Raw genomic sequence first — 114,768 nt, 5'->3', positions numbered from 1 at the left:
GTCGCGCTGGACGCGGGCGAGGTGCAGGCGCGAGTAGACACGCAGCACGGCGTGGCCGAGCTCGTCCGAGAGCGCCGCCAACTTGGTCAGCGTGGTGCGCGCCTCGGACCGCTCGCCGTCGGCCGTGAGGAGTCTGGCCAGGTGGGCATGGGCCTGCCACTGCAAGCCCACGTCCACGTGCTCGGCGCCGGAGAGCGCCGACTCCAGCATCCGCCGGGCGTGGCCCGACTCGTCGCCCACCACGAGCACCGCGGCGAGGACGTCCACCAGGCTTGAGGGATCCGTCGTCTCGAAGGCGCCGGCCGGGACGCCGAGGCGTTCCGCGAGGATGGCGACGGCGCGCTCAGTGGGGGGGCGTGCGCCCGATTCGAGGCGCGACAGGTAGGCGGAGGACATGCCGGGGCCGGTGAGGTCCGACTGGGTCTTTCCGCGCTGCTGCCGGAGTTGCTTCAGTCGGCGGCCGAATGAGGGTTGCGTCAGCATGTTTCGTCCCCAGGCTCGTGTCCGTGTCCCCCTCCCTGACTGGCAATGTTGTCAATCAGGTACTTGGCAAGTCAAACAGTGGGTGAACTCGCGGTGGGCGAGTGCTGTCACGGCCATTCGATGGACGCCTGCTGCGCCGTGTTCCGCATGGGTTGGCCGCCCTGAGCGACGACGGCCGCGGAGGCGCCCAGGGTGAGTACGGCGAGGGCGGCCAGAAGTATACGGCTGATGCGATTCATGGGGGTTCTCTTTCTCTTCGCCGCCTTGGACCAGGGATGGGCCGGGCGGCGGCGACGATCGGTCCGGGCGGTGGCCCGGAGCGGCTGATCAGGGGTTACATCCTGAAGATAGCGAGTTGCCTCGGATTAGGCAACAGATTGACAAGTTCTGGCAAGTGATCTTATGTTCTCGCCATCAGTACGGTTCCGCCGATCACCTTCGGTCGAGTGCGGACGTACGTCGCACCCTTCTCGGAAGCGGGGGATCTGAGCATGCCGAACAGTGCTGCCAACCATTCGACCGAAGCGACTCTGGTGAGTGCCTTCCTGGCGACCGCCGAGCGCCATCCGGAACGCGTCGCAGTCAAGTGCGGTACGGACAGGCTGACTTACGAGGAACTCGAAGCCGCGTCGACGGACCTCGCGGCACGGATCCAGGCGCGGACCGACCAGCCCGCCCGGCCGCTCGCGATCCTCCTGGAGCGCTCCTGCGACATGGTGGTGGCCGCCCTCGCGGCCCTGAAGACCGGCTCGTCCTACGTGCCGCTCGACCCGGGAGCCCCGGCAGCCCGGCTGGCCACCATCCTGGAGGACGCGGCGCCCGCGCTCGTCCTCACCACCGCCCGGCTGGCATCCGCGCTCCCCGCCGGGCAGGACGTGCTCGTCCTCGACGGCCCCCCGCAGGAGACGCCGGCCGCGCCCCTGCGGCCCATGACGATCACCCCGGACACCCGGGCGTACATCATCTTCACCTCGGGAACCACCGGACGCCCCAAGGGCGTCGAGGTCACCCACGGCAACGTCGTGCGGCTGTTCTCCGAGACCGAGTCGCTCTTCGGCTTCGGGCCCGACGACGTCTGGTCGATGTTCCACTCCTTCGCCTTCGACTTCTCCGTCTGGGAAATCTGGGGCGCCGTCCTGTACGGCGGCACCGTCGTGATCGTCCCCGGGGACATCGCCAAGGACCCCGCCCGCTTCCGCGCCCTGCTGCGCGACGAGCGGGTCACCATGCTCAGCCAGACCCCCACCGCCTTCGGCCAGCTGATCGCCGAGGAGCGCGGCCACGAGGATCGGCTGTCCGTACGCTCCGTGGTCTTCGGCGGCGAGGCCCTCAGGTTCTCCGACCTCGCGCCCTGGATCGACAAGTACGGCGACGCCAAGCCCGAGCTCGTCAACATGTACGGCATCACCGAGATCACCGTGCACGCTACCCACCGTCGTGTGAAGGCCGCCGACCTGGAGCAGGACCGCAGCCTCATCGGCCGCCCGCTGCCGGACCTCGGCATCGAGCTCCTGAACGAGGACCTCTCCCCCGTCGCCGACGGGGAGACCGGCGAGATCGTCGTCACCGGACCCGGCGTCGCCCTCGGCTACCTCGGCCGCCCCGACCTGACCGCCGAGCGGTTCGTCACCCTCACCGCCGCGGACGGCTCGCCGCTGCGCGGCTACCGCTCCGGCGACCTCGCTCGCCAGCTGCCCGACGGCGACCTCGAATACCGCGGCCGCCGCGACGCCCAGGTCAAGATCCGCGGCTTCCGCATCGAGCTCGGCGACATCGAGACCGCGCTGGCCGCCCACCCGGACGTGCGCCAGGCGGCCGTCGCCGTCAAGGAGTTCGACGGGGAGCGCGAGCTGGCCGGATATGTCGTGCTCGCCGACGGCGCCGCGCTGGACGTGGCGCGGCTGCGCGACCACCTGCTCGCGCTGCTGCCCTCGTACATGGTGCCCGTCGCCTTCCGGGCGATGAGCGAGTTCCCGATGACGGTCAACGGCAAGCTGGACCGCGACAAGCTGCCCGCGCCGGCCGCCACCGCCGCCGAGACCGCCGCCGGCGCCGGGGCGGCGTCCGCCCGCTCGCTGCGCGAGGAACTGCTGTGCGAGCTGTTCGCGCAGGTCCTCGGCCGCACCTCGGTCGCCCCCGACGACGACTTCTTCGTCCTCGGCGGCCACTCCCTCATGGCGATCCGCCTCGTCAACCGCATCCGCGCCGTCCTGGGCCTGGAGGTCGCCGTCAAGGACCTCTTCGACGCCCGCACCCCGGGCGCGCTCGCGGCCCGGGCGCACGCGGGACGCACCCGCCCGGCCGTACGGGCCCGCACCCGCGAGGGCGACGCCCCGCTCTCGTACGCCCAGCAGCGGCTCTGGTTCCTGCAGCAGGTCCACGAGGGCACGGCCGCCTACCACATCCCGCACGCCCTGCACCTCACCGGCAGCGTCGACGTCGCCGCGCTGGAGGCGGCCGTGCGCGACGTGGTGGCCCGTCACGAGGTGCTGCGCACCGTCTATCCGCAGCGCGACGGCGTCGCCCACCAGCGCGTCCTCGCCGCCGCCGACGCGCGGCCGGAACTGAAGGTCGTCGAGACCACGCCCGAGCTGGTCGACGAGCAGGTGACGGCCGCCGCCCGCGCCCCCTTCGACCTGACTCGCGACCTGCCGCTGCGCGCCCGGCTGCTGCGCACCGGCGAAGAACAGTGGGTCCTGCTCCTCGTCCTGCACCACATCGCGGGCGACGGCTGGTCGCTCGAACCCCTGATCCGCGACCTGGCCCAGGCCTACACGGCGCGTCTGGCCGGGACGGCCCCCGACTGGGAGCCGCTGCCCGTCCAGTACGCCGACTACGCGGCCTGGCAGCACGAGCTGCTCGCGGGCGAGGACGACCCGGACAGCCTCGTCTCGCGCCAGCTGGACTTCTGGACGAAGACGCTCGCGGAGCTGCCCGACGAGCTCGACCTGCCCACCGACCGGCCGCGGCCCGCCGGCGGCGACTTCGCCGGCGACATGGTCGTCGGCGACCTCGACCAGGAGCTGCACACCGCGGTGGCGGCCCTGGCCCGGACCACCGGCACCACCGTCAACATGGTGCTCCAGGCCGCCGTCGCCGCCCTGCTCACCCGGCTCGGCGCGGGCACCGACATCCCGCTCGGCAACGCCGTGGCCGGCCGCACCGACGACGCGCTGACCCCGCTCGTGGGCTTCTTCGTCAACAGCCTGGTCCTACGCGCCGACACCTCCGGCGACCCCAGCTTCGTCGAGCTGCTCGGGCGCCTGCGCGCGGTGAACCTGTCCGCGTTCGACCACGAGGACCTGCCGTTCGAGCGGCTCGTGGAGGCGCTCAACCCGGTGCGCTCGGCCGCCCGCCACCCGCTGTTCCAGGTGATGGTGGCCGCCCAGAACAGCATGCCGGACGACTTCGGCCTGCCCGGCGTCACCGGCACCGCCTACCCCGTCCTCAGCGGCACCGCCAAGTTCGACCTGTCCTTCAAGTTCGAGGAGCGGCGCGGCGCCGACGGCGAGGCCCTCGGCATCCGGTCCGCCCTGGAGTACAGCACCGCGCTGTTCGACCGCGACACCGCCGAGTCGATCGCCGGCCGCCTCGCCCGGCTGCTGCGCGCCGTCGCCACCGCCCCCGCCACCCGGCTCAGCCAGGTCGAGCTGCTGACCGAGGCGGAGCGGGCGTCGCTGGTGCGCTGGAACGACACCTCGACGCGGCCCGCCACCACCGAGCTGACCGCCGAACTGGTCGAACGCCAGGCGGACGCGACGCCGGACGCCGTCGCCCTCACCCAGTCCGGCGCCACCTGGACCTACCGCGCACTCGACGAGCGCGCCAACCAGTACGCCCACCGGTTGCGCGCCCTCGGCGTCGGCCCGGACAGCCGTGTCGCGCTGTGCCTGCGGCGCGGCCCCGAAGCCGTCGCGGCGATCCTCGGCGTGTGGAAGGCCGGCGGCGCCTACGTCCCCCTGGACGCCGAACACCCGGCGGAACGGCGTGAGTTCATGCTCGCCGACTGCGGCGCCACCGTCCTGCTCACCGAGGCCGACCTCGGCGACGACCTCAGCCTGCCCGAGCGGGTACGGCTGCTGCGGGCCGACCGCGACGAGGAGCTCGCCGCCGCCCCCGTGCACCGCCCCGCCCCCGTCGCGGGCGCCGGCGACCTGGCGTACATCATCTACACCTCGGGCTCCACCGGCCGGCCCAAGAGCGTCCTGATCGAGCACCGCGGTGTCGCCACCCGCCTCACCGACGTGATCGAGCGCTTCCGGCTCACCCCCGCCGACACGAGCCTGCAGATCACCGCCCTGGGCTTCGACCCCTCCGTCCGTGAGTTGTTCGCGCCGCTCGCGGTCGGCGCCACGGTGGCACTGCTGCCCGCCGACGGCGCCCGCGACCCGCGCGTCGTCGTCGACGAACTGCGCGCCGTCCGCCCCACGGTGATCCTGTTCATCGTCCCGTCCCTGCTGGAAGCCGTGCTCTCCTACGACCTCCGGCCCGCCGACGTCGCCGCGCTGCGCCTGGTCGGCACCGGCGGCGAGGCGCTGCGCGCCCCGGAGGCGGGCACGCTCCTGAGCGAGTGGGGCTGCGAGGTCGTCAACCAGTACGGCCCCACCGAGAACACGATGATGTCGTGCGTCCACCCGGTCACCGCGGCGGACCTCGACGGGCGCATCCCCGTCGGCGGCCCCCTTTCCCACACCCGCGTCCACGTCCTCGACGCGCACCTGAACCCGGTGCCCGTCGGCGTCGTCGGCGAGGTGTACCTGGCCGGCATCGGGGTCGGCCGCGGCTATCTGGGTCGCGCGGGTCTCACCGCCACCCGCTTCGTCGCCGACCCCTTCGGCGGGCCCGGCGAGCGCATGTACCGCAGCGGCGACCTCGCCCGCCGGCGCAAGGACGGCACGCTGGACTTCGTCAGCCGCGTCGACGGCCAGGTCAAGCTGCGCGGCTTCCGCATCGAGCTCGGCGAGATCGAGGAGGTGCTGGCCGAACACCCGGCCGTCGCCCGGGCCGCGGTCGTGGTGCGCGAGGACCAGCCGGGCGACCGGCGCCTGGCCGCCTACGTCGTGCCCGTCGAAGGCGCCGAGGCGCCGACCCCGGACGAGCTGCGCGGCCAGGTCGCCGCCCGGCTGCCCGACTACATGGTCCCGGCCGCCTACGTCCTGCTCGACGCGCTGCCGCTGCGCGGCAACGGCAAGCTCAACCGCGACCTGCTGCCGCGCCCCGAGATCGGCGCCACCACCTCCGGCCGGGCCCCGCGCAGCCCGCGCGAAGAGGTCATGTGCCAGCTGTTCGCCGAGGTCCTCGGGCTGCCGCACGTCAGCATCGACGACGACTTCTTCCAGCTTGGCGGGCACTCGCTGCTGGCCGCCCGGCTCATCGCCCGGGTCCGCACCGCCCTCGGGCTCGAACTGTCGATGGTCTCCTTCTTCGAGGCGCCCACCGTCGCCGGCCTCGCCGAGCGGGCCGGCGTCGACAACGGCGCCGCCGCCCTGGAGACGGTCCTGCCGCTGCGCACCGGCGGCGACCTGAAGCCGCTGTTCTGCATCCACCCCGGCGGCGGCCTCGCCTGGAGCTACTCCAGCTTCCTCAAGTACGTACCGGAGAACATGCCCGTCTACGGCATCCAGGCCCGAGGCCTGCTGCACCCCGACGACATGCCCGCGACCGTACGGGAGATGGCGGCCACGTACGTCCAGGAGGTCCGGCGCATCCAGCCCCAGGGGCCCTACCACTTCCTGGGCTGGTCCTTCGGCGGCGTCGTCGCCTTCGAGATGGCCACCCAGCTGCAGGCCGAGGGCGACGAGACGGCGCTGCTCACGATGCTCGACTGCTACCCGGGCGTGCCCGACCACTACCGCGTCAACGAGCAGAACATGGTCGCCGCCCTCCTCGACCCCGAGCGGCCCGGCGTGGTGCCGCAGGCCGGCTCCAAGGAGATCACCGACGTCCTGGAGGTGCTCAAGCAGGACACCGGTGCGCTGGCGAGCCTCACCGAGGACCAGCTCGTCGCGCTGCTGACGGCGATGTCCCACAACCGCCACATCGTCAAGGACCACCAGCCGGAGAAGTTCCTCGGGGACGTGCTCTTCTTCCTGGCCACCGAGGGCCGTAACGACGGCGCCCCCATGCCCGACGTCTGGGAGCAGTACGTCGCCGGCCGGGTCACCTGGCACTCCGTCAAGACCACCCACACCGCCATGAACCAGCCGGAGTCGCTGGCCCAGATGGGGCCGGTTCTCGCAGAGGCGCTGGCCGAGATCACCGCTGCCCGGCGCAGCGAGAAGCAGGGGAATGACCGATGACCAATCCGTTCGACGACGAGACCGGCCGCTTCCAGGTGATCGTCAACGCCCGGGGACAGCACTCGCTGTGGCCCGAGTTCGCCGAGGTGCCGGCCGGCTGGTCGGTGGTCCTGCCGACCGACAGCCGTGAGGCGTGCCTCGCCTACGTGGAGGCGAACTGGACCGACCTGCGTCCCGCCCCCGTCGAGGAGGGCGCACCGGTATGACCAGCGACTTCGCGGTCCTGAAGGACCGCTCCGTGCTCGCGCTGTTCGCCGCCAGGTCCACCTCCCTGCTCGGCAACGCGATCGCCCCGATCGCGCTCGCGTTCACCGTGCTGCACCTGCCCGGCGGTTCCCCGACGATGCTCGGCGTCGTCCTGGCCGCGCGGCTGCTCAGCCAGGTCACGTTCGTCCTGCTCGGCGGGGCGATCGCCGACCGGCTGCCGAAACTGCGCGTCATGGTCGGCGCCGACCTGGCCGCCGGCCTCACCCAGGGGCTCGCCGCCGTCCTGGTCATCACCGGACACGCCACCCCGTGGATGCTGGCCGGCTTCGCGGCCCTCGCCGGAGCGGCGACCGCGCTCTTCGAGCCCGCCTCGCGCTCCGCGATGCCGCTGCTCGTCTCGGGCGACGACCTGCAGTCCGCCAACTCCCTGCTCAAGCTCTCGATGCGGGGCGGCGGCATCCTCGGCGCCGCCCTGGGCGGTGTGCTGGTCTCCACCATCGGGGCCGGGAACACCATGGTCGTGCCCGCCGCGACCTTCACGCTCTCGGCGCTGCTGCTGCTCGGCGTCAAGGTCGCCCACCAGCCGCCGCCGTCCGACGCGCCCACGCTGATCCGGCAGATCCGCGAGGGCTGGCAGGAGTTCACGGCCAAGCAGTGGATCTGGGTGATGGTCTCCCAACTCGCCTACGTCAACGTCCTGCTCGCCGGGAGCTTCTACGTCCTCGGGCCGGTCATGGCCGACCGGTCGCTGGGCGGGGCCGGCGCCTGGAGCGTGGTGCTCATCGCGCAGGCCCTCGGCTTCATCGTGGGCAGCGTGGTGGCCATCAAGTTCCGGCCGCGCCGCCCGGTGCGCGCGGCCGCCCTCCTCACCATGGGCTTCCCTCTGTCGGTGCTGCTCATGGCCGCCGAGGCACCGCTCGCCGCGATCGCCGGCGCCACCTTCCTGGCCGGCATCGTCATCGACGTCTACGAGGTCCTGCTCGACACGGCGCTGCAGAAGAACGTGCCGCCGCACGCCCTGTCGCGCGTCATGTCCTACGAGTCCCTGGGCTCCTTCGCCCTGGTGCCGCTGGGCATGGCGGGCGCCGGTCCGGTGGCCGACGCCGTGGGCGTGCAGACCGCGCTGTACGGAGCCGCCGCGCTGATCATGGTCGCGGGACCGGCCGTCCTGCTGCTGCGCTCGGTGCGCACCGTGACCGACGTACCCGAATCGGAGGCCGGGCACGAGGCCGGGGCCGAGGCCGCAGAGAAGAGCAAGGCATGACCGCATCCGCCCACGCCACCCCGACCGCCCCCGCGAAGTTCCCGCGCTCCCTGCTGCGCAAGCCGTCGGACGACGCGGCCGCCCGCGTCTTCTGCTTCCCGTACTCGGGCGTCGGCGCCTCGATGTTCAACCGGTGGCCGCGGATGATCGGGGACGTCGAGATCTGCCCCGTGCAGCTGCCGGCACGCGAGAACCGCTTCCGCGAGGCCCACTACGGCACCTACCAGGACCTCGCGAAGAACCTCGCCGACGAGCTGCTGCCCTACCTCGACCGGCCGGCCGTGTTCTTCGGGCACTGCGCGGGCTCCCTGCCCGCCTTCGAGACCGCGCTGCGTCTCGCGGAGCTGGGCGGACCGGTGCCGCGCGAGGTCGTCGTCTCCGCGCAAGTGGCCCCGCAGGACTGCCCCAAGGACCGGTTCCTGGACATGACCGACGAGGCGCTCGGCGCCGAGCTGTCGGAACTCGTCGTCGCCCGCGGCGGCGAGGCGCACCCCATGCTGATCGAACTGACCCTGCACGTGCTGCACCAGGACCTCGACGCCAACCGCGTCTACCACCGGCCGGAGCCGGTCCGGCTGCCCTCCGCCGTCACCGCCCTCACCTGGAGCGAGGACCCGGAGATCGAGCCCGCCGAGCTGACCGGCTGGCAGGAGTGGTCCGAGCAGGTCACCTTCACCGAACTGCCCGGCGCGCACTACGCGTTCCTGAACGCCCCGGCCGAACTGACCCGGCTGCTGCACTCGCTGGCCCTGCCCGGCGCCCCGCTGCCCGCCTTGGCCGTCTCCTCGCCCGCCGAAGGACACCACTGATGACCGACACCATCGACTCCCTGTTCGCCCGCCTCGCGGCCGAACACCCGCACCGCACCGCGGTCACCGGCGACGACGCCACGCTGACGTACGCCGAACTCGACGCACGCGCGAACCGGCTGGCCCACCGTCTGCGCGCCGAGGGCGTACGCCCCGGCGAGGTCGTCGCCCTCGCCGCCGGCCGCGGCGCCGCGACCGCCGTCCACCTGCTCGCCGTCCTCAAGGCGGGCGCGGCCTACCTCGGCCTCGACCGCCGCCAGCCGGCCGCACGCCGCGACCTGATCCTGCGCGACGCCGCGGTCCGCGTGGTGCTCGCCGACAAGGGCGCCGCCGACGACCTCGGGGACGCGTACACCGTGCTCGTCCCCCTGGACGAGCCGTCGCAGGAGACGGAGCCCGGGACGGCCCCGCCGGCGCCCGTCGCCGATGGTGACCGCGTCGCCTACGTCGCCTACACCTCCGGCTCGACCGGCACCCCGAAGGGCGTGTGCGTCCCGCACCGCGCGGTGCTGCGCCTGGTGCGCGGCGCGGACTTCCTGACCGCCACGCCCGACGACGTGTTCCTGCACTTCGCGCCGCTCGCCTTCGACGCCTCCACGCTGGAGATCTGGGGCGCCCTGCTGAACGGCGCCCGCCTCGCCGTCGCGCCCGACGGCGACCTCTCCCTGGAGGGACTGCTCTCCTTCGTACGGGAGGAGCGGGTCAGCGTCATGTGGCTGACCGCGGGCCTCTTCCACCAGGCCGTGGACCTCGGGCTGCGCGACCTGCCCGCGCTGCGCCATCTGCTGGCCGGCGGCGACACCCTCTCGGCCGCACACGTCGACCGGGCGCTCGCCGCGCTCCCGCACACGGTCGTCGCCAACGGCTACGGGCCCACCGAGAACACCACGTTCACCACCGTGCACACCATGACCGAGCCGACCGGGGCGACGGCCGTCCCCGTCGGCCGGCCCGTCTCCGGCACCGGCGTCCTGCTCCTCGACGAGCGGCTGCGCCCCGTCGCCGACGGCGAGACCGGCGAGATCTACGCGACCGGCACCGGCCTCGCCCACGGCTACCTCGGCAACCCGGGCCTGACCGCCGCCCGCTTCGTCGCCGCCCCCACCGGCGCCCCCGGCGAGCGCATGTACCGCACCGGCGACCTGGCACGCCGCACCGCCGACGGCACCCTGGAGTTCCTCGGCCGCGCCGACGGCCAGGTCAAGGTACGCGGCTTCCGCATCGAGACCGGCGAGGTCCGGGCCGCGCTGACCGCCCTGCCTGCGGTCGCCCGCGCCGAGGTCGTCGCCCCGCGCGACGGCTCCGGCACCCGCCGGCTGGTCGCCTACGTCGTCCCCGCCGACACCGCGGCCCGGCCCTCCGCGCTCGAGATGCGCACCCGGCTCGCCGAGACCCTGCCCGCCTACGCCGTCCCCTCCCTGGTGCGCGTGGTCGACGAGCTCCCGCTCACCCCGAACGGCAAGGTCGACCGCACCGCGCTGGAACATCGCTCCGTCCAGGAGCGCCCCGAGGTCAACGCCTCCCACCGCGCGCCCGAAGGCGTCCTGGAGCAGGCCGTCACCGGCATGTGGTGCGACCACCTGGGACTGGAGGGCATCGGCGCCGACGACGACTTCTTCGAGCTCGGCGGGCACTCGCTGCTCGCGGTGGCGCTCATCGCCGAACTGCACCGCGAGTTCGGCGTGGAGATCTCCCCGATCTCCTTCTACCTCGACCCGACCCCGGCCGGACTGGCCCGGTCCCTGACGCAGGCGGGAGTGACCAGGTGAAGCTGACCGACGTCACGGCCGCCGACCGGGCCGCGGTCGACCTGTCCCGCGTCGACCTGTTCGACGCGGCCTACCACGCCGAGGGGGATCCCCACGCCGCCTGGGCCGTGATGCGCGAGCAGGCCCCGCTGCACCGCAGCGAACTGCCCGACGGACGCGCCTTCTTCAACGTCACCCGCTACCACGACGCCTGCCGGGTCCTGGGCAGCCACCGCGAGTTCACCTCCGAGCGCGGCAGCCTGCTCAGCCAGCTCGGACACGACGACGCCGCCTCCGGCCGGATGCTCGTCGCCACCGACCCGCCCCGCCACAGCGAACTGCGCCGCCCCCTGAACAAGATGTTCACCGGCCGCGGTCTGGCCCGCAGCGAGGACCGCATCCGCGACGCCGTGCGCTCCCTGGTCGCCGGCGCCCTCGACGGGCCGGTCTGGGACCTGGCCCAGCAGGCCACCATGCTTCCGATGGCGATCGCCGGCGCCTTGATGGACCTGCCCGAGCCGGACTGGAAGGACCTGGTCCAGTGGACGGGCATGGCCGCCGCCCCGCAGGACCCGGTGTTCACCATTCGCAACCCGCACGCCACCCTCGCCATCGCGCACCACCAGCTCTTCGAGTACTTCGCCACGCAGTACGAGGCCCGCAAGGGCACCGACGGCGACGATGCCTTCCGGCTGCTGATGACCATGCGGGACGGCGAACTGACCCGCGAGGAGGTGGTCGTCAACTGCTACAGCCTGCTCCTGGGCGCCAACGCGACCACCCCGCACACCGTGGCCGGCACCGTCCTCGCTCTGATGGAGCGCCCCGACCAGCTCCGCGCCGTGCGCGAGAACCCCGCGCTGATCCCCTCGCTCGTCGAGGAGGGGCTGCGCTGGACCTCCCCGGCCAGCAGCTTCCTGCGCTATGCCGTGGACGATGTGGAGATCGCCGGGGGATCGGTGCCCCGGGGCGAGGCCGTCGCCGTGTGGGTCGGCTCCGCCAACCGTGACGCCGACGTCTTCCCGGAGCCGTACCGCTTCGACGTCCGCCGCTCCGACAACCGTCACATCGCCTTCGGCTACGGCGCCCACTACTGCCTGGGGGCGACCGTGGCACGCCTCACCCTGCGCCTGTTCTTCGAGGAAGTCCTCGACCGAATCGAGGAGTTCGTGCCGGCCGGCGAACCGCAGCACCTTGTGTCCAACTTCGTCGCGGGCTTCACCAGCCTTCCGGTCCGCGCCGTACCGCGCCGCGTCGAAGCGGTGGCGGGCCGATGAACGAGAGGAACCCCCACACCATGGAGCAGTCCGCGACGGACCTGACCGCGGTACTGACCGGCATCGTCGGCGAGCAGCTCGGTGGCCAGGAGGTCGACCCCGACGACGACTTCTACGCCCTGGGCGGCGACTCGCTCATCGCCCTGCGCGTGGTCTCGGCCGTGCAGGAGCGGGGCATCGCGATGACCCTCAAGGACCTTCTCTTCCACCCGACCGTCCGCGAGCTGGCCGCCCACCTCGCGACACAGGCCCCCGCGCCCGCCGCCGCCCCGGCGCCAGCCGCGGAGCGGGACGCGCTCCTCGACCCCAGCGACCGCATCCTCGTGCCGGTCGGCGTCGCGGCGGCTCTGCCCGCCTCCGCCCTCCAGGTCGGCATCATCTACCTGTGCGAGACCAGCGGTGACCCGGAGCTCTACCACTCCATCATCGGCTGGGAGACCGTCGCCGCCTTCGACGAGCGGCTGTTCCGCGAGGCCCTCGCCGAACTGTGCGACCGCCACGCCGCGCTGCGCACCTCCTTCGACCTCGGCACGTACTCCGAGTCGGTGCAGCTGCAGTGGGAGAAGGTCGAACCCCCGCTGACCGTCGAGCGGATCGGCGACGACAACCCGGCCAAGGGCCACGACAACATCCGCGACTGGAGTCGCGAGGGCCTGACCCTGCCCATCGACTGGAGCCGGGCGCCCCTGTTCCGCTGCCACGTCGTGGCCCAGCCCGACTCCTTCCACGTCGCGATCGCCAGCCACCACGCGATCGTCGACGGCTGGAGCTACGGCCGGCTCATCGTCGACCTGCTGGAGCTGTACGCCGCCAGGCTGCGCGGCGAGAACGCCGAACTGCCACGGCCGCCCGCCACCGGCGAGCACGACTTCATCGTCGCCGAGCGCGAGCTGCTCGCCTCCGGCGAGGCCGCCGACTTCTGGCACGGGCAGGCCGACAGCGAGCCGCTGCTGTTCTCCCGCGGGCAGTTCCACGGCGCGGCCAACGCGGTCGCCGGCGTCGAGTTCACCGTGCCCGGTGTGGTGCTCGACGGCATGCGCGCCACCGCCCGCGACGCCGGCGTCTCGCTGAAGTCGCTGGCGCTCGCCGCCCACGCGCGTGCCCTGTCCGCCTGGACCGGCCGCGACGACGTGGTCAGCGGTGTCGTCGTCAACACCCGTCCGGAGCGGCCGGGCGCCGACCTGATGGTCGGCCTCTACCTCAACACGGTGCCGCTGCGACTGACGGACCTCGGCGCGCCCCTGCCCGAGCTGGCCCGCAGGGCCCACGCGTCGGAGCGCGACGGAGCGCCCTACCGTGCCTTCCCGCTCGCGCAGATCGAGAGCCGCCTGGGCCGGCCGCCCTTCGACGTGACCTTCAACTTCATGAACTTCCACGTCTACGAGGACCTGGACGGCACCCAGGGCCTGCGGACCCGCGACTGGTGGGTGAAGGGCAAGCCGAGCTTCCCCTTCCGCGTCGACTTCGAGGTCGACGGCGCCGAGGCCGGCAGCCGCGTCTCGGTCGCCTACGACCCCGCGCTGCTCGACGAGGCCCGCGTGCGCGAGTACGCCCGCCACTTCGAGGCCGCCCTCACGGCCGCCGGAGGCACCGCATGAGCGAGCGGCGCCGCACCCTTGCGGTGCTCTACGACGACGGCGCGGCCTCCGCGGGCGAGATCGGGGTCGGCCTGGCCGACCTCGGGGACATCGTGTTCCTGCTCCCGCCCACCGGCCACGCCGAACGGCTGCGGCCCGTCCTGGAGAACTTCGGCACCGTCGTGCCGCTCACGGGCACCACTAAGGGCGACATCGCCCTGGCGCGGGACCTGGCGCCGGACGCGGTGGTGACCTACAGCGAGCGCATGGTCCGCAGGACGGCGGAGATCGCCGAGGCGCTGGGCCTGCCGTCCCACACCCCGGAGGTGGCCGCGACGGTCACCGACAAGATCCGCCAGCGCCGGGTGATGCGCGACGCCGGCGTCGACAAGGTCCGCTCCCACCCGCTGAGCTCACCCGACGAGTGGCCGCGGGTGTACGACGCCGTGGGCCTGCCCGCCATCGTCAAGCCGGTGCGCGGCGGCGGCAGTCGCGACACCTACGCCGTCACGACCGCCGCCGAGATGGAAGAGCTGCTGCCGCGGCTGTTCCCCGAGGGCACGGAGGCCGCGTACACGGTCGAGGAGCTCCTGCAGGGCGTGCCGAGCGCGCCGTACGGGGACTACGTGTCCGTGGAGAGCGTCTGCACGCCGCAGGGCGTGCGGCACCTGGCGGTGACCGGCAAGTTCCCGCTGCTCGAGCCGTTCCGCGAGCTGGGCAGCTACTGGCCCTCGCACCTGCCGGCCGACGTCCTGGCGGAGGTCATCGACCTCACCACCCGCGCCCTGGACGCCCTCGGAGTGCGCTACGGCATCACCCACACCGAGCTGAAGCTTACGGCCGACGGCCCGCGCGTCATCGAGGTCAACGGCCGGCTCTCGGGCCATCTCAACCTGATGAGCCGCCGGGTCTGCGGCGTCGACATGGTGCGCCTCGGCGGCCTCCTCGCCCTCGGGGACACCTCGCAGATCCCGGAGTTCGACTACGGCGGCCGCGTCCACTTCCTGTTCAACACCATGGCCCCGGTTGAGCCGTGCCGACTGGAGGCGATCCACGGGGCCACGGACGTGCGCAAGGTCGAGGGCATCGACGGCATCCGCCCCTACGTCCGCCCGGGCACCGACCTGGCCGGCGGGGTGATGACCACGCCGCTGGACGTCATCTGGGGCTCCTGCGCCGACCACACGGCGATGCTCGACGCCCTGGAGGAGGCGCTGCCGAAGCTGACGTACGTCTTCACCCGACCTGACGGCACCGTGCGCGAGGCGACCGCCGCGGCGCTCACCGACGTGAGCGAGGCCGGCGCATGACGGCCGCGGTGGGCCCCAGGACCTGGCTGCGCAGGTTCCACACCACGCCCGACCCGGCGACCCGCCCGGTCCAGCTGGTGTGCCTGCCGCACGCGGGCGGCGCGGCGGGCTACTTCGTCCCCCTCTCCGCGGAACTGTGCGAGGTGGCCGACGTGCTGGCCGTCCAGTACCCCGGCCGCCAGGACCGCTGGCACGAACCCGCCGTCGACGACCTCCACGAGCTGTCCCGGCAGGTCGTCGCCGCGCTCGAACCGGCCCTGGACGACCGCCCGGTGGTGCTGTTCGGACACAGCATGGGTGCCCTGGTGGCGTACGAGGCGGCCCGCCTCCTGAATCCCGCGCGGCTGTACGTCTCCGGATGCCCCGCCCCCTCGCGTGGCGTCGAGAGCGAGCAGGAGATCACCGACGACCAGGGCATCCTCGACGACCTGCGGGCGCTCGACGGCACGGACGCCGAGCTGCTCTCCGATCCGGCGCTCCTGGAGCTGATCCTGCCGGCGCTGCGGGCGGACTACCGGGCCGTACGCACCTACAGTTGGCGGGCGGGCCCCGAACCGTCCTGTCCGCTGACGGTGCTCACAGGCGACCGTGACCCCCGCACCCCGGCGGACGCGGTCATGGAATGGAAGCGGCACGGCACGAAGGACATCCGCTTCCACGCCTATGAGGGCGGCCACTTCTACCTCACCGAGCACACCCGACAGGTGGCGGAACTGATCGCCGCCGACCTCGCCTGAACCCCGGGATGTGTTCGGCGAGACACCCCAGCTGGACTCGTACGGAGGCGGCTGAAGATCGCTCCCCAAGCCGGCAAAGATCGTTTCCCACACCGTTGACAGCCAGACACTCCCCCGCCCCTCAAAGGTGCGCGGGCCGTTCAAGGGCGGCCCGGGCATCCCGCTGGGGTGAGGCCGAGCCGCCGCTCGGCCTCACCCCTCTCGTCGCGGGCCCTGCGCCCACTGGTCAGCCGGTGTGCAGGGCGGTGTACTCGGCGGCCAGTTCGTCCGCCATGCGTGTCACGGAGAACCGCTCGGCGACCAGCTTCCTGCCCGCGGCCGCGTAACGGCGCCGGTCGTCGGCGGAGGTGGCGGCGACCCGCCGCAGGCCCCGCATCAGGCCCGCCTGGCCGGATGTGTCCATCAGGAGGCCGTTGACCTGGTCGCGGAGGTAGTGCGCGACTCCCCCGCGGCGCGGACCGGCGACGGGAAGGCCGGCGTCCATCGCCTCCAGGACCGCTATCCCGAACTCCTCCTTCGCGCTCGGGCAGACGTACCAGCAGCAGGCGTCGGCCGTGCGCTGTGCCAGGGCACGCTGCAGTCGGCGTACCTCGGTGTTCGGCAGGGCCGGCAGCAGCGCCAGGCGGCGCGCGGCCTGCGGGTACGGGGCGAGGAGGGTGTCGATGCGGCGGCGGATGTCGTCCTCCACGGCGGTGCCGGTGCCGGGGCTGCCGCCGATGAGGACGAGGGTCGTGGTGTGGTGGGCGCCCGTCGCCAGCCAGGACCGGACCAGGAGGTCCTGCTGCTTGACCGGGTGCAGCCGGCCCACGCACAGCAGCACGGGAAGTCCGCGGTCCCGGGGGTCGAGGGCGTCGGGGCGTGTTCCGTCCCGGTAGAGCCGCTTCAGCGCCTCGCGCCGCCGGTCGTCCTCGTCGGGTGCGGGCCGGTAGGGAGCGATGCCTTCGGGCGGGGCGCTGGGTCCGCGTCCTTCGTTGAGCCGGGCGAGGCCGGGGAAGTGGCGGACGAGTTCGCGGGTGCCGCCGCGTCCGGGTATACCGACGACCGTGTCCGCGCGCTCGACGAGCCGGTCGGCCAGGAAGACCCGGTGCAGATCGTGCCGGAGGGCGTCCGCCGCGGTGGGGTCGGCGGGATCGCTCGCGGCGTGGCGTTCGGCGAGTCCGCGGTGCGGGTCGGGTGTGGCCGTGAAGACCAGCGCGGCGCCCAGGCGCTCGGCGGCGTCGGCGAGGGCCAGGCTGCCGTCGTCGGCGTATCTGACGTGCAGGACGTCCAGGGGCCGTGGCATGGCGCCGAGCAGGCGGACCGCCCACCAGGTGAGTGCGGGGCGGTGGCGGTGCATCTCAACCTGAGCCGGGGCCGAGGGGGCGTCCACGGGGAGTCGCAGGACCCAGTGCCTGGGGGCGCGTTCGTGGGCAAGCCGGTCGTCGGCGGCGAGGTCCTCGTGCCCGGCGGTCACGACGGTGATGACGCCGGATATCCCGTCGGTCGCGGCCAGCCGGTCGCCGAGGCCGCCCAGCAGCACCGCCAGTCCACCGCTCATCCCCTCCCCCGGGGTGTCCAGGCCGCCCAGCAGCATGCTCTGGGCGACCAGCCGGCCTGCGGGCCCCTGCCTCTCCGGGCCGAACGCGGGTACCGGGGGCGCCAGCAGAAGCCGTTCGTAGGCGTCCGCGGCCTGGGAAGGATGGGGCAAATAGGTGGGGCCGCCGGGGAGTTGACGCAGGTACCGCCAGGCGGAGTGGCGTACGGCCCGATGCGTGGTGGTGCGCGCGAGCGACGCGCTCTCGACCGGGGTGAGGGGATGCAGGCCGGCGGCCACCGCGAGGTCCAGCAGGTGGCCGGCGACCGGTCCGTCGCGGGACTCGCCGAGCATGGCGTGCAGAACCTCCTCGGCGTGCCGGGGACCGTGCCAGCGAACGGTCTCCGGCCACAGCTCCGTCAGCACGGCCATGAGGCGGGGGTCGCCCTCCCGGTGGGCGAGCAGGGCCTCCGGCGTCAGCGGTACGCCCAGCCGGGCGGCGCGACGCAGTCCCGCCACGGCCCTGTCCCGGCGGTCCACCTCGGGTCCCTCGCCGGGCGGGACGGCCCGCGGCCGCAGCCCGTACTCGGCTTCCAGCAGGTTCGCCAGTTCACCCTGCGCGTCCGGAAGACGTCTGTCGTGTCTCGGTTCGGGGAGGTGCGCGGTCCAGCCGGAGCCGTTGAAGAACGCGGTGCGGGCGGCCACCAAGGGGTCGCGGATTTCGTGGCCCGTTCCTCCCGGCCGTGCGGGGCCGTGAGCCGCCGAGGGGGGTGCGAAAGCGGTGCCGACCACGGGTTCTCCTGTCTCAGGGACGGCGCTGACCTCCGTGGTTCGCGGGGTTTCGGCCTTCTGGATGCACCTGCCTCCAGTGTTGATCGCCACACCGTCCGACCTGCCCGAACGTGGCTACGATGCGCTGGCCCGGGTCTGCTGGACAGCGGGCGGAAGATGCCTTGGCCGAGGGGGTCGCATGCCGCGTGTCGTTGTCGTCAGTCCCCCGTTCGTGTCCCACGCACGACCGCTGTCGGTCCTGGCCGCGGCTCTGCGCCGGCGCGGTGCGGACGTGTACTTCGCCTGCGCTCCGGCGTTCGAGCACCTGGCGCGGGAGGCCGGGGTGGGCTTCGAGCCGCTGTCCGTGACGCGGAATGCCAACACCGGGGTGGCCGAGGCGACCGAGCAGGATGCCCGGGAGGCGGCCCGGCTGGCGGAGTTCCTGGACGCCACCAGGGAGGGTGCCGTGTCGGCGCTGCTGGCCCAGGGCCGCCATCGGCGGGCTGACATGCTGGCCGACCCGGACGGGGTGCTCGACGCGCTGCGCTCGGCCGACCGGCGGCTGCGTCCCGACTGGTACGTCGTGGACCAGCTCAGCTACCCGGTCACCCTGGCCCTGCACTGTCTGGGCGTGCCCTACGCGACCTTCTGCCCCGGACATCCCAGCTATGTGCTCTCCGGCCCCGACGCCTACTTCGGCGTCCCCTACGCCTGGCCCGACGCACTGCGGCCCAATCCGGAGCGGCTGCGGGAACTGAGGGCCGCGGCGCGGCAGAACGACGAGGCCTTCACCGCCCTGTTCGCGGCCTTCGCCCGGCGGCACGCGCCCTCCCGGCCGGCTCCGGGCCGGGCCTTCGCCCTCAGCTCGCCGCACGCCGTCGTCTACGCCTACCCGGCGTTCCGCTGGCTGCCGACGCCTCCGCCGGGCCCGGTGCGCCTGTTCGCCGGGCACATGGCCGCAGTCCCGGACCCCTTCGACGCGGAGTGGGACGCGCACCTGAAAACGCTGCGTTCGAGCGGCGAGAGGGTCGTCCTCGTCGCGCTCGGTACGTTCCTGTCCGCGCGCGACGACGTCCTGCGCACTGTCGTCACGGGGCTGCTCGACGGCATGCCGGACGTGTCGATCGTCGTCGCGGCCGGAGAACGGGCCGCCGCGCTGGCCGATCTCGCGGGCGAACGGGCCGTGGTGGTGCCGTCGGTGCCCCAGTGCGCGCTGCTGGAGCAGGTAGACGCGATGGTGCACCACGGTGGCAGCAACTCCTTCACCGAATGCCTGCGGGCGGGCGTGCCCGCGGTGGTGCTGCCGTTCTCCAGCGATCAGTTCTCGGTGGCCCGGGACGCGGAGCGCGCCGGTGCCGGTGTGGTGCTCGACCCGAACACGCTGTCGCCGGCCGACGTCCCTGCGGCGCTCAGGACGCTGCGGCGGACGGTGAGCCCGCGCATGCCCGAACTGGCCGCGGCGGTACGGCGGCGGGGGCCCGGGTGGGCGGCCGGAGAGCTGCTGGCGGCCATGGGCCGGCGGAACTCGACGGACTGATCCCCGGTGCCGTCGTGCCGGGGTAGGTCAGCGGGGCCACGTGCCGGGTGCGGACAGGGGCACCGGCGGGCCGAAGACCACCGGGAGGCCGGGAGCGTACAGAACGCTCACGGGCTCGCCCTGCGGCCTCGACAGCCCGGCCGCCGCGACCAGGTCGTCCTCCCAGCCCAGCAGGGTGCACCTGCGGAAGGACCAGGCGGGGTGTGCGTTGGGCAGGTAGTAGGTGCGACCGAGGAACCGCTCGTGCAGCCCCCAGCGCTGGGTGAGGAACTCCTCCAGCGGCGTGGCCGCCACCGGCTCGTCCGCCACATCCAGCCACACCCGTGCCCCGGCTCGTGCACCCTGGCGCCGACCCGTGCGGTACAGCAGCCGGCTGTCGAACCACTGGCTGTGGATGCGGGACCACCGGTAGGGCAGGCCGAACGCGCCGCGGGCCGTCAGTACGGGCAGCAGCCGGTCGCAGTCGAGCGAACGGAACACCACCCCGCGCCGTCCCGTGGCGTCGCGGCTGTACAGGCGGACGTTGACCTCGCCGAAGCTCCCCAGGTACGGCAGGGCAGGCGTCCGGCCGAAGGCGAGGTCGTCCATGCGGAAGAAGACCAGGCCGACGTACGCCCGGCCCTGGTGGAGGTCGGGCACGGTGCCGGCCGGCAGCAGCCGGGCCACCTCGAACGGGTCGGCGGGCCAGTGCAGGAACACCAGGTCCCGCCAGCGCTGCCGGAACAGCACGCGCCGCACCGTACGGGGAGCCAGCGGGGTCAACGCCTCCGCGGGCCGGGCGCGGTGGGACGAGGGGCCGTACGGGAGACATCTTCTCGGCATGTCCGCCCTACCGCACCACTTCGAGCGCCGCACCGCTGCCGGGACGCACAAGTCTCGCCCCCTCGGAGAGCGCCCGCACGATGACGTCCACTGCGTCCGGAACGGGCAATCCCCGTGGCAGCGGCGGCGCTTGGCCCGCGACGGCGCGCCCGGCGAAGCCCGTGTCCATGTGGGGCAGGTTGATCTCGAGCACGGTCACGCCCTGGCGTCGCTGCTCGCGACGGACCGCCGTCAGCCAGGTGGCCAGCGCGGCCTTGGCGGCGGCGTAGTCCGCCATCCGGGCCGGTGCTGCCTCGGCGACGATCCCGGTGACGGCCGCGAGGACGCCTCCTTCGGGCAACCGGTCCCCGGCGGCCCGCAGGAACGCCATGGGGGCCAGCGCGTTCACCGCCATCAGGTGTTCGGACACCGCGTCCTCCACCTCCCCGGCAGGCCCGAAGGCCGCGACTCCGACGCATACGACGACGCCGTCCAGGCCGCCCAGTTCCGCCGCCGCCCAGTCGACGGTCTTGGCACAGGAGTAGGCGTCCCAGGCGTCGAAGGTGCGGGCGGGAGCGTGCTCGCACGCCGCCGAGACACGGGTGAGGGCCTCGCGGTCACGTCCGGCCAGTGCCGTGCGGGCACCGAGGGCGTGCAGCCGTACGGCGAGCGCCGCCCCGATCTCCCCGGTGGCACCCGGCACCAGAATCCGTGCACCTCGTAGGTCCATGTCCCGCCTCGCGTTCCGTGCCGACGACCTCGCAGTACGTGTCTGGTTCGCTGGTCGGCCGTCCGCCGGATGCAGACGCGGGCACACCGGGTAGGGGTCGCCGTAGTAACCGCCGCGGAGGCGGAGCACTCGGACGCCGTCGGCGATGCGCGGCTGGTTGATCATGCTCACGTCGGTGGGGGCCTCGGGGTGGTGCTTGGCGTCGAAGTCTGCGGTGCCTTCGAGGACCGGCTGACCTCGGACGATCTTGATGACGTCGACGTGGATGGTGATCCACTCACACTCGCTGTACCGGTTGGCCGTGATGCGGTTGATGGAACAGGAAGCATCGGCCAGCCCACGTCGCCCGCAGGGCGCCAGCGGGCTAGTGAATGTAACTACTAGTATGTACAGTAGGTGCATGAGCACCTCGGAACGCCTGATCGAATCCACCCGTGAACTGCTGTGGGAGCGCGGGTACGTGGGCACGAGCCCCAAGGCGATCCTGGAGCGCGCGGGCGCGGGCCAGGGCAGTATGTACCACCATTTCAAAGGCAAGCCGGATCTCGCCCTGGCGGCGATCCGGCGCACCGCCGAGGAGTTGCGCGCCGCCGCCGAACGGGTCCTCGGCGGACCGGGCACCCCGTACGAGCGGATCGAGGCGTATCTGCTGCGCGAGCGTGACGTGCTGCGCGGCTGCCCGGTCGGCCGGCTGACCATGGATCCGGACGTGATCGCCAGCGACGAGCTGCGCGCGCCGGTGGACGAGACGATCGCGTGCATCCGGGAGCGGATCGCCGCGATCGTCGACGAGGGCAAACGGCACGGGCAGTTCGCGCCGGAACTGGACGGCGAGGAGATCGGCGCGGCCGTGGTCGCCACGGTCCAGGGCGGCTACGTCCTCGCCCGCGCCTCCGGCTCCCCCGCGGCCTTCGACGCCGGGGTCCGCGGCCTGCTCTCCCTGCTCGCACCCCGGACTCACGGACAGGAGAACTGAGGCACGTGCACATCACCAGACGGCGCCCCGACACGCAGCAGGGCCCATCGCAGAACTTCACCGGCACGGTCTGGCTGGACGAGATCGCCGCGCCCGCCGCCCCGTGCCGGCTGCGCATGTTCAACGTCCACTTCGCACCCGGCGCCCACACGGCCTGGCACCGGCATCCGCACGGGCAGGTGCTGCACGTCCTGGAGGGAGAGGGGCTCGTGCGGCGCAAGGGCGGTGACGTCGAGGAGATCCGCGCGGGCGACACGGTGTGGATCGAGCCGGGCGAGTGGCACTGGCACGGTGCCGGGCCGCGCACCTTCATGAGCCACCTGGCGGTCGTGGAGGCCGCCGCGGACGGCACGACGACCGAGTGGCACGAGCACGTGCACGACTACCCCGCCTGAGAAGGGAACCGGGATTGCACGCCATGCAGTACGAGTTCACCCTGCCCACGGACTACGACATGGGCGTCATCCGCTCGCGTGTCGCCCGCGTCGGGCATCTGCTGGACGACTGGGAGGGCCTCGGCATCAAAACGTACGTGCTGCGCGAGCGCGGGGTGCACGGCTCGCCGGTCAACCAGTACGGGCCGTTCTACCTGTGGAACACCGCCGAGGGCATGAACAGGTTCCTGTGGGGTGGCGCCTTCCAGGGACCTGTCGACGACTTCGGGCGACCGGCGGTCCGGCAGTGGACGGGTCTGGCGTTCGAGGAGGGCGCCGCGACCGGATCCGCGCCCGGCTTCGCCCTGCGCCGGCGCCAAGCGGTGCCTGACGGCGTGGAGTTGGCCGCGTTCATGGCGGAGACCGCGGCCGAGACGGCGCGGCTGGCCGCGGAGGACGGTGCGGTACTGGCGGCGGCAGCCGTGGACACGCACGCATGGGAGGTCGTGCACTTCTCCCTCTGGGAGCACGCCGCGCCCGAGCGCGACGGGGACCTCTTCCAGGTGCTGCACCTGTCCGCCCCCGGCCGGGACCGGCTCACGCGCGGCCGGCAGTGGTGAGCCGCGTCCGCACCGTCCTCGGTGACGTCCGACCCGGGGAACTGGGGGTGTGCGACGCGCACGACCATCTCTTCCTGCGCAGCCCGCAGTTGCCCGGCCAAGAGCTGGACGACGCCTCGGCGGCACGGGCCGAGCTGGTCGCATTCCGGGCGGCGGGCGGGGCGGCCGTCGTGCAGTGGACGCCGTACGGAATGGGGCGGCGGACGGCGGACCTGCCGACGCTTTCACGGGCCACCGGTGTGCGGCTGGTCTGCGCCACGGGACTGCACCAGGCCGCGCACTACCCGGCGCAGATGCTGCAGGGGCTGCGCGGCCGGCTGGCCGAGGTGTTCGTCGCGGAGCTGACCGAGGGCATCGGGACCACCGGTGTCCGGGCAGGTCTGATCAAGGTGGCGGGCGGCTTCCACGCGCTCGACGCGCACGCCCGCTGGACCATGGCGGCGGCGGCCGAGGCCCATCACGCCACCGGTGCGCCCATCGCCGTCCACCTGGAGCTGGGCACCGGAGCGCTCGACGTACTCGACCTGCTGTGCGACGAGTTGGAGGTGCCGGGAGACCGGATCGTCCTCGGCCATCTGAACCGTTTCCCCGATCCGGTGGTGCAGCGGCAGGCCGCCGCGTCGGGCTGCTGGCTGGCCTTCGACGGGCCGTCCCGCGCCCATCACGCCACGGACTGGTGGATGCCGGAGGCGCTACGGGCGCTGGCGGACGCGGGATTCGCGGACCGGCTGCTGCTCGGCGGGGACACGGTGGTCGCCGGGGCCCGTTCGGTGAACGGCGGCCCCGGGATGCCGTACCTGCTGCGCCGTGTGCGGCCGCGGCTGACGCAGGTGCTGGGCACGCAGCTGGTCGACCGCATCCTCGGAGTCCATCCGGGGCAGGCCTTCGCGGTCGACTGGAAGTGAGCAGGCGGTGGCCCGATCCTGCGGTTCCGTGGCCCTTGCGGCCATTGGCGGCTCCGGCGGCCCGCCGGAGAATGGGGGGCGACGGCCGCCCGCCCGACCCCGAGGAGACGACACCGCCATGGCCCTGGAGATGCGTGACCGCTGCGAGCGCTGTACGGCAGCCCCCTTGCCGCCCGACGGCCCGGCCCGCATCTGCTCGTACGAGTGCACCTTCTGCGAGGCATGCGGCGCGGCCCTGGGGCAGGTCTGCCCCAACTGCGGCGGCGAACTGGTCACCCGCCCCCGCCGGACGGCCGGGGTGGCCTGACCGTACGTCCGGCAGCCCGAGCCCGTGCACACACCGCCGAGCGGCCACCTGGACCCGTGTGTCGCCGCCCACCGAAGGGATGACGATGAGCCACCGGCGGCGACTTGTCCTTCACCCCGCAAAAGGCGCCCGCTGCATTTGGTCGTCGGTGAGCGTCTGCCGGGTGTCGTCGGCGCTCGGTGCCTGGGCTCGTCCCTGAGCGAAGGGCCCGGGTAGGAGACTGCTGAGCCGGTCAGGGGATGCGGAGGGTGGCTCCGTAGCTGTCGGTCTGCCGGAGAGCCGCCGCGTCCTGTGCCGGCGCCGGCCAGGCACGGATGAGGTACCACTCCGTGATCTCGTCCGGGGCGAGGTCGGTGGCGGTGTCACGGCCGCGCGCGTGAATACGCAGCCGGTAGTCGCCAGGACCGTCGAAGGAGAGCACGGGCAGTTCCTCGTCCAGATCGTCCATCAAGCCCCGCACCATCAGACCGCCCGACACAGAATGCAGGGACACCTCAACGATCTCGTCCCAGCCGGTGACATGGGTGTCCGGAGCGCGGAGGTGCAGGGTGACGGTGACGTCGACGTCGCCCGTGTGGATGCCGGTGTGGACGGTGGCAATGCCGTCCTGCACCTCGATGAGCCCGTTGTGCTCGCGGGGCAGGTCCGGGCCGGCGGGGCCGTCCTCGTCGCTGATCTGAAACTGGTGGTACTGCACGGGCACGGGCCCGCGTCCGTGCCCGGCCTGGTCGCTCATGACGTCTCCCATGTGTTCGGCGCTCCGGTCAGGGCTTGATCGGCACGAAGTGGATCCGGACGTGGCACGTCGTCGCCGCGTCGGCCCGCCAGGCGCCAGAGGTCTGCGGGGAGGCAAAGGATCTGGGGAGGACGGCAATCGTGAGGAACAGGTGCAGACGGCCGGTACGCCGAACGGCCCTACCAGTTGGTCAGGTCGACGAGGAGGTCGCAATGCGGGTCGTCCGGCGACGGCTGTCGGTACTGGTCCTCCTCGACGAGGGAGGGCAGGGACGCGATCAGCGCGGTGGCGGGCATCTCGGTGAGGCGGATGTCGGCGCCCACGATGCCGGGACGGTCAGTGCGCTGTAGGTACAGGCGCAGCAGCCCGTCGCCGTGCATCAGGAAGCCGATCAGGAACGGGTTCTCGTCGTCGCCGGGGCCCGAGAGTGCCCGCACGGCGGTAAGCGCCCGGCCCTGTTCGGGCTCCGGGTCCGGAGTGATCTCCTGCGGGCGCAAGCGGATGAGGGCCATCCCCATGACCTCATCCACATCGCTGCTGCTGTGGAGCTGGGGTCCGGTCAGGACCGTACGCAGCAGGCCGGGCACGTAGTACGGGGTCACGGCGTCGTTGGGGATCTCGTAGAGGAAGTCCCGGGCGTTCTCGTCGTCCCCGGCACGGATGGCGATGCGGACAGCACCCGGTGCGGGCAGGACGCCGCGCAGGCGGCAGTACTCGACGATTGGAGCGTTCAGGAAGTACAGCAGGCGGCGGGTGACGTCCGCCTGCTGCTCGCGGTCCTCAGGGTCGGTCAGGTCAACAGCGGAGAGGGTCGTCACCGGACCAACGTAGCGACTGCCGTCGGCCCCGCGCTGCCGATCCGGCGGCAGGGTGTGTGGGCGACACCGGCACCGCATGAGCGTGCTCATCCACCGGGCCGTGGGCCTGACGGGCGACCGGACCGGCCGGTGATCCCCAGGCGCATCGCGCCGCTGTTCTCCCTCCTTCTCGCCGACGACGACCGGCTGGGCGGCCTGAAAGCAGACCTGGTCAGGGCGTTCGCGGCCGACTTCGTCCTCAGCTACCAGCATCTGGAGGACTCCCAGCAGTGGTTCGGCCAAATCAGGGGTGTGGCTACGAAGCACGGCTTCGCCGCGACCCCCAAGGAGTACAAGAAGTACCGTGATACACACCCCGAAATCGCACGGCGCTCTCAGCTGAAGTGGATGTCGCTCAGGTCGATCGAGACCATGACCTGATCGAGGAGTGGGTAGCCATCGGCGTTGCGGCGGTAGGCCCGGCGCTTGGTGGGCAGCACGATGCCGTCCGCGTCGACACAGTCGTAGACGTACTGCGCGGCGGCAAATCCGCCCGCCACATCGACGTGGTAGTCGTGTCGGCGCAGCAGCCGGTCGGGGCCGAAGTAGAAGTCCTGGTGGGTGCTGTGGCTGGCGATCTCGGGTGGGAACGTCGCGCGCAGTCCTCGCCACAGTTCGTCTCCTTCCTGCCACGGCTCGATCTCGGTGACCGTAAAGCCGGGCATGGCGAGCAGGAACGGCGTGGTGAGGTAGGTCCACAGGGCATAGCCGTTGAAGTAGGCGCGGTCCAGCGGGTCCCAGGGGGTCTCCAGAGCGTGGCCGCTGAAGGATGAACGCGGGTCCTCGCGTGCGGCCACCACTCGCCCGTCGAGCTTGTCGATGCTCACACGTCCGGGCGTGAAGTCGGTCTTCTGGTCCGGGGCGCCGAAGGGACTGACGGAGGCGTGCTCCTCATGGAGGAGCACGGTCATCTCGCGGGGCGCGGGATCCTGCGGCAGGCCTTTCACGGTGAACAGATGACCGCCGCTGACAAGGGTGGCTCGCGCCTGGGTCAGTCGGCGCCAGCGTGTGTTCCCTCCGTGGGCGTCGATCGCCTCGGTGAGTAGTTCGGTCATGTCAGGTCTCCTGAGGTGCGGCGACCGCGGAAGGCGTGAGGACTCAACGCTAAGGGATGCTGCGGCGGCCGGCTTGACACCACCCGGGGAGCGGCTCGCTCGGTACATCCATGAGCCGCCAACCCGGACGTTTTTGCCCCCTTTATGGAGGAGGGGGGTTGGCGTAAAGGTGACTTGACGCCTGGTGGACAGGGCAGACTGCTGACCTCGGCCTTTGATGGCACCACGCTGTCCTCCCATGAGAGACATGAACAACAGGTGGCGCCGCCGGATCCGCCCTCCCCGGCCTCGGCACACGGTGGCAGCCGCCGCCCTCGTTGCGCTCGTGGCCGGACTGACCGCCGCCCCCGGCGCCGCTCAGGACCTCGGCCCGGGCGCCGGGCGAACGGAAGCCGCCGCGCAGACCGGAGCGGTCCGGTCGCCGCTCGTCTCCCGGCATCGGCTCACACTGATCACTGGCGACCGCGTCACGCTGGAGACGGACACCTCGGGCAAGCAGAGTGTGTCGGTCGAGCCCGCGAAGGGCCGCGAACGAGTCGCGTTCATCAAGCGCCAGGCCGGTCGCGACTGGACGGTCATACCCGCCGACACGCTCCCGCTGCTCGCGACGGGCCGCCTCGACAAGGCGCTGTTCAACGTCTCCGCCCTGGTCCGGGGCAAGTACGCGCAGCGGGCGAGCCTGCCGCTGATCGTTGAGTTGACCGGTGACGCGGGCACCGCCCGGCGACAGCTGACCGCCGCCGGTGCCGACGCCGTCCGCCCCATCGGCGGGACCCCCTTCGCGACCCTCGGCGAACACCACGCGGACGCCGCCGGGTTCTGGAAGGGCATCGCCCCCGCCCGGGTGGACGCCACGTCCTTCGGAGCGGGTGTGCGCCGCATCTGGCTGGACGGGCACTCCAGGATCGGGCTCGACAGCACGGTACCGCGCATCGGCGCCGCGCACGCCTGGGAGGAGGGCTACACCGGCACCGGCGTCAAGGTCGCCGTGCTCGACACCGGTTACGACCCCCATCACCCGGACCTCAAAGGCCTCGTCACCGAGTCCGCGAACTTCACCACCGAGCCGAACACCGACGACCTGAACGGCCACGGCACCCACGTGACCTCCACGGTCGCCGGTTCCGGTGCGGCCTCGGACGGCAAGTACAAAGGTGTGGCACCGGGCGTCCAGATCCTGTCCGGCAAGGTGTGCACCGCGGACGGCACCTGCGACAACTCGAACGTCGTCGAGGGCCTGGCCTGGGCCGCGCAGCACGGCGCCAGGGTGATCAACCTCAGCCTGGGCGACACGAACACGCCGGAGACCGACGCCCTCGAGGCCATGGTCCACACCGTGTCCCGCGACTACGGCACACTGGTCGTGGCCGCGGCCGGCAACAGCGGTCCCGACAAGGTTTCCTCACCCGCCTCCGACGACCGGGCGCTGGCCGTCGGCGCGGCCGAAGAGGACGACGACCTCGCCGCCTTCAGCTCGGTCGGCCCGCGGGTGGGCGACTCCGGCCTCAAGCCGGACGTCATCGCGCCCGGCGTCAACGTCGTCGCCGCACAGGCAGGCGGCACCACCACCGACGATGGCTATGTCGCGATGAGCGGCACCTCCATGGCCACGCCCCACGTGACCGGAGCCGCCGCCATCCTGTTCCAGCAGCACCCCGACTGGACGGCGGAGCAGGTCAAGCGCCAGCTGATGCAGTCGGCGACCGGCGCCAAGGAGCACGGCGCCTACTTCCAGGGCGCCGGACGCGTCGACGTCGCCCGGGCGGTCGACCAGGACGTCACCGCCGACACCACCGCACTGGACTTCGGGCAGATCCGCTGGACGGACGGCAAGCGGCCTCCGGTGACCAAGACCATCACTTACCGCAACCCGGGCGCGGCGCCGGTCACTCTCCAGTTGAAGGACAACCCGAGCAGCGGCAAGAAGGACGTGCCCGCTCCGGCCGGCGTGTTCCGGCTCAGCGCCGGCTCGGTCACCGTGCCCGCGCACGGAACGGCGGACGTCACCCTCACCGCGACGCCGGAGGCCACGACCACGTACGCCGCCTACAGCGGCGTGGTGAGCGCGACCTCGGCGGACGGCCAGGTCTCGGTGCGCGTCCCGTTCGGCATGGACGTCGAGCAGCCGTCCTACGACCTGCGCATCGACATGAAGAGCCGCACGGGCGGCGCCCCCGACAACGCCTACCTGCTGGTCAACTCGGCCGACGGCAGGGCGTACGACGTCGAGGCGCTCGGCAAGAGCAGCACGGTGGTGCGACTGCCGAAGGGCACCTACTCGGTGAGCGGCTTCTACTTCGACGCCTCCTTCACCGAGGGGACCATCGTCGGTGTGCCGAAGGTCGTGATGAGCACCGACCGGCAGGTGACCATCGACGCCCGGAAGGCGAAACCCGTCACGGTGTCGGCACCGAGCCGCTCCGCGCGCATCATGTCGGCCGAGATCGGCACGATCAGCATGGCCGACCAGCTTCTCTCGGTCACCATGTACAACGCGATCGGCACGGACCACATCGACGGCGTGTACGCGGTGCCGACGGCCCGGGACAAGGAATCGAAGTTCACATACCTCGTCACCAGTGTCTGGGGCGACCCGGCCGGCCCCGACGGGAATCCATCATCGGTCTACTACCTCACGCGACCGGTGCACGGCGCGATCCCGGCGGACCCCGCCTATCACCCCCGCAAGTCGGAGCTGGCCCGGGTGAACACCACGTTCGCCGCGACCGCGCCCGGCACCACGGCCACGCGCATCGTGTGGACGTACGTCGACCACGTCCGCTTCAGCGGACGGGCGATGGAGGGGATCCCGGTCCCGACGCGCCGCGTCGACTACTTCTCGGCGGCCGACGGCCTGCGCTGGCAGACAGCCTTCGACCAGAACAGCTTCCTCGACCCGGACGCACACGGGCAGAGCTACCTGAGCGACCTGCACGGCTACAGGGCAGGCTCCCAGATCGAGGAGCGCTGGAACGGCGGGATCCAGGCCGTGGGCCTCTCGGACCAGATGGCCGCCTTCCGCGAGGGTGACACGATGTACCGGCCCTTCCAGTCGGCCGCCAACGGCAACCTCGATCTGGTGGCCGACACCACGGCCGGGCTGCCCAGGGTGGAGCTGCGCCGCAACGGCGAGCTGGTCTCCCAGGACTGGAGCATGAGCGACGTCCCGGCGGACGCCACCCCCGCCGACTACCGTCTGACGGTCGAGCACGACCGTGACATGGCCCCCAGCTCCGTCTCCACGAGTGTGCGGGCGGAATGGCGGTTCCGGTCGCAGACCACGGCGACCCGGCAGGCGCTGCCGCTGTACGCGGTCCGTATGTCGCCGAAGCTGGACGAGTGGAACCGGGCCGAGGCCGGCCGCAGGCTCGACATCCCGGTCCTGATCCAGCGGACGGCCGGCGCCCCGGCTTCGCCCGTCCGCGTCTTCACCACCGAGGTCTCCTTCGACGAGGGGAAGACCTGGCATTCGGTGCGGATCAAGGGCTCCGGCATGGAGCGCACCGTGACCGTGGAGCACCCGCGCGGCGCCGCGGGCGGCTCGGTCAGCCTGCGCGTCCACGTCGAGGACGCGGCGGGCAACTCCTTCAAGGAGACCGTCATCAAGGGCTACCTGCTCAAGTAGCCGCCTTCGCGGAGCAGCCACTTCCTCGAACAACCGCTTCCGCGAGTAGTGCAGCCCGGCCGCAGCGGCCGGACGGTCGAGGACAGGGCCCGCCGGACACATCCGGTGGGCTCTGTTCGTGTGCGGTGCGGGTGTCCGCCGTACTCAGAGCCAGTCGCGGCGGGCCGCGTGCCAGCCCAGCTGCATACGGGTCGCGACGCCCGCCAGGCTCATCAGGCCCTGGATGCGCCGCTGGACGGTGCGCTTGCTGACCCGCAGCTGTCCGGCTATCGCCTCGTCCGTCATGCCGGCGACCATCAGGGAGAGCAGGTGCCGGTCCTCCCCGACCGGCGAGGCGGCATCCGGGGTGCCGGCGCCGCCGATCTGGCCCTCCTCTGTCACCCGGAGCGGGGCGCCGATCTCCCAGTGGTGTTCGAACAGGGCGATGAGCGCGTCCAGCAGGCTGCTCTCCCGCACCACCGCGGCCTGTAGTTCCCGGGGGTTGCGGGATGTGCCCGAGGCGGCCAGCGGCAGGATGGCCACCGAGCGGTCGGCGATCGCCATCCGCAGCGGCAGCAGAGGCACCGCCCGGGCGACCTCTCCGGCGCGTACGCCCTTGACGACGTAGTCCACCGCGTCGGGGCAGTCAAAGTACGCCTGCTCGTACAGGGCCCTGTAGAGCACGCCCCGGTCCAGTGCGTCGAACTCCTCCTGATTGCTCTCCGGGGACATGGCCACGTACTGGGCCTTCACGAACCACATCATCTCGCGGTCGGTGCCGTGCTGGAGCTGGCGCAGATGCTGGCGCAGCGCCGCCGCGCCGGTGATGATCTCGACGGCCTCGCCCGTGCTCCGGGCCCATGCGCTGCGGCGGTGTGTCTCCGCCAGTTCGTAGACGGCGGCCCGGGTCTGTTCCAGGGCGTCGAAGTGGCGTTGGAGCCGGGGCATGAGGGCCACCTGCGGCGGCACGGCCGTGAACCATTCGGGACTGTCCTCGGCCGCCGACGCCAGTCCCTTGTGCTCCAGCGCGCGCAGCAGCAGCCGCGCGGTCACGACGTCGAGGTCCGAGCGGCCGGAGATGTCCTGAGCGGACGCAGTCCCGGTGGCGACCAGAAGGCGGTAGACCTCACTCTCGTCGGCCGTCAGGCCCACCGTCTCCAGCATGTCGCCACCTTTCTAGTATTCGGGCCGCCTCCGCCCGGGTTTCCGCGGGGGGAACGCGGTCGTCCCGGCGGATGATTCCACCAACCCCTGCGACCAGGCACCACGACGGTTGTCGCCGGCTGGTTCACCGTGACGGGGAGGTGCCGTCAGCATCCGGCGGACCCCGGGCGGGGCCGCTCGAGTGTCACGGACTATGGGCCATGGGGTGGTGAGGTGCGCACAGCGGCGGTTCGGCGCCACTGGGCAGACGCACCGCCGTCAGCCTGCCCCAGCGCTGTTCGCCGACCGGGCGGGATATCCCCACGCCCCGCGCACGCAGTTCCCCGAGCTGATCGTCGAGGTCGCGTCCTGGCTGTAGAGGATGACGTGGGCGACGTTGATCATGCCGGACCTGCGTTCCGCCGAGGAGGGGCCGTTCGGTCTACGGGGTCTGGAGGGCCTTGGCGAGGGACCACGGGCACCCCGCCAGGTCCCGGGAGTCGATTGGCGTGGTCGTTTTCCCAGTATCACCCGGCATGGTTTGATGTTCAAACCACCCCTTGTGTGGGTTGCGCCATGCCCACGCTGCTTCGGTTCCAAAGCACCCTCGGGCGCCCGCCGCAGTCGTCCTGGTGGGCGTCTGGGCACCCTGTCGGCCCGGCTGGTGCAGGCCGTAGGGGCGTCAGCCCGCAGCTAGGCCACCCGCGGCTGGGCCGGGGTCGACGGGCTCGCCGCGGCCGCCGGGCCCGCGCTCGTGCCCGTCGTCACCGTGCCTGACCACCCGCTGCTCTCGCAGTGTCAGCGCCGCTTCCGTTGTCCGGGCGGTGAGCCGCCCCGTTCGCGATCCTGCTGGCCGGCGGCAACTGCAACGACGGCACCCAACTGCTGCCCCAGGACGTACGGATCACGTCTGATCCGACCCTGAATCCCACCACACGTGAGACAGTTCAGGCCGGAGACGACGAGGAGGATGCGAAGCATGTCCACGTGGAACGGATTCGGCACCACGTATCGGGGCTTCAGTCACCCGAATCGTGACGGCAGCCACCACGCCACCCAGTGGGCCGTGCTGTTTTTTCTGCCGGTGATCCCCTTGCGTCGGCATCGCCTGACCGTCGGCGACTCGTCCTACACACAGTATGGGAACGGCAGTACCTCGGTCACCCACTACGCGGTGCACGAGGAGACGCCGCTCGTCGGCGGGGAGATACTGCGCACATATCTGACCTGGTGGGTCATCGGCCCGCTGATCGTTTTCGGGCCCCCCGCACTGGTGCTGTGGCTCGTCGGCGACGGCATCGGATTCATGACCTATTTCCTCCTCCTGGCCGGCTGCGTCGCCTGGTGCCTCTGGGCGGGCGCGGCTATGGAGAAGCGCAACCGCAGGGAGCGCGCGCTGCCTCCGGGGTAGCCCCTCCCTTCTCCGCTACAACGGCTTACGCGATGAGCCGCGTTGTCAGTGTGTGATCAGGCAGCATGCGAGTTTGAGGAACGCTTCGTGGATGTCTGCTCTGCGTTCCCATCGGGTTAACGTTCCTGTGCTTGAGGCCGGGACAGCCGGGCGATGTCCTCGTCACAAAACTCGTGGCCCCCGGCTCGCAGTTGGGCGGCAGTGGCGTCGATGTGGCGAGTCGCCCGCAGGACCAGGTGTTCAGAGTGTACGGGGGACGTGGGAAGGCGTCCGGGGGGTGCGGCGGGCCGGGGAGGTCGGTGCTTGCCGGCCGGGTAGCACCGCCCTCCCCCTCAGGCACTTGTGCGCACGTGCTCAGAGCGGTGGTCAGGCCGCCCAAACTCCCGAGTTCGCCGCCGTCGAACCGAAGTCGAAGTAGAAGTGCGTGCCGTCCCGGACGTCCGTCGCGACGACGGTCCACTGGCCCGCTGGGGCGGTCTTGTACGAACCCTGGCAGTACGAGCCGCCGGAGCTAGGAAGCCAGCACACCGCGATGCTTGTGGTCGTGTTGGGCTTGATGTTGATGTCGGCGCAGTTGGTGGTGGCCGTCAGGTACGGGCCACCCTGTGGGTACCAGCGGTTCCCCGCGGGCTTGGAGTACGACTTCGCACTGCCGTAGCAGGAGAGCGGCCCCGTCTCCCCGCTGGTCTGGGCCTGGGCGGCCGGCGCGGCGGCGAGGACGCCGCCAAGCAGCAGCGTCGAGAATAAGGACGCGGTGACAGCCTTCCCGATGCTCATGTTTTCCCCTCGTGTAGTGCCGGGTTCCCCGGTCGGTTCCCTGGCGGCAGCGGCCCGGGCGGCCCCGTGGCTTCGGCCCCAGCACCGCCATCACAGGATGCTGCGGGACACCCCCTGTGATGCACAGGGCCAATATCGGTCATGTCCTTGTCATATTGCACGAGTCGGGTGGGGCGCCTGTCGAGTCGAATGAACAGCGTCACCGCAGGGTTCGGTCGCGCGCGGACGCCGAGGCGGTCGTAGTGCTCCCAGAACCGGACGCGAGCACCAGCCGTGAGCGCGGCGGCCGCCCCCGGCCGGGCCCGGCCCTGTACTGAGCCGGAAGCGTCCACCGGACGGCGGCCCGCACCTGCCTGCGGCGTCGTCGGCGCTGCTGGTACTGGTGGGCCGGGGCTGGACGGCCTCGCCTGGCCCATCACTCGGCGGCCGCGTGTCAGCGTGGCGAACGGCATGGCCGCAGCGGGCATCAGGCGGCCCCGGCACCGCGAGCACGGAGCTGGGGCCACGGTGCCGACTGGTCTGGGGTCGGGGCTGCGCCGGCGGTGGGCGCTCAGGCTGAGGGCGAGTCCATGGGCGAACGGGTGCCGCAACGGAGGCATGGTCAGGATGAGTCCTGTCCCGGCGGGAAGGCCCTCGCCCCACGTGGTCGGATCGCGCAACACCAGGTAGCCACGGCGGTCGGCACGGCGTAGAGGCGCCACGTCCGTCCGGGGCCAGGAAGCGTCGGTCAGTGGGTGCTCCTGCCGACATGACAGCTCCATGGCCGTGGCGCTCGACCGGACACGGCTCGTTGGGGCGGGAAGGGCGGGAAGATTGAGCGAGTACGGGCGGAGTTCAGGCGTAGGCGTCCTCGATGGCGACTCGGCGCACTGTGCGCAGCGTTGACCGGAGGCTGTCCAGATCGGTCGAGCCCAGGGCGAGGCGGATCGCCTGTGGTGTGTGTGCCGAGGTGGTGAACGGCTCTGCCGTGGTGACCGAGATGAGGTGGCGCGAAAGGGTGGCGGTGAGGCGGTCGGCGCGTGCATCGTCGGGCAGTGGCAGCCAGGTGAAGTAGGACGAGGGGTGACCGACGAGCGGGAGGCCCGCCAGCTCTTGTCTTGCGAGTGCCTGGCGCGTCTTGGCGTCGTCTCGTTTCTCCGCTTCCAGATGGTTCACCGTGCCGTCGTCGAGCCAGCGGCAGGCGATGGCGGTGGTGAGGGCGGGGGTGTTCCAGATGGTCGCCCGGATGGCGCGTTCGAGGGACGGAATCGTGGACGGCGGGGCGACGACGAAACCGACCCGCAGGCCGGTGGCGATGCTCTTGGACAGTCCCGAGACGTAGACAGTGATGTCCGGTGCGGTGGCGGCCAGAGGCGGTGGAGGGTCCTCGACCAGGTAGGCGTATGAGGCGTCCTCGATGATGAGCGGACCGTGCTGTCGGGCGATCCTGATCAGACGAGTGCGGTCTGTTGCCGGCATGACCCAGCCCAGGGGGTTGTGCAAAGTGGGCATGGTGTAGATCGCGCGCACCGGGCGGGTCGCGCACAGCTTCTCCAGGGCGTCGAGATCCGGCCCGTCGGTGGTGGTGGGGATGGGCTCCAGATCGAGATGGAAGGCGTGCGCGAGCACCTTGAACCCGGGGTAGGTGAGTGCGTCGACCGCGACGACGTCGCCGGCGCTCAGGGTGGCCATGACGCTGATGGCCAGGCCGTGCTGGGCGCCGTTGGTGATGAGGATCCGATCCGCGTCGGTGGTGATCCCCCGGCGTCCGAGGTGTCGGGCGATGGAGGTTCTGTCCTGGGGGCGCCCTCGGTGCGGCTGGTAGCGCAGCAGAGAGTCGAGATCGCCGGAGGTGGCCACCTCCCGCAGAACCTGGCGCAGGAGGTCGGCCTGGCCGGGAAGCGACGGGTAGTTGAAGTTCAGGTCGACCACGTCTGTGGCGACTGCCTGCTGATCGATGCCGTGACCGGCGGAGACCGCGATGTCGCGGACGAACGTGCCCCGGCCCTGTTCCCGGCTCACCAGGCCCATCGCTTCCAGTTCGGCGTACACCCGGGTCGCGGTCACCACGGCGATGCCCTCCTGGGCAGCGAGAGCGCGGTGGGTCGGCAGCCGCAACCCCGGGGCGAGCCGCCCGGCCCGGATGTCGGCTGCGAGCGCGTCGACCAGCTTCTTGTATCGCGGGGATGCCATGCGCCGGATTGTATCCATGACAATTCTTTGACTGTCGTGCCGACGGCTTCCTACCGTCGAATCCCACTCAGGTGGCCACCGCCCCAGCGGCGGTGGACACCTCCGGAAAGGACAGCCGCCGTGCACATCGCCATCCTCACCTTCGAGGGCTACAACGAGCTCGACTCCCTGATCGCGCTCGGTGTGCTCAACCGCATCAAGAGCGACGACTGGCGTGTCACCATCGCCACCCCCAGCCCCAAGGTGACGTCGATGAACGGGGTGGTCATCGAGCAGATGTCCACGCTGGAGGAGGCGTGCGCCGCCGACGCCGTCATCGTGGGCAGCGGCATCGCCACCCGAGAGGTCACCGAAGACCCGGCGATCATGAACATCCTGCGGGGCTTGGACCCCTCGCGCCAGCTCATCGCGGCGCAGTGCTCCGGGGCGCTCGTGCTGGCCAGGCTCGGCCTGCTCGACGACATCCCCGCCTGCACCGACCTGGTCACCAAGCCGTGGGTCGTCGCCGCCGGCGTCGAGGTCCTCAACCAGCCCTTCTACGCCAAGGACAACATCGCCACCGCCGGCGGATGCCTGGCCTCGCACTACCTGGCCGCCTGGATCATCACCCGTCTCCAGGGCCAGGACGCCGCCGAAGGTGCGCTGCACTACGTCGCCCCGGTCGGCGAGAAGGAGGAATACATCCAGCGCGCCTGGCGCAACATCACCCCGTACCTGCCCGCTCCGGCCCCGGCGCTCGTCTGACCCACCAGCCCGCGAGCTGCGGCCGGCCAGGAAGCCGCGCCATCGGCGGCCTGGCCGACCACCGGCCCCGGAGCGCCGGGAACCGTGCGGACCTGCACGCCGGGATAGAGCTGTACAGGGCGTGAGGGATCTTGCCGAGCCCGGTGATGCGTGCGTCGCCCGCTATGAGGTCGTGCAGGCCACCGTCGTGGCCGTCTCCTCTGTACGGGGTTGGTGTGCGGGATGTCCGGTCGCCGGACGGGTCTGTACGGTCGGGGCGGTGCGGCCTCGCCGGTGCACGATCCGCGGCGGCGGTGCGGGGACCGGATACCGGGCCCAGGTTCACAGCCACCGGCGCCGCCGCTCGTGGACCCCAGCACCGTCCTCGAAAAGGGCCTCGCCGACTGAGGACGACGACGGTACCTCGTATGTGCCCCGTGCTCGAGGCGCCGTTTGGAGACGTTGATGAGAGGGCCGACCGCCGCCACGAAGCCAACCTCGGCGAGTGATCTAAAGGATCATGCAGGTGGTGGTCGCGTGGGCGATCAGTTTGCCCTGGTCGTCCAGCACCTTGCCTTCGGCGGTCGCCGTACGGCGGCCGGCGTGGATGACGGTGCCCTCGGCGGTGAGGGTCTGGCCGTCGGTGCGGGCGGCGCGGATGTAGTTGACCTTGAGTTCGAGGGTGGTGTAGCCGGTGCCGGCGGGGAGGGTGGTGTGGACGGCGCAGCCCATGGCGGAGTCGAGGAGGGTGGCTGCGATGCCGCCGTGGACGGTGCCGAGAGGGTTGGCGAAGTCGGGGCGGGTGTCGAGGGAGATGACGATGCGGCCGTGAGCGACCTCGTCGAAGCGCATGCCGAGCAGGCGGCCGATGGAGGGGATGTCAGTGGGGCGTTCGGTCTGCACCCAGCGCATCAGTTCCAGGCCGGTCATGGCGGTAAGGTCGGTGGTGGTCACGGGGCGTTCTCCTTGCGAGGTGCTGGTGGTGCCGCCCCGAGGGGCGGGGTGTTCATCAGGCGGGGACGTGCTGGGTACGGGTACTGGCAGGAACGTGCTTGTGCCAGGGGGTTCCGGCGATGGGGTCGTGCCAGGTGAGGTCGGTGAGGGTGTTCAGGGCGACGCGGGTGCGTTCGTTGCCGCCGTTGCGGGTGGGCAGGTGGAGGCCGAAGCCACGTTGTGCGGGCTGACGCGCAGGGCGTTCTGCTTGTCTCGCTCGCACCAGGTGTTGTCGCGGAAGATGGTGTTCGCGGTGAACGCCCTGATGCGGTGGGCGGTTGGGGCAGAGCCCGTGCCCCGGGACACGGCTTGGTGCGGTCGGTGAGGTGCTGGTCAGCCGAGCGGGTTGGTGGTGTCGCGCAGGGTGGCCAGGGCCGGTGCGTACATGCGGGCCTTGATGGTGCCGAGGGTGTCGCCGGCCTTGTTCACCTGTGCCTGGGCGATCTCGATCGCGGTGGAGCGCACGGCTTCCTCGGTGACGGCCTGGTCGACGATGCCGGTGGCCGCGGCGTCGGCGCCGCCGTAGCGACGGGCGGTGATCATGGCCTCGTGCGCGGTCTGCGGCGCCAGCCGGGATTGGATGAGGGCGGCCATGCCGGGGGTGAAGGGGATGTTGATGTCCGCTTCGGGCAGGCACCAGTAGCCGCGGTCGGCGCGCATGACGCGGAAGTCGTGAGCGAGGGAGAACATGGCACCGGCGGCGAAGGTGTGCCCCTGCAGCGCCGCCACCGTGATGACCGGCAGCGACAGCATTCGCGCGAACAGCTCATGGACGGTGACCACGTAGTCCTGGTAGTGGTCGGTGTGGGCGGACAGCCAGTCCAGGTCGAGCCCGTTGGAGTAGAACTTGCCGGTGGCGGCGGTGACCAGGGCGCGAGGGCCTTCCGCCTTCTCCACCTCGTCGAGCGCGGCGCTGACGGCGGTGAGCCAGTCGGGGTGGAAGCGGTTCTCTCCGTCTCCCAGGTCGAGGACGAAGACGTTGTCCTGACGGTCGAGTGAGGGCATGGCGACTCCTTCGGGCTGAGCTGACGTGGACAAGCGACTGCGGGCTACGGCCGGGGCCCGGATGCGGCACCGGGGCGGTCGCGCAGGGCGTGGAGGAGCAGGTCGTGGATCTCGGCGGCGGCTGCCTCGATCGGGGCGGTGCTCCGTTCGGCACGGCACATGATCACCGCGCCTTCGACGGCGGCGATCATGAAGGCACCGAGTCGGCGGCTGCGTTCCTCGGTCAGTCCGTGCCGGACGAGAAAAGCAGCGAGGGCCTCCTGCCAGCGGGCGAAGACTGCGGCGGCCGAGCGGGCAAGCTGGGGTGCATCGTCGTTGGTCTCCACGGCCACCGCCACGATCGGGCAGCCGGCCCGGAAGCCGCTCTCCACGAGCCGGTCCCGCCACAGCCGGAAAAACGCGTCGACGGCCGCCACCGGGTCATCCACCTGCATAGCGGTGTCGATCAGCCCTGTGAGGAAGTCCGCCGCCAGTGCCAGCGCCTCCTCGATGAGCTGCGCCCGCCCGCCCGGGAAGTGGTGGTACACCGAGCCCCGGGGGGCTCCGCTGTGGGCGAGTACCCGGTCGATGCTGGTGGCGCTCGCACCGTATTCACGCAGCAGAGCTGCAGCACTGAGGACCATCCGGTCACGGCTCTCACTCTTGCGCGGGCTCATCTGCTCACCAGCTTCCCCGGGGCCATACGGCCCACCAAATGGTCTACCTGCCAGTAACTTAAGGTGTATGGCATAGAACATGCAAGAGGAAAGCCTGTCGGCGTCAGACCACGGCCGCCTGCCGCGCTTCCAGCGTCCCCTCCAGCCTGTCTCGGTGGCACTACGTGGCGAGGCGGGAGCTGCGCCGGGGTGGCGGGACCTCGTGATTTAGTGGACAGGTGTCCAGCTATCCTGGACACCTGTCCATGAAGGGGAGGGCTCGCTGCTCATGGAAATCGTGGCGAACGTGCTGGTCGGACTGGTGGCCGTGTTGCACATGTACATCCTGGTGCTGGAGATGTTCCTGTGGCAGCGGAAGCCGGGGCGGGGGTTGCACGGGTTCGACCCGGAGACGGCCCGGGCGACCGCTCCGCTGGCCGCGAACCAGGGCCTCTACAACGGCTTCCTCGCGGCCGGACTGGTGTGGGGGCTTCTCGCCGCCGACCCGACCGGCTTCCGGGTCGAGGTGTTCTTCCTGTCCTGTGTGGTGGTGGCGGGCGTGTTCGGCGCCACCACGGCCAACCGCCGCATTCTGTTCGCCCAGGCGCTGCCCGGCGCGCTCGCGCTGGCCGCCGTCCTCGCCGCGCGATGAGCCGGGCGCCGTACGAGGACCCGAGGGCGGCGCGCACCCGCGCCAGGCTGCGCGCCGCCCTGCTCGCCGAGTGCGCCGAGCGACCGCCGACGGAGGTCGCCGTGGCCGCGCTGGTGCGCCGGGCCGGGGTGGGCCGGGCCACGTTCTATGTGCACTACGACGGCATCGAGGCGCTGGCGGTCGACGCGTGCGCGGACGTCGTACGGCAGGCGGTGGACGCGCTGCACGCCTGGCGGGGGCGACCCGATCCGGTCCACGCCCCGCCCGCGCTGCGGGAGTTCTTCACCGGTCTGGCCCCGCACGCGGCCCTGTACCGGTCGCTGCTCGCGCCGGGCGGCGGCGGGCCGCTCGGCCGGGTGCTGCACCGGGACCTGCGGGCCCGCAGCCTCGAGGAGCGCGAACTGGCCGGCGCGGCTGACGCCCCGCTGGTCGCGTCGGCGGTGGCGGCGACCTTCGCGGGTGTCCTCGCGGACTGGTTGCACGGACTGCTGCGGGCCGCGCCGGAGGAAGTCGCGGACCAGGTCTGGCAGTTGCTGGTCGCACTGCACCGGAGCCGGTGAGGAAGCGGAGCTTTCCAGCCGGCTCACCGGCACCCGTGCGCCGTCCGTCCACACCTGACCGGTCACTTGCAGGCGACCTCCCGCGCCGCCCGGGGCCAGGCCTCCACTCCTGAGGACGTGCGGACGTAGGCGGTGTCCCGGTTCCTCCGTCAGCCACAGGTGCCGCTCACGGTAGTGGTACCCGGTGTCGCGGGCGCCCGCGGGCATGCGGACCTGCTTGCGGTACGACGCTGAGCAGCCCGTCACGGGCGAGCACACCTTCGGGATCACGGACGTACGTGCGGCCGCCCGCCCAGGGTGAGGAAGCGGAGCTTTCCAGCCGGCTCACCGGCACCCGTGCGCCGTCGGTCCACACCTCCCAGCCCTGGGCGGCCGACAGTTCGGCGGGATCGCAGGCGGCGTTCGTCTCCGGCGGGCCCCAACCGGGGCGGTCCTTCTGGTCCTTGGCCACCACGACGGCCACCTTGGTGCGGCCCTTGACGTCGGCGGAGTACAGCGCCCGGTCGGCCTCCCGACGCTCGGCCCGGTAGCCGTGGTCGGGCTGCACGGGCTGGAACATGTCGGAGTAGAGCTCAACCCCTCCTCGGGCGTGTCACCGCCCTCCGACCCTGACCATCCGTCGGGTCCGCCGCCCCATCCGTCGGGCCCGCCGCCCTCGAAGATCTCCCCGCCGCACGCCAGTACCCGGCCCTCGGCGCCGAAGGCCAGCCGCAGGGCCACCCGCACCCCCGTGCTGTCGCTCGCATCCCACCGCCGCCACGGCCGCAGCAGGCGAGTGACGAGGAGCTGGTGCGCGCACGAGAGGTGCGCTGATGGAACAATTCGCGCGGGGCCCGGACGTCTTCGGCATCCCCAGCGACGAGACGGGGGCTGTCGGGTTCGGGACTGCGCAGCAGGGAGGCGGCGGCACAGACGGCGGCCCTGGTGAGTGAAGGAACCAGCTCGAGGACGGCCCGGAAACGCCGTGCGACACGTGACGCAGCACGGAGCATGACGCACGCGTCCGTCGGCCCTCCTGCTCGCCATCCCGAGACGACCGCCGCGGCCCTGGTTCTGCTCGGATCCCGACCTCGCCCACGGCCGCGGACAGCCGGTCCAGCACGGGATGAAGGTCGCCGGGCGCGCCGATGAAGGTTCGGGTCACGTGGGCAGGGAGGGCATGCCGGAGTCGCTGGGCTGCTCGGCGTTCCATGCTCTCCAACCCTGGAGCGCAGTGGCGGTCCCGGTAGCGGGCCAGGTGACCACGAACCTGGTGAGGCTCGCGTCGCGGGTGTCCTCGGTGGCGAACTGCAGTGCGGTGACGACGCCGTAGTTGCCTCCGCAGCCTCCGCACAGGGCCCAGAACAGGTCGTCCTCGGGGATGGTGCGTCGGGGCGGACTCGGCGGATGCGGCCGGGGGGATCCAGGATCCGGGCAGGGTGGCTTTGGAGGGATGGGCAAAGAAGACGGGGAAGCTTTGGCCGACTCCCTCACCGGGGCGAGGTGCCGTCTCCGCATCATCTACGCCAGGCAGTCCCACGGCGAAGGGAAGCACGGTGCAGACACTCGGTACACGGCCACGGACGGGACGAGCAGGAGGCATGACAGGCCGGCTGACCCGCCGGCAGGCGGTCGGCTCGCTGGTCGGTGAGGCCGAGGGCAGCTCGCTCAGACGGAGTATGGGCGTTACCCAGCTCACCCTGCTCAGCGTCGGCGCCACCCTCGGCACAGGCATCTTCGTCGTCCTCGGCGAGGCCGTCCCCGAGGCAGGGCCCGCTGTCGTCGTGTCCTTCGTGCTCGCGGGGATCACTGCTCTGTTCTCGGCGCTCTCCTACGCCGAACTGGCCGGCATGATCCCTGGTTCCGGCTCCTCCTACAGCTACGCCTACGCCACGCTCGGCGAACTGGTCGCCTGGGTGTGCGGCTGGTGCCTGATCCTGGAGTACGGGGTGTCCGTGGCCGCCGTCGCGGTGGGCTGGGGGCAGTACGTCAACGAACTGCTCGACCTCGCCTTCGGCGTGACCCTGCCCGAGACCTTCAGCGCGCCACCGGGGGCCGGCGGCACCGTCAACGTCCCCGCCGCCCTCATCGTCGTCCTCGCCATGGTTGTCCTGTTGCGCGGCGCGAAGGAGAGCGCGGTCGTCAACACCGTGATGGTCACCGTCAAGATCGCCTCGCTGGTGATGTTCTGCGCCGTCGCGTTCACCGCCTTCCACGCGGGCAACTTCCGGCCGTTGTTCCCGCTCGGCGCCGCCGGGATGAGCGCGGGCGCCGCCTCGTTGTTCTTCTCCTACATCGGCTTCGACGCCGCCTCGACCGCGGGCGAGGAGGCCAGGAACCCGCAGCGCGACCTGCCCCGCGCCATCATCCTGTCCCTGGTCCTGGTCACCGTCCTCTACGTGATCGTCGCCGTCGCCGCGCTGGGCGCCATGCCGTGGAAGCACTTCGCGGGCACCGAGGCCACCCTCAGCGAGGTACTGGTGCGCTCTGTCGGCGGCGGGAGCCTGTGGCCGATCCTGCTGTCCGTCGGCGCCGTCGTCGCCACGACCAGCGTCGTACTGACGGTGCAGTACGGCCAGATACGCATCCTGTTCGCCATGGCCAGGGACGGGCTCGTGCCTCCCCTGTTCGCCAAGGTGCACCCGCGCACCGGAGTGCCGCGCGCCAACACCGTGATCGTCTCGGCCTTCATCGCGATGCTCGCCGCACTCGTCCCGCTGGGCAGCCTCGCCGATGCCACCAGCATCGGCACCCTCTTCGCCTTCATGCTGGTCAACCTGGCCGTAGTGCTGCTGCGCCGACGCGCCCCGCAGGCGTCGCGCACCTTCCGCGTCCCGCTCTCCCCGCTGCTGCCGCTCCTCGGCGTCGCCTGCTGCGTCTACATGCTCACCAGCCTCGGCGCCGACACCTGGATCGCCTTCGGGACGTGGATGGTTGCCGGCCTCGTCGTCTACGGCTGCTACGGCATCCGCCATTCCAAGCTCGGCCGACAGACCCACGAACCCGCACAGGAATCCGCATGACCTCCCTCGACCTGACCGCCGATGTCGTCGGCCTCACCCGCGCCCTCGTCGACCTGCCCTCCGAGAGCGGACAAGAGGCTCTGCTCGCCGATACCGTGGAGGAGGCGCTGCGCGGGCTCGCCCACCTCTCGGTCGAGCGGATCGGCAACTCCGTCGTCGCCCGTACCGCACTCGGACGCCCCCGGCGGACCCTGATCGCCGGGCACCTCGACACCGTCCCCGCCGCCGGGAACCTGCCGTCCAGGCTCGCCGACGGAAGCGTGCACGGCCTGGGGGCGTGCGACATGAAGGGCGGCGTCGCCGTGGCCCTGCGGCTCGCCGCCAGCCTGCCGGACCCCGCCCAGGACCTCACCTTCGTCTTCTATGAATGCGAGGAGGTCGAGGGCGACCGCAACGGCCTGCACCGGATCGCCGCCGAACGCCCCGACCTGATCGACGACGCCGCCCTCGCCATCCTCATGGAACCCTCCGACGCGGGCGTCGAGGCCGGCTGCCAGGGCATCCTGAACGCCGACATCGTCGTACGGGGCGAGCGGGCGCACACCGCGCGGGCCTGGAAGGGCGTCAACGCCGCACACAAGGCCGCCCGCGTCCTCCAGCGGCTCGACGACCACGCACCCGAGAGGGTCGTCATCGACGGGCTGGAGTACCGGGAGGGGCTCGGCGCCGTCGCCGTACGGGCCGGGGTGGCCGGTAACGTCGTCCCTGACGAGTGCCTCATTACCGTCAACTACCGCTTCGCTCCGAACCGTTCACCCGAGGAGGCGGAGGCGCGGCTGCGCGGGATGTTCCAGGAGTACGAGGTGCGCGTAGCCGAGGCCGTGGCCGGGGCGCTGCCCGGCCTGGACCGGATCGCCGGACTCGTCGATGCGCTCGGGGTCCGGCCCCGGCCCAAGTTCGGCTGGACTGACGTCGCCCGGTTCGCCGCCCTGGGCGTGGCCGCCCTCAACTACGGCCCGGGCGACCCCTCACTCGCGCACACCGCCGGCGAGTACGTGCCCGTGGCGCACCTGCGCGAGTGCGAGGAACGCCTCAGGAGCTGGCTCCGGTGAGCCCTGCCAGGGCCCTCAACTGAAGCCACAGGACCAGCCGTTCGTCGGGATCGTCCAGGTCGATCCCGACGTGCTGCCGGGCCTGCCGGAGGCGGTAGCGGCACGTGTTGGGGTGCACGGCCAGTAGCCTGGCCGCGCCCGCCATGTCGCAGCCGGCGTCGAGGTAGCAGATCAGGGTGCGGGCGTACTCGGTGCCGTGCGCCTCGTCGTACGCCATCACCCGCCGCCAGGCGCCCTCGTTCAACTCGCGTCTTTCTCCCATGAGTTGTGTCAGGCGCAGCAGCGTCACCCGGGGCCTGACCTCGTCCACCGACGCCACCGGCAGCTGCTCGTCCAGGACTCGCAGCACCAGGTCCGCGTCCGCCCGTGAGGCGGTCACCGCACTGACGCCGGGCACCACGGCCCCGAGCGCCGCCCGCACCGGGATCCGCAGGGCCCGCCCGGCCCGCCGCACGATGTCCTCGGCCAGCGCTCGGTGACGCTGCTCGTGCGCGCGCCGGCGCGGCTCCGGGCCGGTACCGCCCGGCGCCTCCGGCGCAGGCAGCAGCGCGTACACCACGCCGTCGACCAGGACACAGGCGTGCCGCCCGTACCGTGCCTCGCACTGCAGGCGCACGACGTCCAGCAGGCGCAGCGCGGTCCGCTCGGCGTCCGGCAGGTCGGCGGCCGCGTCCAGCGCGAAGGCCGCCACCCGCAGCGCGCCGTCGATCCCCAGCCGGGGGGCGGCGGTGGCCGCCTCCGCGGTGCCCTCCAGGAGGCGGCGCAGCAGGTCGCTGTTGTGGTGGCGGGCAAGCTCCCGCGCGGCGCGGGCCCGCAGCAGCAGCAGGGCTGCCGTGGAGGCGCCCTGGGCCAGGGTCTCCTCGGCGTCCGCCGCGAGCATGCCGCCGTCGACCACCCAGATCGAGCCGAGTGTCTCGCCGCCCGCCCGCACCGGCATCGCCAGCCGCGGCAGATCGCCCTTGCCCAGCGCGGGCAGCCGCACCGGATGGTCGGCCGCGAACATCACCCGGTACTGCTCGGTGTTCTCTGCGCTGGCCGGCACCTGCCGGCCCAGGATTCCCTGCCTGCGGTCCTCGTCCAGCGCCTGGCCCGCCACCGTCGAGTACGCCAGGAGGCGTTGATGGGGATCCTCCACCGCGGTCGCCCCGCCGACCGCGGTGGCGATCGCGTCGGCCAGCGCGAACAGGTCGCCCAGTTCGCTGGCCGACACCGCCGCGGTGCCCGTGCCCGGGCCGGTGAACTCCCCCGGCCCGGCACCGGCACCGGCACCGACCGCCGACACCAGCAGCAGGTGCGCCTCGTGCCAGGGCATGTCCCCCTCGAGCGACAGCAGCGCCACGCCGTGCGTCTCCGCCTCGCCCACCGGCCCGTCCGCGCCCCGCACGACCACGCCTGTCATGCCGGCCCGCGCCGCCGCACGTACCACCGCTCCCGCCGCCGAGGCCCGCACTCCGACCGCCAGCAGCAGCCCGCCGGGCGCGGCCGGTAGGGGGCGCCGGCGTCGTACAGCAGCACTTCTGCGACCGGCACCGCCAGGCCCGCCGGGGCCGCGCGCAACCTCAGGGCGGAGTCCCCGACGACGTCCAGCAGATCGCCGAGCGTAGGGACGTCCATGTTTCTCCTCGGTTGAACGATTGGCCGATACGGAAAGGAACGTACGCAGGTCTTGTCGTCATGCACAACTCGGCGGGCGTCGTGGTCTCCGAGACTCGTGCCATGACGACAGCCCCCATCCGTGCCGTCCACGGCGTGGCCGAGATCGCGGCAGTGACCGACTACTTCAGCGACGTCTGGCACACACCCCGCACCGCACCGCCCTACCCGGCCGAGGTGCTGCACAGCCTGATCCACGCGGGCGGTGCCGTGCACGTCGCGCTCGACGGGACGCGGGTGGCCGGAGCCGCCGTGGTGGTCCTCGGACCGCAGGGGGACACCTACTCGCTGGTCGCCGCCGCCGACCAGGGACTCGGCCTCGCCGTGAAGCGGGCCCAGCGCGCCTGGGCGCTCGACCGCGGCGCCCGCACCATGCGGTGGACCTTCGACCCGCTGGTCGGTCGCAACGCCCGCTTCAACCTGGCCAAGCTAGGGGCCGTCGGCACCGAGTATCTCGTCGACTTCTACGGCCCCATGGCCGACGGTGTGAACGACGGCGACGAGAGCGACCGGCTGACCGTGACCTGGGACCTGACGGCCCCCGAACCGGCCGCGCCGCCGCCCCCGGGCATGGACGACGCACACGACCGTCGGGCCGCCCTCGCCCCGGCCGGAGTCAGCGCCGTCGCACCCGACGGCGGACCGCTCACCCTCCACGACCGGGACGGACAGCGCGTGTGGTGCCGGGTCCCCGACGACATCGTCGCGCTGCGCGCCGCCGCCCCGGCCCTGGCCTTGCGCTGGCGGCACGCCGTGCGCGCGGTGTTCACCGACGCCTTCGCCCGCGGCTGCACGGCAACCGGCATGTCCCGCGACGGCTGGTACACCCTCACCCACCAGGAGCAGACGGCATGAGACTCGAACACGTCGAGATCGTCCACGTGGCGATCCCGCTGGTCACCCCGTTCCGCACCTCGTTCGGCACAATGACCACGAAAGACACCTTCCTGCTGCGCGTCGTCACCGACACCGGCGAGGGCTGGTCGGAGTTCGCAGCCGACCCCGAACCGCTGTACTGCTCCGAGTTCGTCGCCGGCGCCGAGATCGTGCTGCGCGACTTCCTCCTGCCGCGCGCGGCGGCCCTGCCGAGGCTCACCGCCGCACGGCTCGCCCCGGCCGTCGCCGGCGTCAAGGGCCACCTGCTGGCCAAGGCGACCCTGGAGACCGCCGTCCTCGACGCCGAGCTGCGCACCTACGGGATACCGCTGGCCACCTACCTCGGCGCGGTCCGCGACCGGGTGCCCGCGGGGGTGTCCGTCGGCATCAAGGACTCCCTGCCCGCACTCCTCGACGACGTCGAGCGCTACCTCGCCGAGGGCTACGTCCGGATCAAGCTGAAGATCGAACCGGGCTGGGACGTCGAACCGGTTCGGGCGGTCCGCGAACGCTTCGGGGAGGCGCTGCCCCTCCAGGTCGACGCCAACACCGCCTACACCCTCGCCGACGCCGAGCACCTGCGCCGGCTCGACGACTTCGGCCTGCTGCTGATCGAGGAACCCCTCGCCGAGGACAACCTGTACGCCCACGCTCGACTCCAGCAGCGCCTGACCACCCCTGTCTGCCTCGACGAATCCCTGCATGACGCCGCCGGCACCGCCTCGGCGATCGCCATGGACGCCTGCCGGGTGGTGAACGTCAAACCGGCCCGCGTCGGCGGGTACCTCGAGGCGCGCCGCGTCCACGACGTGGCCCGCGCGCACGGCCTACCCGTGTGGTGCGGCGGCATGCTGGAGACCGGCATCGGCCGCGCCCCCAACCTCGCGCTGGCCGCCCTGCCCGGCTTTACCCTCCCCGGCGACACGTCCGCCTCCGACCGCTACTTCGCCGAGGACATCACCGAGCCCTTCGTCCTCCAGGACGGCCACCTGCCCGTGCCCTCCACCCCCGGTATCGGCATCGAACCACTGCCCGACGCCCTGCGCCGTTTCACCCGCGCCCGCCGGGACCTGTGGCGGCGCTGATCGACGGCCGGCGGGCGGCCGGGCCCCGGCCCTTTGGATCGCCGCTCGTCAGGCGGAGAGAGGTGGTGCCGGAAGGCGTACTGCACCGCACGGGGAGTCACGAAGGCCGCCACACTCGGCATCCCGCCCGCCACCGATGACCAGAAGCCCAAGCCCCGCCCCGCAATCCGTCGGCACTGGTCCGCCGTACACGCGTGGCGGACCGCACGGCGCCCGGCAGCGCTCCGTCACCGGGTGTCGCGCGAGCGAGGGGCCTACGGTGGGAGATGGTCCCGGCGGCCCCGACGAGCGGCCGGTCGTTCACTCCGGGGGCGGAAGGAGGCACGAGATGTCCGATGCGACACAGGCCACCACAGCCCGGCGCGTACGACATTTCCTCGACGCCGGATATCCCGACGCCGGGCTCGTCGAGGCGGCGGTGGAGGGAGCCGTGTACCGACTCGGCGACGGAACGGTGGCCAAGGTGTGGGAGCGCCGACGGGGATCCGAATTGCGGCGGATGCAGCGTTTCTACGCCGATGCCGCGGCGCACCTGCCGTTCGGCGCCCCGGAGATCCTCGCCGTCGAGGACATGGACGGTGTCCCGATGACCGTGGAGCGGGAGCTGACCGGCGAGCCCTTGGCGGGCAGGATCCGCACCGACGACCCGGACGAGGTGCTGCCCGAAGCGGTCGACTGCCTGGTCGCCGTGTTGCGCGCCCTCGCGGACGCCCATGACGTCGACGAGGTCAAACACCTTCCTGTGCTGGACGAGGAGCGCCCGCTGTGGGAAGGCCACACCACTTTCGGATCCGCCCTGGCGGACCTGGTGGACCGGCGGGTCAGCCGCTGCGCGGACCGGCTCTCCACGCAGGTCCACGACTTCGACGACACGCGCGCCCGGCTGCTTCGGAAGCTACGCTCGCTGCCCCGTACCGACGAGGCGGTCGTCCACGGTGACATCTTCCCGGAGACCGTGCTGGTGGACGACGACCTGCGGCCGCTCGCCCTCGTGGACTACGGCTTCCTGTCCACGGGCGGGGACCCCCGGTTCGACGCCGCCGTGGCCGCGGCCATCTTCCCGGCGGGCACCGAGCACGCCCCGGAGATCACCCGGCAGCTCACCACGCGGTTCGCCGACGAGTTCGGCTACGCGGTCGACGACCTCCTGCTGTACCGGGCCGCCTATGCGATGGCCACGAGCGACGCCTTCGCGCCGGGCGGCGGGGACGAGCACTTCGCCTGGTGCGTCACCGTGCTCGAGGACCCGGCCGTCGCCGAGTCCCTGCACCGGTGACCCACCACGGCCAGCCGGGCGGCCGGAAGGTTCCGGTGACGGTGTGTGATGCCCTACGCCCCCGACTCAGGCCCACATGTATTCACAGGACCGGCGCCTTTACCCTCTCGGTCATCCAGGAGGGCGCGGTACGGGTTCCGCGGGAACACTGAGGGACATGGCGAAAGCTCCGCACCCGGACCGGCGGGACACCGACGCCGGAAGTACCCTCACGGTCGTCGTCGCCGCCCTCGCCAACCTCGGCATCGCGATCGCCAAGGTGGCGGCCGGCCTCATCAGCGGCTCCAGCGCCATGCTCTCCGAGGCCGCGCACTCGGTCGCCGACACGGTCACCGAGGTGTTGCTGCTGACGGCGCTCAAGCGCAGCCGGAAACCCCCCGACGAGGACCATCCCCTCGGGTACGGCCCCGAACGCTACGTCTGGGCGCTGCTCGCCGCAGTCGCCACCTTCGTCGGCGGCGCGGTCTTCTCCCTCTACGACGGCATCCACACCCTGACCAGGGGCGAGACGCTCGGTGACCCGCGGGTGTCGTACATCGTCCTCGCGATCGCCTTCGCGCTGGAGGGCTTCTCGCTGCGGACCGGGGTGCGCCAGGCGCGCGGTGACGCGGACCGCCGCGGGATGCCCTTCCGGCTCTATCTGCGGCACACGCCCGACACCGCCGTGAAGGCGGTGGTTCTGGAGGACTCGGCTGCGCTGATCGGCCTGGTGCTGGCGGCGGGCGGCCTGCTGGGCGGGCAGCTCACGGGATCCGGGGTCTGGGACGGCATAGCCTCCCTGTCCATCGGCGTGTTGCTGCTGTACGTCGCCTGGGTGCTCGGCCGGTCGAACGTGGAGCTTCTCATCGGGCGGCCGCTGCCCCGGCCGGTGCGGGAGCGGATCCGGGCGGAACTCCTGCAGGTGGAGCACATCGAGGCGGTACTGGAGCTGACGACTCTGGTGCAGGCACCGGGGGAGGCCCTGGTGGCGGCCAAGGTGGACTTCCGTGACCTGTCGACCGCCGCCGAGGTCGAGTGGGCCTGTGAGCGGGCCGAGCAGCGACTGCACGAGGCGTTCCCGGCGGTGTGCCGGGTGTATCTGGACCCGACGCCCGGGCATGCGCAGCGGCGCTCGGAGGGCCTGAACCCCGGTTCGTGAAAACGGCCTTCCGGAGACCTCGACCTACTCGCGGGAAGCGGTGCGGCACGGTGTCACGCCTGCTGAGAGGAAGCCCGGGCCCCGCGGCGGCTCACCGGCGCGTGCTGAACTGGCTTTGCAGGATGGACCGGTTGTGAGAGGGCACACGAGGTCCGGAGGTGGCCGCTCCTGCCACTGGGGTTCGAGGATGCTCGTATGAAGGTGCTGATCGGTCGTCCCAGTCTGCGGCCCTACCTGGCTTACCAGCAGCGCACTGCAGCGCACCGTGAGGGGCTGAGCGCTCATTTCCTGGGCACGAGTTCAGTGCTGCTGTCGGACGGGCAGACATCGGTGCTCAGCGACGGGTTCGTCACCCGCCCGGGGATGCTGCGAGTAGGCATGGGCAAGATCGCCCCGAACCGAGCGCTGGTCCGTTCCGCCATCGAGCGTCTGCGGGTGGACACCCTGGCCGCCGTGGTGTGCGCGCATTCCCACTACGACCACGCCCTCGACGCACCGGTGTGGGCGCTGGAGACCGGCGCAGAGCTGGTCGGGTCGGAGTCCACCGCCAACATCGGGCGCGGCCTCGGGGTCCCCGAGTCGTCCTTGCGGGTGGTCGGCGACGGCGACACCGCGACGTACGGCAGTTTCACGCTGACCTTCCTGGACTCCGTGCACAGCCCGGGCGACCACTACCCCGGCACCGTCGATCAGCCCTTGATCCCGCCGGCCCGCGCCGGTGCCTGGAAGACCGGCACCGCCCACTCCGTGCTGGTCACCCACCCCAACGGCCGTGTACTTCTGCAAGCCAGCGCCAACTACCGGCCCGGCGCGCTGCGCGGTCACCACGCCGACGTCGTCTACCTAGGCGTCGGCACGCTGGGCAAACAGCCCGCCGAGTTCGTGCACACCTATTGGGACGAGGTCGTGGCGGCGACCGGGGCCAAGCGGGTCATCCTGGTGCACTGGGACGACTTCTTCCTCGGCCTCGACCGGCCACTACGCCCCATGCCCTACCTGCTCGACGACCTCGACACCACCATGAGCCGACTGCTGCCCCTGGCCCGCCGTGACGGAGTCGATGTTGTCCTGCCCGTCTCCTGGCAGACCAGCGCGCCCCTCGCCGGTCTTGCATGAACTCGCCCGCATCCCCTGGAATCCGCGTAGCGCGGCGATTACCCGGCCAGCGATGCGAGACGAGCCACTCACTGAAGGTGCGGCAGTGGGGTTGCGCGCGCCGGCTGAGGTGCGCTGGTGAGTGGAGCGGCCCGGCCGGTTGGCGGAGCGCCGGACGTCCAGGAGGCATTGGCGCAGATCGACCGGCTCGAACACCTGCGGGAAACGCTCGCCGTCCTGGCGATCTCTCTAGCTCATCGCCCACGGCCACACGCCCGAGCAGGCAGCGAGCGCAGCCGCTGTGCACGCGGCGTGGAAGCCGGCCCACGCCGCGGGCCTCGACGTCTTCGCTGTCGACGCAGGCATCTGAGCCAGCCGGATCATGGTCGCCATGACCGTGGGCAGGCAGGTCAAGAGACCCGTGCGTGTGGTCGGCGTGGCCGCCTTCGACGTGCCCACGCGGCCCGGAAGGGACGTGCGCAGCCCGACAACCGTACCTAGGGTGGGAGGTGGAGGTCTGTGACACGGCCTGGAACGTGACGAAGCAGTAGGGCGCGCGACGCAGCGCGTTGGGGAAGGACCAGAGGCGGTTCTGAACCATGAGGAGTGCACATCGGCTTGAGCCCATGTCGGCGGACCCGGGCGGCGGCAGCGTGCTCGCGGCGTGGGAGCGGTTCGTACAGGGCGAGGATCACATCCCGGGTGTCCGGCCTCTCGTGGCGATCTCCTGGCACCGCTGCCGCGAGCAGTACCGGGTCGATCCTCACCTCACAGAGGCTCCGGTAGCCCTCCCGGAGTTCGGCCATGCCCCCGAGCACGATGTCGTGTTCGCCGAGCTGGGCTTCCGTGCCGCCTCCGTGGCGAATGAAGTGGGCAACCTCGGTTGCGTCGTCACCGTCACTGATGCCGCCGGCCGCATACTCGCCGAGTGGGGTGATCAAGCCACGCTCGCCAGAGCCGGCGGCTGCAATCTGGCGCCCTGGTTCTGCTGGTCCGAGTGCGCGGTGGGTACGAACGGCATGGGTACGGCGCTCGAGGCGCACGGCCCGGTACCGATCCGGGGCGCGGAGCACTGGTGCCGGGCGTTCCACGATTGGTTCAGCGCGGGTATCGCGGTGCGTGACGTGGTGACCACGGAACCGATCGCGGTCCTGAACATCTGCTGCTGGCGCAGCGAGCTTCCTGCGTCCGCGGAAAGCTGGCTGGCGAAGGCGGTCACCATGACCCAGCACCCGCTGAGGAGGCGCGCCAGGGATAGTGGCGCCGAGCTGGTCGCTGCCTACACCCAGGCCAGGGGACGCTCCGGTGCGGCGCTCGCCGCGCTGGACACCGGGGGCAAGGTGGTGATCGCCGACGACATGGCAAGCGTGCTCCTCGGCGTCCCGGCATGTACCCCGGCGGTCGACCCCACACTGCGATGGAACCCCGGGCTGCCGGAATTGATCGCGGCCGCCCGGTATGCCGCCGGCCAGGCGGCTCACAACCCTGACTGGGTCGGCTCGACGCAGATATTTGCCCATCTCGCCGACGAGCCGACATCGATCAGTTTCCGACCCGTCTTCTCGTCCGGACACCTGATTGGCAACCTGGTCTCGTTCGGTGCCTCCGACGGGGCACAGTTGCCGCAGGCGGAGGGTTCCGCGCACCCGTCGGTGCAGCCGCGTCGACTGATCGCGATACGCGGCAACCGGATGGTGCTGCTGCGGCTGCCGGAAGTCTCCTTCGCTGAATCGATGGGAAACGACGTGTGGCTCTCCACCGAACAGGGGCGGCTGCGGGCCGCCTCTCTGAGCCTGGACAAGCTCGACAATGAGCTGGCGGATTCCGGCTTCCTGCGGGTGCACCGCCGGTATGTGGTCAACCTCAGCCGCGTCCGGGAGATCGAGCGGGGGCTAAAGGGCGACCTAGTTTTGATCATGGACGGCCGGGTGAACGACAGGGTGCCGGTCTCCCGGCGGAACGCGCCGGCCGTGCGTCGCGCGCTGGACATCTGAGTAGGCCGGCACGGCCTATGGGTCCGGAAGGAAGTTCCCGTGTCTGACAGTCGGGACGCCATGAGCGGCGAGATGAAACCTGGGAGCGCGGGCGGCCTTGGCCTCTCTGTCTCGGCCGAGCACCGCGGTTGTCCGATCGGGGGCGCGAGCAACCGCGACTGGTGGCCGAACCAGCTCGACCTGACGATCCTCCGGACACACCGCGGCGTTGCCGACCCCATGGGCGAGGACTTCGACTACGCCGCGGAGTTCCGGACGCTCGACCTCGACGCCCTTGCGCGGGACGTCGACGAGGCGCTGACGACGTCGCAGGAGTGGTGGCCGGCCGACTTCGGCCACTACGGGCCGCTCGTGATCCGCATGGTGTGGCATTGCGCCGGGACGTACCGCATCGACGACGGCCGCGGTGGCGCGGGCACCGGCCTGCAGCGTTTCGCGCCGCTGAACAGCTGGCCGGACAATCGCAACCTCGACAAGGCGCGCCGGCTGCTCTGGCCGACGAAGAAGAAGTACGGCCGCAAGATTTCGTGGGCAGACCTGATGATCTTCGCGGGCAACCGTGCCCTGGAGACGATGGGCTTCAGGACCTTCGGCTACGCCGGTGGCCGGGCGGAGGTCTGGGGACCCGACGAAGGGATCTTCTGGGGTCGCGAGCGCACCTGGCTCGGCGACGAACGCCACGTCGGCGTCCGGGAGCTGGAGCACCCTCTCGCCGCGGTCCAGATGGGCCTGATCTACGTCAACCCGGAGGGACCGAACACCGTCCCGGACCCGCTCACCGCGGCCCGGGACATCCGTGAGACGTTCCGGCGCATGGGGATGAACGACGAGGAGACCGTCGCGCTGATCGCGGGCGGCCACACGTTCGGCAAGACCCACGGCGCGGCCGACCCGGAGGCGTACCTCGGCCCCGAACCCGAGGGCGCGCCCCTCGAAGAGCAGGGCCTGGGCTGGAAGAGCAGCTACGGCACCGGAAAGGGCAGGGACACCATCTCCAGCGGGCTTGAGGGTACGTGGACTCCCACCCCGACGAGATGGGACAACAGCTTCTTCGAGACCCTGTTCGGCTACGAGTGGGACCTGGAGCTGAGCCCCGCCGGTCTGTGGCAATGGATCCCGAGGGACGGCGGCGGGGCCTGCACCGTGCCCGACGCCCACGACCCGTCGACGGCACATGCCCCGACGATTCTGACGACGGACCTCGCGCTGCGATCGGACCCGGTCTACGAGCCGATCTCTCGGCGCTTCCTGGAGAACCCCGACCAGCTCGCGGACGCGTTCGCCCGGGTGTGGTTCAAGCTGACGCACCTCGACATGGGCCCGATCCAGCGCTATCTCGGCCCCCTGGTGCCCCGGGAAACGCTGCGCTGGCAGGACCCGGTCCCCGCGCTCGACCACGAGCTCGTCGGGGCGGCGGACATCGCCGCGCTCAAGAGCCGCATACTCGCCTCCGGGCTGTCGGTCTCCCAGCTCGTTTCGACCGCATGGGCGTCGGCCTCGACGTTCCGCATCAGCGACAAACGTGGCGGGGCGAACGGCGCGCGCATCCGCCTCGAGCCGCAGCGGAACTGGGAGGTCAATGACCCCGACAAGCTGGCACAGGTGCTGCACACCCTGGAGGGGATTCAGGAGTCCTTCAACAGCTCCCAGACCGGGGACAAGAAGATCTCGCTGGCCGACCTCATCGTGCTCGGCGGAGCTGCCGCCGTGGAACAGGCGGCCAGGACGGCCGGCTACGACGTTCAAGTCCCGTTCACTCCGGGACGCACGGACGCCACGCAGGAGTGGACCGATGCGGAGTCCTTCGCCCCGCTCGAGCCGAAAGCGGACGGGTTCCGCAACTACCGGGGCAAGGGCAACCGGCTGCCGTCGGAGCACCTGCTGGTCGACCGCGCGAACCTGCTGAACCTGAGCGCGCCCGAGATGACCGTCCTTGTGGGTGGCCTGCGCGTGCTGGGCGCCAACTACCAGGGGTCGCCGCTGGGCGTCTTCACCTCGGTGCCCGGGTCGCTCACCAACGACTTCTTCGTGAATCTGCTCGACACGGGCACGGAATGGCAGCCGACATCCGCGGCCGGGGAAGCCTTCGAGGGTCGCGACCGCGCCACCGGCGAGGTCAAGTGGACCGGTAGCCGGGTCGACCTCGTCTTCGGTTCGAATTCCGAGCTGCGCGCCGTCACGGAGGTCTACGCGAGCGACGATGCACAGGAGAAGTTCGTGCAGGACTGGATCGCCGCGTGGGACAAGGTCATGAACCTTGATCGGTACGACCTCGTATGATCCTCCATCGAGGTTTAGTGGCTGTCTTATGGGGCGGGTTCCAGGGGCGAGGAGAACGAGGCGCGCGATCAGACCGGGTTCTGCCGGCGCAGGTGGGAACACTCCTGCGCGAGGGCTTCGACTTCCGCACCGGGCTGCGCGCCGAACACGAGCAACGGATCGACGAGGTAGCCCGCGCCGCCTGCTGCGCGAAGACCGAGCAGGCCGCCAGATCGGCCGCATCACAGCGCGACGCGGTGCAGTGCAGCCGACTCCTCCCAACGGCGGCTATCCGAGGACGAACGGTAGTTGGTCGCGGACGAGCGGCATGAGTCGCCCGAACTGGAGCTCACCCTTGTCGGTGTGATCCATCCGGCGTAGCGTGCCTTTTGAGTACAAATTTCTCACCCTTCTCGGTCTGATTCACTTGGCATAGCGGGCTCTAAATTCGGAGAGAATATTCCTGCCGAGCGACAAAACGCCCCGGCCGGCGAGGTGTCTCCTTCAGCGCGATCTATGCGAATTGGACGCAGAGATTCGAGATGAGGGGAGTGAAGCCCCTATGACGACCGCGCAGGAGCGAGCCGACCTGCTGGACAAGATCGGGTTGGCCGCACAGAACAAAGCAGCGCTGGGGCAAGTGCTGGGAACCGGAAGCATTGGCCAGGCCACCGAGAAATCGGATGGTCATATGGAGGCCACCATTCGCATCCACCCGGACGAGCTGACCTTCGATCCCTCCATTCTGGTCATGCCCCACGGAGGCGATATCGAACTGGAGCTCGTCAACGACGACCAGAACACGCACTGCGCGCTCCTGCCGAGCAATGGCGACCGGAAATTCATCTGGTTGGTGAACCATTCGCACGGACACGCGCACCTCAACCTCGACGGGCCGGGCTACTACTGGTACGCCTCGCCCACCGGCAACGACGAGGGGCGGGGGCTGACCGGGGCCATCGTCGTCCTGGGGGACGCTCCGCCAGAGGCTCGCCTCGACCGTCCCGAACAGCCGCGGCCGTAGGAACAAGTAGGAGGTGGAGGAAATGACCGTCGACTACGCCGACTATGTTGACGCGGGTGAGGCTGTCGATCAGGGAGCCCTGAGCGGCAAGGTCGCGGGCGGGGAGGTCGCGCCGCCGGTAGTGGCCGGCGTCGACTACGAACGCATACTCAACGCCCGCGAGGAACCCCAGAACTGGCTCACCTACTACGGCGCCTACAACGGGCAGCGGTACAGCCCGCTGGACCAGATCAACACAGAGAACGTCAAGCGCATGGTCCCCGCCTGGGTATTCCAGGCCGGCACCACCGGCCTGATCGCGGGCGCGTCGACCTATTCGTTCGAGGCGGCCCCGATCGTCGTCGACGGGGTCATGTTCCTCTCCGGCTGGGACGGCTGGGTCTGGGCCCTTGACGCGAAGACGGGTGTGGAGATCTGGCGGTACAAGCATGCGGTCCCCTTCGACGTGTCCTTGTGCTGCGGGAACGTGAACCGTGGGGTCGCCGTGGCTCAGGGGAAGGTCTTCTTCGTCACGGCGAACGCTCGTGTGCTCGCGCTCGACGCCACCACCGGCAAGCGGGTCTGGGACAAGACCTACGGAGACGTCCGAGCCGGGGAGAGCGCCACGGTCGCCCCGCTGATCGTGAAGTCCATGGTCATCGTGGGAAGTTCCGGCGGCGAGTTCGGCGTGCGCGGCCACCTCGACGCGTTCGACCTCGAGACCGGCGAGCACCAATGGCGCTGCTACACCGTGCCGAAGCCCGGGGAGCCCGGCTCGGAGACCTGGCCCGCCGACGGCGAGGCCTGGGCACGGGGCGGGGCGAACTGCTGGGTCACCGGCACCTTCGACCCGGAGACGAACCTGCTGTACGTCGGCACCGGCAACCCGGCACCCGACTTCGACGGAGGTGTCCGCGAGGGCGACAACCTCTTCACGGACAGCATCATCGCCGTCGACGTGGACAGCGGTCAGATCCGCTGGCACTACCAGTGCACCCCGCACGACTTGTGGGACTACGACAGCATCGCCGAGTGCATCCTGTTCGAGCACGACGGGCGCAAACTGCTCGGGCACTTCGACAAGAACGGCTACTTCTTCGTACTCGACCGCACGAACGGCGAAAGAGTACAGATCACGCCGTTCGTGGACCGGATCACGTGGGGGGCGATCACGAGGGACGGCCAGGTGACAGCCAAGGTGTACCCGGACAAGGAGGGAGAACCAGTCCACTTCTACCCGGGTCCGGCCGGCGCCAAGGAATGGACCCACGCGGCCTACAGCCCGAAGACCGAACTCTTCTACGTCCCAGTCCAAGACACCGGCGCCACCGCCACGCGGCGACGCCGAGAGTTCAAGGAAAGCATTCCGTACTGGGGCGCGGGCGTTCAGGTGGACATCGAGGACATGGCAGGGTCCATCAGCGCGTTCGACGCAGGCGGCGAGGAGAAGTGGCGCTGGCGCAACGAACTTCCGATGTGCGCCTCGGTGCTGGCCACCGGCGGCGACCTGGTGTTCGCCGGCGAAGCCTCCGGCGAGTTCAACGCACTCGACGCCCGCACCGGTGAACTGTTGTGGCAGTTCCAATGCGGAAGCGGCCACCACAGCAGCCCGACCACCTACATGGTCGACAACAGGCAGTACATCGCCGTGCCGGTCGGATGGGGCGGCTGGGCCGAGGGATTCCTCCCCGGCATGCTCGGCGCGGGCCACGGAAGCGCCCTGATCGTCTTCGCCCTCCCTGAAGCGGCGTAGCGCATGACCGCAGCCTGCCGCATTCGGGCAGAAAGGAGGTGAATCGATGGAACCCCAGCTCACTGTGTGGGAGACCCCCGAGACACAGTCTCAACTCGCCGCGTGGGAGACGCCCGAGTTCGACGAGATCGCTGTCGCGGCCGAGGTGACCATGTACCTCGATCAGTTGGAGGAGTAGCGGATCCGGGGCGGCGTCGGACCTGATCCGGCGCCCTCGGACAGCCCGGCACGGCCCCCGAACGGCCATGCCGGCGACGGACCGGACTTCGACGAACGGAGTGCTGGCGTGTTGCTGCGCGTGCTGGGTTCGGCGGCGGGGGGCGGCTCCCCGCAGTGGAACTGCGGCTGCCCGGTGTGCGCCGCGGTCCGCTCCCGGACCGGCCTCGCGCGCACCCAGTCGTCGGTCGCGGTCAGTGCCGACCACCGCCGGTGGTTCCTCATCAACGCCTCGCCCGACGTCCGCACCCAGATCGAGGCCTTCCCCGCCCTGCACCCCCGCGGCGACCGGACGACGCCGCTGGAGGCGGCGCTGCTCACCGACTCCGAGCTGGACCACACGCTCGGCCTGCTTCTCTTGCGCGAGGCCCGCGCCCTGCGGCTGTACACCACACCCGCCACGCACAAGACACTGTGCGACGGCTCGGGGATTCTACGCACGCTCGAGCGCTACTGCCCGGTCGAGTGGCATGCAGCGACCCCCGGAGCCGACCTCGACCTGGCAGACGGGCTGTCCTGCCGGGTTTTCGACGTGCCCACCACCAAACGCGCCCGGTTCGGAGCCGGGGTCGACCATGGTCGCGTCGTGGGCTACCGGCTGACCGACCAGCGCAGCGGGAGGACATTGGTGTACCTGCCCGGGGTGCAATCGCTGACGCCGGCGCTACGCGCGGAAATCGAGGACTGCGCATGCCTGTTGATCGACGGGACCTGCTACCGCGACGACGAACTCGTACGGCTCGGCCTGTCCGGCAAGACGTCCCGGGAGATGGGCCACCTGCCCATCGACGGCCCGGACGGCAGCCTGGCGCAGCTCCCGTCGCTGGGTGCGGGACGGACGATCTTCGTGCACATGAACAACACCAACCCCATCCTCCTGGAGGACGCACCCGAGCGGCGTACCGTAGAGGAGAGCGGCATGCAAGTGGCCATGGACGGCCTCGAGGTCCAGGTGTAGAGCCGTGACGACGACAACTACGAGAACCGGCGCCGACGGCTTCGTCGAGACGTTGCGGGCCCACTCGCGGCAATACCACGACCATCACCCGTTCCACGTCCGGATGAACGCCGGCAGGCTGAGCCCCCGGCAGATCCGTGGCTGGGTCGCCAATCGCTTCTACTACCAGGAGAACATCCCCCGCAAGGACGCCGCGATCCTCTCCAACTGCCCCGACCTCGAGGTCCGCCGCCGCTGGATCCGACGGATCATCGACCACGACGGTACCGCCGACGGCGAGGGCGGCATCGAGGCATGGCTGCGCCTCGGCGAAGCCACGGGGCTGACCCGCGAGGAGATCCGCGACCACCGGCACCTGGTACCCGGTGCGCGGTTCGCCGTCGACGCCTATGTGAACTTCACCCGGGCACGCCCGTGGGTGGAGGCAGTAGCGTCCTCGCTCACGGAGCTGTTCGCGCCCGACCTGATGGCAGCGCGGCTGCAGGCCTTCGAACGGTGGTACCCGTGGATCGACCCCGAGGGCCTTGCCTACTTCCGCTCCCGCCTGGAGCAGGCACCCCGCGACTGCGAACACGCCCTCGAGGTGGTCACCGCGCACTGCCTCTCCGCCGAGTCCCAGGCCCGTGCCATCGACGCGCTGTCGTTCAAGTGCGACGTCCTGTGGAGCCTGATGGACGCAATCGACCAGGCCTACCCGGAGTGACCATGGACCCGCCCCCTACCGGAACGACCCAGACCGGTACCAGGACCCGACCCGGCGTCGAAGTGTCGGACTTTGACCGGCCCCGGTTGCCGCGGCATGTCAGGCTGGCCTTCTGCCGGACCAGGAGGCGTCGGATTCTGCTGCACCCCGAGACGGTAGTGGTTCTGAACGGCAGCGGCGGGGCTGTCATCGAGTTGTGCGACGGGCGGCACACCGTGACCGAGATCGTCACCGAGCTGGGCGCGCGCTACCAGGCCGTCTCCGAGGACGAGGTGCGACAGTTCTTGACCCAGCTCGTCTCCCGGCGCTGGCTGGAGCTCACCGATGGATAGCCCGTTCGGATTGCTCGCCGAGCTCACCTACCGGTGTCCGCTTGCCTGCCCGTACTGCTCCAACCCGCTGAACATGGCCGGCTACCAGGACGAGCTGACCACCGACGAGTGGCGGCGCGTGCTGGCCGAGGCAAGCGAACTGGGCGTTCTCCAATGTCACCTGTCCGGAGGGGAGCCACTGCTGCGGCGCGACCTGGGGGAGATCGTGGCGCACGCCCACGACGTGGGCCTCTATACCAACCTCATTACCAGCGCCCTCGGGCTCTCGCGTTCGAAAGCCGAGGAGCTACGGGCCGCCGGCCTGGACCACGTTCAGATCAGCATCCAAGCCGACGAGCCGACCGTGTCCGACCGCATCGCCGGCACCCCCTCCTTCCAACGCAAGATCGAGGCGATGGGCGTCGTCAAGGAACTGGGCTGGCCGCTCACCATGAACGTGGTGCTGCACCGGCACAACATCGACCGCGTCGCCGACGTGCTCGCACTGGCCGAAGACGTGGGCGCCGACCGGCTGGAGCTGGCCAACACCCAGTACTACGGATGGGCGTGGCGAAACCGAGACGCGCTGCTGCCGAGCCGGGCCCAGCTTGAGGCGGCCGAGGTCGTCGTGCGGGCAGCCCGCGAGCGGCTGCGGGACCGCATGGACGTCATCTACGTCATCCCCGACTACTACAGCCGCTTCCCGAAACCCTGCATGGGCGGCTGGGCCTCCCGGCAGCTGACCGTGACGCCGAACGGTGACGTCCTGCCCTGTCCGGCCGCCCAACCCCTGCCGCTGCCGCGGGCCAGCGTCCGGGACGAGCCGCTGGAGCGGATCTGGGCCGAGTCCCCCATAATGACCGCGTTCCGGGGGACCGACTGGATGCCGGAGCCCTGCCGGAGCTGCTACCGGCGGGAGTTGGACTTCGGTGGGTGCCGCTGCCAGGCGTTCCTGCTCACCGGTGACGCGGCCCGCACCGACCCGGTCTGCTACCTGTCCCCCGACCACGACCTCGTCGTCCGGGCGGTCGAAGCCGCCAACGCCGACTCGCGGTCCGACGATCCTCCGCTGATCCCCCGCCCGCACCGGCCCGGGCTGCCGGCTATCGCCCCGCCACAGGGTCGCCGAGGCGGTCGAGGCCACCAGGGCTGACCCGCAGGTCGGTGGCCTTTCCGTTGCCCCTTTGCAGGCCGACCGCCTCCCGGCGGAGCGGGTCAGTTGCCGAACCACAACGGCAGCGCCGCTGCGGCAATGATCAAGGTGACCCCACTCAACAGGTCCGAGCGAATCCGGATGAGCCGCGCCGCGGCCCGCCCGAGCTGCAGACCGACCAGCGACAACACTGCTGTCATCACGCCGAAAGTGGCGGCCGAGAACCACGGCGAGATACCAAGGACTCCCAGGCTCGCACCTGCGAACAAATTGTCCAGGCTCAGCGTCAACGGAATGCCGAACAACGCCCACGGGTGGTCCAACTCGTCCGGCTCGGGGTTCCGAAGGGACGAGATGACGAGATAGAGGCCGTACCCGCCGAGCGCGCCCGCGCCCACCACATCGGCGACGTCCCCTACGGATTCCCCGATCTGGTGACCGATCAACAGCCCGACCAAAGGCATAACGGCGTCCCACAGTCCGAAGGTCAGCGCGACCTGCACCGCGCGCTTCAAACCAAATGGGACCGTGCCGAGCGCGATCGATACCCGGAAATTATCGAGACTGAGTACAAAACCCAGGACCAGTATCTCCCAGATCATGGCGACGCCACTGCCCGATGACGACCGGCGTCGGCGAATGCGACTCCGCCTCGGCTCACCTCCACCATGTTCTACAGAGTATCTCAGCCCGGTCGACTGATAAACTGGAAAGCCAAATTCCGGGGCGAATTAGCCGAGTACGAAGCCGAATAGCAGAAACGGACGCTGGAACGGCGACCCGGCCCGTCCGCCCCTGACAGAGGGCGTGAGGCTCGGCTTGGCTGACGGTCCGACCCGGCTGTGCGTCGCCTTGGACTGTCTGGCGTCGGCGCGCTGTTGAGCGGCGGTCCTGGACGCGTTTGGGAGAGGACTCGGCCGGGCCGGGTTCAGGAGACGTCAGCCGTCAGGTACGTCAGGTACACCCCTCCCCCACAGTCGGGCATCTTCCGCAGGGCCCAGCGGCCCCGGACGGTCGCGGTGAAGAAGTTCGACTCGGCGTCGTCCTCCTCCACTTCGCCCTCCTCAGGGATGTACCCGGCCTTGGGCAGCCGCGTGTGCAGGAACGCCAGGGTGGTGTCGAAGCCGCCCCGTACGACGGTGGTGACGACGAGTCGGCCGCCGGTGCGGTGCTCCACCGAGGTCACGACCGCGCCGTCGGGCACCGGCAGGTTCGCGGGAAAGTCCTTGGGGAGAGGCAGCGAGGCTGCCGTGGGACAGCCGTCGGGCGCGGCACCGGCCGTATTCCCGGCCGGCGCCTCGGTTGCCCGCTTCACCGGGTCCTGCGTCGCCCCCGGGTGCTCGGCGTGGTTGCCCGCCGCCGAGCATCCGGTGACCGCGGCCAGGCTGAGGACGGCTCCTACCAGTACGGCAGCCGAGAGCGAGGGTCTCATCTAGTGGCTTCCTCCGGGCTTCTTGTGCTTGCCGCTGACCACGGCGTCGTACGCTCCGTAGAGCGTGTTGCCGGAGGACTGGCGGGCGATGGATGCCAGGGCGTCGTAGTTCTGCGCTCCTCCGGTCGCGCAGGTGCCGGTGCAGCCGTCGGCGTAGGCGGCGAGCACGCGGCCCTGGGCGTCGGTGGTGACGTCGACGAAGTCCAGGAGATTGCGGTCCTTGCCACAGGTGGTACCGCCCGTGCAGATCGAACCCCTCTGGACGGGGTCGGTGGGGGTGGCGTCGGCGGTCACCCAGGACTGGCCGCCGTCATAGGTGGTGGCCACGTACAGGTGCCACACTCCCGGGAAGGCCGGGTCCTGGTAGTTGCCGCCCGTGGTGGTGCCGAGGAAGGCGAAGGCGGCGCGGTTGTCGTCGCCCGCGGTCACGGTGGGGAAGACGACGTTCTTGATGCCGAGGGCCGCGCCGACGTTCTGGTCGTACAGCCACGTCTTGCCCTTGTCGTGGCTGACGGCGATACGGGGCGTGCCGTCGCTGTTCTGGTAGCCCATGTAGACAGTCCCGCCGGCTCCGATCCCCACGCTCGGGTCCGAGTCACCGGCCGTGCTGGACGGGTTCTTGCGGACGGTCCACGTCAGCCCGTTGTCCTCGGAGACGGCCACGGCTTGATGGTCACCGCAGCCCTTGTTGGGCACGTACACCGTGCCGTCCGGGGCGACCCTCACATGTCCGTGCAGGCCGCCGCAGTCCAGCAGCGAGTACATGGCAACGGCGGGCCCGTACGTCAGGCCGCCGTCCCGGCTGACCGCGCAGGAGGCATCAGCGATGTCCTGCGAGCAGTAGTAGACGGCATGCGGGTACGACGTGAGGGCGCCTGGTCCGCCCGGGGCGAAGGGGCCACCGCCGATGGTCTGGTGGTCCACACCGGAGTTGATGCCCGAGCCGGCTGTCGGCGTCCACGTTTCACCGTCGTCGTCGGTGTAGCAGGTCAGCGCGGTCTTGCCGGCGAGCTGCGACTCGAAGGTGCGGTGGGTGACCGGGTCGGTGAACAGGATCGGGTCGAGGCTGGTGGTGCTGCCCTGGGGGCAGCCGTTGGCCGCGATCGCGCTTTTGTCCTGCCATGTGGCCGCACCGGCACTGTCGTACGTGACCTTGAGCGTCGAGGTGTACGCCTGGAACATCGCGGCGCCGCTCGCACGGTCGACGCCGATCGAGGGTTCACCGGCGTTGTGCGCATCCATGATGCCATCGGGTGCCCAGGAGTTCGCGTACGTCGGCGGTGTGGCCGTGCTCGGCGGTGGATCGACCGGAGCGGTGATCAGGCTTGCGGTGCCGGTGAAGCTGTCGCCGAGCGGGGCGTACGGCACCACGCGCACGGTGTACGACGCCGACACCGCCGGAAGCAGCACGGTCTCGGGGTCGCCGGATGAGGCTGAGGCGGCCACCTCCCGGCCGTCCGCGTCGAGGACGTACAGGTCGAAGTCTGCGGCGGAGTCCGGCCATCTGACGTCGATACGCAGGCCGTGACCGGCGTCGAAGTCCGCGGGCACCGACACCTTGAGGGCGTAGTCGTCGCAGGGTTGCGCAGTCGTGCAGCTCACCGTCCCGGCAGTGCCGGAGACGTTCGGGACGGCGGAGGGACCGGCGCTCCATGTGGTCGTGGGCGCGGTGTCGCTGACCGATCCGGAGGGCGGGGTGGCGGCGTCAGCGGCCGCACTCGGCAGGGTTGCGGCGATGAGCGCCGACAACCCGACGGCGAGACGCCCCCGTGATCGCGGGTGGTGGTGAAGACGGCGTGTGGAGAGGAGAGCCACAGGTACCTCGTGGGTTCGCGAGTCAGACGGAGGGTGGTGATGTGTGGCGGTAGGGGTGATGCCTTCGTCTGCTCTACGGGGAGGCGGGCGGCGTCCGTCGCGAGAAAACGGACTCTTCTCGAAGGAGGCCGAACGGCGCGCGGGCCCGCCATACCATTCGGGCCGCGCCCCACTCCCCTGCGCGACTGCGCAACAGCACTTACGGAGGCCTGGTCAGAGGGCGTCGACGCCGCTCACCTTCCAGCCGTCGGAGGTGCGGGTGAGCGTCATACGCACCCGGTTGAGGTCCAGCCGGGGCTGCGGGACCTGAGTGCTTCGGGTGACCTGGTTGACGAAGAGCAGGACGACGGCCCGGTCCGGTGTTGCCGACACGACGGACACCGCCGGGGCGCTGCCGTCGGCGGGTGTGGCCACGGTGGCTTTCACCACGCCGTGGTACTTCGTCGCGGTCGGCGCGACCGCCGCCTTCGTGGTCTTGCCGTACTGGTCGCGGAAGTGGCCGGTCAGCAGGCCGTGGGCCCGGGAGAAGTCCCGGTCCAGGTGCCGGTAGTCGTACGACAGCACGACCGGCGCCGCCTCACGCGCGGCTGCCACGGCCTCGCCGCGGGCCTGCTCCGTCTGCCGCTCCTGCACGTACTGCCACCCGAGTACGGCGACCGTGATCAGGGCCGCCACGAGGACGACGCCCAGCACTGCGGTGAGCACGCCTGGCCGGCCGGCCTTGCGCGGGCGCGCGCCGTCCTCTGGCTCCTCCTCGAACGACTCGGGCTCCGGCGGGTCCTCCCAGCCGTTCGTCGGGGGCTCGACGAGCAGGGTGCGCCCGGAGGGAGTTCGCTCATCCTGGTCGGCGCCCCGCTCGGGGCGCACGGGCCGTCCGGCGCGCTTGGCCGCGGCGCGGGCGGCCGCAGTCATGGTGCGCCGAGCCGGTGAGCCGGTCCCGCGGGTGCGGAAGGTGGGAATTGCCACGGTGTCTCTCCTCATTGATGGCCGTACAGTCGGTTCAGCCCACGAACGTGACATCGGAGGTCAGCCAGCGTCCGGCCACGCGCGTGAGGTCGAGCTGGAGCCGGTAGGTGCGCGCCTGGCCCTCGGGCGCGCCGGTGTTGGTCACCTTGCTGTCGGCCACGACAAGGACCCGCGCCGAACGCGCGTCGGACCGCACGATGCCCGCTTCCAGGACCTGCCCCTGTGATACCGACTTGTTCTGCGCGACCAGCTTCGTCAGTTGTGCGGTCTGCGCGGCGAACTCCTTCTTGAACTCGCCGGTGGCGCCCTTCAGCACATTGCCGCTGTCCCGGTCGTAGTGCCGGTAGTCGAGGGAGGTGAAGTTCAGCGCCGACTGGCGGGCCGCCGCGAGGATGTCCTGGCGGCGCTGTTCCACCGCGTGCTGGTCGGACAGCCTCACCCCCAGCCAGACACAGGGCACGGTCGTCAGCACCGTCACGGCGGCGAGCCCCGCCGACAGCAGCCTCACGCGTGCGCCTCTCCCGCCATCGGTCCCACGAGCAGCCATTGCCACGACTCCTTTCCGAACACGGTCTTTTCTCCGCCCGTCGAGCCGATCTCGACGGGTGTTCCGTCCGGGCCGGTCGCGGTGCCGGTCTCCGGGTCGTACGGGGCCACGAACGCGGCCCGGTCGGCGCTGTACCGACCGGTGGTCGGGCCGGGCGCGTTCTGGGCACCACGCACCGAGGTCTTGCTGCCGCGCGGTACCGTGCAGCGCGCGTCGGTGTTCGCCGGGCGGGTGCTGGTGTCGGCAGGGTCGCGCCGCCGGGTGCCGTAGCCCTGGGTGCACGCGGGCGGGTCGTCGGCGTTCACGGTCATCCCGAAGTGGGTGGTGCCGTCACCGGGGATGACCGTGTAGCTGCCCGCGACCGTGAGCGGGAGCGTGACCAGGGCCTGTTCGACGCCGGGCAGCCGGGCCAGGGTGATCTGGCCGCCGCTGATGAGGTTGGCCAGCAGGACCGGCACGTGCGGCCGTGTGGACCTCAGCAGGGAGTCGACCTGCTGCGCGGCGGGTGGCGTGTTGCCGACCAGCCGGCGCAGGTCGCCGTCGCTCGACTTCAACTGCGCGGTCAGGGTGGCGAGATCGCGGGAGAACGACTTGATGGCCGGGCCCTTGTCGGCCTGGGTCTTGAGCACCTTCCGGGAGTCCTCGATCAGCGAGACCGTCTGGGGCAGCGACTCGGAGGCCGACTCCACCAGCGAGTCGCCGGAGTCCACCAGTCGGCTCAGGTTCGGCCCGGTGCCGACGAACGCCTTGCCCAGTTCGTCGACGGTGACCCGCAGATCGTCCTTGCCGACCGAGTTGACCAGTCGGTCGAGGCTGAGGACAAGGTCGGTGACCGCCAGCGGGGTGCGGGTGCGGCTGCGCGGGATCGGGCTGCCGTCCGTGAGGTACGGCCCGCCCGACCGCCGCGGTTGGAGGTCGACGTACTGCTCGCCCACCGCGGAACGGTCGGCGACCACCGCGAGCGTGTCGGCCGGGATCCTTGCGCCGTCCTCGATCTTGAGCGCCACCGAGACCCCGGACCCGGTCAGCCGCAGATCGCCCACGCGGCCTACCGGTACACCCCGGTAGGTGACCTCGGCGCCGGAGAAGATACCCCCGGACTCGGCGAAGTCGGCGCGCACGGTGTACCCGCGGTGCAGGACGTCGTCCACGAGGCCCGTGTACCGGGCGCCGACGTACGACACCCCAAAGACGGTGACGGCCGTGAAGGCGAGCAGTTGGGCCCTGACCGTACGGGTGATCACGGCAGTATTCCCTTCAGCATCAGCTCGGCAAGGCCGAGGTCGATCCCTGACGGGAGGCGACGCGCGCCGCCACGGATGCTGTAGGCGGCGGTGCACACCGGCGGGCACAGCAGGCTGCTGCCGTCGGAGGGCGTCGGGGGCGCGGAGGGCACGGGCGGGGTCGACGGCAGGGACGGGGTGGACGGCAGGGACGGGACGGAGGGGAGGGACGGGAGGGGGGCGGGAGTGGGGAGGCTGGGGAGGTGCGGTGCTCCGGGGGCCGGGGACTTCCTGCCCTTGCCGGGCTTGCCGGTGATGTTGCCGTAGAGGTTCGCCAGGTCGAGGTCGGCGGTGATCTTCAGGTTGACGTAGTCGCCCTTGACGGCGTCCGTCGCGTTGCGCGGGAACGGGTACGTGGTGAGGATCTCGAGGGAGTCGGGCAGGTCGTCGCCCGCCTTGTTCAGCTTTCGCAGGATGGGCTGGAGCTTTTTCAGGTCGGCGACGGTGTCGTCGTGGGAGGCGTTCACCACCTTGGTGGCCGTCTTGCCCAGCCCGGACAGGGCGGTGAGCATCTTCGTCAGGTCCTTTCGCTGGTCGGCGAGGGCCTTCAGGGCGGGTGGCATGGTGTCGACGGCCAGGGCGATCGTCTTCTTCTCCTTCTTCAGCCGCTTCGCGAGCCGGTCGACGCCTTTCAGCGCGCGTACGATCTCTGCCCGCTGGTCGTCGAGGCCGCCGAGGAACGTGTCGAGCTGCTTCAGCAGGGACCTGACCCGGTCCTCGCGGCCGCCGAGGGCCTTGTTCAACTCGACGGTGATCGTCTTCAGCTGGGCCACCCCGCCGCCGTTGAGCAGCGCGGACAGGGCCGCCAGCACCTCCTCTACCTCGGGGTTGCGGCCGCTGCGGGACAGCGGGATGCGGTCGCCGTCGCGGAGCCGTCCGAGGGGCCGCGTGCCGGCCGGCGCGGACAGGGCGACGTACTTCTCGCCGAGCATGCTGGTCTGCCTCAGATCGGCGATCGCGTTGCCGGGCAGCTTCACCGAGTCGGCGACCCGGAGCCGCACGCGGGCGTGCCAGCCGTCCAGTTCCACCTTCTCCACCGCGCCGACGGTCACGTCGTTGACCTTGACCGCCGACTGCGGCACGAGGTCCAGGACGTCCCGGAATTCGACCGTGACGTGGTAGGCGTGACCGTCCGAGGCGGCGCCGCCGGGGAGCGGGACGTCGTACCAGCCGTTGAACTCGCAGCCGGTCAGGAGCAGGGAGCCGACCGCCGCCCAGGCTGCCGTCCGGCCCTTGCGCCGCGCGCTCATGCCGGTGCCTTCAGTATTCCGCCGAGGGTCTTGTCGACCGTACCCGTCGACGCGGGAGCCGACGGAAGCTCGGGGAGGGAGTCGAAGAGTTTCTTCAGGTCGGCACAGTCGTCGTGGTCCTTGCCGGTCGTTTTCAGGATCGAGCAGAGAACGGAAGCCGGATCCTGCGAGGACTGCGGGTTGTTGCGGGTGTCGAGCGTGCCGGCGGCGGGGTCGTAGGCGTTCTGCAGGTTCGACAGGCCCGTGGGGGCGACGGTCAACAGCTCCTCCAGAGCTTTCCGTTGGGTGACGAGGACCTTGGTGACCTTGGCCAGGCCCCGCACGTTCGAGGTCAGCGCCTTCTTGTTGCCCTTGACGAAGCCGGACACGTCACCGAGCGCGACGGCCAGGTATTTCAGCGCGGCCGCGAGATCCTTGCGCTCCCCGGCGAGTTGCCCGGCCACGACGGCGAGGTCGGAGTTGAACGAGCGCACGCTGGTGTCGTCCGCCGCCAGCGCGGCCGTGAACACCTGCAGATTCCGCACGGTCCCGAACAGGTCGCCGCGCCCGTCGGACAGCGTGGTGACCGCCTGGGACAGGTCCCGCACCGTCTGGTGGAGGTTCTCGCCCTGCCCCTGGAGGTTGTCCGCGCTCACCCCGAGCAGCCGGGACAGCGAGCCCTTTTTGTTGGCGCCGTTCGGGCCGAGCGCCTCGGCGGTGGTGTGCAGGCTGTCGAAGATCCGGTCCAGTTCGACGGGGACGGCCGTACGCGACTCGGGGATGACGTCTCCGTCCCGCAGCTCCGCGCCCTTGCGGTACACCGGCATTAGCTGCACGTAACGGTCGCTGACGACGGAGGAGTTGACGATGGCGGCTTGTGCGTCGGCGGGGATCCTGCGGCCCCGGTCGTACTCCAGCTCCACCCGTACCCGGTCGCCCTCCGGCGTGATCTCCCTGACCTCGCCGATGCGGACTCCGAGGACGCGGACGTCGGAGCCGGGGTAGATGCCGACTGTGCGCGGGAAGTAGGCCGTGACGCGGACGGGGCCGGGGGCCGCCGGCCAGAGGATCACGGCAAGGCCGATGAGGAGCGCGAGCGCGGGGAAGAGGGCCAGGAGTCTGCGGGTCATCGGGTGCCTCCCGTCCGTGGCGTGACCGGGGCGGCGACCAGGTTCTGGATGTAGGAGTCGAACCAGCGCCCGTTGCCGAGGGTGTTGCTGAAGAGCCGTATGTAGGGGGCGAGCAGTCGGACGCTGCGGTCGAGGCTGCTCTGGTTGCGTTCGAGCATCGTCACGAAGGTGTTGAGGTTCTTCAGGGCGGGTCCGATCTCCTTGCTGTTGTCGTCGACCAGGCCGGACAGCTCGACGCCCAGCAGTGCGGAGCTCTTGAGCAGCGTGTGGATCGCCGTGCGCCGTTTGTCGATCTCCTTGAACAGGGCGTCACCGTCCTTCATCAGCGCGGAGAAGTCCTTCGTGTGACCGGCCAGTATCTTGGTGACTCCGTTCGCGTGGTCGAGGAGCCCTCGCAGTGCCTTGTCACGGGCGGCGACGGTCCGGGAGATCCGCGACAGCCCCTTGATCGACGCCCGCACTTCCTCGGGAGAGTCCTGGAAGGTGACGGAGATCGTGTCCAGCGCCTTCGCGAGCCGGTCGGTGTCGACCTCTTCGGTGGTGGTCGTCAGGTTGCTGAAGGCCTGGACGACGTCGTAGGCCGACACGGTCCGCCCGAGCGGGATCTCGCTGCCCGCCTTCAGCCGGCCGGGCCCCTTCGGGTACAGGGCCAGGTACTTCGCGCCGAGGATCGTCTTGACCCGGATCGCCGCACCGGTGTCGGTACCGAATGCCGGGCGGCCATTCACCTTGAAGGCCACCTTGACGTGATCGCCGTCCAGGTCGACAGCCTCGACCTTGCCGACCTTGACCCCGGCGATCCGTACCTCGTCGCCCGGCTTGAGTCCGCCGGCCTCGGAGAAGGCCGCGCTGTAGGTGTCACCGCCGCCGATCAGCGGCAGGCTGTCGGCGTTGAAGGCGGCGACGGTGAGCAGCGCGAGGACGGCGAGGCCGACCGCGCCGATGACGACCGGATTGCGCTCGCGGAAGGGCTTCAGCCGTGGCCGCCGGAGCCGGATCCGGGGCAGCTTCGGGGGCAGGACACGCACCTTCACCAGGGGCTCGGGGCGGGGTGTGCGTCTCGGCAGCAGCCTGGGAAGCTTCGGCAGCTTCGGCGGCAGGACACGCACCTTCACCAGGGGCTCGGGGCGGGGTGTGCGTCTCGGCAGCAGCCTGGGAAGCTTCGGCAGCTTCGGGGGCAGGACACGCACCTTCACCAGGGGCTCGGGGCGGGGTGTGCGCCGCCTGACGCGCATGCTCATCCGCCGCACCTCGCTCGCGCCACGTGCATGTCCGGGGTGATCACCTGTCTGGTCTTCGGCAGCACGATCCGGCCGTCGAAGTCGCAGAGGTAGAAGTTGAACCACGAGCCGTACGAGGCGGTGCCCGTCAGTTTCTCGAGCTTGTTCGGCAGCCGCTTCAGGACGCCCTCCACGGTGTTCTCGTTCCTGTTCAGCGTTCCGGTGAGATCGCCGATCCCGCCGATGTCGTCCTTCAGCGGTGGACGCGCGTCCTCCAGCAGCCCCGACGTGGCGTCCGTGAGGTCGCCGATGCTCACCAGCGACTCCCCGATGGGCCTGCGGTCGGCGGACAGCCCCGAGACCACCCGGCGCAGCTGCGTGAGCAGACCGGAGAAACGGGAGCCGCGTTTGTCGAGCGTCTCCAGGACGGTGTTGAGGTTGTCGATCACCGACCCGATCAGCTTGTCGCGGTCGGCGAGGGTGCTGGTGAGCGAGGCCGTGTGCGCGAGCAGGCTGTTCACCGTGCCGCCCTCGCCCTGCAGGGTCCGGACGATCTCGGTGGCAAGCTGGTTGACGTCGCTCGGGCTGAGCGCGGCGAACAGCGGCTTGAAGCCGTTCAGCAGGGCGTTGAGGTCCAGCGCCGGCCGGGTCCGGGACAGGGGGATGGTGCCGCCCGGGCGCAGCCGGGTCGTGCCGTCGCCCGGGCCCTCGGTGAGCGCGATGTACCGCTGCCCGACCAGGTTGCGGTAGCGGACGACCGCGCGGGTCCCGGCGAGCAGCGGCCGTTCCGCGCTGACGGTGAAGGTGACCTCCGCCAGGGTCCGGTCCTTGATCCGGATGCCCTCGACCTCTCCCACCCGCACTCCGGCCACCCGGATGTCGTCGCCGGTCTCCAGCCCGGTGACGTCGGTGAACACCGCGTGATAGGTCTCCTTGGAGGTGAGGGAGACGTTGACGATGGTGGCGGCGAGCAGCGCCGTCGCCGCGATCGTGACCAGCGCGAAGAGGCTGAACTTGACCAGCGGGGCGGCGGTCTGCCGGGCTCCTGACCTGGTCATGCGACACTCACCGCCGTTCCGCGCGCGAGCGGCCCGAACAGCAGGGTCGCCACGGGCGGCACCTGGTCCGCGGGGACGCCCATGACCGGGGCCACGAGCGAGCCGACGGCCCGCTGCTCGGCCCGGGTGGCGGACACGCCGGCGCCTGCGGGCTGTGCGCCGCCGGAACCTCCGGCCGACGTACCGTCGTGGAGATGGGGCTTCGTCCCGGGCACCTGCGGATGCGGCAGGCCGCGGCAGTTCGGGCCGGACCGCTCGCCGTACACCGGTTCCTCGCCGGGCCGGTACGCCCCCTGCGGCCGGACGGCCTCGAGGGTGATCCGCATCTCGCCGCCCCGGAACGCGTCCTCGGACGCCTTCTCCTGCCGGACCAGGCCCCGGAACAGGCACGGGTACTCCGGGGAGTAGCGGGCGAACAGCTCCAGCGTGGGGCGGGACACCCGGCCCAGAGTGATCAGACGGTCGCCGTTCTCGGTCAGGAAGTCGTTCGCCGTGCCCGCCACGGAGGCGGTCGCGCGCAGAGCCGATGCCAACTGGTCCTTCTTCTCGGTGATCGTCCGGCTGGTGGTGACCGTGTTGCGCAGGATCCGCATCAGGTCGGGGGCGGCGTCGCCGTACACCTCGGCGGCGTCCGCGAACCGCGTGATGTCCTCCTTGAGTGAGGGCATGTGCGGGTTGATGCGGCGCAGGTAGCCCTCGACCCGGGTGAGGTTGTCGCCGATCCGATCGCCGCGTCCCTCCAGTGCGGTGGCGAACGCCGAGAGGGTGGCGTTGAGTTCGCCCGGCCGGACCGTGCGCAGCAGCGGCAGCAGGTCGTTCATCAGCCGCTGCACTTCGATGCCGGCCTTCGTGCGGTCCTGGGTGATGACGTCGCCCGCTCGGATGGGCCGGACCGGCGGGTGCGCGGCGCCGGCGGGAGCGACCAGGTCGACGTACTTCTCGCCGAACAGCGTCTTGGGCAGCAGCCTGGCGTGCACGTCCGCGGGGATGTACGACACGTACTGCGGCTTGAGCGCGATGTCGAGGTTCGCCTTCGTGCCGTCGGCGTGCACCTGGCGCACCTCGCCGACCAGCAGTCCGCGCAGTTTGACGTCGGCGCGTGGCTCGAGCTGGTTGCCGAGGGTGCCGGCCTCCAGGGTGATGGGCACGACGGAGGTGAACGCCTGCTGGTAGACGGCCACCGCGAGCGACAGCAGCAGCGCGAGCACGGCGAGGAACGCGATGCCGTACAGCCTGAGCCTGGTTCTGTGCGTGCGCACCGCTCTCACCCCGCTATCCGTACGGTCGTGTTGGCGCCCCAGATCGCGAGGCTCAGGAAGAAGTCCAGGACGTTGACGGCGACGATCGAGGTCCGCACTGCCCGGCCCACCGCGACGCCGACGCCGGCCGGGCCGCCGCTCGCGTGGTAGCCGTAGTAGCAGTGCACCAGGATGATCAGCACGGCGAAGACGATCACCTTGCCGAAGGACCAGAACACGTCGACGGGTGGCAGGTACTGGTGGAAGTAGTGGTCGTACGTGCCGGTCGACTGCCCGTAGTAGTCGGTGGTGATGGTGCGGGCGGCCAGGTACGAGGACAGCAGCCCGACCACGTACAGCGGGATCACCGCGACGAAGCCGGCGATCATCCGCGTGGTCACCAGGAACGGCAGCGACGGGATGCCCATCACCTCCAGCGCGTCGGTCTCCTCGCTGATCCGCATCGCACCGAGCTGCGCGGTGAACCCGGCGCCGACCGTCGCGGACAGGGCGAGCCCAGCCACCAGCGGGGCGATCTCCCGGGTGTTGAAGTACGCCGACAGGAATGCCACGAAGTTGGAGGTGCCGAGCTGGTTGAGGGCCGCGTACCCCTGGAGGCCGACCTCGGTGCCGGTGAAGAAGGACAGGAACGCGATCACGCCGACCGTGCCGCCGACGACGGCGAGCGCGCCGCGCCCGAAGCTCACCTCGGCGAGCAGCCGCAGGGTCTCCTTCTTGTAGCGGCGCAGGGTTCGGCCCGTCCAGGCCAGGGAGCGTCCGTAGAAGGACAGTTGTGCGCCCAGTTCTTCGAGTGAGCGCAAGGGGCGATCGAGGAGTTCTCGCGGTCTCATCGGCTAACCCCTCTGTGGGACGACCTGGAAGTACACGGCGGTCATCACGAAGTTGGTCACGAACAGCAACATGAAGGTGATCACCACGGACTGGTTGACGGCATCCCCCACGCCCTTCGGACCGCCCTGCGCCGTGAGCCCCTTGTATGAGGCGACGATCGCCGCGATGGCCCCGAACACCAGCGCCTTGATCTCCGCCGCCCACAGGTCGGACAGCTGGGCGAGGGTGGTGAAGGACGCCAGGTAGGCGCCGGGCGTGCCGTGCTGGAGGACGACGTTGAAGAAATAGCCGCCCGCGACACCGACCACTGAGACGAGGCCGTTGAGCAGCACGGCCACGACCATCGAGGCCAGCACCCGTGGTACGACGAGCCGGTGGATCGGGTCGATGCCGAGCACCTGCATCGCGTCGATCTCGTCCCGGATCTTGCGCGCCCCGAGGTCCGCGCAGATCGCCGTGCCGCCCGCCCCCGCGATCAGCAGCGCGGTGACGATCGGCGAGGCCTCCCGCAGCACGGCGAGCACGGACGCGGCACCGGCGAAGGACTGCGCGCCCAACTGCCGGGTCAGGCTGCCGATCTGCAGCGCGATGACGGCTCCGAACGGGATGGAGACCAGAGCCGTCGGCAGGATCGTGACGCTCGCGACGAACCACGCCTGCTGGATGAACTCCCTGGCCTGGAAGGGCCGTCGGGGAAGGGACCGGATGACGTCCAGCGCCATCGCGAAGAGATTGCCCGAGTGCCGCAGCGCACCCGTGGGCGAGAGCCTCATGCGCCCCTCACCCCCGTCCCGTGCAGTTCTGCCTCGCGCCTCGCGATCGCCTCCCAGCGGGGCGGGCGGTTGATGCCGGGGCTGGGAAGGAGGCGGGGAGTCGGCTCATCGGCCGGGCCGGCCTCGTCGATCTGGGCCAGCTCTTGCTCGACCTGGGCCGCGTCCTTCTCCTCCGCCATACCGATCGGCCCCTGCATCCGGCCGTTCAGGAACTGCCGTACGACGGGTTCGTCACTGGCCAGCAGCTCCTCACGGGGCCCGAACATCACCAGCTCGCGCCGGAACAGCAGTCCGATGTTGTCCGGGACCTGGCGGGCGGAAGCGATGTCGTGGGTGACGATCAGGAAGGTCGCGTGGATCTGTGCGTTGAGGTCGACGATGAGCTGATTGAGGTAGGCGACGCGGACCGGGTCCAGGCCCGAGTCCGGCTCGTCGAACAGGATGATCTCCGGATCGAGAACCAGGGCCCGGGCGAGCCCGGCCCGCTTGCGCATGCCGCCGGAGATCTCGCCGGGCAGCTTCGCCTCGGCGCCGATCAGTCCGACCATGTCCATCTTTTCGAGGACGATCCGCTTGATGTCGCTCTCGGACTTGCGGGTGTGCTCGCGCAGGGGGAAGGCGATGTTGTCGTAAAGGTTCATCGAGCCGAACAGCGCGCCGTCCTGGAACAGCACGCCGAACAGCTTCCGCACCTCGTACAGGTCGTGCTCGCGCAGGCGGGTGATGTCCCGGCCCGCGACCTTCACCGAGCCCTGCTCCGGCTTCAGCAGCCCCACGAGCGTCTTGAGGAACACCGACTTGCCCGTCCCCGAGGGGCCGAGCATCACCGAGACCTCCCCGGCGGGCAGCGTCAGCGAGACGTCCCGCCAGATGACCTGGTGGCCGAAGGACTTGGTCAGCCCTTCCACGCAGATCTCGACACCCATCCAGTTCCATCCTTCGCTCGCGGAGCCACTTCGACATCTGCTCTACGGGGAGGGGAGGGGCGTCCGTCGCGGCGGGCGAAGAATTTTTCGTGGAGGTGTGTACGGGGCGCTACGGCAGCTTCGGCGAAGGCGTCCTCGGGGCGGGGACGGAGAGCGGAGCGACCGTTGGGGCCGAGGCCGGGGGAAGCGAGGGGACCGACGAGGCGGCCGACCTCGTCGGCAGGTCCGGCAGGACGGTCGGCAGGCCCGCCACAGCGGTCGGCGGGTCCGGTACGACGGTCGGCAGGCCCGGCACCTTCGGCACCTTCGGCACCTCGGGCGCCTGCGGCACCGACAGCTTCGGGAGCGGGGACGCGGGGACCTCCGGCAGGGACGGCACCGGCACTCGCAGCGGCAACGACTTTTCCCCGGCTGGTGAGGGCGTCCGGCCCCGAGCCGCGGGCGCCGAGGGGGTGGGGGCGGGCGTCCTGGGGTGCGCCACCGGCCCGTTGCCTGGCCGCCGGGGGCCTGCGCATCGCTGGACAGGGTCGGCCGCGGCATCGGGCCGGTCCCGTTTCCGCCCCCGTCGAGCGTGTACGGCAGCACGAACCCCGCCACCACCAGGGTCGCCGCCGTCGAGGTGACCGCGATCACCTGGGCGTTGCCACCCCCGCGCAGCCGCCCGCGCCCGACCAGGAACAGCACGATCCCGAGCGTCGCGGCCAGCGAGGCGCGCAGCGTCCGCCGAGCCCGGGCCAGCAGCGACTCTACCGTCCGGTAGCTGAGCCCCATCCGCACCGCGACCTGGCTCACGTCCAGGTCCTCGGACCTCAGCCGAAGTGCCTCCGCCTGGCGGGCGGGCAGCTCACCGCTGCGCACGGCGAGCCACTTCGCCTCGGCCCGGTCGCACACCGCCTCCTCGACGGGTACCGGGCCCGGCGCGACGAGTGTGGGACGGCTGCCCACCTCGGCCTCGCGGTTGACCTGCCGGTATCGGTCGACACACAGCCGCATCGTCACCGTCGTCAGCCAGGCACCGAGCCGCTCGTCGTCGAGGTCCGGGCGTTCCGCGGCTCGTAGCATCGCCTCGTGAACGGCGTCCTCGGCGTCCTCCTGGCTCATGGAGCGCCGCCGGGCCACCTTGAGCAACTGCTCGCGATGGTTCCACATGCGCTGCCAACGCTCGTCGGTGGCCGCTGTGTCCGCAGGCATGTCCGTCGCCATGAGGGCCCCTTCGCACTCACCCGCCGGTCCTTTGCTTCCGGCCGTGGCGACATTACCGCCGGGTAGTGGCAGTTGTGGAGGGGGAGACGCTCATCATGTTTCAGCCGTTGCCGGTGGTCAGCGGCCCCGCGTCGGGCAGCACACCGCCGCCGGGCAGCGTGAGGGTCGGTTCGGGGATCGGAACCAGCGGCGTCTCCGACTCCTTCGGGACGTCGGCCTTGGGGGACGCGCTGGGGGATGATGAGGTGGGTGGCATCGACGGCGTGTGCGAGCGACCGGGGCCCGGCTTCCGGTCATCCGACGGCTTCGACGGCGAGGGCCGGGGCCTCTTGGGGCGGGACGGCTCCGGCCGGTCCGGCCGCGATCCGTCGGACGCGTCCGGCAGCACGCGGTACCCGGTCAGGTAGTACGCGTACCACGCCTTGACGGTGCGCAGATAGGCGTCCGAGTGGTTGTAGCCAAGGATCGCCCGGTCCAGGTCGGCGCGGCTCGACAGATCCCGGCCCCCCGCGCACAGGTAACGGCCGGCGGCGAGCGCCGCGTCATAGACGTTGTTCGGATCCGTCCGTCCGTCGCCGTTGCCGTCCGCTCTCCAGCGAGCCCAGGTGGACGGGATGAACTGCATCGGGCCGACCGCTCGGTCGTACACCGCATCCCCGTCGTACGCGCCGCCGTCGGTGTCCGGCACGATGGCGAAGGCGCCGCCGGTCAGCTGCGGGCCGAGGATGGGCGTCACAGTCGTACCGTCCCCGCTCACCCGGCCGCCCCTTGCCTGCCCGGACTCCACTTGGCCGATCGCGGCAAGCAGTTGCCAGCGCAGCCGGCAGCGTGGCGCGCTGCGCGCCAGCTCCTCCGCGGCACCCCGGTACGCGGCGTACACGCTCGCGGGCAGGTCACCACCGCCCGTCGCTGCCTGTACCGAACCCTTCTTCCGCGTTCGCAGCGGGGGGAGACCGGTGCGGTACGGGGTGTCGCCGGACGTGCTGAGGCCGCGCTCGGGGGGTGCCGCCTCCTGCCCGGGCTTCGCGGCCTCGGCCGAAACCGCCTTCGGTGCCTGCGATGCGGTCAGCACGGCCATGACCGCCGCCGCGACCGCCGTACCTCTGGCGCCCCTCAGTGCCTGCTTGAGTGCACGCGCTGTCACTGTGCAGCCCCCTCCGTGGGTGAATCCGTCATCTGCTCTACGCGGCCGGAGGACAGGTCCGTCGCACAAAGCCGAAGGGGCCGGGCGGGCGCCCGCTGCCGGAGCGGGGACGGATGCGTGTCTTTGAAGGTCCCAGGGTCAGGGCCTCCCCCGGTGCGCTACAGGAGTGACCCGAAAGACCAGGGAACCGGAACACCTTCAGCGATCCTCAGGAGGTGGCGCACCACGCCCAGCCTCGGCCCGGCCTGAGTCGGCCGAGCACCGAGCTGCCGCGCCATGTCCGACAGTGACGCCGCCGACACCTCCGGGCGCGGCTGCTCCGGCTCATCGAGCCGGCAGGCAGAGGACGGGGCGGCGCGGGCCGTCTGCATACGGTCCCGGCGTTCCCGTCCGCCACGCTCGGCCGTCGCCTGGAGACAGACGGGGTGACCGTCGGCCACCCGGCGAGTGACAAAGGCCCGGCAACCGTCCGTGGTCTCAGGTTTCCCTCGTGGCCGGCCTTCCCAGCGTCGTCGCGACGACGACCGATCCCCTGGCCCGCCGCGTACGGCTCGGTCGCATTCCTGCGAGCCTGGGCCCGACGGCCGGACCGGTGCTGCAGGGCGGTGACTGGCGCAAGGGTGAAGCCGAACACAGCGAACCTCCATCTCTGCTGATCAACAACCAGACCGCCAACACGACCGGCCGCGCCAGCAATCACTGGATCAGCGCTCCGATGCGCGTACAGGACGCGCCCCCCTCGAACTGGGGCCCGACGTCTCGCGGCCGCGCCCCACAGCTCTCAGCGCGGCGAACTCGCGGAGGCGAGGGGTCAGCGGGTGGGTGGGACGAACTCGGGCTGGTCGAGCAGGCGCAGCCAACTTCCGTCAGGCTGGCGCCGGACGACCTGCGCCCGGGCGCCGGCCCCGTCCATCGGAGGAGTCGAGGTGAGGGCGATGTCGCCACTGATCAGCGTGGGCAGCGGTTGTTCCTGCTCGAAACGGGGACGGTTGGCCAGCACCTTCTCCCACAGCGCACGAATCGCCTCCCGGCCCACAGTCTGGTCGCCGGGTGGATAGGCCATCACCGCACCCTCTTCGTAAAGTGCGGCGACCCCGGCCGCGTCACCGGCGTTGGATCGTTCCACGAACAAGCGGGTGATGTCCTCGGGCCGCATGGCCTTCTCGTACTCCGGCATGAATTCCTCCTGACGTCAGGCTTGGACGCTTCCAAGCGTGGCTGGCGACCGGCCAGAATTCCAACAGATGAATCTTCTAGGAACTAGAATCTGCAGTCATGGAGCTGAGGCAGCTGGAGTACTTCGTCGCGGTCGCCGAGGAGCAGAACTTCACCCGGGCAGCCGAGCGGGTGCACATCAGCCAGTCCGGCGTCAGCGCCCAGATCCGCCGGCTGGAACGGGAACTCGGAGCTGAGCTGTTCGACCGGTCGGCCCGCACCGTCACCCTCACCGTCGCGGGAAAGGCGGCGCTCGAACACGCCCGCGCCGCACTCGCCGCCGCTGGGGCAGTCGGCCAGGCGGTGGGCGAGGTGACCGACCTGATCCGGGGGCACCTCACCGTCGGGATGGTCATCGGCTGCAGCCTCACCCCGCTGTTCGACGCCCTCGCCGCGTTCCACCAGGCACATCCCGGTGTCGAGATCTCGCTGCTGGAGGACGGCTCCGACCGGCTCATCGAGGGGGTGCGCACCGGCACTGTCGACCTGGCACTCATCGGGGCGGCAACCGCCACCCCCGACGGGCTGGATGCGCTGACCATCATCAGCGAGCGGCTCGTCGGGGCAGTCCCGGCCGGGCACCCCTTGGCGAAACAGCGGCGGGTCACCCTGCGCGACCTGATCGCCTACCCGATCGTGTGCATGCCGCCCGGCACCGGCCTGCGCACGGTGTTCGACCAGGCCTGCGCCGCACAGAGCCTCCAACCCACGATCTCTCTGCAGGCCAGTGCCGCGGACGCCATTGCCGGCCTCGCCGCCCGTGGGCTCGCCGTCGCCGTCCTCACCGACTCCATGGCCGCGAGTCACCGCGGCCGGCTCACCGTCCGCACCATCGACGATGTCGATACACCCGCAGTGCTCGCCCTGATCTGGAAGAACACGCACAGCCCGGGGATGCGTGAACTGCTCGTGCACAGCCGGCAAGCATTCACCAAGCCCGACCCCTCGACTTCACCGCGAACCCACGGGCCTACCCCTGACATCAGGGCGACAGATCCTTGAGTTCCCACCGAAGTGCCTTCAATTTTCGCGAACTCGCCATCCAGTTCGTCGGCCTCGACAAGATCACCAACATGCACACGCTCACTCCAGCAGGTCCGCCTACGTCGCGGGTGCCAGCACGAACACGAGCCGCCCCAGTACTTCCTCCGCCGGTCAGCACAGGTTCTCGTCAGGGCAGTCCGACCGCAGGTACGCACGCCAGCCGCCGAACGAGGTGATGTCACGGGCACCCTCGACGGCCAGGGGCTCGCAGAGGAAGCCGGTCACCGAGCTGCCGTCCGCGAGTTCCACGCTGCCGAGCGCCATCGGGCGGGGCAGCGCCGCGGCCAGCGCGCCCAGCCCCTCGGCGGGCAGCCGCCACACCTCGGCCTCGACCGCTGCGCCGCCCGCGCCGACCCGGACCAGACCCGGCTTCGCGGGCTCCGTGTCCAGCGCGTACAGCCTGTAGACGGGAGCGGTCGTGGTGGTGCGCAGCAACCGGCCGCCCGCGGCGAGCAGTTGTCCGTTCAGGGGCTGCCCGGCCAGATGCGCCCCGACCACCGCCAGCGGCAGCGGCGGGGCGGTGAGCGGTGAGGCGATGCGCGCGAGCCGCTCGTCGGTGAAGGCCGGGCCGACCAGCATGACGCCGAACGGCAGCCCGTTCACCTCGCCGGCGGGTACGGCCACCGCCGCCAGGTCGAAGAGGTTGGTCGAGTTGGTGTAGCGGCCGAGCCGGGCGTTCGCGCCCAGCGGGTCGGCCGCTACCTCGGCGAGGGTCGGGTGGCCCGGTGCGGTCGGCAGCAGCAGGGCGTCCGCGTCGCCGAGCGAGGCCATCGCACGCAGCCGGAGGGACTCCAGCCGCCGCCGGTCCGCGTAGAGCTGGTGGGCTCGGACGTCCCCGGCCCGGGAGATGATGCCGGCCACGGTCGGGTCGAGGTCGGGCGAACCGGCGTGCGCGTCGACGAAGGCACCGACGGCGGTGTAGCGCTCGGCGACGAACGCGCCCTCGTACAGCATCGCGGCCGCCTCGGTGAAGGGTGCGAGGTCGACGGGCAGCAGTTCGGCGCCCGAGTCGGCGAGCTGTCGCGCCGCGGCCTCGAAGGCCTCGGCCCAGCCCGGGTCCAGGGGCCCGAGCTGCCTGGTCGGCGGTACGGCGATCCGCCACGGACCCGGCCGGCGTTCGACCGGGGCCTTCGGCGCGCGTCCGGACGGCGCCGCCATGAGGGACAGGGCCTGCTCGGCCGCCGGGAGCGTACGGGCGAAGACCGTGACGCAGTCGAGCGAGGCGCAGGCGGGGACGACGCCCTCGGTCGGCACCAGTCCGATGGTCGGCTTCAGGCCGACGATCCCGTTGAAGGCCGCCGGGATCCGGCCCGAGCCCGCGGTGTCCGTGCCGAGCGCGATGTCGGCGATGCCGAGCGCGACGGCGACCGCCGAGCCGGAGGAGGAGCCGCCGGACACGCGTTCCGGCGCGACGGCGTTGCGGACCGCGCCGTAGGGGCTGCGGGTGCCGACCAGGCCGGTGGCGAACTGGTCGAGGTTCGTGGTGCCGAGGACCACCGCGCCCGCCGCCCGCAGCCGGGCCACCGCCGGGGCGTCCGCGTCCGGCAGGTACGCGTACGCGGGGCAGCCGGCGGTGGTCGGCAACCCGGCCACGTCGATGTTGTTCTTGATCGCCAGCACCGTCCCCGCCAGCGGCAGCCGTTCACCGGCGGCTGCCTTCGCGTCGACCGCGGCGGCGTCCGCCTCGGCCTCCGCCCGCGGGCGCAGGCCGATCCACACCTCGGGCCGGTCCACCCGCGCGATGCGCGCGTAGGCGGCCCGTACCCGCTCCACCGCCGTGATCATGCCGCTGCCTCCAGGTTCCGGACGGGCGCGAGGACGACGAGGGCGGTACCCGCCTCGACCTGGCTGCCCGGCTTGGTCAGGACCCGTACCACGACACCGTCGGCGGGGGCCGGGACGCGGGACTCCATCTTCATGGCCTCCAGCACCAGGAGCGGCTGCCCGGCCGACACGTGGTCGCCGACCTCCACGCCGACCTGCCAGACGGAGGCGGTGAACTCGGCCTCGACCAGGTGGCCGCCTTCGGGCACCTCGATGTCGGTGGCAGGCGGAGCCACCTCCGTGGCCGACTCGGCACGTGCGAACTCGCCCGCCGCCTCCCAGGCCGCCCGCTCCGCGTCGAACGCCGCGCCCTGCCGAGCCCGGAAGGCGGCGATGGAGTCGGCGTTCTCGGTGAGGAACCGCCGGTGGTCGGCGAGCGAGAAGGACCCTTCCTCGATCCGCGGGACGAACCGGCCGGAGACGATGTCCGCACGCAGTTCCAGCAGTTCCTCCGGCTCGACCGGGTACCACCTGATCCGGTCGAAGAAGCGCAGCAGCCAGGGCCGGCCCGGCTCGAAGGCGCCGCGCTGCCGCCAGCCCGACCACACCTGGGTGGTGCGGCCGACGAACTGGTAGCCGCCGGGGCCCTCCATCCCGTAGACGCACAGGTACGCGCCGCCGATACCGACCGAGTTCTCCGCGGTCCAGGTGCGCGCGGGGTTGTACTTCGTCGTCACCAGCCGGTGCCGCGGGTCCAGCGGCGTGGCCACCGGCGCGCCCAGGTACACATCGCCCAGCCCCATCACCAGGTACTCGGCGTCGAAGACGGTGCGGTACACCTCGTCCACCGTCTCCAGGCCGTTGACGCGGCGGATGAACTCGATGTTCCAGGGGCACCACGGGGCGTCGTCGCGCACGCCCGCCATGTAGCGGGCGATGGCCTCCCGGGTCGCCGGGTCGTCCCAGGACAGCGGCAGGTGGACGGTGCGGCTGGGGACCACCAGCTCGTCGGTGGCAGGCAGTTCCTCCTCCACACGCCGGGCGATGCCGAGCAGTTCGTCCAGCGGCAGCACACCGGGGTCCGTCCGCACTTGGAGGGAGCGGATGCCGGGGGTCAGGTCGGCGATCCCGTCCGGGCGCCGCGCCTCCAGCGCCTGCGCGAGCGCGTGGATCCGCATGCGCAGTGCGAGGTCGAGCTGCATCGGGCCGTACTCGATGAGGAGGTTGTCGTCGCCGCTGCGCCGGTACGTCACCGACGGGCGGGTCCCCGTCTCCGGCAGGCGGGCGAGGACGCCGCCGTCGACGACGGGCGCGCGGTCGGCCCGCGGATCGGCCGAGGGGTTTCGTCGCAGACCGGCGGCCGCCTCGGTGGTGACGGGGACGAAGCGGACGGTGTCGCCGGGGCGGAGCTGCCCGAGTTTCCAGCGCTGCCCGGTCACGACCGTGGCCGGGCAGACGAAGCCGCCGAGGGAGGGCCCGTCGGGTCCGAGCAGGACGGGCATGTCGCCGGTGTAGTCGACGGCGCCGACGGAGTACGGGGTGTCGTGGATGTTGGACGGGTGCAGGCCGGCCTCGCCGCCGTCCGTCCGCGCCCACCGGGGCTTGGGGCCGACGAGGCGTACGCCGGTGCGCGCCGAGTTGAAGTGCACCTTCCAGTCCGCGCCGTAGAAGTCGTGGATGTCGTCCTCGGTGAAGAACTCGGGCGCGGCGTGCGGGCCTTCGACGGCACCGATGGACCACTCTCCGCCGAAGTCCGGGCGCCGGTCCGCGGGTACGGCGGAGGCTGCCGGGCGTCGTTCGCCGCCGTGCAGGACGTCGCCCGTGCGCAGGGCGCGGCCGCCGTGGCCGCCGAACCTGCCCAGGACGAAGGTGGCCGCGCTGCCCAGGAACCCGGGTACGTCGAGGCCGCCCGCGAACAGCACGTAGGTGCGCAGGCCGTGCTCGTGGGGTGCTCCGACGGCCAAGGTCTGCCCGGCCCCGACGGTGACCGACTCCCACTGCGGTACGGCGGTGCCGTCGACCGTCACCGGCGCGGGCGCGCCCGTGACGCAGACGGTCGTCGGGTGGGTGAAGCGCAGGGACGGTCCCTGAAGGGTGCACTCGAGGCCGGGCGCGCCCTCGGTGTTGCCGAGTGCGGTGTTGCCGAGGCGGAACGAGAGGTCGTCCATCGGCCCGCACGGCGGGACGCCGACCTGCCAGTGGCCGGTGCGTCCGGGCCAGTCCTGGACGGTGGTCAAGGTGCCCGGCGCGACGACCTCGACGCGAGGCGTGGGATCGCCGATCCCGGCGAGCGAGGCGGTGCTGTGGGCCGCCGCGCGCACGCCGGAGTCAACCAGCGCGGCCCGCACCAGGCCGAGGTTGGTCTCGATGCCGTCGAGGCGGGTGGCGGCGAGCGCCGCGTCCAGCCGGTCGAGCGCCTCGGCGCGGTCGGCGCCGTACGCGACGACCTTGGCGAGCAGCGGGTCGTATGAGGTGGTGACCTCGGTGCCGGTCTCCACCCAGGTGTCCACGCGGACCCCGGCGGGAAAGGCGACCCGGGTGAGCAGACCCGAGCTCGGACGGTGGTCGCGGGAGGGGTCCTCGGCGTAGAGGCGGGCTTCCACGGCATGGCCCTTCGGCACCGGCGGCGTGGTGACGACGGCGGTGTCGCCCTGTGCGAGGCGCAGCATCCACTCCACGAGGTCGACGCCGTAGATCTCCTCGGTGACCGGGTGCTCCACCTGCAGGCGGGTGTTGACCTCCAGGAAGTACGCCTCCTCGCGCGCGGCGTCGTACACGAACTCGACCGTGCCGGCGGAGCGGTAGCGGACGGAGGCGCACAGCTCGCGGGCGGCGGTGGTCAGTCGCTCACGGACCCGGTCGGGGAGGTTCGGCGCCGGGGCCTCCTCCAGGACCTTCTGGTTCCGCCGCTGCAACGAGCAGTCGCGGTCCCCGAAGGTGACGACACGGCCCTCGCCGTCCCCGAAGACCTGTACCTCGACGTGGCGGGCGGACTCCACGAGCCGTTCCAGGAAGACGCCGGCGGAGGAGAACGAGGCGGCGGCCACGCGCTGGACCCGTTCCCAGGCGTCGGCGAGGTCGCCGGCGTCGCGGCACGCCCGCATACCGATGCCGCCGCCACCGCCGGTCGCCTTCAGCATCACCGGGTAGCCGATCCCCTCGGCCGCGGCGAGGGCCGCGGCCACGTCGGGCAGCAGCCCGGTGCCCGGGGCCAGTGGCACGCCCGCCGCCTGCGCGGCCGCCCGCGCCGTGTGCTTGGCTCCGAACAGTTCGAGCTGTTCGGGGGTGGGGCCGACGAAGACCAGCCCCGCCTCGGCGCAGCGGCGCGCGAAGCCGGCGTCCTCGGACAGGAAGCCGTAGCCGGGGTGGACGGCGCCCGCCCCGGTGTCCTTGGCCGCCCGCAGCACCAGGTCGGCGTCGAGGTAGGACTGCTTGGCGGGGGCCGGGCCGAGCCGTACGGCCTCGTCGGCCAGCCGCACGTGCTCGGCCCCGCGGTCCGGGTCGGAGTAGACCGCGACGGTGCGCAGGCCGAGCCGGCGGGCGGTGCGGATGATCCGCGAGGCGATCTCGCCGCGGTTGGCCACCAGCAGGGTGTCGAACGTCATGTGACTCAGCTCCCGTCCGGCTCGGAGACGGTCGTCCGCAGAGCGGTCGGTTCGAATCCGTTGCAGGGGTTGTTGATCTGCGGGCAGTTGGACAGCAGCACCAGGACGTCGGTCTCGGCCCGCAGCACGACCTTCAGGCCGGGGGCCGAGATGCCGTCGACGATGCCGAGGGTGCCGTCCGGCTCGACCGGCACGTTCATGTACCAGTTGACGTTGGGCACCAGGTCGCGCCCGTCCAGGCCGTGCCGGGCGCCCTCCGCGAGGAAGTTCTCCACGCAGGCGTGCTGCGACCAGGTGTGGTGTCCGTAGCGGAGGGTGTTGGACTCCTTGGAGCAGGCACCGCCGACGGTGTCGTGCCGCCCGCAGGTGTCCTCGACGACCGTCATCAGCGGCGTGTGCTCGCCCGACAGCAGCACCGAGCCGGTGGTCAGGAAGATGCCGCCCTGGGCCTGGATGGTGTCGGGGGCGCTGTAGCGCACGGAGGTGTCGTGCGCGTCGTAGACGAGGAAGTCCGCGGCCTGGTTGCCGTACAGGTCGGTGATGGTCAGCAGCGACCCCGCCCGGACGACGGCGGACCAGGCGGCGCGGGCGGGGACGGTTACGTCGGTGACGACGCGTCCTGCGCGGGTGGTAGTGGTGGTCATGCGATCCCCCTGGCGGCGAGGTGCTCGGCGGTGTTGAGGAAGGCGCGGCGGCCCTCGGGCGTGGCGTTCCACAGCGCGTCGTCCGGGCCGGTTGGCCGGGCCCGGTAGGCGAGGACCTCCAGGGGGCCACAGACGTAGTCCGGGCGTGGGTCCAGCGGGTGCGGCACGTTGGCGATCAGCACGGTCAGCGGCTGTTCGGCGCGCAGCGTGACGGCGCCGCCGGGGCCCGCGGAGCCGGTGAACACGGCGGTGCCGTCCCCGGTGATCCGTACGCCCTGGAAGAAGGAGACGGACGGCGGGACGTCGCGTGGGCCGAGCCCGTTCTTGAGGGCGGCGAGCTTGAACAGCTCACGCCCGGCGGGGGACGCCGACTGGGGGGACCCGTCGCCGTAGCGGGCGGTGTTGCGGGCCAGGGCGGAGGTGCCGGTGAGGGCGTCGTGGCGGCCGGAGGTGTCCGCGGTGAGGGAGGCGAGGACCCGGCCCTGGCCGGACAGGAGCAGATGTCCCTCGCCGAGGTAGGCGTTCCAGAGCACCTTGACCGTGTCGGCCGTGTTCAGCCGCTCCCAGGGGCGGTCCGCGCTGTACAGCAGTACGTGCGCGCACGCGTCGCCGGTGAGGTCGGTGAGCCGTAGTTCGGTGCCCCGTGCGAGGACCTTGTGCGTGTAATTGCCGCCCGCCACCGTCTCGGCCCACACGAGGTCCTCGCCGGCGATCCCCTCGGGCGGCGCCGGCCAGTCGCTCGCGGGGCACACGGGCATGGTGGTGGACCTCGTGCCCTCTTGGGCGCGGGCGTGGTCCCGGGCACCATGGGCCGACGTTGTCGCTGACGGTGTCGTCACGGCTGAACCTCCGGCTCGGGCTATTTCTGTCGTGCGACAGAAATTAGGGCCGGGCCGAGTCCGGGCCGTTGCCCGTGCGTTTCCGGGCGGTAACCGGCGTCTCACCAGGGCCGATCGGCGCGCGGGGAGCGCGCGGTCCGGTGCGGGGATCACGGGGGTGAGCCCGTGGCCCTGTGCGAGGATCACGGGGTGAGCCCGCCCACGAGCAGAAGAGTCGGTCGTCCCCGTGCCCAGGAGCGTCCCGCCAGTGGACTCCCGCCCCGCGAGGAGGTGCTGGCCGCCGCTGCCGAGCTGTTCACCGCGCACGGCTACACCGCGACCTCCACCCGCGCGGTCGCGGAGCGGGCCGGTCTGCGCCAGGCGTCGCTCTACCACTACTTCGACGGCAAGGAGGCGATCCTGGCCGCGCTGCTCGAAGGGACCGTCCGCCCCTCGCTGGAGATGGCGCGCGAGCTGGTGACCCGTGCCGGGACGGCCGCCGAGGCGCGGTTGTGGGCGCTGTGCCACTCCGACGTGCTGCTGCTGTGCGGCGGCCCGCACAACCCGGGGGCCCTCTACCTGCTCCCCGAGGCGCAGACGGAGCGCTTCGCCGTCTTCCACCAGGTCCGGGCCGAACTGAAAGCAGCGTACGGGGAGTTGCTGGAGGACACGGAGCCGGGCGCGGCCATGACCGCGGAGGAGCTCGCCCTGCGCACGGACCTCGTCTTCGGCCTCACCGAGAGCGTCATCCTCATCCGGCGCGCCGACCCCGCCCGCGGTGCGCGGGCGCTCGCCGCGGCGACGGCCGACGCGGCACTGCGGGTCGCGGGCGTGCCGCAGCGTTCCCTGGCACGGCAGCGCCGCGAGGGGCAGCGGCTCCTCGCGGCGTGGCGGTGACGGCGCCCGGGGCGCGGGCTCACTCAGACCGCTGCGGCCTCCGCCGCGTCAGTGCGGTCCGGCTGCCCGGCCGGCGTGGCGGCGGGCGCGCGACGGCGGCACAGCGCGCCGACGGCGACCGTGGCGCCGACGAACAGGACGGTGAACCACTGGAAGTACCAGTGGCCGCCCGCGGGGTCGTACACCCCGGCGCGGGGCCAGGAGAGATTGACCGTCATGAACAGCCCGTACGCGACCGCCAGGGCATTGACCGGCAGACCCCAGCGGCCCAGGGAGAACAGCGGCCGGCCCAGCTCGTCGCGGCCGTCGGCGTCCGTGGTCGGCCACTGACCCCTCAGCCGCCGGACCAGCATCGGCGCTGTGACCCCGGCGTAGGCGAGGTAGAGCATCGCGATGCACGTGGTGCCGATGGCGAGGAACGCGTCCGGGGAGGCGAGGTTGAGCAGGGTGAGCGCCGCTGCGAGGACACCGACCACGAGGGCCGGGGCGAAGGGCATGCCTGTGCGAGGCGAGACCTTGAACAGCCGTGCGGACAGCGGCAGCATCCCGTCGCGCGCCATGGAGAACAGCATGCGCGTGCCCGCGGTCTGGATGGCCAGGGTGGCCACGCAGACGGCGACCGCGACGTCCGCGAGCAGCGCCCTTCCCACACCGCTGCCCAGACTGCTGGTGAGGACGTAGCCCAGTCCCTCGGTGGCCAGCCGGCCGTCCGTGAGACTGGGCGCGGCCAGGACACCGCCGAGCAGCAGCAGGCCGCCCAGTACGCCTGCCACGGCGAGCGCGCCGAGGATGGTGCGCGGAGCGGTCCGGCGGGGGTTGTGGGTCTCCTCGCTCATCTCGCCCGCGCTGTCGAAGCCGATGAGGACGTAGGCCGCGGTGAACGAGCCCACCAGCAGCGCTGCCACCGGCCCGCCCTGGCCGCCGGTCCGCAGGGTCACGCCGGCGCCGCGCTCGACGTGGGTGAACAGCAGGACGACGATGAGGACCGCGCCGATGATCTCGGCGGTGACGCCGACTCGGTTGATGGCGGACATGACGCGGTTGTCGACGACGTTCACGACCGTGGTCAGTACCAGCAGGAGGAGGGCCAGCAGGGCGGCGTTGGCCGCCCCGGTCGCCGTGGTGGGTGCCGGGTCGCCGCCGGCGAGCTGGAAACCGGACCAGATCGCGGGCAGGACGACCTGAAGCGCGAGTGCCGCAGCGGCGACCACGACCACCTGGCCGATCACCATGATCCAGCCGGTGAACCAGCCGAAGGCGGGGCCGCTCAGCCGGGTCGACCACTGGTAGACCGCCCCGGAGATGGGGTAGCGGGCAGCGAGTTCGGCGAAGCAGGCGGCCACGAGCAGCTGGCCGGCGAGCACGGCGGGCCAAGTCCATAGGAAGAGCGGCCCGCCGAAGGAGTAGCCGAAGGCGAAGAACTGGAAGACCGTGGTCAGGACCGAGATGAAGGAGAAGCCGGCGGCGAAGGACGCGTACCGTCCCATCTGCCGCCGCAGTTCCTGGCGGTATCCGAATGCGGCGAGCGTGCCGTCGTCGGCTGCGCCGGCGGACGGAGGCGGTGGCGGTGGCGGTGCGGGATCGGTGGTCACGGTCATGGCGGTCCCCTGTCGCGGAGGCGTGATCCTGCAAATTCCTGTCGTGCGACAGAAATTAGGGACCCGCCGTTTCCCCGGGGTGTCACGACCGTGTCTGCGCCGTTAGTGAGTCCTCTCGGCGTCACTGCCCGCCGGGGTTGTCGAGCGCCGCACCGGGTCAGGGCACGGAGGGCGCCTCGATGCCCGCAGGCTCGCGTTCGTCCTCCGACCGTCAGCGGTCACCCTCCGATGAAGCTCACCGTTTCCGCCATGTCCGCCCGGCCGGTACGCAGCCTCGACACGCCTTCCTTCTCGAATCCCACCGACAGTCCGCAGTACAGCACGAGCTCGCCATCGGCTCCGACCGTTCGGCTGACGGTCTCCCGGTACATGGTCCACATCACCTGGGGACAGCTGTGCAACCCTTCCGCCCTCAGCAGCAGCATGACCGTCTGCAGGTACATCCCCGCATCACCCCACTGTCCGGGCCCCATCGTCCGGTCGAGGTAACAGAACAGGACGACCGGCGCCCCGAACGCCGCCGAGTTCAAGGCAGCGATCTTCTGCGGCCGGTCGGGATCATCGGGTTCGATCCCCAGTACTGCGTACCGTTGCGCCGCGGCAGCGGAGAAGCGGTCCCGATACGGTGGGGCCAGTGGCTCGGGGTACATCGGATACTCCCGCTCATCACCGGGGTCGTTCGCCATTGCTCTGGCTGTCGTGCGCCTCTTCAGGTCGGCCAAGGGCTCGCCTGTCACGACGTACAGATGCCACGGCTGAAGGTTCCCGCTCGACGGAGCGCGCATCGCAGCGGTCAGCACGCGCTCGAGCACCTCTTTGGGCACCGGCTCATCGCTGAACGCCCGCACGGCCCGGCGACTGTCCACAGCCTCGTACACGTCCACGTCTTCGCGTCCTCTCGTCACCGGCGCTCCCCCACCGTAGTCAGCGGCCGTCAACGAGCGCCTGCGAGCAGCGCGTTCACCGCAGCCCCAGGCCGCTTCCTACGCCGAAGCGGGGTGGGCGGTGGCGTGATCACCGGCAGGTGACCGATGCGATCGCGTTCAAGTACCGCACCGGGACGCCGTCGATGGACCTGCCCGAGCGCTTCGGGTGGTGGGGCTGGCCCGACCGAATGCCGTTCCAAGCGGCGATGCTGTTCGACTCAGAGATCGACCCCGACTGGGCCGACCGGGCCTGCCTCGCCGAGTTCTACGACGAGATCCTCCTCCAGGACACCTGCCGGCCCAGCACCGCAGGCGACCTCGCCGTCGTCTTCTCAGCAGTCTCCGCACGTATAGCGGTCCGTTCGCGTGGGCGGGGGCGAGCGGATGGCCGGCGGGAGCGAGCGGATGGCCGGTGGCGGGCAGCCACACGGGGCATCGCGGGCGCATCACCTGGGCAGATGCGCGCAGCTTCCGGCGTGCACGGTCCGGGCGAGGAAGCGGCGGAGGTCTCGTGCGACCCACGATGCGTGTGACGGCCTGGCTCGGGCGTCACAGGCCGAAGGCGCCGCCCTCGATGAGGATGAGCAAGCCGACGGCGATCAGGACGGCCGGCAGCAGAACGTGACCCCACCGGCTGAGCGCCTTGGCGACCAGGGGGCGCGTGGCGAAGAAGCGACCCGCGAAGCACCACACGGCGACGAGGACCATGAACACGACGGCGTACACGCTCATGCCGCCCACACCGGCTGTGGCGAAGACGGGGACGTAGACGCCGATGTTGTCCCCACCGTTGGCGAAGGTGACCGCGGCGACCTCCAGCGCTTTCGGGCCGCCCTCCTTCGCCCCCTCCTCATCGTCTTCGTGCCCCCGGTGCTTCCAGGCCTGCCAAGTCGCCTTGAGTCCCAGCGCCAGCGGCAGCAAGCCGAGGTAGGGGACGACCGACTCGGGCAGGAAGGTCGCGCCGAACGCTGCGGCGACGGCCACGGCGAGGATGGCGGCGAAGCCGAGGTACTGCCCCAGCACCACCCGGCGTGTGGCGCCGGGGTGCCCGGGCCCCTGGGCGAAGAACAACGACAGGATCAGGATGTCGTCGATGTTGGTGACGGCGAACAGGCCGGCCGCCTGTCCCACGATGCCCGGGTTCACAGGTACGGCCCCTCCGCTCGGTCTCCCTGGACCCTACCGGCCGTGCGCCGGCTCACCGACGGCCAGGCCCAGCACGAACGGGCAGCGGCCCAGCTGGAGACGACTTTGCTCGGGTTCTTCGGTTCTTCCGGGGACTGAGGATCACCACCGTCCACGCCACCTGGGCGTCTGAACATCTGCAGAGTAAGCAGCAATTGGCTACGCCTACCGCTGATGCGGTGGAACAGGTGGTGCGGCGGACGGCTTCGCGGCAGGAGGCCGCCGCGGCATCGTGCTCGCCTAGGAGTTCAAGGAGGTGGCCACGGGTGGCGAGTAGGCGGTGGTGGTGGGCCGTGCGGTTGTCTGCCGCCAGTTCCGTGATCAGGTCCAGTCCCGCGGCTGGACCGTGGACCGTGGCGACGGCGACCGCGCGGTTGAGGGAGACCGTGGTTGGGTCCGAGCCGTTCGCGTGCCGCGTTCAGCGCTCGCATGAAGGTCCAGGCTTCGCGCGCACGCATTGACGGCCTGCGGATGGCCGATGATCCACGTCAGGTAGTACGACTTTCGAGGGGGCGCCCGTCACGCCGCGGTTCCCGGTCCGGCTTCCCGTGGTTCCCCGTGCGGTCGGGTCAGCCCATCATCCGTCACCAGTCGGCGTTCCGGATCCGTCGCATCCAACTCCCAGTAGTGGAGGCACTCCTCGCAACGAATCCCGTCGATCAGTACCTCGTCCTCCCCGTTCGGGCAGTCCGTGCCATCCCCACGTCCTACGCACGCTTCCCAGGTATCCCCCATGCATACGACGCTGCGGCAGCCGGACCGGACCGTGGAGAGGGCTTTGAGGGCGCACAGGCGTATAGCCCCGGCAAACCGCCCCAACACGCTTCAGCAGCCCCGCAAGACGCCCTCTGGCTGAATACTGCGCCGACACAGAACGCCTATGCGCACCGGGCCGGAGTCCGCGCCCGCCCCAGACGCGTCTGATAACTGCTACCTGCGTCTTTGATCCGCCGCACTTGCGTTATGCATATGCACGCTGATCCTCCTGGCCGCCCGCCACAGCGGTAGCTCGGCCCCGAAGAGCCCTGCGCGGACACCTGCCGGGCATGCATGGTCAAGCGACAGCCCAGTCAAGGAGCTCTGGGTCAGCTGGAGGAGCATCGAAAGTGTGATCCATCCGGTGAGCCTTCACGACCTCGGGCACCAAGGTCCACCTCCCCCGTCCGACCGGCTCAGAACGACGTCAGACCGAGATGGAGATCGGCGCGTACTTCGTGACGGATCCGCAGGCGTTCGCGCCGGCGCTACCACGCGTGCCGCGCCGATTCGGCCTGCAGAGTGTGCTGAACTGCTCCGGGCACCATGTGGGGACGGGCGGAGGACACACCAGATGTGGGGCGCGGGCGACACGAAGGAGCGAGCATTCGACGTCCGGGAACGGCTCGCCCTGCTGGCCGCTGCCCTGGCCTCGCTGGTGGTCGAGCTCGACTGGCTGGCCGTGAACGTCGCGATCCCAGGGATCGCTCACGACCTGCAGCGGTCCCCGACAGATCTGCAGTGGTTGATCAGCGCCTTCACGCTGGCCTTCGGCGGTGTAATGCCGGTCGCCGGCTGGGTCGTCGACGCTTTCGGGCGGCGCCGGACGACCGTCTACGCCTTGGTGCTCTTCATGGTGGGCTCACTGATCTGCGCGTTCGCAGATTCTCTGGCCCTGCTGATTGCGGGCCGGGCGTTGCAGGGTCTGGCCGGTGGCTTCGTGGTGCCAGGCGCAGTCGCGATGACGGTCGGCGGATTCACCGGGCGCCGGCGTGACATCGGGCTGGGCGTCGTGATGGCGACGGCGAGCAGTGCGGCAGCCCTGGCACCGTTCGTCGGCGGGCTGTCGGTCCACTTGTTCGGATGGCGTTCGGTGTTCTTCATGACCGTGCCGGTCGGGTTGGCCTCGGTCGTGTTGATCTACCACTTCGTGGTTCCGTCGAGCAATCCGATGGCGACGGCCCGGAGGCCACCGGTTCTCAACGGGGCCTGCATCATGGGCGGTGCCGTAGCCCTGACCGTCGCAGCGGACCGCGGCTCGACGTGGGGGTGGACGTCACTGGCTACCTTCCTGTGTGTCGCGTGCGGAGTATGGCTGCTGGCGGGGTTCGTCTGGCTGGAAAGCCGCGAGTCCTCGGCCATGTTCAGCCGCAACCTGTATCAGGACCGGCGGTTGCACATCCTGACGCTCAGCGGGGCGACCTCCGTCATCGGATTCGTCATGCTGTCCACGCTGGCCATGTGGTACCTCCAAGCCGGCCGCGGCCTGTCCGCGTTCCTGACGGGAAGCCTCTTGCTGTGCTTCTCGCTCCCCAATGCGGCGGCCACCTATGTCGCAGGGCGCCTGGTTGCCCGACGAGGCTCACACGTTCTGCTCAGTGCCGCTCTGGCAGCCGCAGCCATCGGTCTCGTGGCGACAACCACGGTTCCGTTCCCCGGCCCGTACGCCCTCGCGCTGGCCGTGTGCGGAATCGGTGTCGGTCTGAGCGGCGGCCTGACTAATATCTTGATCCAGCAGCGTTCCTCTGCCGAGGAGGCGGGAGCGGTGGCAAGTGTGACCACCGCCTTCAAGTACCTCGGTGCCGCTGTGGCCACCGCCCTGGCCGCCACCGCTCTGGAAACGCTGCATCACAGCGTGGGTGGATCCGCGGCCGACGCCAGTGGAATCGACACGGTCCTCCGCATCACCGCAATCCTGCCCGCCGCGGCCGTCCTGCTGACCGCGCCCGCGGCACTGGCCCGCCCTCGCCGATGACCTACGGAGTTGTCTCACGCGGCAAGGTGCGCGAGCTTCTTGTAGCAGGTCAGGACCATGGCCCGGCTTCGGCCTTGCCAGTCGTTACGGACCACTACGGGATCTTGAGACCACGAGCAGCCCATGGCAGGCTCGTGCCGCATGATCGATGAATTCGCGAAGCACAACCTGCACGGGAGACTGCGGAGGGACCGCAAGGCGCTTCTCTGGAAACTCGACGGGCTGTCCGAATACGACGTCCGCCGACCTTTGACGGCAACCGGGACCAACCTCCTCGGCCTGGTCAAACACGTGGCCGGCGTCGAGGCCAGGTACTTCGGCGAGGTCTTCGACCGCCCTTCCCCGGAGCCGCTGCCCCGCTGGGAGGACCACGACGGCAGCGATCTGTGGGCGACCGAGGACGAGACACGCGATCAGATCATCGAGTCCTACCGGCGTACGTGGGAATACTCGGACGCGACGATCAACGAGCTTCCCCTCGACGCCCCCGGCCACGTGCCGTGGTGGCCGGAGCCCTATCCCAACACGAACCTGTTCGCCATCATGCTCCATGTCCTCAGCGAGTCCGTCCGGCACGCCGGACACGCCGACATCCTTCGCGAGGGCCTCGACGGCCGGACCGGGCTGCGCGCCGAACACGAGCAGCGGATCGACCAGGAAGCCCGTGCAGCCTACTGCGCGAAGATCGAGCAGGCCGCCAGATCGGCCGCACGGTCAGGGGTTGAAGAATGCCCCGGGTGACTTACGGTTCGAGCGGCATGAGCCGGCCGTGGGTGCTGACCTATCGAAGCGTCTTGGCCTGATGAACTCTGTTGGCCGGCCCCCCGTTGCTCCCGCCGTCCGCTGCTCGCCTGCGAGGTTGGAGCCCGCTCCGCGTGACGAGCAGGCCGCCTTCACGGCAGCGGTGTACGGGCTGACCAGCGACTGCGCCTGGCGCCGTCTGTCGCCGACGTTCGGCACGTCACCCACGACCGCGCATCGCCGCTGCACGAGATGGACCGCGGCCGGTCTTGGGCGTCGGCCGCCGGACGGTTGCAGGAAAAATCCGGGACCCGGGGTGAGGTTGATCTGACCTCGGATCGCGGCGAAAAGGGCAGCAAGCCGCACGTGCTTTCCGATACCAGGGCATCCCGTCAGTCGTCGCCGTGTCCGGCGGGAACATGCACGACAACCTCGCCCTCATGCCGCTCATCCTCGGCATCCCCCGCCGTCCGGCCTGCTTGGGACAACGGCGGCGCCGTCCCGTCGAACTCCGCACGGACAAACCACACTTGTCCCCCGAACACCTTCACTGGCCGTGCGAGAGCCGGCTCGTCGGACGCGTCGCGCAGCCCGGCGATGCTTGACCTCAACCAAACTTGAGCTTCTAGGTTTCCTTCCAGAGCCGCAGGAACCCACCAGCGGCGTCTTGCAAGGAGTTCACCGTGACCGAGCACGCAGCCCACATCGACATTCCCGACCGCTACCGCTATGCCGTGATCCCGCACATCATGGTCGACGACGCCGCCGCGGCGATCGACTTCTACCAGCGGGCGTTCGGCGCCCGTGAGGATTTCAGGATCGACGCTCCGGGCGGCGGCATCCTGCACGCCGAGATCACCATCGGACGATCGACCCTGATGCTGGGCGACGCCAGCGTGAGCGAGGCGGAGGCTGCCTCTTTCGCCGCGCCGACCTCGCTCGGCGGCGGTACGTCCGTCACGCTGCATGTCTTCGTGCCGGACGTCGACAGCCTGGCGGAGAGCGCAGAAGCCGCCGGCGCCGAGATCATCCAGCCGCCGAAGAACATGTTCCACGGTGACCGCACCGTCATCCTCAAGGACCCTTCCGGTCACATATGGGTCTTTCTGACACACGTGGAAGACGTCTCGCAGGAAGAGCTCCAGCGCCGCCTGGCCGCCGCCGGGTGACTGGGCCCCTGCGCGCGCTATCCGGCTCTAAGACCGAGCGTCGTACCTGCGGGAACTCGCACACTGAACCGCTCGATCACGTCGGGGCTGCCCGCCACCAGTACTGGCCGGCCCGAGATCGGGCCCGATGGCGACGCCGCCAGCGGGATCATTTCGGCCGGTGATCCACGTCGTAGAGGGGTCGGACGGCGTGCGTGATGAACAGGCGGCGGATCGCGTCGCAGGTCAGCGGGATCAGGCCGGCCGGCACAGGCAGGTGTGTGCTCGACGGCGAGGATGGCGTGGGCTGGCATCGGCGAGGGTGACCCAGCAGGCCAACGCGGGGCGGCGGCGGACCTGGTGCTCATCCAGCCCGGACAGTCCGTTGGCGTTCGGAAGCAGTCCCCGCGATGCCGGTTGGCCAGCGCCAGCGCCACTGCCCCTCATTCGACCAGGGTTCGTCGCACCCCTCCGGTGCCGGGTCCGTCACCTCGTACGAGACAAAGATCGTCTGACGCCCGATCGTGATCCACCTGCGTACAACCCCGCGTGGATCCCGGCTGTCTGAGAGGCGCCGGAGGATGAGTCCCCGGCGACATTCGCTACAGAGATCGGGGATCAGGTGGGGAAGAAGGTCTGGAGAGCTGCTGTGGCCGGTGGGGCGGCGGTTCTGTTCACGGGCGTGGCCGCAGTGCCGGCCGGGGCGGCTGAGGGAGGGGTCTCGTTCACCCGTGTCCAGGTGAACGGCGGCAAGCCCATCGTGATCGGGGCGTCGAAGGAGGTCGCAGTGCCGACTTCCTTCCGGATGGCGACCACCCACAAGTGGAAGTGGCCGGCGGTGTTCCTTTACCGCAGCGGTACGGGTGATCGACTGTGGCACGCCATCGAGACGAGCGACTGCATCAAGGTGAGCTCGGGCGTGTGCGACTTCAACGAGACGATGTACTTCGACCCGAGCGTGTGGGACATGCACAACAACGAGGCCGGAGCCTGGAAGGTCGCGGCCGAGGTCTCCTTCCAGGGCGGCGGCGGTGACACTGATGGTGAAGATCTCACCGTCTACGTCGAGCGCAGTTCCCGCCTGACCGTGAACGCCTCGCCCGAGCCGGTATCCAAGGGCGGGACCATCACCGTGACCGGAAAGGTCACGCGGGCCAACTGGGAGACCAAGAAGTACGCCTCCTACGAAGGCCGCCTGGTGAGCCTGCAGTTCAAGCCAACCGATGCCTCCTCCTACACCACGGTGAAAAAGGTGTACGCGAACGGTTCGGGTGATCTCAGGACGACCGTGAAGGCATCCAAGACGGGCACGTGGCGCTGGGTGTACTTCGGCAACACGACCACCGCGCCGTCGACTTCGGCCGGGGACCACGTCGTAGTGAAGTGAGTTCCCTGGTCTCGGTTGGGTAGTTGCTGGTCACAGTAGACGTGACCAACCAGAAGGAGCGGGCCACCAGCGTGTGGCGAGTGCGGCGTAGAGATACCCCGTGAGCCATCCCGCTTGTCGTCCGCCCCTTGTCATCGGCATCCTGCTATCGATGCTCGGGGTTCTCTTGGTCATGGCGGCAGCCGGCGTCCCAGGCGGAGCGCTGGTTACCGTACGCCGGAATGCCTCCAAGATCCTTCAGCGCCCGCGCAAGATGGAGCAGGTTCCAGGTCATGAAGGTGGTGTTGCGGTTGGTGAAGTCGTTCTCCGGGCCGCCCGATCCGGGGTCGAGGTACGACGGACCGGGGCCCGCTTCGCCGATCCAGCCGGCGTCCGCCTGCGGCGGGATGGTGTAACCCAGGTGCTGCAGGCTGTAGAGGACATTCATGGCGCAGTGTTTTACGCCGTCCTCGTTACCAGTGATCAGGCAGCCGCCGACACGGCCGTAGTAGGCGTACTGTCCGGCCTCGTTGAGCAGGCTGGAGCAGGCGTAAAGCCGCTCGATGACCCGCTTCATCACGGAGCTGTTGTCGCCCAGCCAGATGGGACCGGCCAGCACGAGGATGTCGGCCGCCATCACCTGCCGGTACAGATCCGGCCAGGCATCCGTTTGCCGGCCGTGCTCCCTCATGTCCGGCCACACGCCGGTTGCGATGTCGTGGTCCGCCGCGCGCACGACGTCGACGTGCACTCCTTGACCGCTCATGACGGCCGTGCTGCGATCGATGAGCCCCTGCGTGTTGCTCGGCTCGGGCGAGGGCTTCAACGTGCAGTTGATCACCAGAGCCCTCAGGTCGCCGTAGCTGGCCGGCGGTGTATCAGTGGCGGGCGACGAAGCGGTCATGCAATCCTCCCAGCGGCCCGGCCGCCGCACGGCGTACGGCACGTTCTTCCCGCTCCAGCCTCTTCTGCCCACCGGGCAGGCGCTACCGCAGCACCTCCAAATGGCTCCGCGGCTTCTGTCACGGAAGCCGTTCGGCCCTGATGAACGTGCTGTATTCGATCACCGAGTGGGGGCGGACGTTGAGCCTCCCTGTGTCGTCCAGGATCTGCTCCTCGTAGGCGAGCAGATTTCCCGTGGCCGGGTCGAAGACGAGTGTCCGCTTGTTGGGCAGTCCGTCGAACCGGTCGGTCAGGGAGAACGCCTCTCCGGTGCGCCCGGCCCGGTCCTCCACTGTTCCCGCGTAGACGATGCCGTCCATGGAAGCCAGAATGCGCAGCACGGCGGCTCGTTGGGCGGATGAGAAGACGTGGTCCTGGAAGCGCTCGGGAAGCACCTCGTACAACAGGCCGGGTCCCATTTTCTGCCCGTCGGCCAGCCAGGTGCGCATGCCCTCGACCGTCGTGGGGGGTTCGCCGGCGCCGACGGCGTCCGGGCCGCTGGTGCCGGCGGAGCGGACCGGCTCCTTGCCGACCGAGCCGGCCTTCTCCCAGATGTCGCGCTGTCGCCCGTCCTGGAACTGAGGCGGCAGGGACATGGACTTCCAGCGGGATGACCCGTCGTGCCTCTCCCAGGTCTCGCGTCGCTCCGGAATGACCGCCGAGGTGACCTGGACGTTGTCGAACCGGGTCGACAGGGCCCAGTCGTCGCGGATGAAGTGCTCGCTCTTCCAGGACTTCGGCCGCGGGTCCGCCTGGCCGGCGATGCGCCCGGCGATCTCCTCCAGCACATCGGCGGCCTGCCGGTCCGCGTGCCGCGGGTGCAGCGGTGCGGGGGTGGCTGCCAGGGCCGGCTGTACGGCGACACCGAAGGGGTCCACGACGACGTAGCCGATCACGCCCGCGGTGACCGCGGCCGCAGTGACCGTCCATGCCCACCGGCTCCGCTGGGGCCCACGTACGGTCCGCCGGGGGCCGGCCAGAATTCCGTCGAGCTGGGCCTGGGCGGCTTCGTTGCCCGTCCGCACGGGGTTCAGGCTGCGCAGGGTCTGGTCGATGTCATGCATCGGCTCTCCCGAGAGTCGTCAGGGCCCGCGGCGCGGGGGTCGTGCCGGTGGTGGTGAGGTGGTGGCGCAGTCGGGTGCGGGCGCGGTGCAGCCGTACGTGAAAGGTGGCCGTGGTGCAGCCGAGGACCTTCGCCGCCTGGCGGGCAGGCAGCTCTTCCCACAGGGCCAGCCGCAGGAGCTCCTTGTCCCTCTCCCCCAAGGCGTCGAAGGCGGCGGCCACCGCCAGGCTCCCCGCCACCCCGTCGGCCGGGTCATCGGCGTACTGCCGGCCGTTCCGGGCGACGGCCTCAGCGAGATTCCCCCGCCTCTGATCGGCCCGTCGGACATTGGCCAGCAAGCGCCGTGCGGTCGCGTACAGCCACGGCAGCACGGCACCGCGAGGTATCTCCTCCAACCGCCGCCAGGCGGTCAGGAACACCTCCGCCACGACGTCATCGACAGCATGAGCGCCGTCCAAGCGAGGCCTTGCCCACAAGTTTCTCGTGATGAAGACGCGGGCGCTGCGGCCACCCTTGATCGCGGAAGGCCTGGGTGCGGTGTCGCTAGGGCACGAAGGGGAGGCGCACATGAACTGGCAGCGCCCCGTCGCCGGCCCTCAGCGACGGTACGCGGTGGTCGCGCTCTCGACGAACGGGCGGATCAACGGGTTGGCATCACCCTCGTTCCACACCGCCACCACTCGGCTCGGCGGCATGTCGATCAGCGGTACCACCGCCAGTTCCCCGGGCAGGTCGTGTCCGAGCGGGGCCAGGCCGACCGTGCCGTTCCACAGCACGGCCTGCAGGCATTCCTGAACGGCGCGCACCACCGGGCCCTCGCGTGGCCTGCCACCGTTCCAGTACGACTGCCAGACGGGGTCGGTGCCCTGCGGGAACTGGAACCAGCGGCGGTCACTCAGCTCGGGCAGCCGCAGCTCGGCGCGGCGGGCCAGCGGATCGTCGGCGCGCAGGACCACGCCCACCGGATCGGTCCGCAGCACACGTACCGTCAGGGTCCTCTCGTCGAACGGCGCCCTGGTCAGCGCGACGTCGACCAGTCCGGCACGCAACCCGCACGTCGGATCGGTCAGATCGGTGTCGCGAACGCGGATGTCGATGCCGGGATGGTTCCGGCGGTAGGTGGCGGCCAGCCTGCCCACACCCGGGTCGGTGCCGTCACCCAGGATCCCGACGGTGAGGGTCGCCAAGCCGGCCGCCGCACTCACGCGGACACGGACGCGGTCGGCATGGTCGAGCAGAGCCCGCGCCTCGTCGAGCAGCACCGCTCCCACCGCAGTGAGCGTGACGCCGGTGGGCGAGCGGGCGAAGAGCAGGGCACCGATGTCGGCCTCCAACTGCTTGATCGCCCGGCTCAGCGGCGGCTGACTCATATGCAGCCGGGCGGCGGCCCTGCCGAAGTGAAGTTCCTCGGCGACCGCCACGAAGTAGCGCAAGGTCCGTAGCTCCACGCTGCAACGATACCCACGAGGTATCGGCACCGCGGGATGGGTCTTGGACAACGGCAGGCCCCCGGCTGTGCACTCGAGGGCATGACCGAAGAAGCGAAGACCAGTGAGCCGCAGGCCGACCTCGCCGTGACGGTGGTGCGTCCCGGCGAGGGCGAGATGATCGCTCTGGGGCCTACGCGCATGCGGATTCTGGAGGACGGCAGCCATACCGGGCATCGCCTCGCGATCGCCGAGTCCGTCCTCGCCCCGCACACCGAAGGACCGCCGCAGCACCGCCACGGCCGACACGACGAGGGCTTCTACGTCCTGTCGGGCACCGTACGGTTCACCGTCGGGGACGAGGACTACGTCGCCGCCACGGGCACACTGGTGATGGTTCCGCCCGGCACCCCCCATACCTTCGCCAACCTGACCGACCAACCGGCCGTCATACTCAGCACCTTCACCCCCGACCTGTACGTGCAGTACTTCCGGGACCTCCAGGAAGTACTCGCCGGCGGCCGGCCGCTGACGCCACAGGCCAACATCGACGCCATGAGCCGCTACGCGACCGAGCCCGCCACCGGCCATGCCTGAAACCGACTGCACTACACCAACTGGCCACCTTTCTATCCACCGGCGGGGCGGTGGCGCTGCCGCCTTCGAAGTCCGCGTCCCCCAGACGACGGACCCAGCCGCCGCCATTGCTCCTCTGGTGATCGAAGCAAACAACCGGGCCCCACGAACCGGTGGCCCATGAACGGGAACCATGAACATCGCCTACTGGATCGTCGCCGGACTGCTCGCCATCTTCTACGCCTACGCAGGCACACTGAAGGTGATCCGCAGCCGCGATCAACTCCGGCCGATGATGGCCTGGGTCGACCACATACCCTTGCCTGCCGTCAGGGCGCTGGGGACGGTTGAAATCCTCGGTGCGACCGGTCTGATCCTGCCGCCACTGACCGGCATCGCCTTGTTTGTGGCGCCGACGGCGGCCATCGGCTTCGTACTCCTGCAGATCGGAGCGATCACCGTCCACCTGATGGGCGGAGACCGCCGGATCGCACTGAACGCCGGGCTCACCGTTACCGCGGCCGCAACCGTCTGGCTGGCCACCCGGCTGTGATCAGGCGCAGTCCTCGACCGGGTCGATACGGCTACAGGTCCGGTCGTCCGCACAGCCACTGTCATTTCTCAGGTTCCGGCACGAGTTGTGTGACACGGGCGCACGTTCAGCGATGGCCCGGTGCCTAGTAGATGTGGTCGTGGGCGCGTTCATCCTTGGGTGTCCCTCGGAGACGCCACACGCCGAAGCCGGCCCCAAGGGCCCCGCCCATGAGAGCTGCCGCTCCTGCCCACACGCCGCTGGGCGAGAGCGCCGCAGCGAGCAAGCCGGCCAACAGGGCGCCAACTAGCAGGTACATGAAGACGATAAAGCACGCAGCGAGGTAGCGATTCCTCAGCGGCGTCATGCCACCTTGCATGAGGTCCTCCTGTCCCCTTCGGCTGGTCCCTTTCTCGCCTGTCCCCGAACGTTCATGATCAATCCGGCTCATGGGGTCGCGTCACAGAAGTTGAGCCAGAGCCACTTCTCATGAACAGCCAATGCATCGCGGGCCCAGGAAGCAGTGAAACAGACGGAGTTGGCGCGTCCACGGTCGGCTCACGGCTCACATCAGGCTGCCCGCATCAATTCGTCTCGACCAATCGGTCAGGAAGGAGCGGCACCATGGCGCCCATGGTGAACTACAACCTCGCCGTGCCCGACGTAGACGACGCCGGTGTCCTGTCCGCGCTGGTGGCTGAGGGCGACGAACTCGACGCCCTGGTCAGCGCGATGGGGCGACCCTGTCGCGGTCGGCGCTCCTTGACGAGTGGCGGGCCGGTCGAGCGGAACTGGCGGCAGCACTTCGCGACACGTCGTGGGACCACGCATTCCCCTGGTACATGTCGGAGGTGACGCCGGCCCTGATGACGCCCCTTCGCCTGGACGGGCGTTGTCCTTCGCCGCCGTCGGACTGGCTGAGCCGGCGGCCCCCTTCCGTATCGAGCTGACGGCACCTGACGGACGGATCTGGGCATGGGGCCCCGAGGATGCCGCGCAACGGGTAGAGGGCGGCGCCGACGACTTCTGCCTGTGTGTCACCCGACGTCGCCCCTGGTCCGAGACCGACCTGACGGCGACCGGCGAAGATGCTCGGAAGTGGCTGGAGGTGGCGCGCGTCTTCCTCTGAAAGCCTGGGCCCTGGCCGCGCACGCGCACCGGGGCCCCAGCTCGGGCACCCCTTCCTCCGATACCAGCAGCGCTTCGACAGCCGTCCGGGCGCGGGAGGCGTGATCAGTCGCGGTGGAGCACCCGCGTCAGCGCGCCCCTGCGCCGCCGAAAAAGGGGCTGGGGTGCCGCCGGGGCCACTGCCTGGTACGGCGGCTTCCCGGCGGTGACCAGATCCGTCCGCACCCGGACCCGATGAGGCCTGTTCCCGCCCGGCTCTGCCGGTCAGGCTTGGGGCATGACCCGAGCACTGATCGTCATCGATGTCCAGGAGTCCTTCCGCGCCCGCCCGCTGTGGGAGACCATCTCCAACCCGAAGATCGCCGACCAGGTGAACCGACTGGCCCGGCTCGCACGCGAGGCCGGCGACCTGATCGTGTGGGTGCTGCATTCCGAGCCCGGCAGCGGCGATGTCTTCGATCCTGCACTCGGCCACGTCCGGCTGATGGAGGAGCTGCAGCGCCACGACACGGAACCGTTGATCCACAAGACTTCGCACAACGCGTTCACCACCACCAACCTGCAGCAGCTTCTCACCGAGCGTGGCGTCCGCGAGCTCACCGTCTGCGGGATCCGCACCGAGCAGTGTGTGGAGACCACCACCCGCGTGGCGAGTGACTTCGGCTACCAGGTCACCTTCGTCACCGATGCCACCGCGACCAACCCCCTTGCGCACCCTGATGCTCCTGCCGGTCAGAGCGTCGCCGAACTGCTGTCGGACCCCCGCACCCTCAGCGCCGAGGAGATCATCAGGCGCACCGAGTACGCCCTCGCCGGTCGCTTTGCCACCATCGCCACCGTCGGACAACTGGAGGCGGCGGGCGAATCTCGGGCATGATGACCGGATCGTGAGCCACATTGTCTTTCTCCTGGTGCCCGGAGTCCACCTGCTTGACCTGGCAGGCCCCGCGCAGGCCTTCTCCACGGCAGCCGACTTCGGGCACCCCCACACCATCAGCTATGTCGGCGAGCAGCCGCTGATCCCCACGGCTCAGGCCCTGCCTCTGGTGGCCCGGGTCGACTGGCCCGACCTCGGCCCCGAGGACCTGATCGTGGTGCCGGGCTGGCGGGCGCTCGCCCTGGCCGACAGCCCTGCTATCGGGGCGGCCACCCTGCAATTGCTCCGGGACCACCATGCGCGCGGCGGGACCGTTGCCAGCGTCTGCGCGGGAGCCGAAGCGCTCGGCCGAGCCGGGCTGCTCGACGGCCGACGCTGCACCACCCACCACGACGTGCAGGACGAACTCGCCCGCCGCTACCCCGAAGCAATGGTCGTCCGCGATGTCCTGTACACCGCTGACGACCGGGTGGTCACCTCGGCCGGCATCGCCAGCGGCATCGACCTGGCACTGCACCTGATCGCCACCTGGCACGGTCCCGCCGTAGCCGCCAAAGTGGCCCGGGACATGGTCGTCTACGCACGGCGCAACGGTCACGAACCGCAGGCCAGCGCCATGCTGCGGTATCGGTCCCACCTCGACGACACGGTGCACCGGGTCCAGGACCTTCTCGACGCCCGCTTCGATCAGCCGCTGCGGCTGCCCGCGCTGGCGATGGCCGTCGGCGTGAGCGAGCGGACCCTCACCCGGCTCTTCACCCGGGCCACCGACGGCCTCACTCCCCTGCGCTATCAGCAGGCCCTCCGTCTCGAACGTGCCGAGCACCTGATCAGTCACGGCGCAACGGTCACTGCTGCCGCCCGTGCGGTCGGCTTCGAGGACCCGCGCATGCTGCGCCGACTGCGAGCCGCGAAAGCCGACCTGTAGCCGCGCCGCCCGCGGAGAAGGGGCACAGTCGTGCCGGTCACCGCCCGGGTGTCGTGCGCCGTACCCCGCCTCCTTTTCGCAGCCGTGCAACCGTCGTCCTGCCACCATCGGAAGTAGAGGCAACAGCTGGCCGGCCAGTCGCCTCCGCCGGCTGCCGGGACATCCCCGAGGGCGGCGCCTGCCTGCACGATGCCGAGGTGGCAACATGTCCAGTCCGCGTTCGCGGCCCTCCGAGTCCGTCTGGGACTACCCGCGCCCGCCCGCGATCCAGGAGGACGACCGACGTGTCACCGTCGAGTGCTCGGGCGAGAGGGTGGCTGACACCGTTCGAGCGGTACGGGTGCTGGAGACCAGCCATCCGCCTGTCTTCTACATCCCCGCCGCTGACGTGCGTACGGATCTGCTGCAGGCTGCTTCCGGGCGGACCCTGTGCGAATGGAAGGGGACGGCCGTTTACTGGGACCTCTGTCTGGCGGACGAGGTTCGTGCTCGGGCATTGTGGAGCTACCCGCAGCCCCGTGCCCCGTACGGCGTCCTCGCCGGGCGCTTCGCGTTCTACCCGAGCCGCGTCGACTCGTGCACCGTCGCGGGGGAAGCGGTGCGGGCTCAGGAAGGCGACTTCTACGGCGGATGGATCACCGGCGAGGTGCGAGGGCCCTTCAAGGGAGGGCAAGGCACTCGCTTCTGGTGAGAACCAGCCGGACCGGCAGTTGCAAACGGTACCTAGGTACAGGTCTACCGTCGGAGGCGTCCCCTTCTGGGGACAGGACGACGGGAGTGAGCACGATGAGCGATCTGGCGTGGGTGCCGCAGTCCTGCACGCTGCCCACCGAGGAACGGCCCCTGCGAGTGGCCGAGTGGGACGAGCTGTTCGCCGAGCGGCTGACCTCGCTGTCGCGACGCGGACCGCTGCGACTGCACCTGGACCTGGCCGGCGGGCCCGGCATCGAGGAGCGGGTGCGGGACCTGGCGGAGCGGGAGGGCGGCTGCTGCTCGTTCTTCGCCTTCACCGTCATTTCGGAAGACAACCGGATCGGTCTGGACATCGCGGTGGCCCAGGAGCACGTCGCGGTCCTCCAGGCCTTGGCTGTGCGGACCGGCGCCGGGGAGCAGCGGTGAGCGCCGGGTTGCGCAGCGGGCAGGTCGCCGAGGCGGCCGGGGTGAACATCCAGACCCTCCGCTACTACGAACGGCGCGGGCTGCTGGCCGAGCCTGAACGCAGTAACGGGGGCCACCGCCTCTACGGCGAGGAGGCGGTGACGGCGCTGCGGGTGATCAAGGCCGCGCAGCGGCTCGGGTTCACGCTGGAGGAGGTCGCCGAGCTACTGGAGGCCGGCCGCCACCGGCACGGCCGTCCTGTCGCGGGGCTCCAGGAGCGTGCGCAGGCGAAGATCGCCGAGGTCGACGCGAAGATCGCCGACCTCACCACCATCCGGGCCGCCCTGGCTGCGGCCGTCGAAGCAGGGTGCGACGACCTGACTGTCTGCGCCGGAAGTTCCCGCTGTCCCATCCCCTTCACCGACCTCGCCGAGGAGAACCGTCATGCCGGACCCTGCTGCTGACTCTCGCCCCCACCGGGCACCGAAGGCCCTGGGCGGCCTGGCCGCTCTGGCCTGCGTTGCGTGCTGCGCATTGCCGGGCCTGATCGCGGCGGGCGTGGTCGGAGCGGGCGTGGGAGTGGTGGTGGGCTGGCTGCCTGCGGTCGCCGTCGTCCTCGCCGTGCTCGCCACGGGGATTTGGTGGCTCGGCCGGCGCCGCAGCCCCTGCTCCTGCGGGCCGAAGCCGTCCGGTGAAGACGGGTGCGGCTGCGCGGCATCAGGAGAGTCGGACAGGGTCGGGCAGGAGGGCGGCGGTATCCAGGTCGGTATGAACCGCCCGGGACGACCGGGGGGCATCGACATTCGTACGCGACGGGACCCCGCATCCGAGAGGCCTGGACCGATCTCGGCGGCGAGGTCCGACGCGACACTGTCCATGGCTCCGGAAGCGGGTCCCCGGGTTCCTACTGGACGTTGACGAAGTCGCTGGCCGACGTCGCGGCATCGGTGGCCGAGGTACCTGCGTAGGAGAAGCGGTAGTACCCGTCGCTCGTCGCGGTCGTGGTGGCCTTCACCGCGCCGCCGGAGCCACTGGTGACGGTCTTGAGGGTCTTGTAGGTGCTGGTGCCCGACTTGCGGAACTGGAGCTTGACCGACACGTTGCTCAGACCCGCGTACTTATGGGTCTCCCAATTGGCGCGGGTGAGCGTGCCCTTGACCGTGATGGTCCGGCCGTGGGCCACCGGCTCGGGCGAGGCGTCCGCCGTCAGCGTGGTGTTGCGCTTGATGTGCACGGAGCCGGCGTATCCGTCGCTGACGGAACCGCTCGGGCGGCCGTACGCGATGGCGTACGCGTGCCAGGTGCCCGCGTAGGAGTTCTTGGTCATGTCGGACTTCGGGTCCACGGTGAAGTGGACTGTGCATGTCGACGTCTGAGCGTCGGCCGCCACGCACAGGCCCGATCCCTCCTCGGCGGGCAGCAGGACGCCGTCCCTGTCCTGTTCATCGAAGGAGGTGCCGTGCCACAGGGCGACCCAGCCTCCGGCGATGCCGTCCGGATCGGCCGCGGTCACCGTGGCGGTGAACGACTTCTTGGCGGAGGTGCCGAGGACGATGTCCTTGCCGCCGTTGACGACGACCTTGGTGATCGTCGTGTCGTCATCGGTCGTAGGTCCCGCGTGGGCCTGCGCAGTGGCGGGAACCACCAGAGCCGAAGAGAGAACCAGGGCGCCGGACAGGACGGTGACCGAAGCGCGTATGCGCATATGCATCCCCACGGTGAGAAGAAGGGCCTGTGGCGGGTCGTCTCCCGCCAAGAGCCCATGGGCGCACGCATCGTACAGATTCTTCCGAACCACGACGAGATGCGGGGATACCTCGTTCTCTCACCGTAGCCTCGCGCGCCGGTTTTCCTCCTCACGCGCGGTCCTTGTCAGCGCGGTTGGCACGCCTGCACCAGACACCACACCGTGATCAGATAGCCCTGGGCAGCCGCCGACTGTCGGCCGGCGCTCGCTGACTACGCCCACGAACTCACCAAGAGGCGTCGGCGCTTGTGTCAGCCGAGCTTCTTCAGCACCTCGGCGATGTTGGCCCGGTACGTACACAGTGCCTTCAGTCCAGCGGCGTAACGGTCGCGGTGCCGTGTGATGTCCACGGTCTGCTTCTGCGCCCACAGGGAGTGCCAGCGTTCCGCGGTGTGGAGGCGGCGCTTGCACGTGACGTCCGCGACGGCGGTGGCCCGCTCCCGCTGCGTGTGCCGGGTGTTGCCGTCGCCGCCCCGCTGCCAGGCGTCGTCCGTGTACGCCGCGATGGGGTCGGGATAGCGGGTGAATCCTTGTTCTGCCACACAGCGGGACCACTCGTCCCAGGCCGCGTGGAGGCGTGGGTCGCGCTTGAGCGCTTTGTCGACTTCGATCGCCCGCGTGCTTGCGTAGAGCCAGTCCCGCTTGAGGTCGATGCCGCGCATCAGCCGCCGGTTCGCCTGGGCGTTGCAGGCGGGCAGGTCCGCATACTCGGCGCTGGTCATCCGGCGCCCCTTCGGCCTCGGGACCACGGGCTTCGCCGGGTCCCAGCCGTAGCCCCAGCGGCGGGCGGCCGCGAGGTCGAGGGCGCCGAAGTCGGTGCTGACCATGGTGGCAACGACGGGGTCGGTGGGGTAGCGAGGATCGAGCGGGAAGTCCGGGTGGCCGTGTTCCGCCATGCACTGCCGGGTCAGCAACGCCGACGCCCGCTGTGATCGCTGGTAGTCCTGCGGCGTGTAGTCGTATCGAGCGGACGGGAGAACGCCCAGGTCCGACGCGGTCCGGACGGCCCCCTGGCGTTCTGGACCAGAGGCACAGATCGCCGCCAGCATCGCCACCGCCGCCACGGCACCCGGCCGCCACCCCCGCTTCGTCATGCGACGGAATGCTAGCGGGCGGCGTGCAGCGGGCGGCCGGGGCCCCGGAGAGCTCAAACAGGGGAGCACGGAAAAGGGTTTGAGCACGGGGAAGCCCCGCTGCTACCTTCGCAGTGGATCGTGAAGTCGTCGTTGGAGGTGAGTCCCGTGAACACAGTTACCCATGGGTGCTCCCCCAACCCGTCACGGTCCGGCGGCTGACGTTCGGTGTCGCCAGGAGCGCCTGAGATCGAGGCACTCCTGAGGAGACTCCGATGAACACAGAAACTTTTCCTGCCGGCCTGAGCGACGACGCGGTGACCGTCACGCGCGTCGCGGACAGGCAGTGGCATGCGTTGGATGATGACCTGGTGGTCGGGCGCGGGCATGCGGAACACCGTCCCGACGGACGCTTGTTCGTCAGCATCGACGCCTGGCACGACGCCATCTTCGACCGGCTCGCCGAGGCGATGCTCGCGGAACTGCCCACGCCGCTCCACACGGTGGTCGACGAAGCCGACGTCGAGCTGACGGCCGGCTGGCGGCGTGCCGGATTTGCCGTCCGGCGCCGCGAGTGGGAGTACGCCGTACCGACCGACCCGCGGGTCACAGGGCTCGAAGCCGTCCTGCCGCCGCCGGGCGTGACGATCGTGCCCGCCGGTCAGGCGGAGGACAGTCTGTTGCGGGCGCTGGACCGCGCGATCCGTGACGAAGTCGAGGACACCGTCGGATGGGAGTCGATGCCCGCCGAGGTGATTCAGCGTCCCGCAGGGGACACCATCGTCGACCCGTCGAAGTACGCGGTGGCCGCGGCGCCGGACCGATACCTGGGTCTGATCCGGGTGGTAAGGGTGAAACGGCCCCGCATCGGGCTGATCGCGGTCCGGGCCGGCGAGCAGCGCCGCGGCATCGCGCGGGCACTGCTGGCCCACGCGCTCGGGACGCTGCACAGCTCCGGGACCACCACGGCCTGGGCCGAAGTCCACGAGACCAACCAAGCAGCCTCGGCGCTGTTCGAGGGCATCGGCGCCCGGCCGATGAGCAGCAACCTGGAGCTGGTGCGATGACCAAGAACAAGAACGTCATCGAGGTCGAGGGCAAGGTCGTCGAGTGCCTGCGCAGCGCCATGTTCACCGTGGAGCTCGAGAACGGCCACCAGGTGCTCGCGCACATCAGCGGGAAGATCCGCAAGCACTACATCAAGATCATGCTGGAAGACCGAGTGCTGGTGGAGCTCCCGCCGTACGACCTGAGTCGTGGCCGGATCGTGTTCCGGTACCGGAACTAGCGGCGGTCGGCACGGTCCGCGGGGGCAGCACCTGAGATCCCGGTTGCGGCCATTCCATGATCGGAATCCCTATGGCCGGTCGGTGGGCAGCGTGCACACTGCGCAGCCATCGCTGACCGCGCGGGTGCTGCTGGTCGCGGTGCACTACCGCGCCATACGGCGCCCGCACCGCGTCTGCGGTTGCTGATCTGCCACCGACTGCCTGGGCTTCCAGCGCCTGCGACTGTCGCGGGCGCTGGAAGCCCGTATCCCGGCCGATGGCGGGGTGCCGATCACCAGGCTGATCTCCGTACCGCGGACGATCCGCATCCCCTCCTGCCGGTCTGGAGGAGGGCTATGCCGATCACGGCCCGTGCGGGTCGGCATCGAGCCCCCTTCGCCCGGATGAAGTACTGGCAGGCTCTCCGCGATGGCGATGCCGCCGCTCGGCGGTTCCGAGCTGTCGTATGCGCCTCCGCGTGCGTCGGAAATTGCAACGGTGCGGAAAAGCCGCCCTCTCTCTCCCATCTGTCATGCGGGGTGCTCCGCGTGTTTCATAGAGGTGTGGCCTGCGGTGCGCGACCATACGAACGCGGCACAGCACAAATTCCAGCCGGTGAGCGCCGTGGCGCGCCGATTGTGTGGGTCGACGTACTCGACGCCAGCAAGCAACGACGTAAAAGGCGGCAGCCGGCAGAAGGAACACCGACACAGGAAGAAGGACGGGCATGTCCGGCAGTGAAAGTGAGAATCCGGTAATCCCTTCGCCGACGCCCACACCCAGTCGGCGGCCCAGGACGAACCGGGACTGGTGGCCGAATCAGCTGGACCTCCAGGTTCTCCACCAGCACTCGCCCCGGTCCAACCCGATGGACGAGGACTTCGACTACGCGGAGGAGTTCGCGACCCTCGACGTCGACGCGCTCAAGCGTGACGTCTTCGAGGTGATGACCACATCCCAGGACTGGTGGCCTGCGGACTACGGTCACTACGGGCCGCTCTTCATCCGAATGAGCTGGCACGCCGCGGGAACGTACCGTATCGAGGACGGCCGCGGCGGTGGCGGCAGCGGCGCACAGCGCTTCGCCCCCCTCAACAGCTGGCCGGACAACGCGAGCCTGGACAAGGCGCGCCGTCTGCTCTGGCCGGTCAAACAGAAGTACGGCCGGAAGATCTCCTGGGCCGATCTTCTGGTCTTCGCCGGAAACTGCGCCATGGAATCCATGGGGTTCAAGACGTTCGGGTTCGGATTCGGGCGACAGGACATCTGGGAACCCGAGGAGATTTTCTGGGGGCCCGAGGACACCTGGCTCGGGGACGAGCGCTACAGCGGCGACCGGGAACTCACCGGTCCTTTCGCCGCCGTACAGATGGGGCTGATCTACGTCAATCCGGAGGGGCCGAACGGAAACCCGGACCCGCTGGCCGCCGCCCGGGACATTCGGGAGACGTTCGGGCGCATGGCGATGAACGACGAGGAGACGGTCGCGCTCATCGTCGGCGGCCACACCTTCGGCAAGTGTCACGGCGCGGTCGATGCCAGCTACATCGGCCCGGAACCCGAAGCCGCCTCCATCGAGCAGCAGGGACTCGGCTGGCGGAACACCTACGGCACCGGCTCGGGCCCCCACGCGCTCACCAGTGGCCTCGAGGGCGCGTGGACCACTGAGCCCACCAAGTGGGACAACGGGTACCTGGACAATCTCTACGGGTACGAGTGGGAGCTGACGAGCAGCCCCGCTGGCGCTCACCAGTGGACTCCCTCGGATCCCGAGGCCATGAACACCGTGCGCGACGCCCATGATCCGTCGAAGCGGCACGCCCCCATGATGCTGACGACGGACCTCGCGCTGAAGGTGGACCCGGTGTACGCGCCGATCACCAAGAGGTTTCACGAGAACCCGGACGACCTGGCGGTGGCGTTCGCCAAGGCCTGGTACAAACTGCTGCACCGCGACATGGGGCCCCTCTCGCGTTACCTCGGTCCGTGGATTCCCGAGCCGCAACTGTGGCAGGACCCCGTTCCCGCCGTGGATCACGAGCTGGTCGGGGACGAGGACATCGCCGCCCTCAAGGGCCGAATCCTCGCCTCTGGCCTCTCCGTCCCCCAGCTGGTCACCACCGCGTGGGCGTCGGCGGCAAGCTTCCGCGGCACCGACAAGCGCGGCGGGGCGAACGGCGCTCGGATCCGGCTCGCTCCGCAGAAGGACTGGGAGCTCAACGACGTCCCCGAGATCTCCGAGGCACTGAGCACGCTCGAGCGGATCCAGCAGGATTTCAACAGCTCCCAGACCGGGGGGACGCGGGTCTCTCTCGCGGACCTGATCGTCCTCGGCGGGTGCGCGGCCGTCGAGGAGGCAGCGAGGAACGCCGGCCACGACATCACGGTTCCGTTCGCACCGGGGCGTACGGACGCCTCGCAGGAGCAGACGGATGTGGAGTCGTTCGCCGTTCTGGAGCCCAAGGCGGACGCCTTCCGCAACTACCTTCCGGCGGGTGAGAAGCTGTCGCCGGAGACACTCATGCTGGACCGCGCCAACCTGCTGACGCTGACCGCCCCCGAGATGACGGTGCTGATCGGCGGCATGCGGGCTCTGAACACCGGCTTCAAGGGATCTTCCCACGGGGTACTGACCCAACGGCCGGGACTCCTGACCAACGACTTCTTCGTCAACCTGCTCGACATGGGCACGGAGTGGAAGGCGTCGGCTACGGACGAGAACGTGTACGAGGGCCGGGATCGCGCCACCGGTGAGGTCAAATGGACCGCCACCGCCGTCGACCTGATCTTCGGTGCGCACTCGCAGCTCCGAGCCGTCTCAGAGGTCTATGCGTCCCAGGATGCGAAAGACAAGTTCGTACGTGACTTCGTGGCGGCGTGGAACAAGGTGATGAATCTGGACCGGTTCGACCTCGCCTGAGCGTGACGTCCCGGGCGGCTCCACCGGCCGTCCGGGACGTGGCGAAGAGCCGGTGTCGACGTGCCGCTCATCGGGCATCCGGTCCCCGTGCAGCTCTGTGCCGAGCGCGCGCACGGGCCCAGCCACTTCCGGCTGGGGCGCACCGCACCATGTCGGCACGGGGAACCTCTGATCGCTTCAGGGAGACAGCCTGGTCGGCGGAGCGACATCAGCTGGGAGCTGCTGTTACCGGGCAGACGGACAACCCAGGCACGCATTCACGTCGGCGTGGGCGGAACTTACGGTTTGTGGGTCACCCAGAGCAGTTCCGCCGGCCAGCGGTGTGCCCAGTCGGGTGGGTCGGTTTCGTTGTAGCCGTTGGGTGTTCCGAGTTCGGGCCGCGGTTCGATGAGGTCGTCGATGACGAGGCCCGCACCGCGCAGAACCCTGACCCAGTCGCCGTAGGTGAGCTGATAGCTGGTCGCGCCGTCGTCTTCGGCGATGGTGTTCAGCCCGAAGTAGTCCTGCCGCAGCGTAGTGGTCACGCGGCCGGCGGCTTCGTCGTAGCAAGCCTCGAACCATGGGCTGGCGACGTTGAACACCAGGCGCCCGCCCCG

103 protein-coding genes and 1 pseudogene (2 of these 104 only partly in view) are annotated in these 114,768 nt (G+C 70.7%); 55 read left to right on the top strand and 49 right to left on the bottom strand.

Annotated elements, in window-relative coordinates; translation table 11 throughout:
* Positions 1-483: the beginning of a helix-turn-helix domain-containing protein gene (locus N8I86_RS37760; RefSeq protein ID WP_073898710.1), read on the bottom strand. The gene continues 732 nt to the left of window position 1, outside the view; the window shows 483 of its 1,215 coding nt (coding positions 1-483); it begins with the start codon at positions 481-483; its stop codon lies off the left edge, out of view.
* Positions 484-974: 491 nt separating this feature from the next.
* Between N8I86_RS37760 and N8I86_RS37755 the strand changes: the two genes are divergently transcribed.
* From N8I86_RS37755 to N8I86_RS37715, 9 genes are read left to right on the top strand one after another with little or no spacing between them, the layout of a single operon-like run.
* Positions 975-6,782 carry an amino acid adenylation domain-containing protein gene (locus tag N8I86_RS37755; protein ID WP_263280000.1) on the top strand — a complete coding sequence of 1,936 codons (5,808 nt, stop codon included), beginning with the start codon at positions 975-977 and terminating at the stop codon, positions 6,780-6,782.
* Positions 6,779-6,988, top strand: coding sequence for an MbtH family protein (locus tag N8I86_RS37750; RefSeq protein ID WP_073898706.1), 210 nt, complete (start codon positions 6,779-6,781; stop codon positions 6,986-6,988). Before N8I86_RS37755 ends, N8I86_RS37750 begins: the two co-directional genes overlap by 4 nt.
* Entirely contained in the window at positions 6,985-8,253 is a 1,269-nt protein-coding gene (locus tag N8I86_RS37745) for an MFS transporter (RefSeq protein WP_073898704.1), read from the top strand. Before N8I86_RS37750 ends, N8I86_RS37745 begins: the two co-directional genes overlap by 4 nt.
* A complete protein-coding gene (locus tag N8I86_RS37740; RefSeq protein ID WP_263279999.1) occupies positions 8,250-9,062 on the top strand; it encodes a thioesterase II family protein in 813 nt (270 codons plus the stop codon). The genes N8I86_RS37745 and N8I86_RS37740 overlap by 4 nt, the downstream gene beginning before the upstream one ends.
* Positions 9,062-10,831: a non-ribosomal peptide synthetase gene (locus N8I86_RS37735; RefSeq protein ID WP_263279998.1), complete on the top strand. Its 1,770-nt coding sequence runs from the start codon at positions 9,062-9,064 to the stop codon at positions 10,829-10,831. Before N8I86_RS37740 ends, N8I86_RS37735 begins: the two co-directional genes overlap by 1 nt.
* Positions 10,828-12,087, top strand: coding sequence for a cytochrome P450 (locus tag N8I86_RS37730; RefSeq protein WP_263279997.1), 1,260 nt, complete (start codon positions 10,828-10,830; stop codon positions 12,085-12,087). Before N8I86_RS37735 ends, N8I86_RS37730 begins: the two co-directional genes overlap by 4 nt.
* Entirely contained in the window at positions 12,084-13,685 is a 1,602-nt protein-coding gene (locus tag N8I86_RS37725; RefSeq protein ID WP_263279996.1) for a condensation domain-containing protein, read from the top strand. Before N8I86_RS37730 ends, N8I86_RS37725 begins: the two co-directional genes overlap by 4 nt.
* Positions 13,682-14,974, top strand: a complete 1,293-nt coding sequence (locus N8I86_RS37720; RefSeq protein ID WP_263279995.1) for an ATP-grasp domain-containing protein — start codon at positions 13,682-13,684, stop codon at positions 14,972-14,974. Before N8I86_RS37725 ends, N8I86_RS37720 begins: the two co-directional genes overlap by 4 nt.
* A complete protein-coding gene (locus N8I86_RS37715) occupies positions 14,971-15,711 on the top strand; it encodes a thioesterase II family protein (RefSeq protein WP_263279994.1) in 741 nt (246 codons plus the stop codon). Before N8I86_RS37720 ends, N8I86_RS37715 begins: the two co-directional genes overlap by 4 nt.
* A gap of 226 nt (positions 15,712-15,937) precedes the next feature.
* On the opposite strand, the gene N8I86_RS37710 is transcribed toward N8I86_RS37715, so the two are convergent.
* Positions 15,938-18,016, bottom strand: coding sequence for a glycosyltransferase family 4 protein (locus N8I86_RS37710; protein ID WP_263279993.1), 2,079 nt, complete (start codon positions 18,014-18,016; stop codon positions 15,938-15,940).
* 178 nt (positions 18,017-18,194) lie between these two features.
* On the opposite strand from N8I86_RS37710, the gene N8I86_RS37705 reads away from it, so the two are divergent.
* Positions 18,195-19,532, top strand: a complete 1,338-nt coding sequence (locus tag N8I86_RS37705) for a glycosyltransferase (protein ID WP_263279992.1) — start codon at positions 18,195-18,197, stop codon at positions 19,530-19,532.
* A 27-nt stretch (positions 19,533-19,559) separates the two neighbouring features.
* Here N8I86_RS37705 and N8I86_RS37700 read toward each other — a convergent pair whose 3' ends face one another.
* A complete protein-coding gene (locus N8I86_RS37700; protein WP_263279991.1) occupies positions 19,560-20,261 on the bottom strand; it encodes a YqjF family protein in 702 nt (233 codons plus the stop codon).
* 100 nt (positions 20,262-20,361) lie between these two features.
* Positions 20,362-21,465, bottom strand: coding sequence for an SDR family NAD(P)-dependent oxidoreductase (locus N8I86_RS37695; RefSeq protein WP_263279990.1), 1,104 nt, complete (start codon positions 21,463-21,465; stop codon positions 20,362-20,364).
* Here N8I86_RS37695 and N8I86_RS37690 point away from each other — a divergent pair.
* The 5 genes from N8I86_RS37690 to N8I86_RS37670 all read left to right on the top strand — a co-directional run bounded on the left by N8I86_RS37690 (position 21,464) and on the right by N8I86_RS37670 (position 24,245).
* A complete protein-coding gene (locus N8I86_RS37690; RefSeq protein WP_241841292.1) occupies positions 21,464-22,039 on the top strand; it encodes a TetR/AcrR family transcriptional regulator in 576 nt (191 codons plus the stop codon). The genes N8I86_RS37695 and N8I86_RS37690 overlap by 2 nt on opposite strands.
* 5 nt (positions 22,040-22,044) lie before the next feature.
* Positions 22,045-22,434 (top strand): (R)-mandelonitrile lyase, encoded by a 390-nt coding sequence (locus N8I86_RS37685; RefSeq protein ID WP_263279989.1) that lies wholly within the window; start codon positions 22,045-22,047, stop codon positions 22,432-22,434.
* Positions 22,435-22,448: 14 nt separating this feature from the next.
* Positions 22,449-23,033 (top strand): DUF4865 family protein, encoded by a 585-nt coding sequence (locus N8I86_RS37680; RefSeq protein WP_263279988.1) that lies wholly within the window; start codon positions 22,449-22,451, stop codon positions 23,031-23,033.
* Entirely contained in the window at positions 23,030-23,938 is a 909-nt protein-coding gene (locus tag N8I86_RS37675; RefSeq protein ID WP_123441431.1) for a phosphotriesterase family protein, read from the top strand. The genes N8I86_RS37680 and N8I86_RS37675 overlap by 4 nt, the downstream gene beginning before the upstream one ends.
* Before the next feature lie 118 nt (positions 23,939-24,056).
* A complete protein-coding gene (locus N8I86_RS37670; RefSeq protein WP_073898676.1) occupies positions 24,057-24,245 on the top strand; it encodes a DUF1272 domain-containing protein in 189 nt (62 codons plus the stop codon).
* Between the two features lie 232 nt (positions 24,246-24,477).
* Here the strand turns inward: N8I86_RS37670 and N8I86_RS37665 are convergent, their stop codons facing one another.
* Together N8I86_RS37665 and N8I86_RS37660 are read right to left on the bottom strand one after the other, a co-directional pair.
* Positions 24,478-24,981: a hypothetical protein gene (locus N8I86_RS37665; RefSeq protein ID WP_263279987.1), complete on the bottom strand. Its 504-nt coding sequence runs from the start codon at positions 24,979-24,981 to the stop codon at positions 24,478-24,480.
* A gap of 179 nt (positions 24,982-25,160) precedes the next feature.
* Entirely contained in the window at positions 25,161-25,799 is a 639-nt protein-coding gene (locus N8I86_RS37660) for a hypothetical protein (RefSeq protein ID WP_263279986.1), read from the bottom strand.
* A 129-nt stretch (positions 25,800-25,928) separates the two neighbouring features.
* Between N8I86_RS37660 and N8I86_RS37655 the strand changes: the two genes are divergently transcribed.
* The gene (locus tag N8I86_RS37655) at positions 25,929-26,219 is read left to right on the top strand and encodes a hypothetical protein (RefSeq protein ID WP_263279985.1); all 291 of its coding nucleotides are present in this window, start codon (positions 25,929-25,931) and stop codon (positions 26,217-26,219) included.
* On the opposite strand, the gene N8I86_RS37650 is transcribed toward N8I86_RS37655, so the two are convergent.
* Positions 26,174-26,893 carry a hypothetical protein gene (locus tag N8I86_RS37650; protein WP_073898673.1) on the bottom strand — a complete coding sequence of 240 codons (720 nt, stop codon included), beginning with the start codon at positions 26,891-26,893 and terminating at the stop codon, positions 26,174-26,176. The two genes, N8I86_RS37655 and N8I86_RS37650, sit on opposite strands and share 46 nt — an antisense overlap.
* A gap of 247 nt (positions 26,894-27,140) precedes the next feature.
* Here N8I86_RS37650 and N8I86_RS37645 point away from each other — a divergent pair, with 247 nt between their 5' ends.
* Positions 27,141-30,518, top strand: coding sequence for a S8 family peptidase (locus tag N8I86_RS37645; RefSeq protein ID WP_263279984.1), 3,378 nt, complete (start codon positions 27,141-27,143; stop codon positions 30,516-30,518).
* A gap of 144 nt (positions 30,519-30,662) precedes the next feature.
* On the opposite strand, the gene N8I86_RS37640 is transcribed toward N8I86_RS37645, so the two are convergent.
* Positions 30,663-31,661, bottom strand: coding sequence for a helix-turn-helix domain-containing protein (locus N8I86_RS37640; protein ID WP_073898669.1), 999 nt, complete (start codon positions 31,659-31,661; stop codon positions 30,663-30,665).
* Positions 31,662-32,619: 958 nt separating this feature from the next.
* Between N8I86_RS37640 and N8I86_RS37635 the strand changes: the two genes are divergently transcribed.
* Positions 32,620-33,051 carry a hypothetical protein gene (locus tag N8I86_RS37635; RefSeq protein WP_073898667.1) on the top strand — a complete coding sequence of 144 codons (432 nt, stop codon included), beginning with the start codon at positions 32,620-32,622 and terminating at the stop codon, positions 33,049-33,051.
* Positions 33,052-33,417: 366 nt separating this feature from the next.
* Here the strand turns inward: N8I86_RS37635 and N8I86_RS37630 are convergent, their stop codons facing one another.
* Both N8I86_RS37630 and N8I86_RS37625 read right to left on the bottom strand, forming a co-directional pair.
* Positions 33,418-33,828, bottom strand: coding sequence for a hypothetical protein (locus N8I86_RS37630; protein ID WP_263279983.1), 411 nt, complete (start codon positions 33,826-33,828; stop codon positions 33,418-33,420).
* Positions 33,829-34,662: 834 nt separating this feature from the next.
* Positions 34,663-36,000, bottom strand: a complete 1,338-nt coding sequence (locus N8I86_RS37625; RefSeq protein ID WP_263279982.1) for an aminotransferase-like domain-containing protein — start codon at positions 35,998-36,000, stop codon at positions 34,663-34,665.
* Between the two features lie 120 nt (positions 36,001-36,120).
* Between N8I86_RS37625 and N8I86_RS37620 the strand changes: the two genes are divergently transcribed.
* Complete coding sequence (locus N8I86_RS37620) at positions 36,121-36,744, top strand: DJ-1/PfpI family protein (protein ID WP_263279981.1); 624 nt, start codon at positions 36,121-36,123, stop codon at positions 36,742-36,744.
* A 489-nt stretch (positions 36,745-37,233) separates the two neighbouring features.
* Here the strand turns inward: N8I86_RS37620 and N8I86_RS37615 are convergent, their stop codons facing one another.
* The 3 genes from N8I86_RS37615 to N8I86_RS37605 all read right to left on the bottom strand — a co-directional run bounded on the left by N8I86_RS37615 (position 37,234) and on the right by N8I86_RS37605 (position 39,377).
* A complete protein-coding gene (locus N8I86_RS37615; protein ID WP_263279980.1) occupies positions 37,234-37,677 on the bottom strand; it encodes a PaaI family thioesterase in 444 nt (147 codons plus the stop codon).
* Between the two features lie 372 nt (positions 37,678-38,049).
* Positions 38,050-38,721, bottom strand: a complete 672-nt coding sequence (locus N8I86_RS37610) for an enoyl-CoA hydratase-related protein (protein WP_073898657.1) — start codon at positions 38,719-38,721, stop codon at positions 38,050-38,052.
* 44 nt (positions 38,722-38,765) lie between these two features.
* A complete protein-coding gene (locus tag N8I86_RS37605; protein WP_263279979.1) occupies positions 38,766-39,377 on the bottom strand; it encodes a TetR/AcrR family transcriptional regulator in 612 nt (203 codons plus the stop codon).
* A 268-nt stretch (positions 39,378-39,645) separates the two neighbouring features.
* On the opposite strand from N8I86_RS37605, the gene N8I86_RS37600 reads away from it, so the two are divergent.
* Both N8I86_RS37600 and N8I86_RS37595 read left to right on the top strand, forming a co-directional pair.
* A complete protein-coding gene (locus N8I86_RS37600) occupies positions 39,646-40,008 on the top strand; it encodes a DUF1304 domain-containing protein (RefSeq protein ID WP_263279978.1) in 363 nt (120 codons plus the stop codon).
* Positions 40,005-40,568: a TetR/AcrR family transcriptional regulator gene (locus tag N8I86_RS37595; RefSeq protein WP_263279977.1), complete on the top strand. Its 564-nt coding sequence runs from the start codon at positions 40,005-40,007 to the stop codon at positions 40,566-40,568. Before N8I86_RS37600 ends, N8I86_RS37595 begins: the two co-directional genes overlap by 4 nt.
* A gap of 166 nt (positions 40,569-40,734) precedes the next feature.
* Here N8I86_RS37595 and N8I86_RS37590 read toward each other — a convergent pair whose 3' ends face one another.
* A complete protein-coding gene (locus tag N8I86_RS37590; protein WP_198960496.1) occupies positions 40,735-41,115 on the bottom strand; it encodes a hypothetical protein in 381 nt (126 codons plus the stop codon).
* 593 nt (positions 41,116-41,708) lie between these two features.
* Positions 41,709-42,008, bottom strand: coding sequence for a hypothetical protein (locus tag N8I86_RS37585; protein ID WP_263279976.1), 300 nt, complete (start codon positions 42,006-42,008; stop codon positions 41,709-41,711).
* 140 nt (positions 42,009-42,148) lie between these two features.
* On the opposite strand from N8I86_RS37585, the gene N8I86_RS37580 reads away from it, so the two are divergent.
* Positions 42,149-43,570 carry an amino acid permease gene (locus tag N8I86_RS37580; RefSeq protein WP_263279975.1) on the top strand — a complete coding sequence of 474 codons (1,422 nt, stop codon included), beginning with the start codon at positions 42,149-42,151 and terminating at the stop codon, positions 43,568-43,570.
* Positions 43,567-44,622 carry a succinyl-diaminopimelate desuccinylase gene (gene dapE / locus N8I86_RS37575; protein WP_263279974.1) on the top strand — a complete coding sequence of 352 codons (1,056 nt, stop codon included), beginning with the start codon at positions 43,567-43,569 and terminating at the stop codon, positions 44,620-44,622. The genes N8I86_RS37580 and dapE overlap by 4 nt, the downstream gene beginning before the upstream one ends.
* Here dapE and N8I86_RS37570 read toward each other — a convergent pair.
* Both N8I86_RS37570 and N8I86_RS37565 read right to left on the bottom strand, forming a co-directional pair.
* Positions 44,603-46,021 carry a PucR family transcriptional regulator gene (locus tag N8I86_RS37570; RefSeq protein WP_263279973.1) on the bottom strand — a complete coding sequence of 473 codons (1,419 nt, stop codon included), beginning with the start codon at positions 46,019-46,021 and terminating at the stop codon, positions 44,603-44,605. The genes dapE and N8I86_RS37570 overlap by 20 nt on opposite strands.
* Entirely contained in the window at positions 46,018-46,236 is a 219-nt protein-coding gene (locus tag N8I86_RS37565) for a hypothetical protein (RefSeq protein ID WP_263279972.1), read from the bottom strand. Before N8I86_RS37565 ends, N8I86_RS37570 begins: the two co-directional genes overlap by 4 nt.
* A 102-nt stretch (positions 46,237-46,338) precedes the next feature.
* On the opposite strand from N8I86_RS37565, the gene N8I86_RS37560 reads away from it, so the two are divergent.
* The 14 genes from N8I86_RS37560 (at position 46,339) to pqqE (ending at position 62,095) form a co-directional block, all read left to right on the top strand.
* On the top strand, positions 46,339-47,130 hold the full coding sequence (locus tag N8I86_RS37560; protein WP_263279971.1) for a chorismate synthase: 792 nt from the start codon (positions 46,339-46,341) through the stop codon (positions 47,128-47,130).
* Positions 47,127-48,236 (top strand): o-succinylbenzoate synthase, encoded by a 1,110-nt coding sequence (gene menC / locus N8I86_RS37555; protein ID WP_263279970.1) that lies wholly within the window; start codon positions 47,127-47,129, stop codon positions 48,234-48,236. The genes N8I86_RS37560 and menC overlap by 4 nt, the downstream gene beginning before the upstream one ends.
* Positions 48,237-48,564: 328 nt before the next feature.
* Complete coding sequence (locus N8I86_RS37550; protein ID WP_073898640.1) at positions 48,565-49,512, top strand: phosphotransferase family protein; 948 nt, start codon at positions 48,565-48,567, stop codon at positions 49,510-49,512.
* Positions 49,513-49,669: 157 nt separating this feature from the next.
* Positions 49,670-50,650 (top strand): cation diffusion facilitator family transporter, encoded by a 981-nt coding sequence (locus N8I86_RS37545; RefSeq protein WP_073898638.1) that lies wholly within the window; start codon positions 49,670-49,672, stop codon positions 50,648-50,650.
* Positions 50,651-50,845: 195 nt separating this feature from the next.
* Positions 50,846-51,766 (top strand): MBL fold metallo-hydrolase, encoded by a 921-nt coding sequence (locus tag N8I86_RS37540; protein ID WP_263279969.1) that lies wholly within the window; start codon positions 50,846-50,848, stop codon positions 51,764-51,766.
* A gap of 605 nt (positions 51,767-52,371) precedes the next feature.
* Positions 52,372-53,739 (top strand): DNA-binding protein, encoded by a 1,368-nt coding sequence (locus N8I86_RS37535; RefSeq protein ID WP_241841284.1) that lies wholly within the window; start codon positions 52,372-52,374, stop codon positions 53,737-53,739.
* 60 nt (positions 53,740-53,799) lie between these two features.
* The gene (gene katG, locus N8I86_RS37530; RefSeq protein WP_404830893.1) at positions 53,800-56,019 is read left to right on the top strand and encodes a catalase/peroxidase HPI; all 2,220 of its coding nucleotides are present in this window, start codon (positions 53,800-53,802) and stop codon (positions 56,017-56,019) included.
* A 541-nt stretch (positions 56,020-56,560) separates the two neighbouring features.
* Positions 56,561-57,022 carry an MSMEG_3727 family PQQ-associated protein gene (locus N8I86_RS37520; protein WP_073898631.1) on the top strand — a complete coding sequence of 154 codons (462 nt, stop codon included), beginning with the start codon at positions 56,561-56,563 and terminating at the stop codon, positions 57,020-57,022.
* Positions 57,023-57,044: 22 nt separating this feature from the next.
* On the top strand, positions 57,045-58,754 hold the full coding sequence (locus N8I86_RS37515; protein ID WP_073898629.1) for a PQQ-dependent dehydrogenase, methanol/ethanol family: 1,710 nt from the start codon (positions 57,045-57,047) through the stop codon (positions 58,752-58,754).
* Between the two features lie 46 nt (positions 58,755-58,800).
* Positions 58,801-58,932, top strand: coding sequence for a pyrroloquinoline quinone precursor peptide PqqA (gene pqqA, locus N8I86_RS37510; protein WP_073898628.1), 132 nt, complete (start codon positions 58,801-58,803; stop codon positions 58,930-58,932).
* Positions 58,933-59,040: 108 nt separating this feature from the next.
* A complete protein-coding gene (pqqB, locus tag N8I86_RS37505) occupies positions 59,041-59,928 on the top strand; it encodes a pyrroloquinoline quinone biosynthesis protein PqqB (RefSeq protein ID WP_073898626.1) in 888 nt (295 codons plus the stop codon).
* 4 nt (positions 59,929-59,932) lie between these two features.
* Complete coding sequence (gene pqqC, locus N8I86_RS37500; RefSeq protein ID WP_073898624.1) at positions 59,933-60,631, top strand: pyrroloquinoline-quinone synthase PqqC; 699 nt, start codon at positions 59,933-59,935, stop codon at positions 60,629-60,631.
* A gap of 2 nt (positions 60,632-60,633) precedes the next feature.
* Positions 60,634-60,963: a pyrroloquinoline quinone biosynthesis peptide chaperone PqqD gene (gene pqqD, locus N8I86_RS37495; RefSeq protein ID WP_073898622.1), complete on the top strand. Its 330-nt coding sequence runs from the start codon at positions 60,634-60,636 to the stop codon at positions 60,961-60,963.
* The gene (pqqE, locus tag N8I86_RS37490; RefSeq protein WP_263279968.1) at positions 60,956-62,095 is read left to right on the top strand and encodes a pyrroloquinoline quinone biosynthesis protein PqqE; all 1,140 of its coding nucleotides are present in this window, start codon (positions 60,956-60,958) and stop codon (positions 62,093-62,095) included. The genes pqqD and pqqE overlap by 8 nt, the downstream gene beginning before the upstream one ends.
* Positions 62,096-62,157: 62 nt before the next feature.
* On the opposite strand, the gene N8I86_RS37485 is transcribed toward pqqE, so the two are convergent.
* From N8I86_RS37485 to N8I86_RS37395, 18 genes and pseudogenes are all read right to left on the bottom strand, one after another.
* Positions 62,158-62,697, bottom strand: coding sequence for a manganese efflux pump MntP (locus N8I86_RS37485; protein WP_073898618.1), 540 nt, complete (start codon positions 62,695-62,697; stop codon positions 62,158-62,160).
* A gap of 326 nt (positions 62,698-63,023) precedes the next feature.
* Positions 63,024-63,527 carry a hypothetical protein gene (locus N8I86_RS37480; protein ID WP_263279967.1) on the bottom strand — a complete coding sequence of 168 codons (504 nt, stop codon included), beginning with the start codon at positions 63,525-63,527 and terminating at the stop codon, positions 63,024-63,026.
* A complete protein-coding gene (locus N8I86_RS37475) occupies positions 63,528-65,129 on the bottom strand; it encodes a sialidase family protein (RefSeq protein ID WP_263279966.1) in 1,602 nt (533 codons plus the stop codon).
* A 426-nt stretch (positions 65,130-65,555) separates the two neighbouring features.
* On the bottom strand, positions 65,556-66,308 hold the full coding sequence (locus N8I86_RS37470; protein ID WP_263279965.1) for a hypothetical protein: 753 nt from the start codon (positions 66,306-66,308) through the stop codon (positions 65,556-65,558).
* A gap of 34 nt (positions 66,309-66,342) precedes the next feature.
* A complete protein-coding gene (locus tag N8I86_RS37465; protein WP_263279964.1) occupies positions 66,343-66,855 on the bottom strand; it encodes a hypothetical protein in 513 nt (170 codons plus the stop codon).
* Complete coding sequence (locus N8I86_RS37460) at positions 66,813-68,099, bottom strand: MCE family protein (protein ID WP_263279963.1); 1,287 nt, start codon at positions 68,097-68,099, stop codon at positions 66,813-66,815. The genes N8I86_RS37465 and N8I86_RS37460 overlap by 43 nt, the downstream gene beginning before the upstream one ends.
* Positions 68,096-69,388: an MCE family protein gene (locus N8I86_RS37455; protein ID WP_263279962.1), complete on the bottom strand. Its 1,293-nt coding sequence runs from the start codon at positions 69,386-69,388 to the stop codon at positions 68,096-68,098. Before N8I86_RS37455 ends, N8I86_RS37460 begins: the two co-directional genes overlap by 4 nt.
* Positions 69,385-70,497, bottom strand: coding sequence for an MCE family protein (locus N8I86_RS37450; protein WP_198960495.1), 1,113 nt, complete (start codon positions 70,495-70,497; stop codon positions 69,385-69,387). The genes N8I86_RS37455 and N8I86_RS37450 overlap by 4 nt, the downstream gene beginning before the upstream one ends.
* On the bottom strand, positions 70,494-71,516 hold the full coding sequence (locus N8I86_RS37445) for an MCE family protein (protein ID WP_404830892.1): 1,023 nt from the start codon (positions 71,514-71,516) through the stop codon (positions 70,494-70,496). The genes N8I86_RS37450 and N8I86_RS37445 overlap by 4 nt, the downstream gene beginning before the upstream one ends.
* Before the next feature lie 218 nt (positions 71,517-71,734).
* On the bottom strand, positions 71,735-72,775 hold the full coding sequence (locus N8I86_RS37440; RefSeq protein ID WP_263279961.1) for an MCE family protein: 1,041 nt from the start codon (positions 72,773-72,775) through the stop codon (positions 71,735-71,737).
* Positions 72,772-74,034 (bottom strand): MCE family protein, encoded by a 1,263-nt coding sequence (locus N8I86_RS37435; protein ID WP_385325805.1) that lies wholly within the window; start codon positions 74,032-74,034, stop codon positions 72,772-72,774. Before N8I86_RS37435 ends, N8I86_RS37440 begins: the two co-directional genes overlap by 4 nt.
* Before the next feature lie 5 nt (positions 74,035-74,039).
* On the bottom strand, positions 74,040-74,864 hold the full coding sequence (locus N8I86_RS37430; protein ID WP_263279959.1) for an MlaE family ABC transporter permease: 825 nt from the start codon (positions 74,862-74,864) through the stop codon (positions 74,040-74,042).
* Positions 74,865-74,867: 3 nt separating this feature from the next.
* The gene (locus tag N8I86_RS37425; RefSeq protein ID WP_073898597.1) at positions 74,868-75,638 is read right to left on the bottom strand and encodes an MlaE family ABC transporter permease; all 771 of its coding nucleotides are present in this window, start codon (positions 75,636-75,638) and stop codon (positions 74,868-74,870) included.
* A complete protein-coding gene (locus N8I86_RS37420) occupies positions 75,635-76,564 on the bottom strand; it encodes an ABC transporter ATP-binding protein (RefSeq protein ID WP_073898595.1) in 930 nt (309 codons plus the stop codon). The genes N8I86_RS37425 and N8I86_RS37420 overlap by 4 nt, the downstream gene beginning before the upstream one ends.
* 109 nt (positions 76,565-76,673) lie before the next feature.
* Positions 76,674-76,961: a hypothetical protein gene (locus tag N8I86_RS37415; RefSeq protein ID WP_263280233.1), complete on the bottom strand. Its 288-nt coding sequence runs from the start codon at positions 76,959-76,961 to the stop codon at positions 76,674-76,676.
* 371 nt (positions 76,962-77,332) lie between these two features.
* Positions 77,333-77,665, bottom strand: a pseudogene (locus N8I86_RS37410) (RNA polymerase sigma factor); the annotation flags it as partial.
* A 202-nt stretch (positions 77,666-77,867) separates the two neighbouring features.
* The gene (locus N8I86_RS37405) at positions 77,868-78,911 is read right to left on the bottom strand and encodes a lytic transglycosylase domain-containing protein (protein ID WP_317633638.1); all 1,044 of its coding nucleotides are present in this window, start codon (positions 78,909-78,911) and stop codon (positions 77,868-77,870) included.
* Between the two features lie 811 nt (positions 78,912-79,722).
* Positions 79,723-80,088: a YybH family protein gene (locus N8I86_RS37395; RefSeq protein ID WP_073898588.1), complete on the bottom strand. Its 366-nt coding sequence runs from the start codon at positions 80,086-80,088 to the stop codon at positions 79,723-79,725.
* Between the two features lie 98 nt (positions 80,089-80,186).
* Here N8I86_RS37395 and N8I86_RS37390 point away from each other — a divergent pair, with 98 nt between their 5' ends.
* A complete protein-coding gene (locus tag N8I86_RS37390; RefSeq protein ID WP_263279958.1) occupies positions 80,187-81,128 on the top strand; it encodes a LysR family transcriptional regulator in 942 nt (313 codons plus the stop codon).
* A gap of 153 nt (positions 81,129-81,281) precedes the next feature.
* On the opposite strand, the gene atzF is transcribed toward N8I86_RS37390, so the two are convergent.
* Genes atzF through N8I86_RS37370 form a run of 4 tightly spaced genes read right to left on the bottom strand, consistent with a single transcriptional unit; the run spans position 81,282 to position 87,941 of the window.
* Positions 81,282-82,955 carry an allophanate hydrolase gene (atzF, locus tag N8I86_RS37385; RefSeq protein ID WP_073898584.1) on the bottom strand — a complete coding sequence of 558 codons (1,674 nt, stop codon included), beginning with the start codon at positions 82,953-82,955 and terminating at the stop codon, positions 81,282-81,284.
* Complete coding sequence (uca, locus tag N8I86_RS37380; protein WP_263279957.1) at positions 82,952-86,539, bottom strand: urea carboxylase; 3,588 nt, start codon at positions 86,537-86,539, stop codon at positions 82,952-82,954. Before uca ends, atzF begins: the two co-directional genes overlap by 4 nt.
* A 5-nt stretch (positions 86,540-86,544) precedes the next feature.
* Entirely contained in the window at positions 86,545-87,183 is a 639-nt protein-coding gene (locus N8I86_RS37375) for an urea amidolyase associated protein UAAP2 (protein ID WP_263279956.1), read from the bottom strand.
* On the bottom strand, positions 87,180-87,941 hold the full coding sequence (locus tag N8I86_RS37370) for an urea amidolyase associated protein UAAP1 (protein ID WP_263279955.1): 762 nt from the start codon (positions 87,939-87,941) through the stop codon (positions 87,180-87,182). Before N8I86_RS37370 ends, N8I86_RS37375 begins: the two co-directional genes overlap by 4 nt.
* A 270-nt stretch (positions 87,942-88,211) precedes the next feature.
* On the opposite strand from N8I86_RS37370, the gene N8I86_RS37365 reads away from it, so the two are divergent.
* Complete coding sequence (locus N8I86_RS37365) at positions 88,212-88,898, top strand: TetR/AcrR family transcriptional regulator (RefSeq protein ID WP_263279954.1); 687 nt, start codon at positions 88,212-88,214, stop codon at positions 88,896-88,898.
* Positions 88,899-88,921: 23 nt separating this feature from the next.
* Here the strand turns inward: N8I86_RS37365 and N8I86_RS37360 are convergent, their stop codons facing one another.
* Both N8I86_RS37360 and N8I86_RS37355 read right to left on the bottom strand, forming a co-directional pair.
* Positions 88,922-90,496: an amino acid permease gene (locus N8I86_RS37360; RefSeq protein WP_263279953.1), complete on the bottom strand. Its 1,575-nt coding sequence runs from the start codon at positions 90,494-90,496 to the stop codon at positions 88,922-88,924.
* Positions 90,497-90,714: 218 nt separating this feature from the next.
* Positions 90,715-91,380: a nitroreductase gene (locus N8I86_RS37355; protein ID WP_263279952.1), complete on the bottom strand. Its 666-nt coding sequence runs from the start codon at positions 91,378-91,380 to the stop codon at positions 90,715-90,717.
* A 140-nt stretch (positions 91,381-91,520) separates the two neighbouring features.
* Between N8I86_RS37355 and N8I86_RS39530 the strand changes: the two genes are divergently transcribed.
* Positions 91,521-91,955 (top strand): hypothetical protein, encoded by a 435-nt coding sequence (locus tag N8I86_RS39530; protein ID WP_404830861.1) that lies wholly within the window; start codon positions 91,521-91,523, stop codon positions 91,953-91,955.
* Positions 91,956-91,971: 16 nt separating this feature from the next.
* On the opposite strand, the gene N8I86_RS37345 is transcribed toward N8I86_RS39530, so the two are convergent.
* On the bottom strand, positions 91,972-92,568 hold the full coding sequence (locus N8I86_RS37345) for a cadmium resistance transporter (RefSeq protein ID WP_263279951.1): 597 nt from the start codon (positions 92,566-92,568) through the stop codon (positions 91,972-91,974).
* 1,369 nt (positions 92,569-93,937) lie between these two features.
* Here N8I86_RS37345 and N8I86_RS37335 point away from each other — a divergent pair.
* The 4 genes from N8I86_RS37335 to N8I86_RS37315 all read left to right on the top strand — a co-directional run bounded on the left by N8I86_RS37335 (position 93,938) and on the right by N8I86_RS37315 (position 98,614).
* Positions 93,938-95,338, top strand: a complete 1,401-nt coding sequence (locus N8I86_RS37335) for an MFS transporter (protein ID WP_263279950.1) — start codon at positions 93,938-93,940, stop codon at positions 95,336-95,338.
* 141 nt (positions 95,339-95,479) lie between these two features.
* Positions 95,480-96,079, top strand: a complete 600-nt coding sequence (locus N8I86_RS37330; protein ID WP_263279949.1) for a DinB family protein — start codon at positions 95,480-95,482, stop codon at positions 96,077-96,079.
* Between the two features lie 683 nt (positions 96,080-96,762).
* Complete coding sequence (locus N8I86_RS37325) at positions 96,763-97,248, top strand: VOC family protein (RefSeq protein WP_079192685.1); 486 nt, start codon at positions 96,763-96,765, stop codon at positions 97,246-97,248.
* Between the two features lie 601 nt (positions 97,249-97,849).
* Positions 97,850-98,614, top strand: a complete 765-nt coding sequence (locus N8I86_RS37315) for a hypothetical protein (RefSeq protein ID WP_263279948.1) — start codon at positions 97,850-97,852, stop codon at positions 98,612-98,614.
* Between the two features lie 145 nt (positions 98,615-98,759).
* Here N8I86_RS37315 and N8I86_RS37310 read toward each other — a convergent pair whose 3' ends face one another.
* The 4 genes from N8I86_RS37310 to N8I86_RS37295 all read right to left on the bottom strand — a co-directional run bounded on the left by N8I86_RS37310 (position 98,760) and on the right by N8I86_RS37295 (position 102,046).
* A complete protein-coding gene (locus tag N8I86_RS37310) occupies positions 98,760-99,497 on the bottom strand; it encodes a flavodoxin family protein (RefSeq protein ID WP_073898562.1) in 738 nt (245 codons plus the stop codon).
* Positions 99,498-99,615: 118 nt separating this feature from the next.
* A complete protein-coding gene (locus N8I86_RS37305) occupies positions 99,616-100,599 on the bottom strand; it encodes a CU044_5270 family protein (protein ID WP_263279947.1) in 984 nt (327 codons plus the stop codon).
* Entirely contained in the window at positions 100,592-101,167 is a 576-nt protein-coding gene (locus N8I86_RS37300) for an RNA polymerase sigma factor (RefSeq protein WP_263279946.1), read from the bottom strand. Before N8I86_RS37300 ends, N8I86_RS37305 begins: the two co-directional genes overlap by 8 nt.
* Positions 101,168-101,194: 27 nt before the next feature.
* Complete coding sequence (locus tag N8I86_RS37295; protein ID WP_263279945.1) at positions 101,195-102,046, bottom strand: LysR family transcriptional regulator; 852 nt, start codon at positions 102,044-102,046, stop codon at positions 101,195-101,197.
* A gap of 81 nt (positions 102,047-102,127) precedes the next feature.
* Here N8I86_RS37295 and N8I86_RS37290 point away from each other — a divergent pair, with 81 nt between their 5' ends.
* The 8 genes from N8I86_RS37290 to N8I86_RS37255 all read left to right on the top strand — a co-directional run bounded on the left by N8I86_RS37290 (position 102,128) and on the right by N8I86_RS37255 (position 107,628).
* Positions 102,128-102,622: a cupin domain-containing protein gene (locus N8I86_RS37290; RefSeq protein ID WP_263279944.1), complete on the top strand. Its 495-nt coding sequence runs from the start codon at positions 102,128-102,130 to the stop codon at positions 102,620-102,622.
* 172 nt (positions 102,623-102,794) lie between these two features.
* The gene (locus N8I86_RS37285; RefSeq protein ID WP_073898555.1) at positions 102,795-103,154 is read left to right on the top strand and encodes a DoxX family protein; all 360 of its coding nucleotides are present in this window, start codon (positions 102,795-102,797) and stop codon (positions 103,152-103,154) included.
* 871 nt (positions 103,155-104,025) lie between these two features.
* A complete protein-coding gene (locus tag N8I86_RS37280) occupies positions 104,026-104,262 on the top strand; it encodes a hypothetical protein (protein ID WP_263279943.1) in 237 nt (78 codons plus the stop codon).
* A gap of 276 nt (positions 104,263-104,538) precedes the next feature.
* The gene (locus tag N8I86_RS37275) at positions 104,539-105,138 is read left to right on the top strand and encodes an isochorismatase family protein (RefSeq protein WP_263279942.1); all 600 of its coding nucleotides are present in this window, start codon (positions 104,539-104,541) and stop codon (positions 105,136-105,138) included.
* A gap of 10 nt (positions 105,139-105,148) precedes the next feature.
* On the top strand, positions 105,149-106,066 hold the full coding sequence (locus tag N8I86_RS37270) for a GlxA family transcriptional regulator (RefSeq protein ID WP_263279941.1): 918 nt from the start codon (positions 105,149-105,151) through the stop codon (positions 106,064-106,066).
* Between the two features lie 205 nt (positions 106,067-106,271).
* A complete protein-coding gene (locus tag N8I86_RS37265; RefSeq protein WP_263279940.1) occupies positions 106,272-106,757 on the top strand; it encodes a DUF427 domain-containing protein in 486 nt (161 codons plus the stop codon).
* Between the two features lie 95 nt (positions 106,758-106,852).
* Positions 106,853-107,185 carry a hypothetical protein gene (locus tag N8I86_RS37260; protein ID WP_263279939.1) on the top strand — a complete coding sequence of 111 codons (333 nt, stop codon included), beginning with the start codon at positions 106,853-106,855 and terminating at the stop codon, positions 107,183-107,185.
* Entirely contained in the window at positions 107,182-107,628 is a 447-nt protein-coding gene (locus N8I86_RS37255) for a MerR family transcriptional regulator (RefSeq protein WP_263279938.1), read from the top strand. Before N8I86_RS37260 ends, N8I86_RS37255 begins: the two co-directional genes overlap by 4 nt.
* Positions 107,629-108,068: 440 nt before the next feature.
* Here the strand turns inward: N8I86_RS37255 and N8I86_RS37250 are convergent, their stop codons facing one another.
* Positions 108,069-108,869 (bottom strand): hypothetical protein, encoded by an 801-nt coding sequence (locus N8I86_RS37250; RefSeq protein WP_073898545.1) that lies wholly within the window; start codon positions 108,867-108,869, stop codon positions 108,069-108,071.
* 293 nt (positions 108,870-109,162) lie between these two features.
* Positions 109,163-110,005 carry a hypothetical protein gene (locus N8I86_RS37245; RefSeq protein WP_263279937.1) on the bottom strand — a complete coding sequence of 281 codons (843 nt, stop codon included), beginning with the start codon at positions 110,003-110,005 and terminating at the stop codon, positions 109,163-109,165.
* Positions 110,006-110,259: 254 nt separating this feature from the next.
* Here N8I86_RS37245 and N8I86_RS37240 point away from each other — a divergent pair, with 254 nt between their 5' ends.
* From N8I86_RS37240 to katG (N8I86_RS37230), 3 genes are all read left to right on the top strand, one after another.
* Positions 110,260-111,051 (top strand): GNAT family N-acetyltransferase, encoded by a 792-nt coding sequence (locus tag N8I86_RS37240; RefSeq protein WP_263279936.1) that lies wholly within the window; start codon positions 110,260-110,262, stop codon positions 111,049-111,051.
* Positions 111,048-111,272, top strand: a complete 225-nt coding sequence (gene infA, locus N8I86_RS37235; RefSeq protein ID WP_073898543.1) for a translation initiation factor IF-1 — start codon at positions 111,048-111,050, stop codon at positions 111,270-111,272. Before N8I86_RS37240 ends, infA begins: the two co-directional genes overlap by 4 nt.
* A 707-nt stretch (positions 111,273-111,979) precedes the next feature.
* Positions 111,980-114,172, top strand: coding sequence for a catalase/peroxidase HPI (katG, locus tag N8I86_RS37230; protein ID WP_073898541.1), 2,193 nt, complete (start codon positions 111,980-111,982; stop codon positions 114,170-114,172).
* A 278-nt stretch (positions 114,173-114,450) separates the two neighbouring features.
* Here katG (N8I86_RS37230) and N8I86_RS37225 read toward each other — a convergent pair whose 3' ends face one another.
* Positions 114,451-114,768 carry the 3' portion of a class I SAM-dependent methyltransferase gene (locus tag N8I86_RS37225; RefSeq protein ID WP_263279935.1) on the bottom strand. Its footprint extends 423 nt past the window's final position, so 318 of the gene's 741 nt are visible here — the last part of the coding sequence; its start codon lies off the right edge, out of view; its stop codon occupies positions 114,451-114,453.

The organism is Streptomyces albidicamelliae, from assembly GCF_025642175.1.
Classification (GTDB): Bacteria; Actinomycetota; Actinomycetes; order Streptomycetales; family Streptomycetaceae; genus Streptomyces; species Streptomyces albidocamelliae.
This window is presented reverse-complemented; position numbering and strand designations above follow the sequence as displayed.

Bases quoted from the DNA above. Each gene is read 5' to 3' on its own strand.
- N8I86_RS37755 (WP_263280000.1), top strand. From the start codon at position 975: ATGCCGAACAGTGCTGCCAACCATTCGACCGAAGCGACTCTGGTGAGT.
- N8I86_RS37750 (WP_073898706.1), top strand. From the start codon at position 6,779: ATGACCAATCCGTTCGACGACGAGACCGGCCGCTTCCAGGTGATCGTC.
- N8I86_RS37745 (WP_073898704.1), top strand. From the start codon at position 6,985: ATGACCAGCGACTTCGCGGTCCTGAAGGACCGCTCCGTGCTCGCGCTG.
- N8I86_RS37740 (WP_263279999.1), top strand. From the start codon at position 8,250: ATGACCGCATCCGCCCACGCCACCCCGACCGCCCCCGCGAAGTTCCCG.
- N8I86_RS37735 (WP_263279998.1), top strand. From the start codon at position 9,062: ATGACCGACACCATCGACTCCCTGTTCGCCCGCCTCGCGGCCGAACAC.
- N8I86_RS37725 (WP_263279996.1), top strand. From the start codon at position 12,084: ATGAACGAGAGGAACCCCCACACCATGGAGCAGTCCGCGACGGACCTG.
- N8I86_RS37720 (WP_263279995.1), top strand. From the start codon at position 13,682: ATGAGCGAGCGGCGCCGCACCCTTGCGGTGCTCTACGACGACGGCGCG.
- N8I86_RS37715 (WP_263279994.1), top strand. From the start codon at position 14,971: ATGACGGCCGCGGTGGGCCCCAGGACCTGGCTGCGCAGGTTCCACACC.
- N8I86_RS37705 (WP_263279992.1), top strand. From the start codon at position 18,195: ATGCCGCGTGTCGTTGTCGTCAGTCCCCCGTTCGTGTCCCACGCACGA.
- N8I86_RS37690 (WP_241841292.1), top strand. From the start codon at position 21,464: ATGAGCACCTCGGAACGCCTGATCGAATCCACCCGTGAACTGCTGTGG.
- N8I86_RS37695 (WP_263279990.1), bottom strand. From the start codon at position 21,465: ATGCACCTACTGTACATACTAGTAGTTACATTCACTAGCCCGCTGGCG.
- N8I86_RS37670 (WP_073898676.1), top strand. From the start codon at position 24,057: ATGGCCCTGGAGATGCGTGACCGCTGCGAGCGCTGTACGGCAGCCCCC.
- N8I86_RS37665 (WP_263279987.1), bottom strand. From the start codon at position 24,981: ATGAGCGACCAGGCCGGGCACGGACGCGGGCCCGTGCCCGTGCAGTAC.
- N8I86_RS37650 (WP_073898673.1), bottom strand. From the start codon at position 26,893: ATGACCGAACTACTCACCGAGGCGATCGACGCCCACGGAGGGAACACA.
- N8I86_RS37645 (WP_263279984.1), top strand. From the start codon at position 27,141: ATGAACAACAGGTGGCGCCGCCGGATCCGCCCTCCCCGGCCTCGGCAC.
- N8I86_RS37640 (WP_073898669.1), bottom strand. From the start codon at position 31,661: ATGCTGGAGACGGTGGGCCTGACGGCCGACGAGAGTGAGGTCTACCGC.
- N8I86_RS37635 (WP_073898667.1), top strand. From the start codon at position 32,620: ATGTCCACGTGGAACGGATTCGGCACCACGTATCGGGGCTTCAGTCAC.
- N8I86_RS37630 (WP_263279983.1), bottom strand. From the start codon at position 33,828: ATGAGCATCGGGAAGGCTGTCACCGCGTCCTTATTCTCGACGCTGCTG.
- N8I86_RS37625 (WP_263279982.1), bottom strand. From the start codon at position 36,000: ATGGCATCCCCGCGATACAAGAAGCTGGTCGACGCGCTCGCAGCCGAC.
- N8I86_RS37610 (WP_073898657.1), bottom strand. From the start codon at position 38,721: ATGCCCTCACTCGACCGTCAGGACAACGTCTTCGTCCTCGACCTGGGA.
- N8I86_RS37605 (WP_263279979.1), bottom strand. From the start codon at position 39,377: ATGAGCCCGCGCAAGAGTGAGAGCCGTGACCGGATGGTCCTCAGTGCT.
- N8I86_RS37600 (WP_263279978.1), top strand. From the start codon at position 39,646: ATGGAAATCGTGGCGAACGTGCTGGTCGGACTGGTGGCCGTGTTGCAC.
- N8I86_RS37595 (WP_263279977.1), top strand. From the start codon at position 40,005: ATGAGCCGGGCGCCGTACGAGGACCCGAGGGCGGCGCGCACCCGCGCC.
- N8I86_RS37580 (WP_263279975.1), top strand. From the start codon at position 42,149: ATGACAGGCCGGCTGACCCGCCGGCAGGCGGTCGGCTCGCTGGTCGGT.
- dapE (WP_263279974.1), top strand. From the start codon at position 43,567: ATGACCTCCCTCGACCTGACCGCCGATGTCGTCGGCCTCACCCGCGCC.
- N8I86_RS37570 (WP_263279973.1), bottom strand. From the start codon at position 46,021: ATGACAGGCGTGGTCGTGCGGGGCGCGGACGGGCCGGTGGGCGAGGCG.
- N8I86_RS37565 (WP_263279972.1), bottom strand. From the start codon at position 46,236: ATGGACGTCCCTACGCTCGGCGATCTGCTGGACGTCGTCGGGGACTCC.
- N8I86_RS37560 (WP_263279971.1), top strand. From the start codon at position 46,339: ATGACGACAGCCCCCATCCGTGCCGTCCACGGCGTGGCCGAGATCGCG.
- menC (WP_263279970.1), top strand. From the start codon at position 47,127: ATGAGACTCGAACACGTCGAGATCGTCCACGTGGCGATCCCGCTGGTC.
- N8I86_RS37550 (WP_073898640.1), top strand. From the start codon at position 48,565: ATGTCCGATGCGACACAGGCCACCACAGCCCGGCGCGTACGACATTTC.
- N8I86_RS37545 (WP_073898638.1), top strand. From the start codon at position 49,670: ATGGCGAAAGCTCCGCACCCGGACCGGCGGGACACCGACGCCGGAAGT.
- N8I86_RS37540 (WP_263279969.1), top strand. From the start codon at position 50,846: ATGAAGGTGCTGATCGGTCGTCCCAGTCTGCGGCCCTACCTGGCTTAC.
- N8I86_RS37535 (WP_241841284.1), top strand. From the start codon at position 52,372: ATGTCGGCGGACCCGGGCGGCGGCAGCGTGCTCGCGGCGTGGGAGCGG.
- katG (WP_404830893.1), top strand. From the start codon at position 53,800: ATGAGCGGCGAGATGAAACCTGGGAGCGCGGGCGGCCTTGGCCTCTCT.
- N8I86_RS37520 (WP_073898631.1), top strand. From the start codon at position 56,561: ATGACGACCGCGCAGGAGCGAGCCGACCTGCTGGACAAGATCGGGTTG.
- N8I86_RS37515 (WP_073898629.1), top strand. From the start codon at position 57,045: ATGACCGTCGACTACGCCGACTATGTTGACGCGGGTGAGGCTGTCGAT.
- pqqA (WP_073898628.1), top strand. From the start codon at position 58,801: ATGGAACCCCAGCTCACTGTGTGGGAGACCCCCGAGACACAGTCTCAA.
- pqqD (WP_073898622.1), top strand. From the start codon at position 60,634: ATGGACCCGCCCCCTACCGGAACGACCCAGACCGGTACCAGGACCCGA.
- pqqE (WP_263279968.1), top strand. From the start codon at position 60,956: ATGGATAGCCCGTTCGGATTGCTCGCCGAGCTCACCTACCGGTGTCCG.
- N8I86_RS37485 (WP_073898618.1), bottom strand. From the start codon at position 62,697: ATGATCTGGGAGATACTGGTCCTGGGTTTTGTACTCAGTCTCGATAAT.
- N8I86_RS37480 (WP_263279967.1), bottom strand. From the start codon at position 63,527: ATGAGACCCTCGCTCTCGGCTGCCGTACTGGTAGGAGCCGTCCTCAGC.
- N8I86_RS37465 (WP_263279964.1), bottom strand. From the start codon at position 66,855: ATGGCTGCTCGTGGGACCGATGGCGGGAGAGGCGCACGCGTGAGGCTG.
- N8I86_RS37455 (WP_263279962.1), bottom strand. From the start codon at position 69,388: ATGAGCGCGCGGCGCAAGGGCCGGACGGCAGCCTGGGCGGCGGTCGGC.
- N8I86_RS37450 (WP_198960495.1), bottom strand. From the start codon at position 70,497: ATGACCCGCAGACTCCTGGCCCTCTTCCCCGCGCTCGCGCTCCTCATC.
- N8I86_RS37440 (WP_263279961.1), bottom strand. From the start codon at position 72,775: ATGACCAGGTCAGGAGCCCGGCAGACCGCCGCCCCGCTGGTCAAGTTC.
- N8I86_RS37430 (WP_263279959.1), bottom strand. From the start codon at position 74,864: ATGAGACCGCGAGAACTCCTCGATCGCCCCTTGCGCTCACTCGAAGAA.
- N8I86_RS37425 (WP_073898597.1), bottom strand. From the start codon at position 75,638: ATGAGGCTCTCGCCCACGGGTGCGCTGCGGCACTCGGGCAATCTCTTC.
- N8I86_RS37420 (WP_073898595.1), bottom strand. From the start codon at position 76,564: ATGGGTGTCGAGATCTGCGTGGAAGGGCTGACCAAGTCCTTCGGCCAC.
- N8I86_RS37395 (WP_073898588.1), bottom strand. From the start codon at position 80,088: ATGCCGGAGTACGAGAAGGCCATGCGGCCCGAGGACATCACCCGCTTG.
- N8I86_RS37390 (WP_263279958.1), top strand. From the start codon at position 80,187: ATGGAGCTGAGGCAGCTGGAGTACTTCGTCGCGGTCGCCGAGGAGCAG.
- atzF (WP_073898584.1), bottom strand. From the start codon at position 82,955: ATGATCACGGCGGTGGAGCGGGTACGGGCCGCCTACGCGCGCATCGCG.
- uca (WP_263279957.1), bottom strand. From the start codon at position 86,539: ATGACGTTCGACACCCTGCTGGTGGCCAACCGCGGCGAGATCGCCTCG.
- N8I86_RS37375 (WP_263279956.1), bottom strand. From the start codon at position 87,183: ATGACCACCACTACCACCCGCGCAGGACGCGTCGTCACCGACGTAACC.
- N8I86_RS37370 (WP_263279955.1), bottom strand. From the start codon at position 87,941: ATGCCCGTGTGCCCCGCGAGCGACTGGCCGGCGCCGCCCGAGGGGATC.
- N8I86_RS37360 (WP_263279953.1), bottom strand. From the start codon at position 90,496: ATGACCGTGACCACCGATCCCGCACCGCCACCGCCACCGCCTCCGTCC.
- N8I86_RS37335 (WP_263279950.1), top strand. From the start codon at position 93,938: ATGTGGGGCGCGGGCGACACGAAGGAGCGAGCATTCGACGTCCGGGAA.
- N8I86_RS37330 (WP_263279949.1), top strand. From the start codon at position 95,480: ATGATCGATGAATTCGCGAAGCACAACCTGCACGGGAGACTGCGGAGG.
- N8I86_RS37310 (WP_073898562.1), bottom strand. From the start codon at position 99,497: ATGACCGCTTCGTCGCCCGCCACTGATACACCGCCGGCCAGCTACGGC.
- N8I86_RS37305 (WP_263279947.1), bottom strand. From the start codon at position 100,599: ATGCATGACATCGACCAGACCCTGCGCAGCCTGAACCCCGTGCGGACG.
- N8I86_RS37300 (WP_263279946.1), bottom strand. From the start codon at position 101,167: ATGTGCGCCTCCCCTTCGTGCCCTAGCGACACCGCACCCAGGCCTTCC.
- N8I86_RS37290 (WP_263279944.1), top strand. From the start codon at position 102,128: ATGACCGAAGAAGCGAAGACCAGTGAGCCGCAGGCCGACCTCGCCGTG.
- N8I86_RS37285 (WP_073898555.1), top strand. From the start codon at position 102,795: ATGAACATCGCCTACTGGATCGTCGCCGGACTGCTCGCCATCTTCTAC.
- N8I86_RS37275 (WP_263279942.1), top strand. From the start codon at position 104,539: ATGACCCGAGCACTGATCGTCATCGATGTCCAGGAGTCCTTCCGCGCC.
- N8I86_RS37265 (WP_263279940.1), top strand. From the start codon at position 106,272: ATGTCCAGTCCGCGTTCGCGGCCCTCCGAGTCCGTCTGGGACTACCCG.
- N8I86_RS37260 (WP_263279939.1), top strand. From the start codon at position 106,853: ATGAGCGATCTGGCGTGGGTGCCGCAGTCCTGCACGCTGCCCACCGAG.
- N8I86_RS37250 (WP_073898545.1), bottom strand. From the start codon at position 108,869: ATGCGCATACGCGCTTCGGTCACCGTCCTGTCCGGCGCCCTGGTTCTC.
- N8I86_RS37245 (WP_263279937.1), bottom strand. From the start codon at position 110,005: ATGACGAAGCGGGGGTGGCGGCCGGGTGCCGTGGCGGCGGTGGCGATG.
- N8I86_RS37240 (WP_263279936.1), top strand. From the start codon at position 110,260: ATGAACACAGAAACTTTTCCTGCCGGCCTGAGCGACGACGCGGTGACC.
- infA (WP_073898543.1), top strand. From the start codon at position 111,048: ATGACCAAGAACAAGAACGTCATCGAGGTCGAGGGCAAGGTCGTCGAG.
- katG (WP_073898541.1), top strand. From the start codon at position 111,980: ATGTCCGGCAGTGAAAGTGAGAATCCGGTAATCCCTTCGCCGACGCCC.